Source organism: Schlesneria paludicola DSM 18645 (assembly GCF_000255655.1).
Classification (GTDB): domain Bacteria; phylum Planctomycetota; class Planctomycetia; order Planctomycetales; family Planctomycetaceae; genus Schlesneria; species Schlesneria paludicola.
In genome coordinates this window covers 888,923-1,004,265 of record NZ_JH636435.1, presented here as the reverse complement: position 1 = coordinate 1,004,265, position 115,343 = coordinate 888,923, and the positions used below count along the sequence as shown (strand labels likewise).

Here is a 115,343-nt window from a genome sequence, read left to right as displayed (position 1 = left end):
AATCACGCTGCGTCTCGATCAGTCCAGGCAGAGTACCGAAGTCGCGTGTGGCGTTCGGATCTCCAGGCGACTGCGTTGCCGTTTCGTTGAGATAGGCGATCAGATCGGCCATCGCCTGGTGTGTCATGTCTTTCTCGAGACCTTCCGGCATCAACGACTTGTTGCTGCTGGCCAGTTCCTCGATGTCGCCTCGTAGAATGGTGATCGTCTCGTCCCGCTCCTTCTTCAACGTGATGCTGGTGGCAGTCTGGCTCGCGAGCAGTCCCGTATAGGTACGGCCGTTTTTATCCAGTACGACATACTGCAAATAGTTCGGAAGCACGAACTGGTTCGGATCGAGAATATGCGTCAGAAGAGCTGCGGGTTCGCGGGCTGGTGATGACGCTAGATTCGGGCCGATTGCGTATCCCTTTTCGCCCAGTTGATGGCAGGCTATGCATGTTTTTTCGAAGATGGCCTTGCCATTTCCGGGCTGCCCCGCCAGCGTCAGGGCGGCTTTGTATTCGTCAACCACCGATTGACGAGCCCGCTGTCCTATCGACCCAAATAAGTTTTTCGCAAGCTGTCGGATTGAGGGATTCTTGTGTTTGAGCAGCAATTCGCGACGATTCATTTCGATGTCGGCAACTGATACCTCATCTCGTGACGCCGCTTCAAGCAGCGCAAGCGTTCCGTCTTCTCGGGACAGAAGTGCGCCAAGTGCGATGCGGCGGCACTCTGGAGTGAACGTTCGCCAATAGGCAAGCACGACACCGCCGACGCGGTGATCAGAGTCGTCCGCCAGTGCGCGAATTGCGGCGAGCTGAACGGCTTCCGGTTGTTCGACGGCCAATAGTTCTTCGAACAGCCTGCGATGGGCATCCGACCTAGCGCAACTGAGCAAGTTGATCGCGGACACGCGTCGATCTACGCTCTCTTGTGCATTCGACGCTGTGACTTCGCTCCGCTTCAAGCACAGCTGAAGCAGTGCTGATCCCGCGGATTGGCTGTCACTGGTGGCCAGCGTCCCCCCTGCCCGTTTAATGCCATTTCCCAGTTGCTGCAGGATCTGGTCGCTCGCCGACACGTCGTGCGCGAGAGGTCCGGATGCAATCGCATTGAGTGTCGTTGCGAGTTCGGAAGTTCGGTTACGGACACCCACGACCTGCGCAAGTTGTCCCAGCATCGCGATCGTTGCGGAGTTGCTTTCAAAGGGGGGATTCATCAATTCCATGAACAACTTGTCGGCCGATTGGGCCACCGAACTGAGTACGGCCGTCCTGATCCATTGATCTGCGCCATCGCGACGCGCAATTCGAGACAATGCAGCCACCGCGACCGGTGAATCGGATTCTCCCAAACTAAAGGCGACTTGGAAACGAATTCGCGCAGTGTCGTCATCGGCCAGGGAAGCGACTTTACTGACCAGATCTGGCGCCGATTTGAACTGTGTTTCTGCGAGTCGGACGGCGTTTTCTCGCACACCCGGGTGTGGGTCGAGCAATGCCTTCGCGATGGAGTCCGGGGTCAGCGAGTTCAGCCCTTCGAGAGACCACAACGAGAGTAGACGTGCTTGGGGACGCTCGCTGTTTTGTGCCATCATGGTGAGCGGGCCGACGACCGATCGATCCTGTCGTTCATGCAGAAGCCTGAGCGCCGTTTCTCGCCACCAGACGTGCGGGCTTTCCAGCAATGCCACGAGTTGTTCACTGGTTTCATTGCTGAGCTGCGGCGGGGCGGGAAACGTATAACCAGGTGGAGCGATGCGGTAAATTCGGCCATTGTCTCGACCGCTTTTCAAATCAAGATGTTTGACGACATCAAGAGGAATGTGAATCGATTCGAGCACTTCCCGATTCATGTCGCAGCAGTACAGAGTCCCGTCTGGCGCATTGATCAGATTGACGGGGCGGAACCAGATGTCAGGTGACCGAATGAAGTCTGTCTGCAGGTCGATTCGTTCGGATTTGAACGGGACACCGTCTGGAATCATCCCTCGCCGGTGAATCAGATTGTTTTGCCCGTCGCCAACGAAGGCTTGGCCGTAGAATTCCGGCGGGTATGCGCCACCACGATACACGGTGACTCCTGCTGCTGCATCGATCACATGGTGGCTCGCGCCGGCTGAGTTCGCATTGCGCTTGTTATTGGCAATCCGGCGGCTGGATCGAATCTGTCTCCATCGTTCGATCGGACTGATCCGATAGATGGGCGTTGGGTGGGCGGCGATACTTTGAACGCCGCGAGGCGATGGCAAGTAAGCGTTCCGCGCCAAATAGTGATCGGGCAGAATAATTTGCTGCAGCGGCGATGATTCGCTGCAGACGAATCGATTTCCCCAGTCGTCGAAAGTGTTTCCAAACTGGACAGTGCCTGTGATGGCTTCGAACTGCTCCGTCACGGGATTAAACCGGAAGTCGCGACCTGTAATGGAAATCGGCACGGCATTCGGATCATTCCCAGGTCGAATTAATCCGCCGTTTCCTGCTGTCGCGCCATAGATCCAGTGATCCATTCCCAGCACCAGGTTGTTGACCATGGCCTGTTGATTGCCGGTACCGAAACCCGTGAAGACTTTACGCTGGATGTCGGCGCGAAAATCGCCGTCGGTATCTTTGAAGTACCAGATGTCGGGGCACGCGGCGACGAACACACCGCCGTTCCAGGGTACGACGCCGGCCGCCCAAAGCAGCTTGTCGGCAAAGATATGTGCTTCATCATAAATACCGTCACGATTGGTATCGCGCAACAGCCGGACGCGACCGATCGGTTCGAGTCCCTCGCCGGGCTTATAGGGGTAGTCGCGCATCTCGCAGACATACAGGTTGGCATTCTCGTCAAAAGCGGCGGCAATGGGGCTTGCGACGAGTGGTTCGGCGGCGACGAGTTGCATCTGGAAGCCGGCGATGCCTTCAAAGGATTTGACCGCTTCTGTTGGTGGAGTTGAAGGCACCGGCTTCAAGAACTCACGCAGTTCCTCGTCCGTTGCGTCGGGACGTGAAACGTCTGCCGCGAGTGTCGGCGCATCAGCTTGCTCAAGTTCGGCGGCAAGCTTGCGTGGATCCTGATCGCTGCGCAAGCCATGCTGAACCCGTATTTGAAGCAGCAGATCTCGGGCTCGCTGGAAGTAGTCAAGGACCTTCGACTTCTGTGCGAAGTCGCGAGCACGATGTTTGTCGAGTTGACCATCAATGCGCTGAATCCAAGCATCGAGCGACGCCTGTCGATAAGGTTTCTTTCCCCCCAAGTGAATGTAAACGGGATTCGTGTGCGATTCGGCGTCAGGCTGTCCTCCCGGCGTGGTCGACCAGGAGCGTGCGGCGATCCACGTCGGCTCGTTCAGTGCAAGGGGAACTTGTGCGGTGAACCAGACACCTTGTTGTTGGTCGGCTGGAATCTTGATCGTCTTTGCGACTTCACCATTCGAGATCACGTCGAGCGTCGTCACGGCGGTGACGTCGCAACGGACGCGCACCTGCACCGTGATACGACCATTGGACGTGAGGGTCATCGTCTCGCCCGGCCGTTTGCCATCGACATCCAGTAGCAGCATAGGACCCGTTGTGACGAAGCTCTGGCCGCTGGCCGCGGCCTTTAGCCAGGTTGGAAACTCGAGAGTCGACTTTATTTTCGGCAACGATTTTGAATTGTTTGGAGTCTCGGTCAGCGACGAATCGCTCCAAACATAGGTACGGCAATCTCCTAGAAAACGACATGCCGGATAGTCGCTGGCTCCAACACACGGGAATGCGTAACCCGCGTTAAGCATATGGTACCAGTCGGTGAGGCCGATGCCGCGATAAATCCCAAACTGCAGCAGTTCAACGGCATCAACTGTTCCTAGTGCCGCGTCGGCGTAGATCTCTAACCCATAACCGCCGTGGGCATGAATGGAATATCCCCCCTGAGATCGCGTCTCGCTGCCAACCAATCCATAGATCGGCCACTCATCGGCATTCAGACTCTGCCCTTCCAGGACAAGTCGATCGCGCAGGAACAGGTTGAGATGCCCGTACTGAGCACTGCGATATTCCTGTCCGGACAGGATATGAACGGATCCCCGGGACTTGATGGAGGCAAGACCCAATCCGCGGAACTGCGGGTAGTCCATTTTGTCCATGAAGCCTGAGTAGGGGCCCGCCGGTTCGTTGTATCCCAGTGGGGTTCCGAACGAGATGTCTTCTGCATCCAGCAAGTCGAATGCGGTTTCGTCGTCACGGTCTGATGTTCGCGGCAGATGAAGATGTGGGTCACCACCGAAGTATCCCCAATCTGACATCGGGGTGGCACGAACGAGTTGGATGTCTGTTTCGAGCGACGCCCCGGCGGCAATCAAAGTCTGAATCTGCTGTGGTCGATACTCAAATCCTTTGCAGACGTGAATCTGAACTTCACCCGCCGGAACCGAAAGGCTGATTTCACCGGTGCTGTAGAAGAAATGCCCCAGATAGCGATAGGGAGCTTTCCCGGCTCGATTCCCCTTCGCGTTCTTTTTGGGCCATTCTCCCGTCAATGAGTACAAACTCAGGTGATGTTCTTCGGGTTGGTAAAACTGTCCGTCGGCACCAATGACGTTGATGCGGCAGGGGGTTGGCTTGCCAGTGGCAGCATCGCGAACTGTGATTTTCAGACGACCCGCCGTCGGTCCGTCCGCCGTTCTGGAGTGCCCCGCTTGGGTTGCGCCTGGCGGAATAAAGAAAAAGTCCTCGCCTTCGGCAGCCGGTGCATCGGCCGCGATGCCGCGTACACTCGATCCAAGAACGAAGACGAATACGCCAACGATTGCAAGACGAATTCGCCAATGGGAGATTGAGCGCAACGAGACATACAGATTCATAGGCTGGGCCGTTCCTCTAATTTTGACGGTTTGAAATCGTCAGCGGTGGAACGCATCAGTCTACGCTTCTGCGATGGGCCCAGCAACCGGGGCAATCGCTCATCGCGTGGTTCGATTTCGGTTTTTTGCCTTTCCCTTCGCCTCGTTGGCCTTCTTGGTCATCTGGGTCAGCAGCTTATCAATCTCTCCGGAATCCGGGACGCCGTTGGAGCGGTAACGGATGATCCCTTCGTGATCAATCAGGTAGACCGCAGGGTAGCCACTAATTTGCCATTCGCGCGCAATCGGCCCTTCTTGACCGTCGGCCCAACATTGCCACGTGACTTTCTTGTCGTCGATGATATTTCGCAGGACGCTTTCTTTGTCGCAATTGACGCCGAGCAGAACGCATGGCTGATCACGTGAGCGCTCCACCAGAATTCGCTCTAGCGGATACATTTGCGTGCAGTACGGGCACCAGTTGACGAAGAAATCGAGCATGACCACCTTGCCACGAAAGTCACTCAGTTTGATTTCGTTGCCGTCAATATCTTTGCCGACAATTTCAGGGGCTTCGGTTCCGATGGAGAGATGTTGAAGCTCGAAGAGCATTTTCTGGGCGCTGTCGATCAGCGGCTGGTCTCCGACGAGAACGTCGCTGAATTCGTTGACCACGCGTTCCAGATGTTTGATCGAGTCTTTCCGGGCGACTGCATTTTCACTACTTCCTAAGAGCCGACCTAGCACGAAGCAGGCGATGCCTTGCGCGTCTCGATGGGGGCTCGATTGCAGCAGATCTTTTAAGAAACGTTGGACGCACGGCAGTCTTGATTCACTCAAGATCAGTGCGGCGATTCCAAGTGAGGTCTCATCAATATGATCCCGTACAAGCTGCGTTGTCACCTGTTGAAGTTGCGAGGTGGCCGTTGATTCTGGGTGATATTGGCGCAACAGAGTCACGGCATAAATCAGCGCCTGATAGGCCTCGGTGGACTTCGGCGAGTCGGTCGCGATCTTGACGAGGCGTGGCGCAAATTGCCGCGCGGGGTTCTTCATTGTGGTCAGTTTTTCACGTTCCTCGTTCGTCTTACAAAGCGAAAGCAAGGCATGAAATTCTTCGCGGCTGCGCTGGTATTCGTCGAGGACTGTTTTGACGCCCGGCGCGAGCGTGCCCAAGACTCGTTTGGGATCGTGGCCGGACGATTGTCGATTGACCTCGGCGAGCGGAATCGCTGCTTCAGTGACTTTGACTTTCAAATCACTCAAATGCTGGACAGCCAGGGCAAATCCAAAGTTGACGTCGCGCGTGATCCACGAATTCATTCCGACCACTTTGCCCGAGCGTGACAGCAAGGGACCGCCACTGTTCCCGGAAAAGATTGTCGCGTTGGTCTGGATCCAGATTTGATCGTCGGGAGATTCCATGTGTCGCCGAAGATCAGGCGGCAATTCGCTTGTCTTGTGAATCGCGCTAACGATACCTTCCGTGGCCGTAAATCGCAGTCCGCGCGGATGGCCGACTGCGATGACTGAAGAACCTTGGCGAACGTCTGAGCTGTCGGCGAATTCCAACGGTTCAAGATCCGCGGGCGGTGATTCAAGCTGCACGATCGCGATGTCGCGTTTTTCGTCGTGCGCCCGGTATCCACTGATATTGAATCGCGTCCCATCGCGAAATTCGGCTTCCGCACTTGCTGCCGATTCCATCACGTGAAAATTCGTTGCGATCAGGCCATCTTTGCTGATGACAAATCCACTGCCAAGTCCCGTGTTTTGGCCGTTGGAATCTGTCAATCGGATGAGAACGACGCTTCGACCGATTCGATCAATCACATTCGAAAGATCGATTTCGGCATCTTGGCTTTTACTTTTTTCCGTCGCCGTAATTTCTGGTTTCGCTGCCGCTGGCGCTCCTGGAGTTTGACCTTCATTCGCTGGTGTGGGGGCGGTGGCGGTCGAACTCGCAATGGCGGCTGGTTGGCTCGGTGCTGATTGACTTGTCGTCGTGACGGTCGACGATGTCACAACGGCACTGCCAGTGTTTTGGGTGTTGCTTGTATTTTGAGATGGCACATCTGAAACCGTTGTCAAAGATTTGTTTTCAGACTGCGTGTTCGCAGGGGCGGTGCCGGCGATTTGATCTGGCTTGGTGGGCGCGGGGGGATTGGTCGTTCTCAAACCCAGCCAGACGCCAATGGCAACCACCAGCAACGCACCGACGCCTGCGAGAATGGCGTAGGGCATCTGCGACGACTGCTTGCTGCCCCGCTTGGCAGGTTGTTGTCGGCGTGGCACTGGTCGGCGCTGTGGTGCCGAGGTGCCTTCAAATTCGTCGTCGTCGTCGGATTGGCTCGAGGACGACGCGGAGTTGGGGATCCGAAATTTCGTTTCACACTTTGGACATTGGACCGTTCGCCCGAGAGATTTCTCGGTAACACGAAGGCTCGCGTCGCAATTCTTGCACTGTACACGAATTTGCATCTCATTGCCGATTTGACTGAAGGTGCTAAGGTGGTCAGAACGCCCCCTAAAATCCGTGGTTCGCATCAAATCAAACTAACGGTCTTTCAAAGACGCAATCTGACCCGGTTGTTCTACTGTCCCAATGTCTATGTGAAAGCCAGCTGAGCAGGTCCCAAACGCGACCATGTCAGAATGTCGTAAGTGTGGCAATTCATCGTCAGAATGACAATTGGAATCGAAAGAAAGTTCGTCGATCCGCACGGCACGCAGCACTGACGACTCGGACTGACGTTGACACCGAATTTGGCATTCTGGCGTTCCGGTGAATTGTCGTCATGAATCGGGACATTTTGCGTGTCGCGATTGCGAACTGCTGATCATCCACTGGTGAACAAGTCGTCATCAGTCTTCTGAATAGCTTCCGGCGAAACCGGCCAAAGCTAGAGCCGACAGATAGTCCTCGACGTGATTCACATTCATCAGCGTTTGGAGAGTCGGATCGACTTCACGCAGTTCTTCGGTTGACACTTTCCGCGTTGGGACTTCGTCGAACAAAAGACGTGCTTTCAGGCGACCGGAATTGATCAACCTTTCGATCGCGCTCAATACACGGGGACGATAGACCGCTGCCAGAGGATGGTCGTGCGTGCCATCAGCGGGGACTGCGATATCATACGTATTGAGACACGTGAACATGCGTTCGATGAAGTCTGACTTCAGCAGTGGAGTATCACAACTAGTGGCATAAACGGCATGGACGTCTTGGGGCATTGCGCGTAATCCCGTTGCCAGTCCTTCCAGTGGACCGCGTTTGGGTTGGCTGTCGAAGGCCACTGTCACGTTTGCCGGCAGAACAGGAAGCTGCTGATTAGCCGCGGCCACAACAACGACAAGTCTTGGATTAATCCGCTCGGAGACAAGTCTGACGACCCGCTGAAGCATCAGTTCGGGGCCAAACGGCAATGTGGCTTTGTCTCGTCCCATCCGAGTCGACAGACCCCCACACAGAATGATCGAACCTTGTTGCATGACTGCCGCTGTCGTTTCTTTCGCGAATTGTCAGATCGAGCCCAAACAAGTAGTGTGGCGAAATCGAGTGACTGGATGCAACCGGGGTGTCGCTTCTGAATGCTTGGGACTGCCTGTGCTGTGTTGTCTACGAACACGTTGTTGCTGAAGACGAATTGAACTGGCCGAGACTGGATCTGATGGTGCTGAAACTTTCCTATCATCGCGCGTCGCCTATTCCTCTCGAGATTGAAGGGTTCACCCCAGACTGGGCCCGTGATCGCTCGCTCGCCGAAATTGAAGAGTTTCAGGTGTTTCACGGAAACCAGTCCCGAAGGCTCGGAGAGTTTTTTTCCATTTCTGGTGATGCCAGTGATCAGGAAATAGCGTTTGAAGGCGATCTTTCGGGCGTCCACTACATCGGTGCGCAGATGAAGGCCGGACGGATTCGGGTGCACGGACCGGTTGGCAGGCATACAGGCAGCGAAATGGCCGGCGGCGAGATGATTGTCGACGGTGATGCAGGCTTGTTCCTGGGTGCCGAAATGCATGGCGGGCAAATCCACGTCCGTGGAAATGCAGGCAATCTGGTCGGTGCTCGGTACCGTGGATCTGATCGAGGAATGACAGGCGGGACGATTCTTGTCGATGGTAACGCAGGGAATGAGGTTGGCGTGGCGATGCGCCGCGGGCTCATTGCGATTGGCGGATCGGTCGGTGACGTTGTCGGTTTTAACATGATCGCCGGAACGATTCTGGTGTTTGGAACATGCGGGCGTCGGCCGGGCGCCGGAATGCGTCGCGGTACCATTGGTGTGTTTGGCTTGCCGAAACCCGAATTGCTGCCAAGTTTCCGTTTGGCGTCCCAATTTCAGCCGCAATTCCTGCGTGTGATTTTGAAGTCACTTGCCGCGCGGGGGCTTCGATTTGACGCATCGCTCTTGGAGTCGACCTTCAGCGCGCATCGGGGTGATTTCGTCTCACTGGGGCGCGGTGAAATCCTGTTTCGCCACTCATGTGGAACCTCCGCGACTTGAATTGAACGCGCTTATGTCGTTTCTTGCCGCTTCGGATGGCGGAAATGTTGACTCAATCGACGTACAATTCCAATTCGTCTAACTTGACCCAGCTTTCCTACTCCGCTACTTTCGCCGACATTGAATTTGCTTGATTCGACGGACCTTACGTTCAAATGGACGTGTTGAGTCGTCGGTCGCATAGCAATGGTCTCACGCGTGCTCGTCACACGCGCGGTGACGGGGCTGGGAAGGCGGAGGTCGCCTTTCTAAGGTCTGCGTTGGCAAATGGAATGTGAGGGGGAGTGTCAATGTTGAAGTGGGGTTCAGGATTTGTTTTGGCGAGCGTCATGCTGGTGATGGCCTTCGTGGTCATGACAGGTGAAGCGGAAGCGGGCCGACGACACGGGTCGAGCGGTTCAACGGGTGGAAGCGGCTCGACTGGTGGTGGTGGTTCGTCGGGGGCCGTTCATTCGGGCTCTTCTGGATCACGTGGAGCCTCGTCCGGGTCGCGCGGACGAACCAAGCGTCGCCAGTCAACCGGCTCGCGCGGTTCACACGGAAGCCGCGGTTCAACAGGCGGTCTCGGCGGCTCAAATGGCGGCTCGAGCGGTGGTTCCCGAGGTAGTTGGTAGTCTTCACGCGGGGGGCGAGTGATCGATCACAATTGGTCACGGACGTTCGCTGTTTGATGCTTGAAATACTGATGATGAAGCGTCGGAGCCAATTCGGCGCTTCATCACTTGGTTTTCTGTTGATTTCGTTCATGGCCGACGATCAGTCAAAACACTGTGCTGTCGGCGAACGATTGCCTGCAAGAACGATTCGAGGGAATCACACCCTTTGCCTCTCTCGTTCTATGCTTTTGAATTGATTGGACGAGGCGGAGCATGGCTCCACACGCTGCAGCTTCGGAACGGGATGCCATCCCGGTATCGACCGAAGAAACTCTTTCTGACACTCCGGTCGAATTGGTCGAGCGTGCTCCCGATTCTGAATCGCCGAGTATCCCCTTTCGTCGGGATTTCCTGTTTCTGATCAATGCCTGGCTGGTGTTTCACCTCTTTGCCATCCTCGTGTGTCCGGCATCGGTTGAGCCGTCATCGCCCTTGGCTCGATCCTGTTTTGATTTCGTGGCGCCGTATCTTCACACGATCTATCTTGATCATGGATTTCACTTTTTCGCACCCGATCCCGGTCCCAGTACGCTTGTCACTTACAAGCTGGAATTCGCGGATGGAACGACGAAAACGGGCCGAATTCCCGATCGATCCACATTTCCCCGCCTGCTTTATCACCGATATTTCATGCTGACCGAGTTCCTGGGGAATGGTCCTGAGGAGTCACAGCCGTTTGTCGAGCGGGCACTCGCTCGAAATCTCTGTCGTGACACAGGCGCTTTACGTGTCTCGCTGACGCAGATTGTGCATGAACTTCCGACGCAGGAGCAGGTGCGTATCGGTCGGAATCTGAATGACCCCACGCTCTTTACCGAGACGGCGCTGGGGACCTACACGGCCGAAGAATTGCGACTGCCGTATGTGTACCCCGCGGCCGCAATGTCTGACATTGGCGAGCCCGCGAACGCCGAGATGCCGGACAATTTGCGGGATGATACGAAGGTGACGCCGTGAACGCGTACCACGCGGAACAACCTCCAAGGCGCCCCGTGGCACGTCTTGATCAAGGTGTGCTCGACCTGATTTCCTCTTGGAATCGGTTCTGGTTCACCCCTGCCGATTCGGCACCGCTCGGCGTCATTCGCTGGTTGATTGGTGGGATGGTGATCTATTCCCATCTTGTCTGGGGGTTGGACCTGCCTGCATTCTTGGGGCCTGATGGCTGGAATAGCGTCGAACTCGTGCGCGAAATCCAGGGCGGACAGTGGAATCAGTCATTTTGGTGGTCGGTGCCTGCGGAGTGGATGCAGACGGTTCACTGGGTTTGCATTGGAATTCTTGTTCTGTTCTGGATCGGATGTCTGACGCGAATGACCTCGATTCTGGCATTCATCATTCATGTCTCCTACTGCCAGCGTGCGACCTTGGCCACATTCGGCCTGGACCAGATTTGCGGAATCCTGCTGCTCTATCTCATGCTGGGGCCAGCGGGAGCCGACTATTCCATCGACAGGCTTTGGCGTCGATTTCGAAGCCACAGACGTCGTCGCGGGGCGGCAATGTCTGTGGGCAATCGCCCGCCAAAGACGGCAGCGGCAAATCTGTCGATTCGCTTGATTCAAGTTCATTACTGCATCATCTACTTCTTTGCCGCCACAGGAAAACTGCAGGGAGAAAGCTGGTGGACCGGTGAGGCGCTCTGGAGTGCGCTGGCGAATTACGAGTATCAGTCGGCTGACTTGACCTGGCTGGCGTGGTATCCCGAAGTGCTGCAACTGATGACGCATGTCACAATTCTGTGGGAACTGTCGTTTGCATACCTGATCTGGGTTCCTGCACTGCGTCCGCTGATGCTGGTTGTCGGCGCCTTGATGCATCTGGGAATCGGTGCGTTTTTGGGAATGTGGACCTTCGGTCTGGCGATGATTTTTGGGTACGTCGCATTTCTTGACCCCGAAACAGTGCGCTCCGTCATGGAATCGCCGTTTCGACGTAAAACGCCTCGATCGGTGTGACCAATTCGGCAAAATCTCCTCGAGAGTTGATCCGCTAGACGATTTTCCGCGTAATGTCAGATGGTGCGATTCGAGTCCGATTGCATCACGTCACGACAACCGTTAGCCGACATCATTGCGTGGCGAATTCTTGCAGCAACAAATCAACGCGCCTCTTGATTCAGGTGGCCCAACATGAGTGACAATGAAGAGTGGTACTACGCGGATGGGCAACAGTCGGTTGGGCCGATGTCCCTGTCGGAACTGCGATCGATCCTGCCGAAAGTCGGTGGCAACAACACGCTCGTTTATGGACCGGGGCTCGTGCAATGGACCGAGGCGAAGCATGTTGATGAGATCATGCAGCGCATCGTGCCTCCTCATTCGCCGCCGCGCGTATCCGCCCCACGATCCGCGGATGAAATCGATTACGAAATCTTCGGCGAAGAGATGCAATATGTCGTTGTAGAACTCGACCCGCAGGAGATGGTTATTGCCGAACCCGGGGCCATGATGTTCATGACGGCCGGGATCAAGATGGAGACGCGGTTCGGTGATCCGTCCAAGCCGTCTGAGGGGCTTTGGGGCAAACTCGTCACGGCAGGACGGCGGGCGATCACCGGTGAATCCCTGTTTGTGACGACGTTCACGCAAGCCGGGAATGGCAAGGGGCAAGTCGCATTCGCCTCGCCCTACCCCGGAAAAATTCTCGCCGTGGATCTGGCGCAACTTGGCGGCGAATTGATCTGTCAGAAAGATTCATTCGTGTGTGCCGCGCGCGGTGTTCAATTGGCCGTTGCCTTTCAGAAGAAGATTGGTGTTGGACTGTTCGGCGGCGAAGGCTTCGTCATGCAGCGGCTGTTGGGTGACGGAGTGGTCATGATCCATGCCGGGGGGATGCTGATGCGGCGCACATTGAAAGCGGGCGAAACACTGAGGCTCGACACGGGATGTCTTGTCGCGCTACAGCCTTCCGTGACGTATGACATTCAGTTCGTGGGCGGCTTCAAGAATACGCTCTTCGGTGGCGAAGGATTATTCATGGCAACCGTGACGGGTCCCGGTGAAGTCTGGTTGCAGTCCTTGCCGTTTTCGCGGTTGGCCGGACGTGTTCTTGCAGCCGGCGTCGGCGCGACGCGAAAGGATGAAGGAAGTCTGCTTGGCGGATTCGGCAGTATGGTCATGGGCGGCGGAGAATAGATCGCAGCCCACAAGGGTGGTATTCCCTGAATGGCAACGAGCACCGCCGCGACAACGCGGCGGTGCTCGTTTTGCAATGATCTTGACTTGGTCCGTCGCTCTACACCTGAGACAGTTCCGATGCCGCCGTTGCGGGGGATGAGACTGGCAGGTGTGACGGTGGGACCGCTGCGGCGGCTATCGACGTGGCCGTCGTGGGGCCAGCATACTCGCCATAATACGTGTAGCCGAATTCGTGTCCGCCTTTCAGCGGGACACCATTCACAACCGTTCCGATCATCGGGATCTCTTGGTCCTGCAACAGCTGCCGTACGCGGATCAGCGCCGTACGCGGATTCTTGTTAAGGCGGACGACGAGCAGCACACCGTCCGTATGACGAGCCATAACGCACGGGTCGCTGACGGCCAGCAGTGGTGGCGCATCCAGGAAGACAAAGTCAAATTCACCACGACAATCGTTCAAGACCTCGCCCAGTTCAGCGGACGAGAGGATCTCTGCCGGATTCGATGGGGGTGTTCCTGTGGTCACGACGCTCAATCGTTCGACAACTGTTGGGCGAACAACCTCGTGAAAGCGGGCAGTTCCCTTCAGAACGTCGCTCAATCCTTCTTCCTGCGGAATTCGCAGCATGCGATGAACGGTTGGCCGCCGCAAATCTCCATCGATCAACAGCACCCGTTTGCCCGATTGTGCGAGCGCCACGGCGAGATTACTGGCCAAGGTGGTCTTGCCATCACCCGGTTCTGGGCTGGTGATCATGATAACTTTGGCATTCAAGTTCTCTGTCGTGACCAGGAATGACGCACGAATCGTGCGGTAGGTCTCGGCCTCGACCGAGGAAGGGGCATGCAGGTATCGCAGTGCCGGGTGGGGAACGCCAGATGTTGAACTATAGCGATCGGTCGGGATCGCGAACTCGCAGACACTGCCCAGTACCGGCTGGTGCATGATGTCGCGAACGTCACGAACGGTCTTGATCGTCATATCGCTCAGTTCCCGCAGAACGCAGGTCAAGCCAACAATGAACAGACAGACGGCCGCGCCGGCGACGTAGAACTTCATCATTCGTTTGATGACCAGTGCATGCTTCACGGGCGACAGGCTGGTCATGCGATAGCCGTTGCTGTCCTTTTCGATCGCGACGGACTGTTCGCGTTCCAATTGTTTGGTCCACAGCTCTTGCAGCGATGTGCGTTCGGCATGCAGATCGCGTTCTCGCGATTGATACTCGGCGAACGCACGCTTCTTAATCTGCTCTTGTGAAATGAGCTGATTGAGCTGTTCCTCTTTGATCGTCAACTCGGCGATCTGCTGTTTGACTTCGGCAAGATAAAGCGCAACCAGATCAACTTTCGCTGGTTCTGGAACGTCCTTCATCGTATCCGTGCTGATCCCGTCGGGAAGCTGCACACCCAAATTGCGATAGGTTCGAATAATCGACTTGATGTTTTCTCGAACGGCGACCAGATCCGGCCAATGACGTCCATAGTCTCGAGCGAGCTCTTTCTCTTTCAGGAGCAGCGGAATCAATTGTGATTGGTAGATTCCAATTTCTGTCGATTTTGATTGATTTTGAGCGGCATGGCCGTCTGTCGTATTCAGGAAACGACGGATTTGGTGCTCCAGCGCATCGGGAGATTCGCCTGCGGCGATGGCTCCTTCGACGGCCTTCTTTCGAGACTCGAGGTCGGCAATTTTGATCAGATTCAAGCTGCGTTCGTTGGCTAGTTTTTCAATCACATCCTGTGGAGCGACGTTCGTTTGCATGGAAGTGGCTTGGGATGGTGATCCCAGTGCCGAGCGGAATTCTTCGGGAACGCTTTGAATAAATTGATTGTACTGCTCGTCTTTGAGCCGCAGTCGTTCAACCATCGCCTGGGTCGCGTCGGCGGCCAATTGCTGTACCACTTGCGCTTGTTCGTCGCTACTTTTCTTCAGATAGACGCCGTACGCGGTGATGACGGATTCCAGAACCTTCTTGGCATCGTCTGCTTGCTTGCTCGTATAGCGAATGTCGAACACATTGCTGTGCCCCCGGTCCTGTCCGGCGATGCGTTTGGCTTTCAATCCGTCGAGGACGACTTCGGTGGTGTCAGGTTCGCCGCGGAAGGTTTTCAGTTCTTCGAGGTGCCCCTGACGAACGGCTTCCGATGCGATCAAGGGGCTAAGAATCAGCTTGATGTGCTCGCTGGGCATCGCGCCTCGGTTGAGCATCTTTTCTTCATCTTTAATCGGCGGCGTGTATTTGGGTTGGACCAGGATTTCCGCGACGGCTTCGAATTCGGGGCCCGCCTTCAAATACAAGAGATGCCCGATGAGCAATCCCACCAGCGCGCCAGCGATCAGTCGCCACTTGTAGCGAAAGATCAGCTCCAGATAGTTCAGAGGCAGGCGTTCCGCTTCATCGTTTGGATTTGCGTGAGCGGGAAGCATCCCCGGGTGGAATTCAAGTTCTTTTTTCACCGCTGGTTTCCTGATTCAATACGTTGCGGGCGGTCATTGCTGAACTCTGTACCGCAATCGAATGTCCACGCCTGTCTGACGCTTTTGTCGGTCGCCGTTGATTGCAGATCTGTGTTGATCCGCGAATTACGGCTCGGGTTCTGTTCAAATCGTAGTGGTGACGGCTTGCTTGGAAGCGGGGGCCGATTTCTTCTGGGCCTGATGTTGTTCAACGTACCAGTCGACGGTTTGAGCCAATCCGTCTTCGACCGACACCTGAACTCGATACCCAAGATCGCGTTCCGCTGCCGAGATGTCGGCCCACGAATGTTGGACGTCACCCACGCGGGCCGCTTCGAATCTTGGTGCAAACGTGACGTCAAGGCGTTCGCAGATCAGTCGAAGCAGACGGATCAAGTCCAAGGTTTGCCCACAAGCGGCGTTGTAGACGTGCCCGCTGACGCCTTTGGCGTGTGCCGCGCGCAAATTGGCCTCAACCACGTTTTCGACGAAGGTAAAATCCCGGGATTGGCTGCCGTCGCCGTAGATCGTGGGGCTGTCGCCGTTGAGCAGAGCGGCCACAAATCGAGGGATGACTGCCGAATAGGGGCTGTTTGGGTCTTGGCGGGGGCCAAAGACATTGAAGTATCGTAATCGGACTGTTTCCAGCCCATATGTCGAAGCAAACGCCTCGCAGTAGAGCTCTGCAGCCAGCTTGGCGGCGGCATAGGGGGACAGGACCTGAGGGACCTGCCCTTCATGCTTTGGCATGGTCTTCTGATTGCCATAGGCGCTGCTCGATCCCGCGTAAACGACGCGACGAACCCCGGCGCGACGAGCGGCATCCAGCAGGTTGATTGTCCCAGTGACGCAGGCATGGTGTGTGTCGAGCGGACGTTCGACTGAGCGTGGGACGGATGCAAGCGCCGCTTCGTGAAAAATGATCTCGACGTCTTTCACGGCCTGGGCGACTGCAAATCCATCGCAAAGGTCACCGCAATGAAACTCGACTCGATCGTCCAGATGAGCCAGATTCTGCAGCGATCCGGTCGAAAGGTTGTCCAGAACCCGCACCCGATGCCCGTCTTCGACAAGCCGGGTTGCGATGTGTGAACCAATAAATCCGGCGCCCCCGGTGACTAAATATGTTGTCACGAACGTCCTTCCTCGCAAGCGTTCGACGAACCCTCGGACGGGCAACGTCGGCACGAACATTTTCGGCGCAGATTACAACTCGACGCCTCGTCCTCGTTGAAACCTAGCATCGAAACCTGGTTCACGAGCGCTGCGGTATGGCATCAGCGGCACAACATCATGAAGAAAATTCGCCACAGACCCGATGCAATCGCTAGATATGATACAATCCGCACGCCATTCGGCGATTGGGAATCCGGTTGATTTGACTCGGAATATTCAGGTTCAATCTATGACAATCTGTCGTAGAAGTGAGGGGCTTGATTCCGACGCCAGAGTGTGTGGGCGTTCTCACTGCGTCATTTGTTCATAAGTGATTTGTATGTAATTGTTTGTGGAAATTTTATCAAGGTGGATGCGATCCCGCTTCACGTTCGGTCCCATTGCCAATTCAGGTGGTTCTGCGCAGCTTCTGCGGACAGCTTGTTCAAAATTCCCGTCTGGACGAACCAGTCGCTTTTCTCTGTAATACTCATGTACGCCTGATGGGCGAATGACTCGCCCGTGTTGAATTGCGATGCAGGGATGCCGCTTACGTGAAGACGTGGAGTCGATTGTGTTCGTTTGTTTGGCCGTACCGACGTAAGTTGGTGCTCTCGGTCGCATTCGGCATTTTGTCGGCATCTCTGTGGAGCGTCGAACTGCTGCTGACTTTTCCGATCACGGTGATGGTCGGCGAGCATCATACGCTCGCGAACTACGTGCAGTACGAAGTGACAGAGACTTCGAAAGCGATTGAATCGCGAACTGCAAAACTGGAACAGCTTGAGGCGAAGCTTGACCAGCTTCCTGAATTGGGGCAGCAGGAAGGGGCGCGGAGGCGTAGTGGCGAACGCGTTTCCGTAATCGACGCATTGCGTCAGCAACGAATTGAACTTGATGTCTACACGACGAAATTGTGGATGCTAAGTTGGGTTGAGTCGCGGATTGTCCGAAACCTGCCCTCAGATGAATTTCAACTTTTCGCGACACTCTTTGCGCTGATTCTGCTTGTGACGCTGGTTCGCGGCGGATTCGCTTATCTACAGGACGTGCTGGCGGGCAGTGTGGCCGAGATGGTCGTCATTGATCTGCGGCAGCAATTGTTCCGGACGGCCCTGAAACTCGACCCGCAGACGATTGCAATTGAGGGTTCGTCGGCCTGGCTCACAGATCTGACGTACACGCTGCAGAATTTGGCGAATGGGTTGACGGAGCTTGGCGGTCGCGTTGTGCGGGAACCCCTGAAGGCTGTCTCCTGCCTGGTCGCCCTGTTCTACCTGAACTGGAAGTTGAGTCTGGTCTTTTTTCTCTTCATGCCCGTGCTGGGAGTCTTGTTCCATTGGCTGGGGCAACAACTGAAGCGGGCTGCGAACCGCGTGATCGATAGCATGGGGCGATTGTACAAAGGTCTGGAAGAGACCTTTCACAATGCCAAAGCCGTCATTGTGTTCGATCAGGCCGGGCGTCACCGCCGTCGGTTTCATCGTGAGCACAAGATTTTCTATCAACAAGCAATGCAACTCGTTCGGATCGATGCCCTAAGCGGTCCGATCACCGAGATGTTAGCGATGCTTGCCGCGACGGCAGTGCTTCTGCCCGCCGCGTACCTGGTCTTGCGAGAAACCACGACGATTTGGGGAATCCCGCTGGCGGCGTCGCCGCCAAGGTTGCCTGAACTCGCGTTGTTTTATGCGCTGCTGGCGGGCGTACTTGAGCCACTGCGGAAGTTCTCGAAATTCTACACGGGCATTCGTCATTCGACTGCGATTGCCGAGCGGTTCTTCGCGCGGATGGACACGCCGTCTCTCGTGGCGAATCCGGTTGCGCCGCAGCTTCTGCCTGCCCTGCATCAAAAGATTGAGTTTCGCGACGTTCATTTTCGGTATGCCAGTGCTGCCAACGAGCAGCTTGACCGCGGGCCCGTTTTGAACGGAGTGAACTTGACGATCGATGCCGGTGAAACGATCGTGATCGTTGGCCCGAATGGATCGGGCAAGTCGACGCTGGTCAATCTGATTGCTCGATTCTGCGATCCGAATCAGGGCGACGTCCTGATGGATGGCGTCAATTTGAAGGACGTGCGGTTACGAGACGTTCGCGAACAGATGGCACTGGTCTCGCAAGACACACTACTGTTTGAAGGAACGATCTTCGAGAACATTCGTTATGGGCGACCTGATGCTTCGGACGATGATGTCCAGGAAGCGGCGCGGCGGGCTCATGTGCTCGAATTCGCCGAAACGATGCCGCAGGGGCTGCGGACGCCCGTCGGTGATCAGGGAAAACAGCTTTCCGGTGGGCAGCGGCAGCGAATCGCGTTGGCTCGAGCGATTTTGCGGGATTCGCGCATTCTGATCCTGGACGAGCCAACTTCGGCAATAGATGCGCAAAGCGAGCAGTTGATTTATTCTTCCTTGCGGGGATTTACCCGCGGACGGACCACGATTCTGATCACTCATTGCCTGACGCCAGTTTTAATGGAGTTCCTGTCAAGAATTGTCGTTCTTGATCACGGACGAGTCGTTGCCAGCGGCGAACATCAAGACCTGTTGCAGGCGTGTCCCATCTACCAACGGTTGTGGGCGGCTCAAACTCAACGAGCGGCGGCTTAAACCGTCTCCTGTCGACTTGTACTGATGTTCAAGAAGCAGGGCGGATCGGAAACATCGTGATAGCGAAGTGGGGAACAGTTCGAACGGTTACGGGCGCGATGATTCTAATCATCATGGCGGCCTGGCTCTACGCATCGCGCGATGGCGTACGCGAGATTCGGCACGCAGATCGCATTTCAAATTTTGCCCTGGCTGACGGACGTCCGGGTGCGGACGACTGGCCGTGCTGGCGCGGTCGCGATGGGCGGAACGTTGGACTGGTCCACGACGTGCCCTCACATTGGACTGCGGCGACGCAGGGCGGCTGGCAGATTGACCTTCCTGGTCGCGGTCACTCCACACCGACGGCATGGGGGGATCAGTTGTTTCTGCTAACTGCGGAAGCAGACCGGCAGCGTGTTTCGCTTAGAAGCTATGATCGGAACTCGGGCCGCGAACGTTGGTGGACCGAACTGCACCGCGGTGGCTTGCCGCAAGTGCATGAAAAAAACTCGCACGCCACGGCAACGCCGGCATGTGATGGTCAGTCGGTCTTCGTCGCGACTGTGGGACATGGTCGCCTTTGGGTGACGGCCGTTGATCTGGAAGGTCGACTTGTCTGGCAACGTGAAGCCGGATCGTACTGGACGAAGCTGGGGTATCGTTCGTCGCCGGTCCTGTACAAGTCGCTTGTGATTGTGTCCGCTGACCAGCGCAAGGGAAGTTATCTGACCGCGTTCCACCGGCAGACAGGTGAAATTGTCTGGCGCATCAAGCGGCCTGACGGAGAAAGCTTTGGTACGCCAATCGTCGGTGAAATCGCTGGTCGATCTCAATTGGTTCTGGGCGGCAAGGGGCTGATCATGAGCTATAACCCCGCGACGGGTGAAGAGCTTTGGCGATTTCAATGGGCTGCCGAACGGGTTGCGAATAGCATCGCCTTCAATGATCAGTGTGTGTTCGCCACAAGCCGATTGCCGCTGGGCGAAGTGGTTTGCATCCAGGCGGACGGAACAGGTGACGTCACCAAATCACATTTAACCTGGCGTCAGGTCAAAATCGGTAGCGAGATTCCTTCACCGGTTTGCCATGAAAACCTTCTGTACGTTTTGTCAGACGATGGCCAGTTGACGTGCTTGGATTCGCTTTCGGGAAAAATTGAATGGCGCAAGCGATTACAGGGAAGTTATTCGGCATCGCCGATCGTGGCGGGCCGCCAGTTGATCTGCGGGAATGAAACAGGTTTGAGCTACATCATCCAGACGGGGGTGCAGTTCGATGCAATTTCCGAAAACCGATTGCCGGAAGGGATTATGGCTTCGCCGATTGTTTGCGGACGATCGGTCTATTTGCGGACGACAAGTCAATTGTTCAAATTCGCGGATTCGGCAAACGAGCCGATTGTCGAAAAGCCGGACTCTCGCAAACGTCGCCTCTGAGTCGCGGAAGTTCTCGCTGGTCGCAAGAAACGCGTTCAGACTGTAATCTGCATGATCAGAAAGAACGCGTTTGTTATGTAGCCACAAACGCACTGACCGCTTTCTTCGTGCCTCCGCTTAGAGTCTTAAACGCGATGATTATCGAGGGTCTTGTTACGTCTCTGAATGAACTCAACGAAGTCAATGTTGCACCGATGGGGCCGATCGTTGATGAATCGATGATGTCATTGACGCTTCGCCCCTTTCGGTCATCGACGACGTATCGCAACCTCAAGCAACGGCCTTGTGGCGTCTTTCATGTCGTCGATGACGTTTTGCTGATCGCGCAGGCGGCGCTGGATCGATTGGAGCACGATCCCTCGACGTTCGCCGCCACACGAATCGATGGCCGCGTTCTGTCGGACTGCTGCCGGTGGTACGAATTTGAGATCACCCGAATCGAGGATACCACGGATCGAACATCGCTGACGGCCCAGGTTCTGAACGTGGGCCGTGTTCGAGATGTCTTTGGTTTCAATCGCGCCAAGCACGCTGTGCTTGAAGCCACAATTCTGGCGACGCGACTGCATCTCGTCTCCGAGGCTGAAATTCGCACGCAATTGGCGGCGCTGGCCGTTCCTGTCGAGAAAACGGCAGGGCCGCGCGAGCACGCGGCGTATCAGCTTGTGCGAAACTACGTCGATGAGTGGTACCGCAATCATCCTGCGTCGCCTTGACGGAGGAAGGACAATTGCTGGAATGCAATCGGCGATGGGACTGAGAGCTGGCCGTTCGCCGCGATCAAGTCCAGCGAGGATCTCGGCCCGCAAAAAAACTGAACCGATCAAGATTGTCTGATGGAACGCTGCCGTCCAGTTGCCAATTCTGGTATGGTCAGGTCATCCGTTTCATTTCAATTCATTTGAATCGATCGATTCTTTCGCCACTTCATTTTCTTTTCGCTGACGCACCGTCGCGTCCATTCTCGATGGACGAACCATGAACACTGTCGCCAACTCGAATGTGGAATCAGGGGCCGCATCGCTGATCGAAGCGTTGCTTGACCACACGTCGTCTGTGATCTACGTCAAGGATACGCAGTACAAGTACATGCTCATCAATCGGCAGTTCGAGGCGCTATTTCATATCAGTCGCCAGAAAATCCTGGGGCTGAATGACTTTGAAGTGTTTCCCAAGGAACTGGCCGAGGTTTTCCGGATGAACGATCGTCTCGTGCTGGAATCCGGTGAGTCGCGGCAGTGTGAAGAGGTCACGCTTCAAGATGATGGCTATCATCGCTATTTCTCGTTGAAGTTCCCGTTGCGTGACGATGCAGGAATCATCTACGCGGTTGCCGGGATTTCTTCCGACATCACCGACCGGATTCGCGATCAGCGTGAAATTGCCTCGCTACAGCATCGCCAGCATCTAATTCTGGATACGGTCGAGGATGGGATTTGTGGACTCGATCCGGCAGGAAGGATTCTGTTTCTAAATCCCTCTGCCGAGCGGATGCTTCAATGGACGACATCCGATTTGTATGGACAGTGTCATTCTCGAATCGTCAGCAACCGGATTCAGTTTGATGGCTTAAATCAACAGTCGTCATCTGACGCCGCGAAGGGGATTCCCAGCCGGAAACTGACTCCAGTCCACACCGCGACGTTTCGGCGTCGCGACGGATCAGAAGTTCCCGTCGAATATACGATCGCAGTAACCCGCGACCATGAGGCAATTATCGGAGCGGTAATCACCTTCCGCGATACGACAGATCGCCTGAAGCAGATGGAAATGGATCAAGAGCTGCAAACGGCTCGACGGATTCAGATGTCGCTGAATCCCAGGCAATTGCCGAAAGTTCCTGGTTTCGATTTCGCCGCGCTTTCGATTTCGTGTTCAAGGGCCTGTGGTGACTACTATGATTTCATACCGTGGGGAGATCATCGTTTGGCGATCGCCGTTGGAGATGTCAGTGGGCACGGACTCGGGGCGGCGCTGGAAATGGTTGAAACGCGAGCAATTCTCCGAACCTTGATGCTCAGTGAGACGGATCCCGTCTGCTGTCTGACGAAGTTGAATGAAATCCTGACAGACGATCTGCCGGACGACATGTTTGTCACCCTTTTTCTGGGGGCTTTGAACTTCCACGATCGGTCGTTGAGCTACGCGGCCGCGGGGCACGAAGCGCTGATCGTTGACGCGAATGGCATCGGCTCACGGCTCGAGAGCACTGGCACGGCATTGGGGTGGAACCGCACCGCAAGTTTTTCGAATGCCGGAACACGCCCTTTGGTTGCGGGCGATGTCCTGTTAATTGCGACCGATGGAATCGCTGAATCGATCTCTCCCCGGCGAGAACTCTTTGGCCGCAGTCGGTTGGTCGAGCTAATTCGACAGCATCGGTTGCGATCGTCTGCCGAAATCCTGGATGCCCTGTATGTGGCTGTCGAGTCGTTTCGTGCGCATGTTTCGCAACGAGACGACATCACCGCTGTCGTGATCAAGGTTGAATAATCTCAGGTCATTCCGGCGGCTTGGTACGAAAAAATGTGCGATTCTGATCGCATTCGATGTTGAAAATGCGACGAGTTGGCGTTTCATGACGTTGATCGCCTGCTGGCCCGAACGGCCGCAGGTGCGGACAATTCGACTCGTCGAGACATGTGCCGCTCATCAGGCGAAGGAAAATGGCGGGTGAATACGAATCCACGGCATTCGGAAGTGTTTCGACAGTATCACCAAGGTGATATGCTCGCAGCGGCTCGCACCGCAACTGGCTCACGGCGGCAGGGCTGCACCTGGATGTACTGGCTGGAGAAGTCTGCATGAGTATTAACGCCCTCGTCGATTTGATGAGCAACCTGATCTATCCGATGCAGGGGATCGCCGCCATCTATGGAATGTTTCTGGTGATTCTGATTTATCGTCGGATCGGGCAGAAACAGTTCCGTTCGCAGTCGGCGGCGGACGAGTTCCTGAATCAAATCAGCGAGAAGCTGCAGTCGCGGCAGTTCAACGATGTCGTTGCCCTTTGTGATTCGCCTCCCTACTGGTCGAAGGCGGTTCCGCAACTCATTCTGATTGCGATGGCAAATCGACATTGGCCCATGAACAAGTTGCGACAGTTGCTCAGCGAAACCTTCGAACGCGAAGTGCTGGCCGAGATGGACTATCAGATGTCGTGGGTGAACACCGTGGTCAAGACGGCGCCGATGCTCGGGTTGCAGGGAACGGTGTTGGGGATGATTGCCGCTTTCGGCAAGATCGCGGAAAAGCAAGCTTCGGGTGTGAACCCCTCCTCGCTGGCCAACGACATCAGCTTCGCGTTGATTACCACGGCCGTCGGACTGATGATCGCGATTCCTCTCGTGATGTGCATGGCCTCAATGCAGGTTCGAATCGGACGATTGACCGACAGCGTCCAACACCAGATTGGCCGCTTCCTCGATCAACTTGAACAAGCCGTGGCGAAACGCAAATAAAGCATGCGAAACGGGAGGGATCGTCCCGGATCGCCGCATGGTTCGGTGGGAACTTAAGTCAGTACCAATGGGGCGCTCGCACGAAATTGACGTTCCGGTTAGCGTGAGCGTGAAAGAACAAGCATGGCACGACGGGGGCTCTTTTCCGATGCAGGCAGCTTCGGCGGCGGACGGAAAGTCGCCGACGGCGAAATGGATATCACGCCGATGATCGATGTGACATTCCTGCTGCTGATCTTCTTCATGGTCGCTTCCACAATGCAGGGAACTCCCGACGTTGACGTTCCACCAGCACAGCACAGCATTGGTGTGGATTCGGCCAGCGCGACCGTCGTGACCATTCTGGCTCCCAAAAATTCGGCCGATTCCCCACATATCGTAATGGGCGACGGCGCAGGCGAAGAAGCGGATCTGGCGGACGTCCGTCGTTACGTGGAAGAGAGCGTGCGTGATCGGAAAAACCGCATCGTGCTCAAAGCGGAAGGCGATGTCTCACACGGTCTGGTCGATGAGGTGTCGCAGGCAATCAAATCGGTCGATGGAGCGGAATTGTTCATGGGAGTCGGAGACAAACCAAAAGAATAGATCCACAACGCAAACCGAGCCCGCCACCACCGACGGGCGAGTACGAACGACGACTTCCGCAGACGACGAGAGACTATGCCGATTCGATTTCGATGTCCGTCATGTGAAGCCCTGATGGCGATTTCCCGCCGTGAGGCGGGGCACCTCGTCGAATGTCCCAAGTGCGGCAACGAAATCACCGTCCCCTTTCAGGATTTCCCCACGCCAACCGCCGATCCGCGGCCCAAGGTGGAACCGTCCATCGAAGAAGATGGGGTGGAGCCAAACGCTGAAATCTTCGAAGAGGTCACACAACCGCCCGAGGGGAATGCACAAAATGAGCCCAACGTCCTGACTGGGGGCGAATCCGAAGAAGGCGAAGCGACAGACGAACGGTTCGCGGATGCCGACGAAGCGCCATTTGTACCCGCAGAAATTGGAAACGACGACGATTCGGAAGGACCGCTCACATTCAAACGCAAACCGATGATCGCAGATGATATGGATCTGACGCCGATGGTCGACGTGACCTTTCAGTTGCTGATTTTCTTTATGGTGTCGGCGTCGTTCAGTTTGCAGAAAAGCATCGAGGTTCCCACGCCCGATCCCGATCAAAAAGGAGCGACGCAACAGGTCAAAACACTGGAAGATCTCCAGGGGACTTCGATCCTGGTCAAAATCGATGCCAGCAACGGCATCTGGATCGATGACGAGCCGCTGTCGGATGTCAGCCGACTTGCCGAGACTCTTCGGGATAAAATGCGTCGAGAACAAAAAACGGAGTTGCTCGTCTCGGCCAGTTCTCAATCACTTCATCGCACGGTGATTGCCGTCATTGATGCTGCCAATGAAATTGGAGTGCAGAAAATCCGCATGTCGTCCCAAAAGAAGGCTGATTGAATTGATCATCACTTTGTCCTTCGCCTTGGTGGTCACCACTTTCTGATTTAAAGAACGCAATGGCTCATCTCACGCTTCGACATGCTGACGGAAACACGGAAACTCGAGAATTGTCTCGAACGCAACCGACCAGCATTGGCCGCCAGCAATTCAACGACATTTGCATCCCTGAACGCGAGGTGCTTCCCCTCCATTGCCGTATCGGCTGGAACAAATCGCAATTTGAAGTCACTGCAGCAACTTCAGATGGTGTTGAGGTCAACGGCACGACTGTGGTGCAGGCAGGGCTGCGATCGGGAGACGTCATTCGGATCGGTACCGTCGACCTGCTGTTTGATGCCTCTCCGGCCGATGCTGGACACTCGAAAGACGCCTCGCCACCACGACCGAAGAAGGTCAGCGCGAAGAAGGCGGAGCCTGCTGAACCGAATGTCGATGACATGTCGCTGTTTGATGGGAAGGTCATGACGGAGTCTCAGGCCGTCATGGAAGCCATGTTCAATGACGACGAGGATGAACAAGACGATGTGTTTGCTGGTGATCTGAGCCATGCCTCTTTCGAAAGGAAGAAGTATGGCAAAGTGGAGTCGACGACCGGGGGACGAAGGCCGGTTCGGCCGGGTGAACAGGAAGTCCTCAAATCGCCGCTCGTGCTGGGGCTATCGGGGGGCGCACTGGTCCTGCTGCTTGTGACCGGGATCTTCTGGTTCTTGATCAATCGCGAGCAATCCAATCGGCTATACGACCGCGCCCTGAGCGAAATGAACGGCGGGCAGTATGCGCAGTCGATATCCTCGTTTGAACGTTTTCTCGCACAATATCCGAATCATGGTTTACATCGTCATGCGGTGCGAGGCCTGACCCGGGCCATGATTCAGAAAGACATTTCGGGCGCAGCTCCCGCGTGGAAGCCGGGGCTGGAAAAACTGAATGGGTTGATCAAGGTCCATCGGAACGAGTCCGATTTTTCGGACTTGCATTCGGCGATCTTTCAATATGCCGAACAGATTTCGATGGGGGCGGCAAAATCTGCGGAGACGGCTCGTGATCCCGAGATGCTGGTCGTCTCGAAAGAGGCGCAGAATCTGCTCGAACGCTACGCCGATCCCGCAACGCCTCCAGTGGGGACCGTGGCGCGTATCAACGACCAGCGGCTGAAGGCCGATCGTGCGATCGAAAAGCAGCAAGCGTTCGATCTGGCGATGAAGACCGTCGATGACGCTCTTGCGAAACGCGAACCGATGCGAGCCCTGGCGGAAGCCGATCGACTGGTCAAATTGTTTCCCGAGTTCCTGCAGTCAAAACGCGTCAAAGATACGCAACTAAAGTCATTGGATCTTGAACGGTCCGTCGTCGCGGTCGACGATACAGAACGACGTGCCGAATCGTCTGACGGTCCCGCACCGCCCCACGAGCCGGTTGTTGGACTTTTGCATCTTCGGTCTCGTACCGATGAATCGTCGCAAGGGCGAGTCGTTTTCGCGATCGCGAAGGACTCGTGCTATGCGATTGATACGGTAACGGGCGAACTTGTGTGGCGTCGCGTTGTCGGAATCAATTCCCCCTTCTTTCCGGTTCTGACGTCGGCAGCGCAGTCATCTGTCGTGTTGTTTGATACGCGCACACAGTCGATTCTGGCGTGCGAGTTGGCGACAGGAAATCTGATCTGGCGCCAACCATTGAACTCTCGCGCGATCGGGGCTCCCCTGCAGCACGAAGGACAACTGTACCTGGCTCTCGCGGACCAGTCGCTCGTGCGGATTGACGTCGATACAGGACGATTGTCCGCCACCGTTCACTTTTCGCAGAATCTGGCATCGACCCCTGCACTGTCTCGCGATGGCGAGTTTCTGCTGGTTCCCGGCGAGAAGGCGATGATCTACACGTTGTCGCTGAAATCGACCTCGGCACAACCAACATTATCCGCGATCGCGACGACGTTTACCGATCATGCGGCTGGCTCCATTTCCGCACCGCCGCTCTCGATGGGGCAACTGTTGCTCCTCTGCGAAAATGATCAGGTAGATAGTGCCAGGCTGCGACTTTGGGACGCGGGTAAGCCCGGCCAGTCGCTCGTGGAACTGGCTTCGACCCGTGTCACGGGACAGGTTCGCGATACCCCGGTACTCCGCGGCAATCAATTGGTTGTTCCGTCGTCGGGTGAACAGTTTGCTGCGTTCGCAGTGTCTGACGAAGCGGGGCATGCGGGGATCTCGCCGATTGGGCAGTACCGTGCCGATCAAGCCAACGTTCGTGAACGCATCAATGCGCCACTGTTCGTCGCGTTGGGGGCGGACGGGCAGTTCTGGTCGGCAGGGTCGGCGTTCCGGCATTTTGAAATTGTCAGTGACAGCATCCGAATGGACTCGAACTCAACGGCGCCGGGCATCGCGTCGCAACCGTTGCAGCTTGTCGGCGACAATTTTTTCGTGGGGCGGAAGTCTCGTTATAGTGACGCGGTCACATTCTCGCCCGTCGAACGCGAGAAGCTGGTCAACCCCTGGCGCTGCATCGTTGGTGACGCACCCCTGGAGGTCGGTCCGACTCGCGATGACGGGATCGCCTGGGTTGGAGAGAGCGGAACGGTCTATTCTCTCAGTAAAAACCGCGTCATGAATGGTGGCGTCGATCTGAAGGCAGGCGTTGATCTCGAGCTTCCGGCGAACATCACAAAGCCAATTCGAGCAACGTTACTTGATGATCAACGTCTGGTGCTGGCGGCAGGCGGGGACACAAATCGACTATTCGTTCTGAACAACGCTGGGCAGATTTCAAGCCAGTACCCGCTCAATGACATGCCCGCGACCGATCCCGTCCTGCTCGACGATGGCTTGGTTCTGCCGCTATCTGGGCGATTGGCACTGCTGTCATTGACGTCAGCCAAGAAGAAAGTCCAGGAGTATCACGTTCCCGTTGGCGATGGACAGGACCACAAGTGGGCACATTTGGTTCGTGTCGATGGACGAGAACTGATTGCCTGTGACGCGGTCGGCAGAATCATCCGGATTCAACTGCGTCAGGCAGACGTTCCACATCTGGCAGAAGTCGCCAAGCTGCAATTGGAACATCCGATCGACGTTCGCCCAATCGTTCGTGGTGAGTCACTGTATGTTGCCGACGCCAGCGGTGTCTGCCGACAATTGAATGTGCACTCTTTCGACACCGACGGGCAATCCCGTCTTGAGGCGCCGGTGAAGAACCTTTGGCTTCCCGGCGACAATCTGGTTGTTCACGCTGGCGATGGGCTGCTGCATTGCTTGAGTGAGGGGAAGAACTTACCGGAAAAATGGAATTACAATCTGGGGCCGGAACAACCGACGGGCCCGATTCTACTGCGCGATGACACGCTCTGGGTCGCATGCCGAAGTGGTGTTGTACTTGTCCTCAATTCGCAGACGGGCGAAGAACTTAAGCGGATTGTCCTGCCGCAATCGCTTTCCTTGGGACTGCGACAGGTAAACAACACGCTATTGGCAATCGCATCCGATGCCACCATCTACCGGCTGGAATAAAGTGCATTCCGCCGAGCACTTCTTCTGGAAATCAACTGTTGCGCACAGATGATCTCTTCAGTTCTTGATGCCTCAAGTCAGTGACGGTTCTCAAGGAAGCGACGGCGCGTTCGATCAGCCGACTCGCGCCAGAAAAACGGCCGTTTCAGATCAGACCGACGCGGACTGCTGGGCGGCAGTCGCGGCATCAAGCGACTTATAGGCACCGAAGTCATTGAACCAGAATCGCTTGGCGAATCGATAAACCCAGCTGCGCTCTGGAATCTCTTGCCCAGGGCCGTACTGAGATGGTCGTGAATCCATCTTGGTCAGTTCGGCGAGTGCCGACTTCCGCGCTGTCTGGTCGCCTGCCTCATGGCTGACGACCAATTGCCGTAGCAAGTCCGGGCGTTCAAGCACAATGCAGCCGCGCGTGGCGGATGCTGCAACCTGTCGGAAATCACGTAAGAATTCGGATTTTCCAATCACGTCTTTAATGTGACGTGTGTCGTGAATCGAGTCTTTGGCGAATTGGATAATCGGGCAGGGTTCGATTCCACCCCAGGGGTTGATGTGATGAGTCAGTCCAGATGCCGCGGGACAAAGAGCCTTCCCTTCCCCGTCGTAATAGGCGTCGATAATTCCGATTGGTTTGCGCACACGCATATCGACGACAAATCGGCGAATACGCAGTTGCTGCTCTCGGCTCAGTGAAAGTTCTGGCTGTGGATTCGGGCCCATGGGGCGATAGACATGGAACCAGGAGTACATCACGCCCATTTCGATCAGGCGATCCAGCCATTTTTCGTTGACCAGATCGTCAAGGTTCGTCTGGCAAACGCTGGTACAGACTCCTGTAATCACCTTGTGCTCCAGGCAATTCTTCAGGCCTTCCATCGTTTTCGACAGCACTTCCGGACGACCGCGTCGTTCATCGCTGACAATTTCGGTCCCCTCGACACTGATCAGGGGGGTGACGTTGCCAAGTCGTCGCAGTTCGGCAGCGACTTCAGGCGTAATGAAATGCCCGTTTGTGAAGACTTGGAAATAACAATCGGGATGCGCGGCCAGGATCTCTAGCAAGTGCGGATGCATGAACGGCTCGCCGCCCACGATTCCGAAGAAGTAATTCCCAGCTTCCTTGGCTTCATTCAGCAGCCGATTCATCGCCGGGACATCAATAATCTGTTGTTTGGCCGAGACATCGACCCAGCAGCCCTGACATCGCAAGTTGCAGCTATTGATGACCGAGATGTAGATGAACGGCGGGAAAAACTCGCCCCGTTTCATCCGCCGTTTGAACCGCTGAACGGACATCATTCCCTTGAAACCAAAGTTGTATGCGAGCTTCCACAGCAAACGCTTATCGGTTTCCAGCAGGAGACGACGGGCCATACGCAGATACATGGGGCACTGATCCTGATTAGCAGATTCCAGCGATGCGATGTCGGATTTCGCTGAATGGAATTCTCTTTCCGCTTTGGACAGCGAACACCTCGTTTCAATGCCCAAGGCAGCACAAGGCGAACACGATCTTTCACGGACAACTGATTATACGCTTCCCGCACGACTCATGCGATGGGTTGGCTGGGGCCGGCCAGGTCGAAACATTTGTGCTCCGCCGAATTGGGCCGTTGCGGCATAGGTCGAACAGACCTGTCGGATCGTCTCGTCTGCCAGTTCGCCCAGCAGACCCGGGTCACATGCCACCCGGGCATTCACGACCAGTTCCACGGTTCGGGTCGTGGCGTGAGACGGCAATGACAGTTCCGGCGGCAAATCGCGACTGACCAGATTTGCCACACCGAATGCCGCCGGACTTAAGCCGATCAGTTTCAGATGAGCGACTTCGAGCCCCGCTTCCACCAGCCGTTGCTTCAACACACCAATCAATTCGAGCAGCAGTTTGTCCAAAGGAAATTCCGTCGTTGATGAGATCTGGACATTGCTGTTCAACCAGCCAAGTTCGGCTTCGCCCTCAGCGTAAATGTCGTAGTCAATGTCCAGAATTCGTCGACCGAAATCGCCGACCTGGTCCAGGAACTCAAAATAGGCGTCAAACCCCTGCCCCGTTTTGGCAGAAATCGAGAGGCGCGGCGTATGCGGATACTGCTGATCCAGCAGTGTATGCAGTTCTGCGAGTTCTGCTGCGGATAGTTCATCGACGCGATTGATCAAAATAAGGTCTGCTTCTTCCAACTGCTTCTGTAGAATGTAGGCGGCCTTGGGCGAGAATCCCGTTCCTGGTTCGTTCTTGAGAATCTTTCGTCCCTGGCTCGGTTTCAAAATGACTCCGTAAGGCGCGATTTGAAACCTGGCCTTGTAGAGCTGCTTCAGCGGTTGGATGACCGTCGCGACAAGGTCGGTGCAGCTTCCGACCGGTTCGGCCAATATCACATCGGGCGCCTGCCCTTTTCCGATGGAGTCGATCGTCGAGATCAAATCGTCAAATCGACAGCAAAAACAGGCTCCAGCAACTTCGCCAACTTCAAATCCTTGCGACCGCAATGATTTCGTGTCGACCAGATCCGCAGCCTGATCGTTCGTGACAATGCCGACCGTTAGACCCTGAGACGTATATTGCTTCGCGAGACGCGCGAGCGTGGTTGTTTTGCCGGCACCCAGGAATCCACCGACCATCACAAATCGTATATTCTTCGACATTGGGCATTTCCGATGAAGGAAGTCAATTGACGCTCGCGCGTGAGCCAGAGGATAGTAGACATCGCAATCGATTCTGCAACAAGCATCGCAATGAAATCGGGATGACGATATCGGCATGAACCTGAGTGACTTGCACCGTCCGGCAATCCTTGGCGGCAAGGCCGTTTTTCCGCAGGGGGCGCCCACATGGCCGCGTAGTGATCAGGCTCTTCGTACCGTGTTCGAAGAGCTGTTCATGTCTGGGAATTGGGGCCGATATCACGGGCCGCATGTGCCGGAGCTGGTGCGGCAGTTGGCCGATGATCACGGTGTTGAGCATGTTCTCCTGTGCAGCAGTGGCACCTCGGCGGTCGAATTGGCGTTGCGCGGCGCGGGTGTTGGGCCGGGTGACGAAGTCATCATGGCCGCTTACGACTTTAAAGCGAACTTTCAGAATGTGCTGTGCCTGGGAGCCGTTCCCGTTCTGATCGATCTGCATCCGGTCACCTGGCAGATCGACCCTACGAGAATTGCCGCAGCCGTTTCACCACGTACGCGCGCGATTCTTGTGTCGCACTTGCATGGTGGTGTCGTCGAAATGGCAGAGGTCTGCCGACACGCCGCGGCACAGAGCATCCCAGTCGTCGAGGACGCGTGTCAGAATCCTGGTGCGATTGTCTTTGGCCGCAAGGCGGGAACCTGGGGGGATGTCGGTGTGCACAGTTTTGGGGGAAGTAAGCTGCTGACGGCGGGACGCGGCGGGGCCTTGTTGAGCCGCCGCGCTGACATTGCCGAACGTATTAAACGTTACACGCAGCGAGGGAACGACGCGTACCCACTCTCTGAAATGCAGGCTGCAGTCTTGTTGCCGCAACTGCAGCAACTCGGTCGCCTCAACACGCAGCGACGCATCTTCGTGGCAAAACTGGCCAGTCTGCTGAAGGATGTTCCGGGACTCGAACTCCTACAAGTGCCCGCCGATGCGATCGAGCCAGCGTACTACAAGGTGGGCTTTCGGTATGAGTCCCGTGATTTCCAAGGAATGAATCGAAATCAATTCGCTGCTGCAATGCGTGCGGAAGGAATTGCACTCGATCCAGGATTTCGCGGACTCCACCTCATTCATGCTTCACGACGCTTTCGTCGAGCGGATGAACTAAACGAGGCGACGCGCGCGGATGCAGGAATGCTGACGCTCCATCATCCGGTTCTACTCGCCGAACTTTCGGCCGTAGATTCAATCGTCGCCGCCGTCACCAAAATTCGCCAATTCGCGGGGGAGATTGCAGCGGCAGTTCAGGTTGACAGTCCCCAAGAATCTTGATTGTTGCGCGGGACATCCGTTGCATGAGTCACGCGAGCAACTTCGAGACGATATTTCCGTGGACGTCTGTCAAACGATAGTTGCGTCCCTGAAATTTGTACGTCAGTTGCAGGTGGTCGATTCCCAGAAGATGAAGCAACGTTGCATGCAGATCGTGGACGTGCACCTTATCTTCGGTGATGTAGTAGCCAATTTCGTCCGTTGCCCCAATGGTTTGGCCTGCTTTGATGCCGCCGCCTGCCATCCACATGGTGAACGCTTCGATGTGGTGGTCGCGGCCTCGTAAATCACGGACCTCGCCTTGCGGCGTACGTCCAAATTCACCACCCCAGATGACGATCGTGTCGTCCAGTAGTCCGTGGCGCTTGAGGTCTCGAACGAGTGCGGCCGAACCTTGATCGACTTCGCGACATCGGTCATCGAGCGCCTTGCCGAGTTCCGTGTCGGGGTTGCCGTGATGGTCCCAGTCGGTGTGATAGAGCTGCACAAATCGCACACCCCGCTCGACCAACCGTCGCGCCAGCAGGCAGTTATTCGCGAACGAGTGCTTGCCGGGCTCTGCCCCGTACATGTCGAGGGTTTCTCGCGTCTCGCCGCCCAGGTCCATCAGCTCTGGGGCACTCGACTGCATACGGTACGCCATTTCATAGGCGGCGATGCGAGTCGCAATCTCGGGATCTTGCGTTGTTTCGTGACGCATCTGGTTCAAGTCATTCACCGCGGACACGAAATCGCGTTGACGGTTGGAATCGATGCCCGATGGATTTCCGAGGTTCAGAATTGGCTCTTTGCCTGATCGAAGCGGCACACCCTGGAAACTGGTGGGAAGAAATCCGCTCGACCATAACGGGGCACCGCCGCGTGGTCCGCGTGGTCCTGATTGCAAAACGACGAATCCCGGCAGATTCTTCGATTCGCTTCCGATCCCATACGTGACCCAGGTTCCCATGCTGGGCCGTCCCATGAATTGCGGCGAACCAGTGTTCATGAACAACTTTGCGGGGCCATGGTTGAACACATCCGTGGACATCGAGCGAACCAGACAGATATCGTCGGCGACGGTACCCAGGTGCGGAAGGCATTCACTGATCACCGCACCCGATTCGCCATACTGTCGAAAGCTGCGATTCGTTCCCAGTAGCTTGGCATCAGGTTTGATGAAGGCGAACCGTTTCCCTTTTACGTAGGACTCTGGGATGACCTGGCCACTCAGTTCTTGCAACTTGGGCTTGGGATCAAACAATTCCAACTGACTGGGCCCGCCAGCCATGAATAGAAAGATCACGGCCTTGGCACGTGCGGGGCGGTGCAGACCGCGACTGCCAGGAGTGAATCCCGGCGGCTGCGTTTCGGCGAACGCAGAGCGATCTCCTGCCAGCAAAGATCCCAGAGCCATCCCACCGAGGCCAACCCGGCAATCTTGAAAGAAATGTCGGCGAGTTATCTCACGCGTCGCGAACTGTTCTGGCCAATCATTCATGAATCATGATCCGAGAATGCGATGGGATTTCAGCGGGTGAAGCCAATGTGACCACGCCCCACATGATATTCGCTTTGGCGACCCAAGTACGAGCGAATCCCGAATTATTCCCGGCTCAAATTCATTTCGACCATGTCAGCGGTGGCGCGTCGAGACGTTTCGAGTAGCGGTCGCAAAAATGCATGAACTGGGTATCGGCGGCTTGCTGGGCTTCCATGGTCGCGGCACCGAAACGAATTGCCTTCTGGATTTGATCGTTGGCGCTAAGGCCGGTCGCAGACAGTGTGTTTAAGAGTTGCTTCAGCTGTGGATCGGCGAGAATCTTGGCCTCGAGATTGGCTCTTGGTGCCGTTCCATCCCGCAGTTCTTGATGAGACCAGATCACTTCCCAGGTCTTGTCTGGCATTCGGGCGGCGAATGCCATCTCAACAATGGCCTGTTTCCCGTCGGATTTCACCAGAACCTGGGTGACCCGCAATCCGCGAGCGGATTCCTGATCGGCTTCGCGCCCGGCAGATTTCAGCCAGTTCCTGGTGGTGTTCGGCGACGAATCCGAATTTTGCTCGGACATCAGCTCGTTCAGGAATAATTCGGCTTGCGACTGCATCAGTTTCGAAACGATCAGTGTCGCGTTAATTTCGTTACGTTCCCCGTTGGATCGGATCAGCACGTCGGCCGTCCCCTCGAAGTTGACTGGCTTTGACAACGTGTAATCGAGGATTGCCAATCGAGCCGCCCATTCTCGGTCGTCCTGCTGACGCGGCGGCAGCTTGGCAGTCAGGTCCGGAGCCGGCGCGGTTGGTTCGATATTGCGCTGTTTCAGTTCGCGCTCAAGATCGTGAAAATCTCGCGTTTCGACGTGGGAAAGCATCTCACTCCACGCCCATACCGCCAGGCGTAGCCGATCCGGTGCCGCACGCGTCACCTTCGCGATGGAATGGGGCGATAGTGTGACCCAGACGAATTGCGAGGACGCCACAGATTGAGTGCCCGTCAAGCTTGCTCCGATTCGATCCTCTTCCGACTTCAAGAAAAATTTGAGCCTGGATTCGTTCGGTGCTGTTTCGAGTTCTTGTTTCAACCTTGTTTGCAATTGGTCGGAAACTTGTTTTTGTACAGTGTCTTCGTCGGCGGTGGCCTTCAAATAAATGCTGGGCAACGCCTCTTTCAACCAATCGCGCGCGACCACAACGGTGATGCGCGTGGCGTCAGCGCCGACGATTGCTCCGCGTACTGACTGTCCTGATTTCAGGTTGATCAGATCAACGGCCAGTTGCGAACGAGGCACCACCTTATGTGGTTCTGCTTGTCCCCGAGGTTGAAGAAGCGAGCTGATACTCCACAACAGAATCAGAAATTTCAGAGGTTTCATGGCATCGCCTCGCTGTTCATTTCGAACGATGAATTGAGATCAATCACCGTCCGGCAGGCCTGTTGACGTTTGTGCCGTTCCCGTGGGACGCAAGCCTCGTCCCATCCTCCTGAAACGCATTTTTGCGAGTTCCATCAACAGAGCGTTTCAAGAAACCTTTCGCTGGGAAGAATTGGCCTGCAAATCGCAGTCCGTCGTCGATGTGAGAATCTTTTCACAGAAATTGGCCGTACAGAGGCTTCTGGCATTTTTGCAAGTTCAAGGTCGCTGGCCCCTCCGTCGATTCCGATTGACCGCATCCTTTGCGCACGGCTATTGACGTTACGAACGTTCTTGACGGCCTTGCAATTTCGAGTTGTCAATATTCGTTCAGGAGAGCTGACGAATGACCAGCAAATTCAGGGCGTGAAAACGCGATTCGATTCGTTCGGGAAAAGTCACTGTCTCTCGACTACTGAGGATGTCGCAAAGCCGGTTCCAGTGCTCAAACGTCATCGCCTGTTGCGGCCAGTGTTGTTGCCGCCAGAGCTCGCGGAAGAACTCTCGCACCAGGTGTCTTGGCTGGTCAAACAAAACGGACGTCTCGATCCGGCACGCATCCGCTTGTTGATCAATCAACGCACGTGCGAGCAGGTTGTTCGCGAGTTGCCGAACCATTTGTTCGACGTCTGTGGCCTGTTCCGCAAGGCGACAGATCGCCGCATCGACCTGGGGATTGATTTCGTTCCGCAGCAGTGGCAGCACCACATGTCTGAGTCGATTCCTGGTCATCGTGGTGTCGGTATTTGTCGCGTCGATCCGGAAATCTTGCGTCAGTTGGCTCAGGAACTGTTCGACCTGTTTTCGACGAATATTCAGCATCGGTCGCAGCAAACGCGATCCGGATTCGGACTTTCGTACGGGCGCCATCCCACCAAGTCCCGCGATGCCTGTTCCTCGTAGAATGTGATGCAGGACGGTCTCTGCTTGATCGTCGGCAGTGTGCGCGAGTGCGATCGCACTCGTTTCGCACTTCGCTGCGGTCTCTTCCAAAAATTGGTATCGGACGGTTCGAGCCGTCTCCTCCATCCCTTTCCCGACTGCGTTCCATTCGTCCGGCGCGACCGTTCCGATCTGTGAGGGCAATGCCAGTGCTGCAGCAAGCGCGCGAACCCAGTCTGCATCCGCGTCACTGGCCGCACCGCGCAACCGATGATTCAAATGGGCCACCGTCAATTCGAGCGAAAACTCTGAGGCGATCGTGGCCAGGCCTCGCAGCAAGGCCACGCTGTCTGCACCACCGGAAACCGCGACCAGCACCCGGGACTGTTCGACGCCGCAGCGACGAAGTCCGGCTCGAAGGTGGTCCAGGAACGGATACATGAGATGGCTTTGATAACAAGAGGCGTTACCAAGCGGGAACTTGGTAACGAGGAAATTATTTTCATCCGGTCAATGATTCAGGCGAGTCGAGCGACGTCAGGGGTGGGAAAGAGTGGGGACTGACTCCGGAGGGTGCCTGTCGCCATTGATTTTTCTGCTCGCGTCGCGCGCGGCCTACTTCAGCACGAATCCCAGCGAACTCGAGACCCGTTTATGGCTGAGTTCATCCACGATCGTCAACTTCAACGAGTATGAACCGATCGGCAGGTCTTCGGGGATATGGAATTGATAGTTGTGGAAATAGTCGCGCCGTGGATTGCGGCAGAAGTCCTCCGTGGAGGGGAATCCTTTGGTCCAGACCACCTTTCCGGTCGCGTCGGCGATTTCCATCAGCGATTTCAGCGATGTTCGGTACTCGCCATCGACAGTCGGCGTGCTGGTGAAGTTCTCGATTTCAGTGTAGAGCAGCACTTCATAGCCCGGTGTGAACTCATTCCGCGGGAAGCGATCGTAGTTACCGAAGTACGAGATTTTTCGGCAGAAGGACATGTTCTTGATCGACAGAGGAGCTTCTTCCCGCATCTGACGCAGTGCGGAACTTAGCGGCGTCAGCGTCTGTGCGGCTCGTTCATCAGAGTCGGGGAATTGTTCCGCATCCAAGGAATTCGACAACGCCCAGATCATCTGCTGCCAAAATTCTTGTTGGGCGGTGCTCGCGAGTGGAATGGCGGTCAGTGCATCTTCTTGACGCTCCGCAATCAAGTAGAGTAGTCGAAGATGTGCCTGCTTTCGGACTGCGTCGAAATGAGGCTCACTCGGGCCATCGGCGGGTTGGCGGGCAAGATCCTGTTCCAGGCGGGCGATCAATTGGTCGAGGTCCGCCTGCCAGGACGCCGAGGGGGTTGCGGTTGAACTTGCTGTTGCGGAGGCCTGTTGAAGCCCGCCGCCACGCGATGCTTGCTTAAGGACTTCCACAGGGGCCGGGTATGGCATGCGCGAAAGGCCCGATGGCGATTGTCGATTCTCGGTACCAACTCCAGCCGATTTTCGAGGGGCCCCATCGGTGATCGTCTGAAGATCAACAGTCGTCGGACGTGATTCCGATTTCTTGGCCCGGTCACCTGTCTGATCCCAGGGCGAAATCAGTGGTTTTGATGCGGATTCAGGCGTCCTTCCGTCATCGACATCCAGTCCCTGCAACTGGATCGGATTCGAGTTGTTGTCCTTCAGTTCCACATGCCTGACTTGAGAAACCAAAGCGGTGTCCGAGTCCTCGTCGCTGGCCTCCGCGAAACTGAGCTGGGGCGATGGGATTGTGTCGCGATGCTGGGGGGAATGATCGGATGAGTGCCCCGCCGTAAACGCAGAGACGCCATTTTGTCCTTCAGACTCATCTGATGCCGCTTGGATTCGTCGGGAGGCTGGCTTGTCGGCTTGGCCGCTGGCCGAATCCGCCACAGACGATGACGCACTTCGCGGCTTCTTGAATGTGAGCCTGCGCTCTGATCCCGCATCCACGTTCTCGGACGAAAGTCTCGACTGAAACCCCGATCCTTCCGTACCGCGTGATGAACCACCTGGCAATGCGCACCCTGCGGCCATCATCAGACCGAGTGCTGTCAGCAACGAACCGACAACGGGACGCATACCGGAATCCCAACGAGGAAATAGCCAGATTCTGTCAGGCAATGACAGGCGGGCGAACTGAATGGATGTGAAGATTGGACGAGAGGCCGAGAAACTAGCTGAATCTGCCGAACTCAACAAGATGAATCCAATCGCATTGCAGACTCGATTTTAAATGATCGTCTGAGTGTCAAGAGAGAAGGAATGTCTTTACACTTTCTCCAGTCACTTCGCTCACGGCAGACGCTGGAACAACGGCCAGAGTAGGATACGCATAAAGCGGGCCAAACTGTTCGGAGCGTTGAAAACTGTTTGGAACGTTGAATCGTCGTGACATCCAATGTGCAGGGGTGGTTGTCGTCCTTGATTTCGGCAGTCTGCTCGTGGTGTCAACGGAACTCCATCGAGCGACAGGAGCGAATTTCATGCAGAAAGTTGCGGCAGAATCGGGTTCGCGAAGTCTGTCTCGACGATCTGGGTTGACCATGATCGAACTGCTGGCTGTCGTTGTCATAATGGTCCTGCTGATTTCGATGTTGCTGCCTGCGGTTCAACAGGTGCGGGAGTCGGCGCGGCGAAATCAGTGCAAAAGCAACCTGATGCAAATCGGCGTGGCACTTAACAATTACATGATGACGCATCGCGTTCTGCCATCAGGCTCTGTGAATAATTCGGGGCCGATCAAGTCGGTGGCCGACGGCGGATACCACATGGGGTGGCTGGTTCAGATTCTGCCATTCATGGAACAGCAAAATACATTTCGTCGATTCGACTTTACGAAATCGGTCTACGACAAGGCCAACAGCGATGCGTCTGGACACATGTTTCCCACTTTGATTTGCCCGGCGAATCTCGCGACGCTCGCGGGGTCGTCGTATCGTGGAGTTCATCACGATTTTGAAGCCCCCATCGACATGAATCAAAACGGCGTCTTGTTCTTGAATAGCTCGATCGATGAAGATCAGATTTCCGATGGGTTTTCCCACACGGCCTATGTGATGGAGACGGTCGGGCGCTGGGGTGGGCTGCTCAGTTGGGCCTCGGGAACCCGCGCGTCACTGGGCAACGCTGTCATCCGGAAATTAGAGAATACAGGCGTGGCAGGCGCTGATGAAGCCAATGTTCGGTATGAGCTGCATCCGGGAACCGTTCAAGTAAATGATGTCAGCACTCTCAGGAATGAACTGGCGAATCTTGAGGGGCAGCACGAACTGGTTGGCGGGCCGAGCAGCCAGCATGCGGACGTCTTTAACGTCGTGATGGGGGACGGTGTTGCGCGATCGGTCAGCAAATCGATTGATGCAAAGGTCCTCAGGAACATGGCGCACCGTGCCGATGGTGAATTGCCCAGCGATCGAAACGAATGAGGCCCTACACAGGACGTGCGACGTTCTGAGATTGCCCGCCGGGCTCGGTCCGCGGTCCACTCATGTCCATCGCGCGCGTTCTTGCGCCGCCTCAATGGTTCAGAGCTCTTCAGCGGGTCCGCGATCGGTGTTAATTTTGGCCGATTCGCTTTTAGCGTGCGGCCGGTTGGTTGAGTGTTCGTATTGTGGCGCTGGCCTCTGTTTCTTTCCTGCGGTCGCCCAGGTCGTTTTTTCTTCCGCGCGCGCCTAAGCTTATTTGTGAAGGTTGAACTGACGGCGGCTGGATTCGGAATGAGCTGAAATGCATCTGGCGATCATCACGGCGGGCGGGGCGGGGATGTTCTGCGGGTCGTGTATGCACGACAACACCTGGGCTCGCGCCCTTCATCAGGCCGGAACGGAAGTCTCGCTGATACCTCTTTATACGCCGATCCGCGTTGACGAAGAAAATCAAACGTCGTCGCCTCTTTTTTTTGGTGGCATCAATACTTACCTCAATGATCATGTGCCATTCTGGGGGAGGCTGCCTCGTTTCATGACGCATTGGCTGGATTCGCCTTGGCTGATCCAACTTGCGACGCGAGGAGGAGTAAGTAATGACGCTGCGGAACTGGGCAGCATGACTGCCACCATGCTACTCGGCGAAAGCGGGCCACACCGGCAGGCCGTCGACGAACTGGCGGACTTTGTCGGCCAGCTAAAGCCCGATGTCGTCTGTTTTAGCAATTCGTTGCTTGTCGGATCATTGAGGGCTTTGAGGCAGCGTTACGCGGGAAGGGTCTATTGCGTCTTGCAGGGGGACGATGTGTTTCTCGATGGATTAGTCGAGCCACATCGATCGTTGGTGATGTCGCGCTTAAAGGAGCGGGCGGCGGAATTCGACGGATATATTGTCCATAGTCGATTCTACGCGGATTACATGTCCCAATATCTGGACCTGCCGCGCAATCGATTTATCGAGCTGCCCTTGGCGGTGGATTGTGCGAATCACGATGGACGGCCCAAGAGTCAGCTCGGAAGTCCGCCGACAGTCGGGTACTTTGCTCGAATTTGTCCCGAAAAAGGCTTCGATTTGATCGTCGACAGCGTGCTTCGCCTGAAGAAGAGAATTCCCGATATTCGCTTGCGAACGGGTGGATACCTCGGCAAGCAGAACGAGGCCTACTTCCGCAAGATTTGCCGATTGGCTGAGCCATTAGGCGATGCCTTCGAGTACATCGGAAGCCCCGCGACTCACGCCGAGAAGGTCGCGTTCTATAAATCGCTGGATGTCTTCAGCGTCCCCGCTCGTTTTCAGGAACCCAAAGGCCTCTATGTTCTCGAAGCCTGGGCCAACGGGCTGCCCGTCGTTCTGCCTCGCCACGCGGCACTACCGGAGTTGATTCAGTCAACAGGGGGCGGCCTGCTCGCAGAGCCCGAGGATCCGGATTCCATTGCCGACAGGCTTTGGGACATTCTACAGGACCGTTCATTGCGGACGGATTTGGCGAATCGAGGCTACGAGGGAGTGCGAAGAAATCACGACCTGACGACACTAGCGAGCGCAACCATACGTCATTTGCAGGGATAGGCCGCGATCGGCCGTCGGCTCGAATCACGATCAGAAATGGGCCGAGCCACCGAGTGTGTTGCCTGCGGCGGATTTGGCCGAAGCAGTGTTCCGGTAGACTCACGCAATTCGGAAAAAGCCGAATTCTCGATACAACCCAGATCTTCGGTACAGTTTACCAGGCCACCACGCCGATACTTCCGCTAAGCGCAGATCACTGCGCCTGTTGAGTCATCGTTGAATCAGGAAGCGGAGAACGGGCTTCCCGATTCGGAGACGAAACGGACTTTGTTCCGAGTTCACGGCGTTCAGAGTCAGGGAACGACTGATGCGGACACGGCACTGGTTGGCGGCAATTACGAGTGGATGTCTGGCGTTGGCAACAGCGAATGTTGCTAATGCGCAGCCGCCTGGAATGAAATCCAACGGCAATCCAGACCAAGTGGGCATGGGGATGCTACCGGCACCGTACACGATGCCGTATGGCCCGGTGCAACCACAGGCCTATGGGGCTGTGGGGTATCCACCTGGAGCGAATCAGTGGCCCAACGTGTCGCCCTTTGCAGGGCCACCCGTTGACTCCACTGTTTACGAGAGCGGGTTCTGGTACAACAAAATATTCCAGGGCAACCGTGAGTATTATTTAACGGTCGAGGCCTTGATGGGTAAGCCATCCAAGCCGAAGACGTGGCCGATCGGTGCGACGAATGTCAATCCGTTGTCGGATGAGGCAAAGTATGGAACGAACATCATAACGAGCACGAGTTCGTCGACGACCTCGTCATCGACGACGTCAGGGACAAATTCCAACACGTCGACGATTCCGACTCAGTACAACCAGACGCCGCCAGGGACTGGTCCTGTCCGTTCTGCGGGCTCGACGAGTTCAGGGGGCTCGACTGGCGGTTCCGGCGGAACGGGGAGTGGAACGACGGGTACACCGACGATTTTTCCGTCCTTTGATACGGGGATTTTGTCGGATCCATTCTACACCTCGGGCGTTCGAGGGACGTTCGGGTGGGACAATCCGGATGGTACCGGCTTCGTCATGTCGGCCTTCGCTCAAGGCCAATCGCGGTCCTCGTTTGGGCTGGATGATCCATTACTCAACCTGAACGCCAACGACTACCGCAATTACAACGCACAGTCACACTTGCATGCGTGGTTTGGGCTGCCGCTGGCGGGGGCTGATACTGATGGAACCTCACTCGATGGAAAGCTCAATGACGGTGCTGTCATTGGGTATGACATGGGGGTTCATATCGACTTTGTTTCCAGGCTGGCGGGTGGTAATGCGGACTGGTATTTCAATTCGATCTACGAGCGGGGGCAGATCAAGATCCGTCCGACTGCCGGTGCCAAGTATATTCGGCTTCAAGAAGGTTTCAGCTTCGACGCCTATGACAGTGGTATGGGTTATACCATCAGTTCGGGCGGTGGCTCGGGGTCAAGTACTGGCAGTTCGACCTCATCAGGGGGAACGGGCGGTACCTCGGGGTCAGGGGTCGGGTATCTGACGCCTTCAAGCTTCCAGACGGGATTCGATAGCCCCAATGTCCTCCACTCGCACTTGAATTCGATCACGGTCGGGGATATGGCCGGTCCTGAAATTGGCTTCCGCATCGACATGGGTGGGAAGAAGTTCCAGTTGTGGACGCAGACCAAGGGGGGGGCACTGGCGAACGTCTCGAATCGTCAGGTTAACGGCTATGGGATTGGGAACGCGTTCAACATCATTACCCCCAATACCGTTCCGGTAATGCCGAACGATCCCTCCACAACGTCCTTCGTCAATCGCCAGACGACGACCTCGATGTCGCCAATGTTCGAGCAGCAGATTAACTTCAAGGTGCCGATCTTCAATTTGATTCCTTACCTCAATAAAATGGAACTGTTCGAGCAGGCGACGCTGACAGGTGGTTACACATTCCTGTTCCTCGGTGATGTTTACCGGCCGCAGAATGCGATTATCTGGAATCAGTGGCCTAACACTCCTCAGTTGAATCGCGAGAAATCGAATTACTACAACTCGATGTTTAACATCGGGGTGGAGTGGAAGTACTAAGAGTGTTTGCCTCCGAGGATTGGGCGTCGGCAAGTCGCGACGCCTGGGGACGTGGGCTTGCCGCTTGCGTCAAATCTGAACATGTCGAGGCAATTCGCACGAGATCGAAACGAACAGGGGATGGCGACGAGGCGAAACAGCGCGGATTCTCGAAATTCTTGAATTCACGGTTGACAGTCGAATTCGAGTCGCCATAATCCGCCCATTCATTTTCTGTGTGTCAGTAAACGATGGATCGTCATTCGCCGGAATCATTCAAACCTCGGACACACATGCAGCGCCCTCAGGATCTAATCCAGTCCTGAGGGCCTATTTTTTTACGGTCGAGATTCTTCATTTGCGCGGGCCGTCGCAGAGCACTGTCAGTGTGGCGTGGCTCATTGCTGACGTTCGGTTTGCTCACCATTGGTTTCGCAGGCACGTCGGGTCGCACGGGTTTATCAATCACTTCGTCAGTCGTAAGTTGCGATCATTTGACGCAATTAAACCCTGCCGTTACGATGCGTGCCTTGGGTAACTCCGCAATTTCTGCGGAGTCAGATCGTTGAAACAATCAGGATCAGATTCTGGAACCCGCTCATTTTGCGTGGAGGAGTCGGCAACGTGTCAGAAATTGTGGTGAAAGATTTTCTGGAAGCGGGTATTCATTACGGCCATCGGACGAGCCGTTGGAACCCCAAAATGCGGCCTTACATTTATGGTCGCCGCAATCTCATCCACATCATTGATATTAAGGAAACGATTCGCGGCTTGTTGCGCGCGAAGAAGTACCTGCACAAAGTGGCGTCCCAGGGCAGCTTGGTTCTGTTCTGTGGTACGAAAAAGCAAGCGGCTGAAACGATTCGCGATTGTGCGACGTCGGTCAACATGCCCTTCGTTGATTACCGCTGGTTGGGTGGAATCTTCACCAACTTCCGGACCATGCGAACTCGCATGAAGCGATTGGAAGAGCTCGATCAAATCTTCTCGTCGGGTGACATCAACACCTATTCGAAGAAGATGCAATCCAAGTTGTTGCGAGAGCACCGCAAGATGCTTCGCAATATCAATGGTTTGCGGCTGATGAATCGATTGCCCGAAGCAATCATCGTTGTGGATCCCAAGAAAGAGCACAACGTCGTTCATGAAGCTCATCTGGTCGGAATCAAGGTCATCGCACTGCTCGATACCGATTGCAATCCCGATGACGTCGATCTGCCAATCCCCGGTAACGACGACAGCATTCGTTCGATTCAGTTGGTTCTGAAGCACCTGACCGATGCGATCGCCGAAGGCCGCAATCAGGTTCCGAAGGAAGAAGTCGAGCAACCGCTCGAAGAGCAATACAAGGCTCGTCCGTCGATCCAATCGTAATTTTACGATCGATTTTGCGGGTGACGTGCGTCACGAGAAAACCACCGAGGACTCTGCTTGACGAGTGAAATCACTTGTCGAGCGAGTCCTCCCGGTGTTGTTGGGGAGTCTTACATTCACGCGGTCGGGTGTCGTATTTCTGCTACACTGTTCGCGTGGATGATGCGTTGCCGAGACCGCAGAGTTGCACGACAATTGTTTTGTGGCTGTAAGTTTTGTGGCTGTAGAAGTCTCGTCCCCTCGACATCCGTCCTATGCAGATGACCCGAGCGGTCGTCGTTTCCCAGTGCCATTCAGTGTTCAAATGAGGAGTGATAGTCATGGCCGAGATCACCGCTCAGGCAGTCAAAGAACTGCGTGATCTGACCAATTTGCCGATGATGGAAGTCAAACGGGCGCTCACGGAGGCTCAAGGCGATCCGCAGCGTGCGATTGAGATTCTGAAAGAATCGAACAAGAAGGTGACGCTCAAGCGCGCCGAGAACGCCACGAGCGAAGGCTTGATTCGGGTCGCCGTTGCGGCAGATGGCTCGCACGCGGCAATGATCGAACTGCAATGCGAATCGGCTCCGGTCGCCAAGGCTGACGATTTCCTGTTCCTGGCCGATCAATGTGTGAAGCAGTTGCTCGAAGGGCCAGGCGCCGCCACCCCAGAAGCATTGCTCGCTCAGCCTGCTCCCGATCGGCCTGGTACAACACTCGGCGAATTGCTCGAAGAAGTTGTCGGCAAGATTCGTGAAAAGATGGTACTTGCTCGCGTCTTGCGAGTGGATGGCCCTGCCGGAGCTTATGCGCATCACGACGGCAAGGCCGGCGCTCTGTTCCGTGCCAGCGGCGACAAGAAAACAGCAGGCGTGCTGCGCGATGTTGCAATGCACGTCGTCGCCCTCAAGCCGTTGGTTGCTCTTCACGAAGAGCTTCCCGCTGCGGATGTCGCTGCCGAGCGAACTCGGTTAAGCGCCGAAGCGGCCGCTTCGGGAAAGCCCGCCAACATCGTCGAAAAAATCGTCGATGGCCGGATGAAAACGTATTACGCGGAACAAGGTGTGCTCAACTTCCAATTGTTCGCGAAGGACGATTCGAAGACGGTCAGCCAGGCGTTGGCTGAAGAAGGTTTGAAGGCTGTCGGGTTCACCCGTTGGCTGCTCGGAAACTGATTGAACAAGGATTCACCCCGCGCACGACCGGCTTGCCTTGTCGGTCGTGCGTGAGGGCGGCCTGTTCGATCAATGTTTGTGATTTCGCTGTGGCGAGTCGTTTGCCGTGGCTGAGTCGTTCTTGGACTCGACTGCTCGCGCGACCGAGGGGCGATTTGTGTTGTTTGCCTCTTGCAATATGATCAGAGATTGATTTCGGAGAGTTGTTGATGCCTTCCGGTCCGCAGCCCAAATACAAGCGCGTGTTGCTGAAGCTAAGTGGCGAGAGCTTTGCGCGCCCAGGTGAATCCGGTATCAGCCTTTCTGAAGTCCAGGTGATTTGCGAGCAGATCAAGCGCGTCGTCGAAAGCGGCGTGCAACTGGCAATCGTGTGTGGCGGAGGGAACATCCTTCGTGGGAAAACATTCTCGTCCACCAATTCGATCATCGTACCGTCGACGGCCCATTACATGGGGATGCTGGGGACGGCCATCAATGCCCTGGCGTTGCAGGACGTTCTGGAGCATTTCGGGGTCCCGACGCGCGTGCAAAGCGCGATCCCGATTCCGCCTGTTGCCGAGCCTTTTATTCGGCGACGCTGTATCCGCCACTTGGAAAAAGGGCGAGTTGTGATTCTTGCTGCGGGCACTGGCAGCCCGTTCGTGACGACAGATACCGCGGCCGCTTTGCGGGCTCGCGAAATTGACGCCGATCTGGTGGTGAAGGCCACGCGCGTCGACGGGGTTTATTCGGATGACCCTCTGAAGAATCCACACGCGGTTCGATACTCGGAAATCACCTTCCAAGACGTTCTGCGACAGAACCTCCAGGTCATGGACGCCCAGGCAATTCATCATTGCATGGAGCATAATATTCCGATTGTGGTGCTCAATTACCAAAAGCCGGGTAACATCGAACGCGTCATTGCTGGCGAACGGTTGGGAACCCGCGTGAGCGCACCAGCCTCGTAACAGAGCGAGGGTAAGGGGCATCTTGAATTGCCCGCGACTGGTCCGTAGCGGTGGAAAACAGCAACCGTCTCGTTCGCGCGTGACGAGGTTCAATTCATGCTGCGACTGTTACTAATCATCGTGCTTGGGCTCGCTGCGACTCCGGCCGCCTGGGCGGCGGCGGATCCGTCTCCGGAATCTCCCCGGCTTGAGGCTCTTGAAGAGCAGGCTTTCAAGCATGCGGCCGCGTTTGCAGGGCCCTCTGTCGTTCGGATCGAAACGGTCGGCGGCTTGGAGCAGGTCGATGATGTTCTGCTGGGAAATGGCCCGACATCCGGAGTCGTTGTCTCGGCGGACGGATACATCGTGACCAGCAGTTTCAATTTTATTTCGAAGCCCGCTTCGATCATGGTGACGCTTCCGGATGGGCGACGCTTCGCTGCCCGGCAGGTCGCGAATGATCGTCTGCGACAATTGACGCTGCTGAAGGTCGATGCCGAGGATCTGGTTCCCGCGATCCCCGTTCCGAGAACCGAGATCAAGGTCGGTCAATGGGCATTGGCGCTCGGAAGAACGCTCGACAACGCGACGCCAAGTATTTCGGTGGGAATCGTCAGCGCCATCAATCGCGTTTGGGGGAAAGCGATTCAGACGGATGCAAAAACGTCCCCCGTGAACTACGGAGGGGCGTTGGTCGATGTCGAAGGCCGAGTTCTCGGTGTCATTGCCCCCCTTTCGCCGACAGGTTCGGGAGAAATGGCGGGCGTTGAGTGGTACGACGGCGGAATCGGTTTTGCCATTCCCATGGAAGAGACTTTTGCGTCGCTCGAACAACTGAAACAAGGGACCGACCTCCTGCCCGGCTTAATGGGAATTACATTCGCCGGAGGTCAGGCGCTCAACGTTCCTTGTATTGTCGACCGCGTACGATACAACTCGCCTGCACAGCAGGCAGGCCTCAAGACGAACGATCGGATCATTGAAGCCGACGGCGAGCGAATCGTCCGTGTCGCCCAGCTCAAGCACGTCGTTGGCCGCAAATATGCCGGTGAAACGCTCAAGCTCGTCCTCCAGCGGGGCGACCAGACGATTCCGACGGAGCTGTCATTGGTCGGGCGGCTCATTCCCTATGAACTTCCGTATCTCGGCATTTTGCCGGAACGCCATCAGGTCGAAGGGCCTGTCGTCGTTCGGTATGTGTTCAAGGACAGTCCGGCCGCGAAATCCGGGATCGAAAGGGGTGATCACCTTCGCGCGTACGAAGGGGCGGATCTCGCGGATGTTCAAGCATTGCGTGAACGCATCGGTCGCAGCCGCCCGGGAGACGTCGTCACAATTCGCTATGCCCGAGATGGTCGCGAGAACGACGTTCAAGTGACGCTGGGGACGGTGCCCGAGGCCGTTGTTGATGATTTGCCTACGGAGACGGCGGCAATACGGTCTGCACCCGGGCAAGACGTCAATGTCCCTGCTGAGCCGGCGAAAGAAAGACTTGCGGAAAAGCCGAAAGGCCAACTCCCGACAGGGCGTTTTACAGAAACACTTGCAGGGTACGATCACGACTACTGGGCGTATGTCCCAGAGACCTACGATCCTTCGAACGCGATGGGGCTCGTGGTGTGGGTCCACCCGAAGGGCGACACGATGGAAGCTCAGATCGTCAAACAATGGAAAAGTGTTTGCGATCGCCGTGGTCTGATTCTCGTCGCTCCTTTGGCCGAGAAGGTGGCGGCCTGGCAACCGGGCGAAGCGGGATTTATCAAAGGGCTGATCGGTCACATGCGTGAGCGATATACGATCGACAGTTCGAGAATTGTGGTCCACGCCCATAGCACCGGGGCGCTCATGGGGTGGTTACTTGCGACGCGATCGCGCGACGTCGTGCGTGGCGTGGTTGTCACCGCGGCACCCTTTGTTGGGCAACCGCCCGAAAGTGAGCCGGACCTTCGGCAGCAGTATTTCTTCCTGTGCGGCGACGAGGACAAATTGCTGCCTCGCGTTCAGCTTTCGGTCGCAGAGCTACGAAAGCTTCGACTGCCCGTGAGCTTCACATTGATCAAGGGCCTTGGACCAAAATATCCCGTGGATGATGCGATTGACGAAATCGGTCGTTGGGTCGACTCATTGGATCGGATATAATATTTGTTCGGGGTCAGGGACCTTCTCGAAGCGAAACACGATGAATACCGACGAGTTTAAATTGCGCGAAGTCAGCCGCCGCCAATTCCTGGGACGAAGTGCCCAGCAAATGGTCGGTGTCGGCGTCGTCGGACTCACGGCTTCGACTGCGACGGCCAAGTCTGGCTCCTGGGCCAGCGACCGTGTTCGCGTGGGTGTCATTGGAATCCGCAATCAGGGCAAGATTCTCGCCGGCGAACTGGCGAAACAAAGCGATGTCGAGATTCGGTCGCTGTGCGACATCGACGATTCTCAATTTGCACCAGCCGTGCACGCCGTTGTCGAGGCGGGGCGGCCTGCACCGGCGATCGAACGGGATTTCCGTCGATTGCTCGACGATCCCGCCATTGACGCAGTCGTTGTCGCGACACCGGACCATTGGCATGCGGCGATGACAATCCTTGCCTGCCAGGCAGGAAAGGATGTCTATCTCGAAAGTCCCTCGACGCACTTCGTCGCAGAAGGGCCGTTGATGATACACGCCGCATCCCAGGCGGGCCGTGTTGTGCAGGTTGGACTGCAACAGCGAAGCGGCAGTCATTTTCGGTCGGCCGTCGACTTTCTGCGTAGCGGTCGATTGGGATCGGTCAGGCTGGCCAAGGCCTGGATTGTGCATCGACGTCGCACGATTGGAAGAAAATCGGAATGCGAAACGCCGTTGCAAGTTGATTATTCCCAGTGGCTCGGCTCAGCACCGGCCCGGGATTTCAATCCAAACCGCTTTCACTTCAATTGGCGCTGGTTCTGGGATTACGGCGGAGGCGAACTCGCACATTGGGGCGTCCACATGTTGGATGTCGCCCGCTGGGGGCTGGGCGTAGAATCACCGACACGGATTTCCGCAGTCGGCGGTCAGTATGCGTTCGATGATGACCAAGAGACTCCCGATACGCTATCGGTCCAATATGCCTTCGAGAAAAAGACAATTCTTTGGGAGCACCGGCTGTGGTCGTCCCATGGGATCGAAGGGCGAAGTTCCGGCGTTTCATTTCACGGTGAACTGGGAACGCTGGTTGTCGATCGAGGTGGTTGGAAAGTCTATGACCACAGTGAAAATATCACTGCGGATGCGTCCGACTTGCTGACCACGCATTTGCGGCAGTTCATTGATTGCATCAAGAGCCGACAGACTCCTGCGGCCAGTTTGCAAGTGGGTCAACTGGCAAGCACTATGTGCCATCTGGGGAATATTTCTTATCGAGTCGGCCGAGAAATCACGTTCGACTCCGCCCGGCAAGATTGCGGCAGCGATCAAGCTGCCAATCAACTGCTCCGCGGAACGCTTCAGGCGGGCGTCGTCTAGGCAATGCACACCCGGGATGCTCCCCTGCTCCCCTGCTCTCGTCCGGCGCCGGCTGGTCCCGTAATCCCTGGGAAGATTCGTTGCAAATCGACCAATGGACGTTACCATGTGCGATCGACACGGGTGTCCGTAGACGAGTGTTCTACGGAAGAATAGGGAAGACGGTGTGAATCCGTCGCGGTCCCGCCGCTGTATCCGGGGACAAACGCCGCATAGGCCACTGAGCAGCAATGCTTGGGAAGGCGCGGTTAGTAGTGTGATCCGGGAGCCAGAAGACCTGCCCAGTTGTCAGATTCGTGTATCAACGACTTCGCGCTGAACGAACCGTTGTCTCTTGCTCTGCCTGGGCAGGCATTGACGTACCCTGAGTTTTCACTGCACGGAATGCGTGTGATGAAGACATCATTGGGTATGTCGGACGACCGTTTGTTCGTTGTCGAATCGTGATACCGTTCGATGCCACAACGGAGAATTGTCATGCCAGCTCTTTTGCGTCCTCAGGTCCGACCACGCCGACAGGGATTTACCCTGATTGAACTTCTGGTCGTGATTGCCATTATCGCGGTTCTCATTGCGCTACTGCTGCCCGCTGTCCAACAGGCGCGCGAGGCGGCGCGCCGAACCCAGTGCAAAAATAACCTGAAGCAACTGGCTCTGGCACTGCACAACTACGCCGAAACCTACGCGGGAAGCCTGCCCTGCTATCGGATTGATGATGGCAAATTCATTGCCAATGCCTCTGCATACCCATCGGTTGGACAGGTTCGCTTCTGGTTCGGAAATGTGAACTATGATGAACCGGTCACGGCCAAACAACTTGATTTCAGCAAGGGGCAATTGGCTCCGTATATGGAAACGAACTACTCCGCCTATCAGTGTCCCAATTTTGGCCCCCCCCAGGTTGATCTCGTCCGGTTTGGCCAGATGGCCTGCGGATACGGCTTCAACGGGCGGTACTTGGGTTATGGAATCAAGTACGACTTCTCGAACTATCCCGCGTTCAGCGTGAAGGCCGATTTCAAGCAACTGCGCGACGTGATGCAAATGACTCAGACGGTTGTGTTTGGTGATTCGGCCCAAGTGGATTTCTCGCTGACATTTCAAGAAAACTGGCTTCTCGAACCGCCAAGTCAAAACTTTGCCACGACTCATTTTCGTCACACCGACACGGCCAATGTTGCTTTCATGGACGGCCATGTGGAATCACGCAGCCGACACTTTGGGATTCAGGTGCCCGGATCGAATTACATGGCGCAGCCGCAAGCCACCAAGATGGATGCCAAACGACTGGGGTTTGTGAGTGACGGGAACTTGAATGATCCGCTGAAACAGGACGAACTGTACGATCTTCAGTAGTGCATCGTGGTTTCATGTCAATCCAATCGCCTTTGCGATCAACCGTCGATGGAACAGTTAACATGGTTTATGTCCGCTCCATTCTGGTGCTGGCCATTCTCATTGCCGTCATGCGAATTGCCACTCCGTTGCTCTTCAGTGGGGCGCAACCGGTTCGCGAAGACCAGCTTCAAGAAATTGTGTACGTTGATACGAAATCGGGTGAATCCTTTTTGCTTCGGGCCCGAAACTCGCCCGAAGCGCACCCAGGTACCGGCGAACCAACCCTTGTTCCCGGGATGTATTGCGAGAAGTGTCAAGCGTGGAAACCTGTTGGTTCGATGGAACAACTGCAGACGGGCAATGGGACGCGAAACTGCCCGGTGCATAAAACGCCGCTCGTTCGCGAAGGGCCACTGCCCGAGCGGTTTTAGGTACGGATTTCGCTTGCGAAGCGAACGCGAATTCGCCTAAAGTCCTGGCTTCATTTGTCAAACGAAGAAAACATTGAAAAAACTCGTGAACATGGTCGGTGCTACCATCGATTCAAAGGGAACTGAAATGCCATCGAAAGTGAAATTTGTGATTGGCATGTTGGCCTTCACAGTCGTCTTACGTCTGTTGCCGTACTTTCTGACCACATACAACGTGACGCTTAACCCCACGGTGATCTACTATCCTTGGCACTTCATGCCCATGATGGCGATCTGTCTGTATTCGGGGGCATACCTGGCAGACCGTCGCTGGGCCGTTGGCCTGCCGCTGATCGGATTGTTCGTCAGCGACCTGAGTATCTGGGCGATGACAGGGAATTTCTCCTGGGCGTTCCAAGGCGATCGCTGGTCCGCCTATGTCTGTTACTTGCTGGCAGCCATGATGGGAGCCGGCCTCAATCGCCGCAGTTGGCCCGCACGCGGTGTCGACGCATTCACACGTGGTGTTCTGGCCGAGGTCCTGTTTTTCGTCGTGACCAACTTCGTTTACTTCTGCATTCAATCCGACCTTCCACACTCGCTGGCTGGACTTTACACCTGCTACCTGAATGCGATCCCGTTTGCTGGGCAGGCATTCTTGAGCACCGCGTTTTACAGCGTCTTGGTGTTCAGTCCACTCGTCGTGCGCACGAAAGAGATGGCTCTGGCTGGCAAGCCCGAATTGCAATCGTCGATGGCACGCTAAAGCGTGATTCTCAGGCGAGAACCGAGATGATGTCATGATGAGGCTGTTCGCGAGAACAGCCTCATGCTTTTGATTCACACACCGAATGCGATTCGGCTTTCTCGGAATGGAAATTGACTGCGGGCGAACTGCGGGACACGCAGGTCAGCCGTCCGCTCCGTCGCCCCCCCTTGTACGCATCGCACAAGCGGCGTCGTCATCCCGTTCTGGCGAGAAGACGAGCATCGTCCACAGGCTCATTGGCCTACTTGCCGCGAGTTCACCACCACGTCATTCAGGTTTGAAGTTCGGAGAGGACTATCCGCCCACCTTCTTGCGAGCCATTTCCAATCGCATCTTGACGTCGTCCATTTGAGGGAAGTTTGGGAACTCCTGCATCAACCGTTCGTACGTCTCAATCGCCTGCTTCCATTCGCCCTGGTTTTCATCACAGCGGCCTGACATTAATAGTCCGAACGCTTGCCAATCCGGAAACTTATACAGGCTATAGACCTTGTAATACGCAACGAACGCGGAGCTCCATTTCTCTTGCAGGAAGTACGTTTCGCCAATCATGAACTGGGCTTTGGCCGCAGTTTCTGTTCGGTTTGCCGCAGGATTCGCCAGCACCCGCTCAAATGCCGCGCGGGCGTCCTCAAATTTCGCCTGCTGTTTGTAGCTTCGCCCCAGGACCTCTTCGGCCTGATAGAGGAATGGTGACTTCGGTGCTCGCAACTTCAGTTCTTCAACTACGGTGCGGACTTCATCTTCGTGTTGTTCGCGGAAATGAATCTCGGCGAGCAAGACCCACACGCGATCAAACCATTCGGTCTGGGCGACCTCGGTATTTCCTGCTTCTTTTCGCAGGCTATTCAGAATCTCTCTTGCGGCAGTCAGTTCATCGGGCGTGGGCTTGGCCGCCGTCAAGTACGACTCGGCCTGACCGTATGCGACGTAGTAACGATGAATGCTGTTGGGGAATTGCTCCTGCAACTGCTGACCGATCGCTTTGACATCGGCCCAGCGCTGCTGGAATACGGCCAGTACCACAAGCTGGTACAACGACCATTCTTTGACTTCGTCGGTGCTCTGCGGGCTCGTCGCGAGCTCTTTGAACGCTTTCTCGGCCTCTTCAAATCGATTCGCATCGAAGTCGCTCTCGGCCAGATGCAGTTTTGCATTGTTCGCAAACACGCTTTCGGGGGCGTCTTTGATCAGGCGGCGCCAGATCACTTCGGACCGCTCAAACCGTTGATTCTCGTGGTTCAAGATCGCCCACTCGTAGAGACGCTTGTCGAGCTCTTTCGCTTCAGGAAAACGCGTCAGTAACGCTTCGTACGCAGCGTCCGCCTCGTCGATTTTATTCTCTTTCGTTAGAATTCGGGCGACCCACCAACCCGCCTTGTAGGCGTACTCCAGTGGCGGCTCAAGCTCTGCTCCGCGAGCAGCTGGTTGAGCTTCTGGAAGTGATTGAAAGATCTGTTGGAAGTAGCCCATCGCCTTTTCGGGCTGCTTGGCTTTCAGCCAGGACTCTGCACGATAGTACGCGCACTCGGCAATCAAACTGAGATTCGGGAATTCGTCGACGATCTTTCCGAAAGACGTGGCGGCGTCTTCAAATTGCTGCTGCGAATACTGAGCGAGTGCCACGCCGCGTAGTGCGTAGGCTTTCTTTTCTGGCTCGGCGACAAGGTCGGCAAGCGTTGCATAGTATCTGGCTGCTGCAGACCATTCCTGCCGTGCTTCCGCCGCTTCGGCGAGTTCTTGAAGCGTGAGGCTTGTCAGTGCATGTTTCGGGTGCTCTTTGGTCAATCGTTCGAGTGCCGCGACAGCAATTGTCGTGTTGTTCAGGCCATCAGCGGCCAGGGCTTGCAGTGAAAGGGCTCGTGCCCGTTGTCGCCCACTGGGGACAAGGTCAAGGTACGACTGAGTCGAGACCACCGCCGGTTCATAGTCTTTCAATTGATACTGACAATCGGCTTGCAGCACGATGGCGTCGACGAAGTCGCTTTTGGCTCCGTCTGCCACCACTTGCTGAACCAGCGGCGCAATCAGCTCAATGGCCTGAGCTGGCTTTTCCTGCAGTTGACGAGTCAACGCGAGATAGTACCGCGCCTGTCGTTGCGTTCGTGGAATCGTGCTTTCATTCAAGACATGGTCGAAGTGCTGTGCCGCGGATTCATAGAATGCGACGACATCACCATTCGGCTTCTTGTCCCGCTTCGCCGCCCCCGCCCGTACCAGATCGAGTCGACCGCTCAACATTTCGACTTGCAGGCGAAGGCCGCTCTGGGGGAATTCCTGTCCAAAACGAGCTAGCAGTTTTTCGGCCTCGGGCAGATCGCCGGCGTCGATCGATAGCTCGATCAGTGCGTGCAGGCTGTCATCGGCTAAGTCTCCGGTGGGGAACTTGGCCAGAACTTGCTCAAAGTACTGACGCGCTTCGACAGGATGCTGCTGATAGCGTTCACAGAGCGCCTGCTCAAACGTGATCGCTTCGAAGAGGGGCAGGTCTTTCGCACCCGCAGCCGCCGTTTGGAGGACTTCGGATGCCTTCGAGTAGTCTCCAAGTGACTTCAGGCTGCGGCCCAACCAGTAACTCGCCGTGGTCACTTGTGACTTCTCTTTGGAAACTCGCTCGAACTGGCGGGCAGCCTCGGCAAATTTGCCTGACTGATAGTAGGCATATCCCAGATTAAGCTGGGCCTGTGGAAGTTGTGGGCTTTGAGGGAAGTCGTTTGCAAACTCCGAATACGAAGCAATTGCCTCGGGGTATTGTTTTCTCTCAAAGTAGATCGCCCCCAAATGCAACTGCGCATCGGCAGCGCGTGCGCCATCCTTCTTTTTCGCAAGATCCAGATACTGCCCGATGGCATCGTCGAATCGTTTCAACAGCTCGAGAGATCGGGCGCGGCCAAACTTGGCGTCGTCAATCAGTCGTCCCCGAGGGAACTTCTCAATCGAGCGATCAAAGACCGGTAACGCGGCAGCGGGATCCTTCTGTCTCAGGATCGTGTCACCCAAATACGGTAAGGCATACTCACACATCGCGTCGCCCGGGAAGGTCTCGACAAACTCCTCAAGTTCCACCCGGGCGTTGGTCCAGTCATCCATCAGATAGCTACATTCGCCGATGCGATACCGCGCCTGACCCAGATTGGGGTTCTGCCGATTTTCGTCCGCGAAACGTCGAAGTTCATCGCGAGCCGCCTTGTAGTCCTCGAGCTTGCCGAGTGTCAGTCCAAGATACAGGCGAGCCAGGGGTGCCTTTTCGTGCTTGGCGTGATTGACCAGGAATTGTCGGAACTGTTCGGTAGCCGGTTTCCACCGGCTCTGATTGAACAGGCTGACCGCGACGTTGTAGTCGTCCAGGCCCTCATCCGCGCGGGCGATACACGAGAGCGACATCCAGCTCATGGCGACGAGCAAGATGAGTGTTCGCACTGTGACACTTCGCCCGATCAAAACACCCGCAGCTCGTGATTGGTCAAGGTCGATTGTGACGCGATTGCGTGTGGTCGCAATCGAACCGTTTTTCGCGAGACTTGCCAGGCTTTCGGCACACGAAACGTCGCTCATTATTTCAGACCTCTCACGTCGCCTGCACTCGAACAGAAGGACTTCTTCACGCGTTCGAGGCCACTCCAAACACGCTCGAAGCGATAATACCTCTGGTGTCTCACAGCGGCAAATCGATTGGGCCTTTAAGATGCCAATCGGAACAGGTTCGCCGCTTGCGACCCGTCGACCCGCCGCCCCGAAACCCCTCCACGTCGGGCGAATGATGTAACCCAAACGATCGTAGCAAATTTCGAGTGTGGCAGCGGATAAATGACCGCCATCATGCTCGCATCTGATCGAATCAGAGATTACCATTCTGAGTTCGTGCGGAATTCCCGCGTTAATTCACATCGTCTTGGTTGGTTGAAAGCGCCCATGCAAGCACCCTCTGACGACATTCGCATCGCCACGGACGTCTTTCCGCCTCACCCCGGTTCCAAAGAAATGCCACGCTGGGACGGCGGCGAGCTTCCCGAAGCACCGGCGTTTTCATGGTGGAATCTGACCGCCATGCTTGGACCGGGGCTGGTCATGGCGTCTGCCGCAATCGGCGGCGGCGAGTGGTTAACAGGGCCTGTCGTCACATCACGCTATGGCGGCGGACTACTTTGGCTCGCTGCAATCAGTATCTTTGTTCAGGTGATCTATAACGTCGAGATCAGCCGGTATACGCTGTACACGGGCGAACCCATTTTCACCGGAAAGTTTCGCACCCTGCCCGGTCCCAAATTCTGGCTGTTCATCTATCTGGTCCTCGACTGCGGTTCATTCCTACCCTATCTCGCTTCCAGTACTGCTGTGCCCCTCTCGGCGATCTGGCTTGGCGAACTTCCCAACGACCTAAATCCCTCCCACGTCCAACTGAAGCAGTTCCTGGGATGTGCCACCTTTTTGATCGTCATGCTGCCGTTGATGTTTGGCGGCAAAGTCTACGATTCGATCAAGCGGATCATGACGTTCAAGCTGTTCTTCGTTGGTGGCTTTCTGGTCTTTCTGGCCCTGTTCTATTCACGGTCGGACACCTGGACGGAGATCTTCAGCGGCTTTTTCAAAGTGGGGAACGTTCCCGTGGTCGCTTTGAAAGATCTCAACGGCGACGGAGTCCTCGATCAGGCAGATTCGATTCGCGACAACAATATCGACAATATTTTTGTCAGTATGGCTCAGGGCCGCGGATGGCCGAAAATCGATCTGACCTGGATCAGTTTCCTGACTGCCATGATCGCCATCTCGGGGAACGGAGGCCTGACGAATACCCCCATTAGCACCTACACGCGTGAGCAGGGGTGGGGGATGGGGAAACATGTCGGCGGCATTCCGAGTTTTGTCGGTGGTCAAGCCATTGAACTGTCGCACGTCGGAATGGTCTTTCCCATCAGTGCCGAGTCCTTGAAGCGGTGGAAGGGATGGGTCAAGCATGTCTCGCGCGAGCAGTTCTGGATCTGGATGCCTGCCTGTTTCATTGGCTTGGCGCTGCCCAGCATGTTGTCGGTTCAGTTTCTCCCCAAAGACAAACCGCTGAAAGAAAGCGAAAAATATCTGGCGGCAGCGATGACGGCGAACGGTGTCGCAGAAACCGTCACGGGAAAAGTCGAAACGGGACTGCCAGAAACCGCGGATGAAAAAGATGTCATGCTGGGCGTGAAAGCGTCACAACGTCCCTGGCCGAACTACATCTTCTGGTTCACCACGCTGTTTTGCGGGGTTCTGGTCTTGGGCACAAGCATGGCTTCGACCGCGGATGGCGTGCTCAGGCGTTGGATCGATGTCTTCTGGACGGGGTTACCGAGCCTTCGGAATTTGGAAACCAAACATATCAGCAAAGTCTATTTCTCGGTCTTGCTCGTCTATGCCACGGTCGGGTTGATGATGCTGATCTTCGTCGACTCGACGCAACTGCTGGTTTGGTCCACAATCATTTACAACTATGCCCTCGGCTTCAGTTGTGTCCATGTGATCTTCATCAATCAACTCTTGCTGCCGCGTGAACTGCATCCCCCGAAATCGCGAATCGCCGTACTTGCATTCGGAGGTGTGTTCTTCACATTCATGGCCGTGATCTCGATGTTGGCCACGTTTCAGTCAAAGGGCTACATCGACTGGTTCCGGACTTGAAATGGATCACACGGGGATCCGCCCCGACCGCAGAACGGTGCTCGTTCTTTTGCAACTCGACGCTTCGCTACGACTCAACGATTTGAAATGGTTTTCATGAACGAGCTGATGGATTCATTGAATTCGATTTTTGTGTTCGCAGATCTCGCCGCCGAACCCGAAGGCATCAAATGGTGGATCGACTTTATCCTTCATCTTGACGACAAGCTGAAGGAATTGGTCAAAGACTACGGCGTCTGGACCCACTGGATTCTGTTCGCCGTCATCTTTTGTGAAACAGGATTGGTGGTGACACCGTTCCTTCCCGGCGATTCGTTGCTCTTCGCTGCCGGTGCGTTCGCAGCGGACCGTTCGTTGCATATGGAATGGCTGATCCCCATGCTGATCGTCGCGGCGATTCTAGGAGACACCATCAACTACGCATTGGGGTATTGGATTGGTGCCCGGGCCCTGAATGGCAAAATTCCGTTCGTCAATAAGGCCAGCATTGATAAGACCCACTCGTTCTTTGAAAAGTACGGCGTCAAAACAATTGTGATCGCCCGGTTCGTTCCGATCGTCAGAACACTTGCGCCATTCGTCGCCGGTGTCGGTGCGATGAACTATCGGCAATTCATCGTTTACAACATCGCGGGCGGCGTCTTGTGGGTCGTCTCTTTGCTTTTCGCGGGCTACTGGTTCGGTGGCTTTGAAATCGTCCAGAAGAACTTTGAACTGGTCGTGCTGGGCATCATTGGTCTGTCGATACTTCCCATGGTCTGGGAATGGTGGGCACATCGATCGCATCATGCGAAGAAGTCGACTCCTTCCGATGGCCCTTCGAATGCCTGATGGACCTCGGCAGGCACGCCGCTTGCTGAAGGCTGACTGATGCTCCTGTTTCCAACTGTCAATTCATGTCATTACTCTTGAACCCATGAGGTGCCAATGACCGGTGATCCGAAACGCGAACAGTGGGCGTCACGCATCGGTCTCGTTCTGGCGATGGCAGGCAACGCAGTTGGGCTTGGAAACTTCCTACGGTTTCCCGCACAGGCCGTGAAGAACGGTGGCGGTGCATTCCTGATTCCGTATATGGTGGTCTTCCTGCTACTGGGCCTGCCTCTGATGTGGATCGAATGGACGATGGGCCGCTATGGCGGACAATTCGGACACCATTCGACTCCCGGAATCTTCGATTCGATGGGGCGTCGCCGGTTCTGGAAATACTTTGGCGTGTTTGGCCTCTGGTCGAACTTGATCATTGCTTCGTACTATCTCTACATCGAATCGTGGTGCATGGCCTACGCCGGTTTCTCGCTGATGAATGGCTTCAAGAAAACGCCACCTGCGGAATTCTTTGCAAGCCTGACAGGAGAGGCCAACGACTCGGTTTTTGCAATCAGCGGCTTTGGAATGATTGTCTTTTTTGCCTGTATTGCCCTCAATATAGGCATCCTTTCTCGAGGCCTTTCGAAAGGAATCGAGATTGTTTCCAAAATTGGAATGCCCCTGCTCATCCTGTTCGCCGCCATCCTGGCGGTACGCGGTTTGATGATTTCGCCTTCAACAGATCCAAGTGCGGTCGCCAGTCCCTTTGAAGGACTCAACTTTGTCTGGGAACCCAAGTTCACACTCGAGAACGCTCAGGGGGAAAAGACTTTCGCACTTCTGAATCCCTCCGTGTGGCTGGCTGCCGCGGGGCAGATCTTCTTCACGCTTTCCATCGGTATGGGGTCGATGCATTGTTACGCGTCTTATCTGCGCAAAGACGATGACGTGACTCTGAATGGGGCCTCCGGCGCTTGGACAAACGAGCTTTGCGAAGTCGTGCTAGGGGGATCGATTCTCATCCCGATCGCAGTCGCCTATCTGGGGCTGGCCGCTGTCCAGCAAACGGTCTCGGGCGGATCGGGATTTGGTCTTGGTTTTATGGTGTTCCCGACGCTGTTCAATCATTGGGGCAGTCTGGCACCGGCCGCAGGGTTCCTGTGGTTTGGATTGCTGTTCTTTGCCGCGATTACCAGTTCACTGGCGATGGGCCAGCCAGTCATGGCCTTCTTGCAGTCCGAATTTCAATTCACGCGTGAAAAAAGTGCCCTCGCTCTCGCGGCGATGCTGCTGCCTCTGGCGCTGCCTGTGGCCCTATTCAGCCAGAAGAGTTTTTTCGATGAGTTTGACTACTGGGGTGGAACGTTCTGTCTAGTCGTCATGGCAGTCGGTGAGGCGGTGCTCTTTGCTTGGATCTTTGGAGTCGACAAGGGCTGGACCGAGATGATGCGTGGCGCCGACTTGAAGGTGCCGCGCTTTTTCTTTTGGGTCATGAAATTTGTCACTCCGACGCTTCTGATCGTCATTTTGCTCGCGTCGATTTTCGAACCGAAGATCGGCTGGGATGGCTACGTCTCGGCCGTCACGTCGGGAAAAACGGTTCCCGCCTGGGATTGGTCCAGTGGCAGCATGATTGGCAAACTCTTGCACTACGACCTGCCGTTAAAGGCCGATGCAACGTCGGCCGAGATCCAGTTCAATCACAGCTTAAGAGTTCTCAGAACGATCGACCGCGCCGTCTTGGTGGCCTCGTTTGTTGGTTTCTGCTGGTTGGTCTCGATCGCGTGGAAACGTCGCAAAGCAGAAGGGAGATTGATGAACCCATGACACCCATGGCATGGATTTTCATGTTAAGCGCCTGGTCGATCATTATCGGCTGCACTGTGTATTGCTTCTGGAAGTTGATGTCTTCCAAACACCTGTCCTCTGAAGAATAAGCCCACCTGCCTTTTCACGAGTTTCGACAACGTCTCGACAGTCCGACACTCGCACAATCTTGTGCTTGATCGTCAGCCGAAACTCACACTGACTTGGAGTCTGATCATGTCCGAAGTCAAAGAACATCCCCTGCTCAAATCCACACGACGCGAAGCCATCGCCGCCTTTGCGATTTGGTTCAGCGCGATGACCTACACTGTCGGCTACTGCAGTCTTTACGGGTATCACCGCGACCCGAACTCACTGACGTATGTCCTGGGGTTCCCCGACTGGGTGTTCTGGGGACTGGTCGTGCCCTGGGGAACGTGTACGGTGGTTGCAACGTTGTTCGCTTTTTGCTTCATGAAAGATGAAGACCTGGGGGACAGTGGTGATTCCACGATGGCTCCAGATGGCACCCCACAGTCGTAATGGCTTTGTCGCAATCATGCGCTCTGCGAATTAGCCGATCTCGTCTGTCCGCAACGTCTCACCTAATTCGGCTGGCCTCTCGCAGAGTGAGAGCGCTACTTTGGTCCCGCCACTGCTTTTTTGAGTGAAATACTGAATCCATGCTTGCTGCGACAGACCTGAACAATCCCGGATACAGCGTACTTCTCGCGCTTCTGCTATTCATCGCCGCATCGGTCTGGCTGGGGACGGTCGCTCAAAAGGCGATGGAGAAGAAAGACTTCTTGAAAGGCTTTTTTCTCGGAAATCGCGGGTTGGGAGCCTGGGCGCTGGCCCTCACGGCAACGGTCCAAAGCGGCGGAACCTTCATGGGGTTTCCGGCCCTCGTCTACAGTCATGGCTGGATCGTGTTGCTGTGGATTGGAAGCTACATGGTCGTACCGCTCATGGGATTTGCCGTTGTAGGAAAACGCCTGGCGCACCTCAGCCGTCTGACCGATTCGTTTACCGTGCCTGATCTGTTGCGTGAGCGATTTGCTGATCCGCGCATCGGACTTGTCTCGTCAATCATGATCATTACGTTCATGTCGTTCACCATGTTCGCGCAATTCAAAGCGGGTGCGACGATTATGAAACATGCTTGGCCTGGGTCTGGCGTATTGTCACTGTCCGAAGACTATGAAGTTCCGTCGGTCGAAAAGTCGGCCGATGGTAAAGCCGCAGCGCCAGCCAAGCGTTCCATCGATAAGAAATACTATGTCGGCCTGGTGGTCTTCACGTTGACGGTTGTCGGGTACACGTTGATCGGTGGATTCCTGGCATCCGTTTGGACCGACTTGTTCCAGAGCATCATGATGGTCATCGGCGTGATGATTCTGTTGTTCCTGGCACTACCGATGGCGGGTGGGCTCGAGCAAGCATCCCGGACCGCGATCGAAGTGACCTCACCGGAAATTGCGATGGGACCCGGCTTCAGCAAGAACGGTCGCGAATTTTTGACGCCGGGTCTGGCGATTTCGATGTTCGTGATCTGGGTGTTCGGTGGCTTCGTGTCACCCGCGAGCATGGTGCGCGTGATGGCGGCCTCGAATACCGAAGTGATGCGAAAATCGATCTGCCTGCTGAGCTGTTACAACTGCCTGATCTACATTCCGCTGGTCATGATCTGCATTGCCGCCCATACGATTCTTCCCGGCTTGAGTTCACCTGATGAGGTGATTCCTCGATTGGCAATGACGGTCACTGAAAAGCTGCCATTCGGTTCGTTCATCAGTGGCTTGATACTTGCCGCTCCGTTCGGTGCGATCATGGCCTCTGTCAGCTGCTTCATTTTGGTGATTTCGTCAGGTCTGGTTCAGGATATTTATGTCCGTTTTCTTCACCCGACCGCCACGGAAGCGCAAGTTCGGCGTGCCACGAATGTGTCGATGATCGGGGTCGGGTTGATCGCGATTCTTGCCAATTTGAATCCTCCGACATACCTTCAGGCCTTGGTCGTGATCAGTGGTTCGGGTGGTGGTGCCGCGTTTACCGTTCCCGTCTTGATGGCTTGCTACTGGCGTCGAACGACGGCGGCAGGAATGCTGGCGGGAATGCTGGTCGGCTTCTTCTGTTACTTCGGTCTGTCGGCCACGGGCTGGATCCAGAACTGGGCCATGGCATCGATGGAAACGAACGAACTGGCCCGGTCGATCATCAGCTTTCTGGGTGCTGATCCCATGATCGGAATTCAAGGCATCTTTCGTCCGTATTATGTGTTCGGACTTGATCCAGTAGTGTGGGCCATTTTGGCGTCCGCAATTGCCGGGATCGGAACCACACTGATCACGACTCCGCCGCCTGAAGAACATGTGTCTCGCTTCTTCGATATCCGCACGGCATGATGTGAATTCAATTGCCGCATCGTGGAAGACGTGTCATCGCAGTGCCGCCCGGGATTGAAAGGCATCAGTAGTCCGAGCTGGCAGTGGTCTGCTAAACTGAGGAACGAAATCACAGTCCGCACACCACGCCAGCAGCTCGATCATGGATCTGAACGTCGACGAACCCATTGCCGCACTGGCCTCACCGCCGGGTGGCTCGTCACGCGGAATTATTCGCATTTCCGGTCACAACGTTCGTTCGATCCTCAGCGAATGGTTTGAACCGGATGATGTTCACGCCTGGAATGGGGCCAAGTCGGCGCAGTCGCACACCGGTCGTTTGGTGCTGAATGGACTGGAAGAACCACTGCGCTGCCCTGTGCATGCGTTGTACTGGCCGACGCGGCGCAGCTACACCGGACAGCCGCTGATCGAGCTTCACTTACCGGGTTCACCCTCGCTTCTTGAAGAAACGCTGCAAACCGCTTTTCGACATGGATCAAGGCCCGCGCGGCCGGGCGAATTCACTCTGCGGGCGTTTCTCGCGGGAAAGCTCGACTTGCTGCAAGCGGAAGCCGTTCTTGGCGTGATTGATGCCCGCAATCAAGTCGAACTGCAGACGGCTTTGGGGCAACTGGCCGGTGGAATTTCGGGACGCCTTGCAACGCTCCGCCGTGACTTGCTTGAACTCCTCGCAGACCTGGAAGCGGGACTCGACTTCATCGAAGAAGATATTGAGTTCGTCAGCCGTGCCGAGGTTGTTGCTCGATTGAGCGATGCACGCGGGTTCGTGGAAAGTCTCGTGGCCCAAACTCGCGATCGGATGGTGTCACGCGTTCGGCCACGCGTCGTGCTGGCGGGCCTGCCCAATGCCGGAAAAAGCACGTTGTTCAATCGCCTGATCGGGCGCAATCTCGCGATCGTTTCGCCGGAACAAGGAACGACACGAGACTTTCTCGTTCGCGCGGTCGAATGGAATGATTTGTCATTCGATCTGGTCGATACGGCTGGTTGGGAAGAATCCGCTGATGGCATTGGCGCCGCCGCGCAGACGCACCGCGCCACCCAACTGAAGCAGTCTGATCTCTTGATCTGGTGCACCGCTGCCACATTGTCGGACGACGAACGCCAGCAGGATGATGCGCTGTTTGAGGCGTCACGCGATCAAGCACGAGTCACTTTGCGACTGATGACAAAAATCGATCTGGCGCCGGCGAAGGCGATCCTTCTCAAAGAGAAAAATGGCGTCAGCGCCGTTTCAGACCTGGGCCTGATCCCACTGAAAGCGGATATCCAACGACATTTGAGCTCAGACCATGCGGGGCGCAGTGAATGGCTGGGAGTGACCGCGGCCCGATGTCGCGAAACACTCGACGCGATCACCGTGGCGCTCGGTCGAGCTCAGTCTGTGGCGCAGGTCAAAGCGTCAGGCGACGAATTGATTGCGGTCGATCTTCGAGACGCTCTGGAGCATTTGGGTGTCATCCTCGGGACCATCTATACCGACGATATCCTGGACCGGATCTTCAGCAAATTCTGCATCGGGAAGTGAGTGTACCTGCTTCGGGAATTGATTGGTTGGGTTCCAGCCGTTTCATCGTCTTCAAAAATCGCGATCCACGTTGAGTCGCACCGGATACCCATATCACACGAAATCGCGGCCTCGCATTGCTGTCACGCGTGGCAGGCCGCTATTTTGAAGCCGCGTTGAACACGCGAGGTCCATCTCTAATCCTCTCTCCATGTTTCACAAGGCCCACGGAAAACAGGAAATGCGTATTCGTCTGATCGCCGGGGCGATGGCGTTGGTTTGTCTCGCCGCGACGTTCAAGATCGTGTCGTTGGGGTCACATCTTCGTCTGACGGCGACCATTCCTGCCCTGCTCGGCCTGGCGTTCTTGGCATTCGCCATCGGGCCAAGCGCATGGACGAAGAGAATCACTGCGGTGATGCAAACACTACACCGCGCCATCGCTCGGGCTGATTGGGAACCGCCTCGAATGCTGGTGGTGGCTCTCGCCGTCTGCGGGATAGCCCTGGGACTGTGGGGCCTGCAATTCGCTTGGCAGGTCCCCACGAACCCGGATGAAACGGATCAAGGGGCCTACCTCGCAACCGCAAGTCAGATCCAAGCCGACGGAGGTCTTTTTGCACTCATGCGACGCCTCTATTCAGGTGAGTTTCACGAGGCGAATCGCCACCCCTTCTATCTGGGACTATTGAGCCTCTCGCCGACGCAAACGTGGGGAAAAATCTTATCAACGATCGCTGTCATCATCGCCATCGCGGGCACCGCAGCCATTCTTTCTTGTCGCAGTAGCCTGCTCGCGAGTGTTCTGTTCCTCATTTGGTGCAGTGTCAATCCCGCGCTGCTCAAGTCCGCGACGATGATCGGCTGCGAGGCATGGCTGATGGTCTGGATCGCGATCTCCTGGTGGATTCTCGATATACGTCCCCCAGCGGACGGTGCCGCCAATGGCGATCATCGACGAACTCTCGGTCGAACTCTCGGTGCGGGACTCAGCCTGGGACTCGGTTGGCTTACAAAAGGAACCGCCCTACCCTTACTGCCGCTGACCGCGTGCTGGCTCGGTTTTCGTGAATTCAACACAACTCGACGAGCGCTGTTCGGCCTGATTGCGACGCTCGTGTTCGGATGCGGCTGGTTGGCGAGTGCCCATCCCTTGCTGATCCGAAATGTGCGAGCCTTCCACAGCCCGTTTCACAATGTGAATTCATGGCTTTTGTTCGTCGACGCCTTCGAGGACCCTGTTGAGCTCTCGCAGAATCGACGACTCGGAGATCTCGCGCAGGACTACGTTCGCTCGCATACGATTGGCGAATTGGTCGGACGCGAAGCGAACGGGCTGGTCTGGGAGTCGTTCATCTTGCTGCGGCTGCTGGGGGCAGGACCGTCAAATTTAAGTCGCGCCATTTCGGGAACGCTCGTGCTGCTGTTGGCCCTGCTCGGAGCCAGCCTCTCTGGGCGTTGCGCGACGCAATTGGTTCTGATTTGGACCATCATGCTGGTTCCACTCTTCGCATGGTACATTCCGATTGCCGCCGACGATCGCTTCCTCGTCCCCTTCGCGCCGATCTGGATTGCCTATGCGGCCGAAGGAGCGGCCCGACTTCTCTCGGCTTGGTTCATGTCGCGTGCCGTTCATGCTTCGCCGAAAAAAGTTGGGCAAGATTGACGGCTTGACGCTGGTTTTTCCGGGGCCTGTCGAGATATCTTCTTTGGGTGTGTCTGACATTCGGTCTTAGGCTGCGAAGGAGAGTTCTGATGCATCGACGGAGTATTGCACTGCTGGCGTTTGGGTTGGGAATGCTCTCGGCACCGGTCATCGCGATTGTGATGAGTCACACGACAGGGACGGCTATCGCGCAGGACGAAGAATTGGCTCGCGTCCGACCGAAGAGCGACGATCTCGATCCAAAGGAAGTGTATCTCGAATTGATCAAATCGAAGCTGTCACTCATGACACCCGAAGAACTGCAACATGAGACGGACGCGCTGCGTGGCGAGTTGTTCGAACTGCAAGCGACCGAAAAATTGCGCGAAGCAGAAAGAAAACTCGAAGAAGTGATCGAGCAACATCCTCAAACCATGGCGGCCCAACGTGCCAGAAACATGCTGAAGAATTCTGAGCGTGCTGGTGCAAATCCGCAGCGAGACGAATTGTTCGGACCGCCTGAGCCGTTTGCCGCTCCCGCGCGACGCGGGGCACCGGCGAGCACCGAAACGGTTCGTCCACGTCGACGCACGTATGAACGCGACACAACGCCTGCACGCACAGAATCACCGTTGGAGGGCGTTCCACTTCCCGACGATGAATCGAGATAAGTGCTCCAGTTCAGTACGACCAAGATCCCAAGATCCGATACAGAAACTCCGTCGTCTCAGTTGAGACGACGGAGTTTCGTGACACGATGCTTGCGATCCGATCTGGTGTCATTGCATCCGTACTCACGCAATCGGCAGCTCGTCAATCTTTGCCGCGAGAATGAAGTCATTCTCCGATAGTCCCCCGATCGCATGGGTCCAGATTTCGATCGCGACGTTGCGGTATCCGACTAGGTGCAGGTCGGGGTGATGGCCTTCCGCTTCAGCGATCTCGGCGACCTTGTTAAAGAACCGCATTCCGGTCATGAAATTCTTGACCGCCCATTCCTTCCGAATTCGCTGTCCTTCGTGGGCCAGCTTCCAGTTGGAAAGCTTGGCGAGCTGTGCGGTGGCTTCGGCGTCGGTCAACTTGGGCACGCCTCCTTCACAAGGCACACACTTTTTTGCCCGCAATTGTTCAAAGGATTGAGCTGACATACTGATGCTCCTTTATGTTGCATAAATTCGAAATCGCAAATCCATCAGAAACGCTTGTCCGAATCGTAACGGTTCACAGGTTGGGGGCAGGCTTATTTTCCCGCAGTAAAGGGAAGGATTCCCCGAGTCGATCCACTGTGGATTCCAATTGAACCGGGAAAATGTGCCTGCCCCCCGCTTTTCGGGATATGAACGGTTGCGTCTGCATCTTCTGCGATTGGAACGAATTGTACACCGATCGGCCGCCGACCGATCTTGACCTTCGTCTCTGATTTCTTGTTTTTTCTTGCGCTCAGATCCTTTCCGTGCCCTCCGCGACGCAGTGGTGGATGTCTGTCTCGCAGAACGGTGATGTCTCACCACGAAGTTTGGGAGAGGAACTAGCGAATGAAATTGTTTTGGGCCGTAATGTGTCCAGCCGGTGATTCGTATCATCTCCTGAGAATCGATGGGACTCGTTCATCAGCAACTGTTTTGCGCGATCTGTATCGAATCGCGTGATTCCCGCTTCGTGTCCGTCGGCGAGTTCGGATAAACTTTTGAGGCGAGCTCGGAGCGATGAAAGAGTACCTGTTGTCCGATGAAGACGAGCGAAGACGATGTCACTACGTTTCCTGGCAGGTGAACATGAACGTCACGGCGGCATCAATCGCCGTGAGTGGTTGCGTATCGGCGGTTTGGCCGGAATGGGACTGTCGAGTTCGCTGCAATCGGCCGTCGCGACAGCGGATGTGACAGCATCGCCAGTCAGGCGTGCCCCTGGTTTCGGTTGTGCGAAGTCGGTCATTGTATTGTTTGCCAGTGGCGGACAAAGTCAGCTCGATACGTGGGACCCGAAGCCAGATGCTCCTGATACCATCCGGGGAGAATTTGACTCAATCGCCACCTCAACGTCCGGTCTTCGGATTTGTGAACACCTTCCCAAACTCGCTCGTCTGGCGGATCGCTATACGGTCATCCGTAACATGTCACATGACGATCTCGATCATGGATCGGCGACCTATCTATCCCTGACCGGTCAATTTCATGCACGGCGGTCGTCAAATCCACCGCCTCGACCTGACGATGCGCCGGCTTTGGGGGCCGTTCTGCAGCGGGTGCACCCTACAAGTCGGTTTCCGCATACCGCCGTCAATGTGAATGGTCCATTACTGGTTCCAGAGTTACCTTCACCCGGGCAATATGGCGGTTTCCTTGGGAGACGCTATGAGCCACTGATGATTGGTGATGTGTTCCACTCGATGGCGGGAATCGAGGGACTGCAGCCGCAGCCCGAACTTCCGCTCATTCGACAATCGGCACGCGTTTCCCTATTGGAAACGATGGATCAGGCGAAGCGGCAGTTCGAATCCAATCGACATCTGTCGGAAATGAGCGAACTGTATCGTCAAGCGCGTACGTTGCTGGAATCGCCTCAATGCCGCCACGCCTTTGATCTCACGCGCGAATCCGAGCAAATTCGCGAGCGATACGGAAGCTGGCGTTCGGGGCAGGCCTGTTTGCTGGCCCGACGGTTGGTCGAAGCCGGCGTGCCGTTGATCACGGTGTTTCTCAGCCACAGTGCACGCGGCCAGGATAAGGCTCCGGCGAGTACCGACGAGTATGGCTGGGATACCCACAACGACATCTTCTATGCGATGAAAGAGCATCTACTGCCGCGATTCGATATCAGCTTCTCCGCCTTGCTTGAGGATCTGGAAGAACGAGGCCTGCTCGATTCGACGCTGGTCGTTTGTATGGGCGAGTTTGGTCGGGCGCCGCGTATCGCTCGGGAAGCCAGTTTTGCGGGCACGTCACCGGGGCGAAAACATTGGGCGTCGGTTTATTCGATTGTGATGGCGGGGGCCGGTGTGCGGCGTGGACATGTTGTCGGTGCGTCAGATCGCATCGCCGCCTATCCGGAATCAACGCCCCTCACTCCGGGCGACGTCGCGGCCACGATGTTCTCTTCGTTGGGCGTTGATCCCACCGGACACTATCTGGATGCCACCGGGCGTCCCTGGCCATTGGCAACCGGACAACCGATCGCCGAACTCTACAGTTGAGATTGGCCGGTGGCACTCAAAAGCCAAACAAGAAGTCCCTGACAGCATTGCCGCAAGGCGACGAAAACGTTCGTTGCAGATGGCTGCCGATGACGCGGGATTCAATCGCCACCCGACTTGCCGCGTTGCAACATGGCAAAAAGACGTTCCGCATATTATCGTCCGTCACAATGGATTCACGACCAATCTTCTTCCTTGGATGACACGGATGCCCACGGCCTCGGAATTCCCGGTTGACTGGTGTCGCGCGCAGTTTCCCGCGTTGAAACGCCAGGTTGCGAATCAACCTGTTGCGTTCTTTGACGGGCCTGGAGGAAGCCAGGTTCCGCAGCGAGTCATCGATGCGATTGGCTTCTATCTGTCGAACACGAACGCCAATCGCGGAGGCCTCTACGCAACGGCTCACGAGAGTGACGCCCTGTTGGAGGCCGCCCACGCGATGGTCGCCGAGTTCGTGGGTAGCGATTGCCCCGAATCCATTGTGTTCGGCGCGAACATGACAACACTGACGTTCGCACTCAGTCGTGCCATCAGCCGCACATGGCGTGAAGGCGACGAGATCATCGTCACGCGGCTCGACCATGATGGCAACGTCACTCCATGGGTGCTGGCCGCGCGCGATGCAGGTGTCACTGTCCACTACGTCGACTTTGATCGGTCCAATTGCACGCTTGATCTGCGTGACCTTTCTTCAAAGCTTTCGCCGCGAACCCGCCTGGTCGCGGTGGGCTGTGCGTCAAATCTCGTTGGGACAATCAATCCGGTGCGAGAGATCTGCCAGGCGGCCCACGCGGTTGGGGCTCTGGTCTTTCTCGATGCGGTGCACTATGCGCCGCACGCCTTACCGCAGGTGTCTGAATGGGGCTGCGATTTTCTCGCGTGCTCGGCTTATAAGTTTTTTGGACCTCACGTCGGTGTGCTTTGGGGGCGCTCTGAGTTATTGACTTCGATGACACCCTACAAACTTCGACCTGTGACCGAGTCGCTGCCTGGCCGCTGGATGACGGGCACTCAGAATTTTGAAGGAATTGCCGGAACCGCAGCCGCGCTGGAATATCTCGCCGATCTTGGTCGGCACGTCGTTCCGACGTCGCCCAACCGGAAGCGGGCCTGGTGCGCGGCGTATGAAGCGATCGCTCAATACGAACAAACGCTTTCTGCCGCACTGATTGCGGGTCTTCTCACGATTCCGGAGATCAAGATCCTTGGGTTGACCGACATGGCCCGTTTGAACGAACGGACGCCGACCGTCAGCTTCGTTCACAAACGATTGTCGCCAGCCGAGATCGCGGGGGGGCTGGGGAAACTCGGCTTGTTCGTTGGAAATGGCAACTTCTATGCGTTGCAGATTTCCGAGACGTTCGGGTTTGAACCTGACGGCGTCGTACGCGTCGGTCTGATGCATTACAACACTGTCGGGGAAGTTGAACGTCTGTTGACGGCGCTTCGGCAGTTGTCGACGGTGTGACGAGCGACGTTGATGCGATCAGGATTGTTTCGTGTGTGGCAGTCTGCCTCTGTCACGTTCCGCAGAACTTCGAACACTCATTTCGATGAGGTACTTTCAATGAACGTTCGCATGCTATTGGTTCTATCAGTTGCCTGGGCTTCCACGGCGAGCGCCGACGACTGGCCGCAATGGATGGGACCCCATCGGGACAATGTCTGGCGCGAAACCGGGTTGCTCGAAACGCTACCGGCGTCCCCGAAATACTTGTGGCGAATTCCCGTTGCAGGGGGCTACTCGGGGCCCGCCGTCGCGAATGGAAAAGTCTATGTCACAGACTTTATGACGAACGAGAACGTGAAGACGGATAACTTCGATCGCAAGCAGGCGACAGGAACCGAGCGTATTCTGTGTCTCGACGAAACGACCGGCAAAGAACTGTGGTCGCAGAAGTGGCCGGAAACTTATGGAATTTCCTATCCCGCCGGGCCTCGCTCGACGCCGCTGGTGCATGGCGATCAAGTCTACGTGCAGGGGGCGGAAGGATTCCTGGCTTGTTTGAAAACGCAATCCGGCGATTATGTTTGGAAGAAGAACCTGAAAGACGTCTACAAGACGAAGTCGGCTCTGTGGGGATACGCCAGTCAGCCGCTGATCGATGGGAAAAAGCTGATCGTGATTGCAGGCGGCGAGGGATCGCACTGTGTCGCGCTGAACAAAGACACCGGCGAGGAAATCTGGCGGACCGGAACCGCGACTGAACAGGGTTATTCGCCGCCGCTGCTGATTGAACAGGCCGCTGTGCGACAGTTGATTCTTTGTAGCCCTGATGCCATTTACTCGGTCGATCCGGAAACGGGAAAGCCCCTTTGGTCGCAGGCGTATCAAGCGGACAATGGCTCCATCATCATGACGCCCATTCGCTCGAAGAATTATTTGTTCGCCGGTGGCTTTAACAATCGCAACATTCTGATTGAAATGGCGACTGATAAGCCGGAAGCCAAGACACTGTGGCGCGATCAGGCCAAACGCGGTCTTTCGTCCATCAATGTTCAGCCGTTCCTGATGGATGGGCTGATTTATGGATTCGATCAGGCCGGTGATTTGCGCTGTTTCGAATTACCCAGCGGACAGGCCCTGTGGTCAACACCGAAGCCGCTGGGTGATCGAAAGGTCGGAAGTGGAACCGTCTTTCTGGTGCGTGCGGGCGAGACCGATCGCTTTTGGATGTTCGCCGAAACGGGCGATCTGATTCTCGGACAACTGTCGCCCAAGGCGTTCACCGAATTGTCACGGATGCATGTCCTCGAACCGACAAACACGGCATTTGGCCGCGACGTCGTCTGGTGTGCACCGGCATTCGCGAATCGAAAAATGTTCGTCCGCAATGATCGTGAAATCGTGTGTGTTGATCTGGCAAAGTGAACTGGCTTCGGGCCGACAATCGCCGGTGTGCAGTGTGACGCATTTCCCTCTCCGCAAAGGTCGGTTGTATGAGAGCACGAACGACGAGTGCCGCATGGATCACATTCGTCACGATGACGTTCGTGTCTCTCGATTCCTCGGGTGGGATGGCTCAAGATGCCAGTCCCTCGCCTGGGCTTTTCGAAAACAGTTTCGATACCAGTAGCCCAGCCGTGGCGCCGCCCTGGTCCATGCGGCCCTGGATGTGGGAAGACGACGTCAACAACGCGGAGGCGGTTTGGGATTTGGTGGACGGTTGCCGCGATCATGATCTGCCCTTGGGCGCCATTCTGATCGATAGCCCCTGGTCAACTCGCTACAACAACTTTCGTTTTGACGAACAGCGGTATCCCAACCCGAAACAGATGATTGACACCCTGCATCAGCGCAATGTGCGGCTCGTGCTTTGGATGACAAATTTTATCAACACGCGTGAAAGTCTGGCCGATGCCCCCGGAGACGACGAAGATCTTTATGCGCTTGGAAAGTCGAAAGGTTATTTCGTCAATGATGGTGTGCCGACGAAATGGTGGAAGGGCAGCGGCTCACTCATCGACTATACAAATCCAGACGCGGTCGAATGGTGGCATCGGATCATGGATCGCACGCTATCGCTGGGTGTTGACGGCTGGAAAATGGACGGGTCGGCCGAAACATTCGTGCTTTCAAAACGCCAGACGCTGCGTGGGACATTGACGCTGCGAGACTACCTGGATCTTTACTATCGTGACACACTGCACTACAGCCGCGCCTGCCGAAGTGACTTTGTCACCATGGTTCGGTCGGTCGACATTGCGAACACGCGAAATGACCAAGCACACGCGCCGTTTGATGCGGCGCCTTTGACATGGGTTGGTGATCAGCGACATTCCTGGAGTGACAAAGGGTTGGATGAAGCGGTCCGCAGCGCGTTCCGCGCACTAACCTTGAATTATCCATCTGTCAGTTCGGACACGGGTGGCTACCAAGGCGACCCAAAGAATCCGGGAACAATGCCGCGGCTGTTGTATTTGAGATGGGCGCAGTGGAATGCGTTGACTCCGTTCTTCCTGATTGGCGGCCACAATGAACATCGGCCCTGGAAATTCGATCCCGAATTCTTCGAAATCTTTCGGCGATACATGTGGCTGCATCAAGAGCTTGTCCCCTTCTTCTACTCGCAACAACTGCAGGCCAGTTTCCGCGAGGGAAAACTGATGCATGCCGGGCCAGGCAAACATCAGTACCTGCTTGGCGACGCATTGCTGGCAGCCGTGATGACGGGGCCAGAATCGCGACGCGAGATCGTTTTTCCGAAAGGGGAATGGCTCGACTATTGGAACAATCGTGCACAATTTGAGGGTGGCCAGATGACCACGATTGACGTTCCCGAAGACCGCAGTCCGTTGTTCGTCAAAGTGGGGTCGATCATTCCGCTCGATGTCGTGAATGATGCGGTCAAGCATGGCAGTCGCTCGTCGCGTGGGTGGCGAACGTTGGACATCTATCCCGGTTCGGAAGCGTCAAGGGCCATCGTTTGGGATACGGCGCAGTTCCCGCCCAGCGCCTTTCGAGATCGAAGTATTGTTCAGGTCAGTCGCGCGGACCAGGCCACTGTCGTTCGACTCGAGGCGGGACCCGCACGAGACACGATCCTCAGAATCTGGCAACTTGAAGAACCTGGGGATGTGACGGCCGATCAGGAACGCTTGAAGCACTGCGATAACGGGGCTGAGTGGGAATCCGAAGAAAACGCCTGGTGGTACGATTCCGCAGATCAGCGACTGTGGATCAGGTTACGCGCAGCGCGCGATGTCCGTGTGAACATTGGCCACAATTAGGTGAGCTTCTCGGGCTGGAATTTGAATTGACGACCCTGATGACATCCCTGTCATGATTGATGTGTGTCGAGGGTGGGTGGTTGTCTGTCCAGTTCTGTTTGCTGAACTTCATCTCATTGAACATTGAGCGAACACGCGTCAGCGGATACGCTTATCGATGCTGCTTGTGAGAGACTTCTCTTCCCGCCGCCGAAAGTCCTGCCTCAATGCCTGACGTTGAATCATCCGTGGAACTCGATGTTCTGCCGACCTTCGATTTTGACCCGCGAACGCGCGTGGTTTTCGGATCGGGAACAATCGCGAGACTGGGCCAGATCGCCAGAGAGCTGGGCGGAAGTCGTGTGCTGTTCGTCACCGATCGGGGGATTGAACAAGCAGGTCACGCCGCCAAGGGGATCGACGCGTTGACGTCTGCGGGGATCGCGGTCAGCGTCTTTCACGACGTTCAACCGAATCCAACAACTGACGATGTTGACCAGGGGCTGGCGATTGCCAAATCCCAGAATGTCGACCTGATTGTCGCTGTGGGTGGCGGCAGTACCATGGACTGCGCGAAGGGGATCAATTTTCTGCTGACCAATGGTGGGCAAATGCGCGACTATTGGGGTGTCGGCAAAGCGACCAAACCGATGCTGCCTCTGATTGCGATTCCCACCACGGCCGGTACGGGAAGCGACGCTCAATCGTTTGCCTTGATTGCCGATGCCAAGACGCACATGAAAATGGCTTGCGGTGATAAAAAGGCCGCGTGCAAAGTTGCGATTCTCGATCCTGAATTAACGTTGAGCATGCCGGCTGGTGTCACGGCTGCGACGGGGATTGATGCTCTCAGTCATGCACTCGAAAGTTTTGTCACGACGAAACGAAACGCGATTTCTCAACTGTTTGCCCGCCGCGCATGGCGGCTGCTGGCCCAGTCCTTTCCCGTTGTCGTCTCGGTCGCTGCTTCGAATGGAGCTTCGCCACCTGTCAACTCGGCGGCCACGATTCTGGCGGCACGGGGGAACATGTTGCTGGGTTCGCATCTGGCCGGGGCTGCCATCGAAAACTCCATGTTGGGTGCGACACACGCGTTGGCCAATCCACTGACCGCTCATTTTGAGGTGACGCACGGTTTGGCCATCGGCGTCATGTTGCCACACGTCATCCGATACAATTCGCAGGTGGTTGGTCCACTATATGGCCGACTTGCTGCTGACTTGGGGCTTTGTGACGTCGATGATCCTCAGGCAGGTGATCGAATTGCAGGTCTCGTGCGAGAGTTAACGCGGATGGCGCGCCTGCCGACGAATTTGACGGCGTGTGGGGTGGATCGTAGTCTGTTACCACGGATGGCCGAAGAAGCGGCTCAGCAGTGGACGGGGACATTCAATCCGCGGCCGGTTGATGCAGCAAGCTTGCTTCAACTTTACGAGGCAGGATTCGAGGCCGAGTAGTAGCCTGTTGAAGTAAGGGGGACAGGCACCTTGGCGTTGACGATGTCAGGGCGTTTTCTTAGCTGGCCGGAGCCAATCCCCGTTACTCCAACAGACTGCTAGGCCACAGGATGAATCATCGCGGCGGCCAATTCGTTAAGGGAAGAAAATGCGATTGCGCGGTCTGTCTCGATGCTCATCGTCGTTGAAGTTGTTGGCTGCAATTGTCTGTGCGACGACTGCGATGTCGGGCTCTGCTGCAGAACTGTCAGCGCCTGGTAAAACCAGTTGGGCATCGTTTCGCCACGATCTGGCGCAAACGGGAGTGGCTTCCAGCACACTTCCCGACAAGCTCGAAAAACTGTGGGAAGTGTCGATCGGCGATCAGATCGTGGCAACCTGTGCGATCGTCGGCGACTTCGTCTATGTCCCCTGCCTTTCAGGGGAGCTTGTCTGTCTGAAGCGAGCGACCGGGGAAAAGGTCTGGGGCTATAAGACGGTCGACAAGGTCGATCCCAATTCATTCGCACCGGGATTCAAGTCATCTCCAACGGTGACGGCGAATGCGGTTTATCTTGGCGACGAAGATGGCGTATTTCATGCCATCGATCGGGCGACGGGAATGGGTTTGTGGAAATTCACGACGGGTGGAGAAATCTTCAGTTCTGCTGCCGTCACAGAGGGACGCATCATTTTTGGATCGTACGACAACAACCTTTACTGCTTAAACATGGACGGAAAGCTGAATTGGAAGTTTGCCACGCAAGGATACGTCCACTGTGCTCCGGCCATTATTGATGGCGTGACGTTCGTTGCGGGCTGCGATGAGCATCTGCGGACGATTGAAGTGAATTCCGGTGACCAGCGCGCGGAACTGAAGTTGGAAACCTACCTGATTGCATCACCTGCGATCGTCGGTGATTTCTTGTACGTCGGAACATATGCCAGCGAAGTCGTTGCTGTGAATTGGAAAACGCAAAAGGTCGCCTGGCGGTATCGATCGGGTAACGCCGATTTCCCATTTCATTCGTCAGCCGCCGTGACCGAGAAGTTGGTCGTCGTGGGTGGACGCGACAAATTGATCCATGCGATCGACCGAGAAACCGGCAAGGGCGTCTGGACGTTCGCGACGCAGGCCAAAGTGGACAGCTCGCCCGTCATCGTGGGGGATCGCGTCTTCGTCGGCTCAAACGATAAGACTCTCTACGAGCTCAATCTTGCGGATGGCCAGGAGCGGTGGAGGTTCAGTGCCGGAAAGCCAATCTCCGGGGCGCCTGCAGTGGGAGAAGGCGTGCTTGTGTTTGGTACGGAAAGCACTGAGGGCAAGGTGTACTGCTTCGGAAAGAAATGAGTCGCCGTGCCACTAGTCGCTGTCGACCTCGGTGATTTCGCTGACGACGCTGGCATTCGCGAACAGCGTTGAAATCTTGTCGCCGACTTTCAGCTGGCTTGCGTCGCGGATCAGACTGCCATCGTCCAGGCGTTTCGTGAGCGAGTATCCTCGATCCAAAACGGCGAGAGGACTTAGTGCATTCAACGTGGCTGCAACCGCGCCGAGTTGGTGTCGCGCGGATTCAAATCGCCGCTGGAGCAATTCTTTCATCCGCTCGTCCAGTTCATCGATTTGTGTCTCCAGTTCGCGGATGCGATCGAGCGGCCGCGCGAGGCATGGTCGTTGCGCGATGCGTTCGACCTGAAATTTCGCGTGCTGGGTACGGTATTGCAATGTGGACGTTAACCGATGGCGGAATTGTTCGAGTAGCTTGCGGACTTCCGCTTCAAGCGGAACGACCAGTTCAGCTGCTTCGCTCGGGGTCAGGGCACGCTTGTCCGCGACAAGGTCTGCAATGGTCAGATCAATTTCGTGTCCGACGGCGCTGATGACAGGAATTTGGCACTCGAAAATCGCGCGGGCGACGACTTCTTCGTTGAACGCCCACAAATCTTCCAGGCTGCCACCACCTCGCCCACAAATGACGACATCGACCTCGGGAATCAGGTGCACGCGACGCAATGCGTCGGCAATCTGTGGTGCCGCCTCGGCTCCCTGCACTGGGACTGGCACGATCACGACATTCGCACGCGGCCAGCGACGCGTAATCACTTGCAGCATGTCACGAACGGCAGCACTCGATGGGCTTGTAATCAGCGCGATCCGACGTGGGAACACAGGCCACGGTCGCTTGCGTGCCGGGTCGAACAGCCCCTCGGCATCCAGTTTTTGCTGGAGTTGCCGGAATGCGAGTTCGAGTGCTCCAACCCCTTGCGGTTCGAGCTGTTCGGCGATCAACTGATATTGGCCGCGTGTCTCGTAAAGTTGAATCGGCCCCGCCGCGAGCACCTTCAAGCCGTCTTTGAGTTTAAACTTCAATCGCTGAGCGGCGCTCCGCCACATAATGGCCGAAAGTTGAGCGCCTTCATCCTTCAGCGTGAAGTAGATGTGTCCCGAACTCGCCTGTTTGCAGTTGGAAATTTCTCCACTCACCCAGACGAACGGAAAGGCACTTTCCATGACCTCCTTTAGCAGGAAGGTGACCTGACTGACGGACAGGGCTGTGGCGTGTGGTTCGGCGTCGGTGGCCAACGGAAACTCCGGTATCGAATTCGGCAAGGATCAGGATCGGTTTGTGTGTCGTCGGGATCGTCGGTCAAATGCCACGACAATCTGGCGTCCAGTAGCCCGTTTCAGGGGCACCTCATACCGAATTGCCTCGTCCACGACGCGTCTCAGGTCAAAGATTTCGCTGGTTTTCTCGACGACCGCCACAGATTGACTGGTACGACGCGGGACTTCAACGCTCGCCGCGACAATTTGATCTCATCCTCATCTTCTCGCGATTGGCATTCGCAGATAGATTTCGCATGCCGATTTCAATCTGTCTGGTCGAAAGGTCGGTCAGGTATAGAAGTTCTGACGACAGGTTGCTCGTGGTACAGCCACTCTGATCTGACAAGTTCGCGGACACCGCGCGCAGGCTCGTTGGCCCATGCGCGCAACGAGTTCATTGACGTCTCAATTCAGGTTGGAAAACTCCACGATTCCGCAGTTCCGCCGAAGCTGATGAAGGATCGCAGCGATGCGTATTGCACTATTCGAAGATCGAATTGCCTCGGAGAACTTCGCCCCAATTGCTTTGTTGCGCCCTGCATTTGAACTGTTGTGCGGACAGTTCAGTGCCCGGGAACGCTGCATGCGGTTTCTGCCAGTCACCGATTGGGGGGCATTTCTGCGGAGTGAACTGGTTGACGTTTACCAGGAAGAGAATCCCGATTCCCACGTGAATGATCTGGATTGGCTTCGACTTGCTCCGACGTTGTTCATCAATGGTCGGTGGCTGGCCGATCCGGCGGCTCTGGGGGAATGCGATCCTGATACGGCGGGGATTATTGACGGACATGTGGCGTACTTGACGTTGGAACCGTCCGATGTTTCCCGGCTGACAGGTGATTCGGTCGACGTCGTCTTGATGGAGATCGCGCGCGAGCGTCGCCGTGTGAAGGCCCCTGGATTTCTGGCCCAGTATCCGTGGGATCTGGTTCATCATAACTCGGTCCAGTTGAAGGCAGACTTTGCCTTGCGTCGATTCGGCACGTCGAAGGTTGGGCAGCTAGGCCCACAGGTTGCGATTGTCGGAGATCCAAATCAGATCTACATCGCCCCATCGTCGAGCATCGACCCGTTTGTCGTCATCGATTCCCGTAAAGGGCCCGTCACGATCGAAGACGATTGCCTGATTCAGGCGTTTACGCGACTTGAGGGGCCCTGCCACGTTGGTCGCGGCTCGCAATTGTTTCGCGCCAACGTCCGCGAGGGAACCAGCATTGGTCCGATTTGCCGAGTCGGTGGCGAAATCGAGGGCTCAATCCTGCATGGCTACGTCAACAAGTATCACGATGGATTTCTGGGGCACAGCTATATCTGTCCCTGGGTGAATCTGGGTGCCATGACAACCAACAGTGATCTGAAGAATGACTATTCTCCTGTGAAGATTCCCCTGCGAGGCGAATCGATCAATTCGGGTGAGTTGAAAGTCGGGTGCTTCATTGGAGATCACACCAAAACGGCGATTGGAAGCCTGTTCAACACAGGATCTTCGATCGGAGTGATGTGCCTGGTACTGCCGGATGGAGAGTTATTGCCAAAGCATATTCCCTCGTTCTCACGAATCTGGCATGGTGACCTGATCGACGGACTTGCCCTGGATGCCGGTTTGTCGACCGCCCGTTATGCGATGGAACGTCGGAATATCGAATTGACCGACGCCCAGGAGCAACTTCTGCGAACGATTCATGCCGATTCTCAGCTCGAGCGAGAACGGGCGATCGAACGTTTCTTTGCGCGATCAAACTTCGCGAACGGCTAATTGCAGTTGAGCGGATTCGCAACCGTCCGCAGGCCGGGGACTGGCTCATTTTCCCGCGACAATGGGCCGGACTACCCATGTCGATGCGCTGTGGATTCCAATTTGACCGGGAAAATGTGCCTGTCCGCCTCCCTTCGGGCTGTGAGCCGTTACGGCCGATTCTAGCGAATTTTCCAATTGTCTTGTCTCATTTTTAGGAAAATCGCGGAGTGCCGAAGCGTCCTGCCTGAGTTGTCTAAGCGTCCGGACGCCGGTCAATTACTTCTGCCGATCGAACTCTAGTTCTGTCAGAAAAAGTGTCCTGTGTGGGGAATCAGGCTGATTTCTGGGACCTTCGGGACAGACGAGTCGCGTTCCCGGCCGCTTGCGTTCATAATATGGAAGGTATCATCGTTCCACCGGGGTTGCCGGAGCCTTCAAAAGGACCGGCAGCGAGCTTGCCGGTTGCTGTTTTCCCTGACATCGGCTCCCTTTTCAAATTTCAGGGTGTACGCAATAGTTGTCGTTTTCGAGTCTCGTTGCACATCGGCCTATCGCGTTCGAGGTCGTGCACGGTGACTGTGGTTTGTAACAGGTTGGATTTTGGATGACGTTTTCCGCAGATCTGCCCGGGGCGCATTCCCATGCGAAAGAGGCCTCGGCAGCCGAAATCAATCTCGAGAATTCGACGGGGGCGGCCGTTCATCTGGACAACCGCGATTTGCCGCATGCCCCGCTTTGGTCGAATAGTTTTCTAAGCCTGCTGATCGTGCAGTTTCTGACGGTCCTGAACGATCACACGTTTCGCTGGCTGGTCGTTCCGATTGCCAAGCCGCATCTGGGCCCCTCTGGTGCGCTCGCACTCGGTCTCGCGGCGTTCACCCTGCCCTTTATCATCCTGGCGACTCCGGCGGGATTTCTCGCTGACCGATTCTCGAAGGCGAACGTGATTCGCGCTTGCAAGACGGCGGAAGTCATCATTATGGGGCTGGGGTTCGTGGCCCTCATTACGGGCAATATGTCGTTCCTGATTTTTATTGTGTTTCTAACAGGTGCACTGGCGGCCTTGTTCTCACCGGCGAAGTCCGGCTGTGTACCCGAACTTGTGGACGAGCCGCTTCTTTCCAAGGCAAACGGTTGGATGGGGCTGGTGACAGTCGCCCCTGCGGCCTTGGGTTTCTTGCTCGGAAATCTACTCGCAAACTCGGCCAAGCCGACGAATGAATCTGTCATCACGGTTGCGTCTTTGATTCCCTCTATTGTCGTGGTGATGGGAATCGCGATCGTCGGCTGGGTTTTGAGCTTTTATCTAAAATTGGTCGAGGCGGCTGACCCGACTCGGAAGTACCCCTGGAACCCCTTTGTCGAAACGGTGGAATCGCTCCGGCGACTCAAGGCCGACACGCCATTGTTCCGTACGGCGCTCGGCATTGCCTTCTTCTGGATACTGGCGTCCCTTGCGCAGTTGAACGTCGACACTCTCGGTGCCGAAGACTTGCAGCTTTCCCGCGTCAAAATCGGGATCATGGGAATGATGCTGGTCTTGGGTGTGGGCGGCGGCAGTGTACTCGCCGGGATGTGGTCGGGGGGGCATGTCGAACTGGGCATCGTTCCGCTCGGTGCAATCGGCATGGCGTTCTGGTCAGTGATGCTTTGTCTCGCGGGCTGGTACGGTCACGTTTCCCCTGAGAATGCCCTGATCGGAATCTGTGGGTCGCTGTTTTTCCTCGGAATCAGTGCGGGACTATTCGATGTGCCGCTCGAATCGTATCTTCAGCATCAGAGCGAGCCGCAACATTTGGGGCAGGTTGTTGCGGCGACGAACTTTTTGGCATTCTCGGGCATTCTGATCATGTCCGGACTGTATTGGTTGATGATCGACGTTTGGAATATCTCACCCAGCGTCGTTTTTCTGATCGCCGGGATCGGTACGGTTCCAGTGGCGGTCTACATTGTCTTGCTGCTTCCGAGTGCGACCGTCCGATTCGTTTTCTGGCTTGCCGTCAAAGTGTCCTACCGGGTTCGGACGCTGGGAATTGAAAATATTCCCCGAACAGGTGGAGCCCTGCTGACGCCCAATCACATCAGCTTTGTCGACGGCATCCTGCTGATGATCACGATTCCCCGGCCCGTGCGATTCATTATCTATGCAGACTTCGTCTATAACCCCAAGCTTCACTGGCTCGCCAAGATTTTCGACGTGATCCCGATCAAGGCCGACGGTGGTCCGAAGACGCTGATCCAATCATTGCGCACTGCGACCGACGCTCTGAAAAATGGAGAGCTCGTTTGTATTTTCCCAGAGGGCGCATTGACGCGAACTGGTCACACGCATCCATTTCAGGCGGGTATGCTCAGAATTCTCAAGGGGACTGATGCCCCGATTATTCCGATCTTCTTACACGGCCTATGGGGTAGTATCTTCAGCTATCGCGGAGGAAAATTCTTCTGGAAGTGGCCACGAAAACGCCGACATCCCGTTTCGATTGTGTTTGGAAAACCGCTTCGAAACCCGCAGACAGCCAGTGAAGTCTTTCATCAGGTTCAGCAGTTGGGAGTGGACGCCGTGCACGATGCCAAATCCGAGATTCTGACCCCAGCACGAAAATTCATTCGTTCGTGCAAAAGTACGCTCCGCGTGACCCGGCTCGCAGATTCGAGCGGCGTTGAACTGACGGGCGGCAAACTGCTCGCGGCTTCGCTGGCGATGCGACGGGTTCTTCTACGAGAAGTTCTTGGCAGTGATGAGCCGCGGATCGGGATTCTATTGCCGGCCACCGCCGCATGTGCCATCGCGAATCTTGCGGTGACACTGACCGGGCGAACTGCGGTGAATCTGAATTTCACAACGACGGAAGCCGACATGCGGCACTGCGTCAAAGATGCGGGCGTCCGTCACGTTTTGACCAGTCGGAAATTCCTTGAGAAGCGCCCCGTTGACCTGGGGACCGAGTTCGTGTTTCTGGAAGATCTCAAAGAAAAGATCACAAACTTCGATAAGCTGGCCGCGGCCGTTTCGGCGTACCTTGTTCCTGCGGGAATCCTTGAACGCTCGTTGGGGCTCTTAAAGGTTCGGCCCGACGACATCATCACCATCATCTTCACATCCGGTTCCACCGGCGAACCCAAGGGGGTGATGCTGTCGAACTACAATGTGTCATCCACGGTCGACGCGGCTGATCAAATCTTCAATATTCAAAGCACCGATTGCATTCTGGGTGTACTGCCCATTTTTCATTCGTTCGGCTACGTCGCGTCGTTTTGGCTGCCACTGTGCGTCAAAGCGAAAGTGGCATTTCATTTCAATCCGCTCGACGCACGCGTTGTGGGCGAGATGGCGCAGAAGTATGGCGCAACGATCTTGTTCGGCACGCCGACATTCCTGCGTGGCTATCTCAAACGCTGCGAGAAGGAACAATTCAAAACACTCGATCTGGTTGTTGTGGGGGCCGAAAAGATGCCTCTCGACCTGGCCGAGCAGTTCCGCGAAAAATTTGGAATTCAGCCGTCTGAAGGATATGGGACGACCGAAACTTCGGGACCTGCCTGCGTGAACGTCGCCGACCATCGCTGCGCCATGGTTGATCAGAAGGCAACGAAGCTTGGAACCGTCGGACGACCGATGCCAGGTGTTACGGTTCGCGCGATTGATGTCGACAGCAGACAACCGCTTGCGATCGGTACCGAGGGGATGATTTGCGTCAAAGGCTCGAACATCATGTCGGGCTATTTGAATCAACCGGAAAAGACGGCCTCGCTGATTCGCGACGGCTGGTACGAAACCGGCGATATGGGACTGGTTGACGCGGACGGGTTTGTCCACATCACCGGGCGGCTGAGCCGCTTTTCGAAAATCGGTGGTGAGATGGTGCCGCATCTTCGAATTGAAGAGTACTTGCTGACCATTGTTGAGGATCATTCACGAACCGATGCGGGAATTCCGCTGGCGGTCACGTCGGTGCCTGATCCCAAGAAAGGCGAGCGGCTGATCGTTCTTCATTTGCCGATGTCCAAGTCGATTAAGCAGGTCATCGACGAGTTGGCCGCAACCGGTTTGCCAACACTCTGGATTCCGTCGCATGATGGATTTGTCGAAGTCACCGAGATTCCGATCCTGGGAACAGGCAAATTGGATTTGAAGGGGCTCAAGCAAATGGCACTGAACGCGGCTGACAAGCCCAGCCGTGCAAATGTCTAATTTATTCCAACTGAATCCCTCGAAGTGGCACCGTCAAAGCTGGCGGAGTTCGCGTGCGGTCGGTGTTCCGTTTGGAGAACGAACTGCCGATGTGGAACTGGTTGAAACACGCATTCGCCGTTGAATCGGACGCTGTCGCGGTTCCCACTGCCGAGCAATCGTCGTCGATCGATCTCATCTGTCATGAAATCGTTCGGCGAGGAATGACGCTGCCGGCGCAGATGTTCATCGAATCCTCGGCGCCACTTCACTATCTCGGCGGACAGACCCTGCGCGTGTTTGAGCCGTTTTTGGGGGTGCTCGTTGATCCGTCGGCGGTTCGCAACTTTGCCGCGTTTCTGGAACGTCGCGGTGCGGTCGAGTACATTTGCCGACGATTGGATGAGATTCAGCGGCGAGGCGGCGATCTCGCCACTGCGCCACGACCGAACCAATCAAGGTCGACGTCAGAGGATGTTCCGTCGTAGGGACACGAGGCTTTCCATTTCTCATAATCGATCTCGCATGACATCCAGCCGCCAAGATCACCATTCTCACGCGAAGCCTGTGATCGATCCTGATTCGCTTCAGGTGATTCTGGCAACGGATTGCGGCAGTACGACGACCAAGGCGATTCTCATCGAGAAAATCGATGGCGTTTATCGTCAGACGTTTCGGGGTGAAGCCCCCACGACGGTGGAAGAGCCAACGGCCGATGTCACGATGGGTGTCGTCAATGCCGCCACGGAAGTGGGCGAGCTTGCCGGTCGTCGCTTGATCGATGATCAGGGACAGATCATTCGCCCCGCGAGGGGCAACGAGGGGTGTGACCTTTATATCTCGACGTCCAGTGCAGGTGGTGGTCTGCAAATGCTGGTGGCGGGGGTCGTGCGCGAGATGACGGCCGCCAGCGCGGAACGGGCCGCATTGGGGGCCGGTGCCATCGTGATGGAGACGCTGGCATCGAACGACAAACGAAAACCCTACGAGCAGATTCAGCGAATCCGCGAACTGCGTCCAGACATGATCTTGCTGGCCGGGGGAACGGACGGCGGAACCAAATCGCATGTGGTCCAGCTTGCGGAACTGATCGCACCCGCCAAGCCACAGCCGCGCTTCGGCGGTCAGTACAAGATGCCAGTGATCTATGCGGGAAATCAGCAGGCCGCCGCGCTCGTGGAAGATGTGCTCGGCGATGCGGTTGAGCTGTCGGTTGTGCCGAACCTTCGTCCGATTCTGGAACGCGAGAACCTCGGCCCCGCGCGGGATCGGGTGCACGATCTGTTTCTTGAGCACGTGATGGCGCATGCGCCGGGTTACGACAAATTGATTGCGTGGGCCGACGCCCCGATCATGCCGACTCCCGGTGCCGTCGGCGACATCTTGAAAACGATTGCGGACAGGCATGGAATCAACGCGGTCGGTGTCGATATTGGTGGGGCAACGACTGACGTTTTTTCGGTGTTCGGTGGAACTTTCAACCGGACGGTCAGCGCGAATCTGGGAATGAGTTATTCGATTTCGAATGTCCTGGCCGAGGCGACGCTGCCGAAAATTCTGCGCTGGATTCCCTATGACTGCGACGAGCGAGCGCTGCGAAATCGAGTGAAGAATAAAATGATCCGCCCCACGACGATCCCTCAAACGCTCGACGCGTTGATGTTCGAGCAGGCGGTTGCAAGGGAAGCTCTTCGGCTCTCATACCTTCAGCACAAAGAGTTTGCGACGACATTGGTCGGGGTGCAGCGCCAACGATCCATCGGCGACGCCTTCGGGCAGCAATCGGGGCCCCGTTCGATCGTCGATAACATGGCGCTCGATCTGCTGGTTGCATCGGGTGGTGTGTTGTCGCATGCACCTCGGATGGAGCAGACCGTCATGATGCTGATTGATTCGTTCGAACCCGAAGGGATCACACGGCTCGCAAAAGACAGCATCTTTATGATGCCGCATCTTGGGGTGCTCGCCTCGGTTCATCCGCGCGCTGCGATGGAAGTCTTTGAACGAGACTGCCTGGTCTATCTTGGGACCTGCATTGCCCCCGCTGGGAAGGCTAAGGTTGGCGAGTCAATTTGCCGGTATCGGTTTACAGATTCCCGATACGAGTCTGGTGACCTGATTTGCGGTGACGTGAATCGAATTCCGTTAGGTGTCGGGGAATCGGCCGAGATTCATCTGGAGCCGGCTCGAGGATTTGACGTCGGCTCAGGGCTCGGCAAGCCGCGGACCGCGACGGTGCATGGTGGAGTTGTCGGACTTGTCATGGATGGACGAGGCCGTCCGCTCGAACTGCCCGCAGATCGTGATGCCTGCCGACAGGCGGTGACCAAATGGAACCGCGCCATGAATATGTATCCGGAATAATGCTCTCGGATAACTCTTTTCTCGTTTGTTGCAGTTCGTCAGGTCATGCTTCGACGACAAGATCTAATCCGTCGGTGGCGATTCGAGAATTGTCTCCATGAACCACGGATGCGAGCATTCCGAACGTGGCGTAATTTCGGGAACGCACGCTTTTGCGTTTTGAGTGTCGAGAAAATCGTTCGATGAGTCATCCAGCATCGAGTTCTTTTCGTTACTCAGGCTGAAGTGCTGTACATCGTGCACAGTCGGCTTGCCCAATCATCGTTCAGGCTGTAGTCTGCGACGCACCCTTCGCGAATACGGTCTGGAAGAGAGCCTGTATCGAACGATCACACTCACATGTCAATGCCTACCAATACCCCCCAAGTTCCCGCCTCGCAACAAATGGCGATCGACGTTGCACGGGGGCTGCGTGAACAGCAAGTCGGGGTGTTCTTTGTGATGCCGCGCGTTGTCCGACGCGTGCTGCAAAACGAACTGGATATCACGAGCCCCTGGCAGCCGCCACCGCACCGCAAGTGCTGTGTCATTGCCCGCGACCGCCTCCTCTGGGTCGTCGCTCTGGACGAACTTGGGGTTGATACGAATACCAGGCTTCCAGATCAACTCATCCTGGTCGCACAGCCGGAAGACGATGAACTGGCGACAATGACTCGTCAGGAACTTCAGCGGTACTACTGGCAATTGATGTTTCACGCGCGTATCGATTTTTCGATGGGCGAGCGGACTCGTCCTGACCAGATGTCGTCTGCCGAGTTGCGATATCGAATTGATCAACTGGGGCAGATCACCTTCGACGAGATTCGTGGAGTGTTGCGGGCCGAGCAAATGCTGTTGCGCCCGGATGATGACCGAAATGTTTACGCCGAGTTCGTAGCCGTCTATCACGAATTTCAAGCATTTTCGCCACAGTTGCTGCCCATTTATTTTCCTTCACTGGCGTCATCGGACAATGTACTCGAGGTCATTGGACCCGATTGTGACGCCATCACGTTATTAGAAGCAACGCGTCCCAGCGACTTGCAGGCGGATGACGTTTCCGGTCCTGGCGCTTCGAATCCCTCGCTGGACCTGAGCAAGCTGGCGGCGGCGCCTGTCATCGCGCCGCGTCGCCGCTCTGCCCGGCAATACGGTAGCCTGGTGCGACGAGCCGACCGGCTAAGTGCGAAAGGGAATAACGCACGGGCGGCGATTGCACTTCAGACCGCGTGTGAGGTCGCGCCCGAGGCACTGATCTCAGTTGCCAGGGAGCGTTTGGAAGGTGAAATTCAGCGGATTGTCGGCCGACTGCAAGCGGCATTGGAGATGAGCGACGATGCCGCGCGTCCCTGGCTCACGATGTTCGAGAAATTACTGCCGGGAGCTCGACGTGGATTCTGGAATGCCAATGCGCGTCTGCTTTATGACCTGCAGAACGTCTGTTTCGACCACGAGCATGAAATCTACAAGGTTGATCTGCTGCGATGGTGTCTGAGCCTGGGTAAGACGCCGCTCAAACGTCCGCTTTCGAATCAACGTGTCGTGCTGATGTCAAAACATCTGCGCGCGGCCTCGTTGCGAGTGCCCAATGTCGACATTGATCCGGCGGGCCGTCAGGAACTGAACGGGCTGCTGCACGCCGCCGCCGATGCGGCCGAACATATTCTTCGAGTGCGCCTCGAGCCTTTGATCGAACGAGCGTTGCATGCGGCTGGGTTCGCTCCATCGAGCGTTGTGGAACGCGTTTCATTAAAGAAAATGGTCCATGAACTGGCGGATGGGGTCGTCCATCGGGGGTTCATCACTCTGGGAAGTCTGCGCGACACGGTTTCGCGAAACCAGTTGAAGATGGCCGATCTGAATGGTTTCGACGAACTTCTTTCGGGAGATCCGCTGTTGAGGGCCGACCGTCTGATGGCGGCGAAGCTCGACGGCGTCTATCCGCGCGGCCCCTTTTATTTGCGGTGGCTCCAGAAAGCGACATCGCTGGCATTCGGGCTTCCCTGGGGCCGGTTTCTGGTGCGATACATTGCACTGCCCTTCGGGCTGTCGTTTCTGCTGCTCAAAACGATTGAAGTGGCTGCTGAGCATTTGCCTTTCCTTCATCCCGCCAAGCCGCACGCTGCCGACGTCAACCCGTCACCAGAAGCGGTACTCGCAGAGCAGGCCTTTTCCCATCACGATCCGGTTGTCGATCCTGTGGCCGTCGATGAAATGGTTCCTGACGTCCCGGTCGTGCAAGAGCCGGTCATACATGACCTGCATGCCGTGACGCATGCCCACAAGCATGTTGACATCATCTACAGTCATCAGGCGATGTTCCTGCTGGGGCTGGTGATCTTCTCGTTATTGCATTTTCCGGGATTTCGGCGTCGCGTGATCGGCCTGCTCAAGACGGGTTGGACTGTGCTGCGGGTGGCGGTCGTTGATATTCCCCGCGCCATTTTCCGCTTGTGGTGGGTGGACCGCATCTTAAAAAGCTTTCCGATGATGCTGATGCGTCGGTTTGTGCTCGCACCACTCGTCGCCACGTTCGTGTTCTGGTGGGCGCTACCCTGGTTTGGCCTCTATGACAATCTGAACCGCTGGTGGGGTTTGGCGATCTTCCTCTTCTCGTTTCTGGTGCTCAACTCGCGGGTTGGCCGCGACACCGAAGAGCTGGCACGCGAGTTTTTCGCGCGAACGTGGTATCGCATTCGAGTTCATCTGCTGATGGGGTTATTCACCCTGATTATCGATATCTTCCACGCCCTGATGGATGGGCTGGAGCGCGTGTTGTACGCGGTCGATGAATGGCTTCGATTTCGCAGCGGTGAATCCAATCTGACATTGGGGGTGAAAGCGGTCATCGGACTTGTCTGGTCGTTCATCCATGGTGTCGTCCGGTTCTGCGTGACACTGTTGATTGAGCCGCAGGTCAATCCGATCAAGCATTTCCCCGTCGTGACCGTGTCGCACAAATTGGTTCTGACGACATTGACGTATCCGATTTTCACGGTACTTGAAAAATTCTTCGACAAGCCGACCGCCTCGACAATCACCCTGCTAATCCTGACCAGCGTTCCCGGCGTCTTCGGATTCCTGGCCTGGGAATTGAAAGAGAATTGGAAGCTCTACAAGGCCAATCGCTCACCGAAGCTGAAACCGGTTTTGATTGGCGAGCACGGCGAGACGCTCTTGCGATTGCTGCGCCCTGGATTTCATTCGGGGACGATTCCGCGTCTGTTTGCCAAACAACGCCGCGCATCGCGACGCGACGCGCGGGCGTCCGCAGAGAATAACGTCTCCAAATTTGTGTCTCGATTGCAGCACGAGTCTGCCGCGGTGCGGCACTTCTTTGAGCGAGAGTTGATTGCGCTGCTGAGCGAAAGTCGAACGTTCCGCGATTTCTGCTTCACCATCACCCAGGTTGAGTTGACGACCAATCGCGTTCTGATCGAAATCAAGGAAACGACACGATTCTCGCAGGCGGCGCAGCTGGAGTTTTCGGAGCAAGCCGGATGGTTGATCGGAGTCGTTCGTCAGGCGGGATGGCTGGATCAGATCGAGCCGGACGAAGCCGATGTCTTCAAGGTGGCGGTGACCGGCCTATACAAGTTGGCAGCCGTTGACCTGGTGCGGGAGCAAATCGAAGGTGAACTCTCGAAAATGGCGCCTCCGAAGTCGGACAAGTCGAATCGTCCAAATGGATTTCATCATCCGTATGACATCGCACCGTCTGGGCTTGTGATCTGGCCCAATGGATCGTATGAATCCGAAATCCATTATCCGCTCGACGAAGTCCCCGTGACGCATCCACGTCCCCGCTTTTTGGCGCGCGCCTGCGGACTCAATCCACTGCCGATTACGGCGTTGGTGTTCCGACTACATGATGTGTCGTGGGAGGATTGGAGGCGATTTTGGGATCACGAACAAAATATTCCCGCTCATTCGACGTCGCGATTCCCCTTCCATTGGTGATACCGTTGGAAATGGTCGTGCCGATGGCTACTTTACAATAATGTCAGCTGCGGAATTGAAATCATTTACCCGTGAAGGGTTACGCAATGAAACTCGGAATAGACGCGCATTGAGGGATCGATTACGTTTTCAGGTGAAGCAGGTTTAGCGAGCGCCGGCTCGATAATGACTTCCAGACGGGCGAGGAGCGCACCGATATGAGTTTGGCAGGACGCCAGAAAATCGTAATTCCCAATGTTCGATCGATCGACGTCGATGTCGCCGACCATGATCTGACGCTCGTGATACCAGCCTATAACGAAGAGTCACGTCTGCCCAAGACGCTTGCTGACACCAAAGAGCAACTAGATTCTTGGGGGATTAACTACCGAGTCCTTGTCGTCGATGATGGCAGCCGTGATGCCACCGCGACATTAGCGGACGCCTATGGGCGACGGTTCTCGACCATTCGAAAGGTCAATGGCGGAAAGGGATCTGCCGTCCGTACCGGGATGCTGGCCGCTCGCGGGCGCGTCGTGGCGTTTACAGACGCGGATCTTCCATATGATTTGGCGGCGCTGAAGTCTGCCTTTGCGGTCATTGACGCGGGTCGCCGAGACTGTGTTTTTGGCAGCCGCACGGTTGAGGGAGCGGAATCACACGTGGAACGCCGGTGGATGCGAACGGTCGCTTCGTCCGTGTTTCGTACCCTGATGCGAGTGCTTGTTTCGCGAAAAGTCGCCGATACGCAGTGCGGACTGAAGGTCTTCAGTCTTGGTGCCGCGCAACAAATCTTTTCACGAATGACGATTGACGGCTTCGCCTTTGATGCAGAGGTCGTTTACCTCACGCACTTGTTGGACCTGTCTTTTGAGACGGTCCCTGTGACGCTGGTGAATGACTATTCGACCACGATTTCGCTCAGCCGGAATGCCATCCCAATGTTGCTCGACGTAATTGGTGTTCGTTTGCGATCGATGCGTGGCGGATATCAAATCCGTGAAGGGACCGTGATTCCTCGCGACGTTCCACAGTCGGACAGGATCGCGGCGTGATGTCTGCGTCAGCTGGACCGATCTGTCGAGTCGTCTTTCACGCCGACGATTTTGGAATGAACGCGGCCGTCAATGCAGGGATTCTCAAGTCGTTTCGTCACGGCGTTCTGACAAGCACGTCGCTCTTGTCGAATGCCCCGGCGGCAACCGAAGCCTGTCACGAGTGGCCAGGTTTGCTGCAGGATCTCGCCGTCCGTCGTCTTGAGTCACTTTCGGTTCGACAAGAACTGGGCGACCCTGACGTGCCGTTTGACCTGGGAGTTCATTTGAATCTGACCCAGGGGCGGCCGCTGACGGGTGATCGGTATCCTGCAGAGCTCTTGAATGAACGCGGCGAATTCCCGGGAATTGGCGCGGTCTTCACGCGATTCCGCCGCACAACGCCAACTCAAGTCGCAAAAGTTGCCGACGAGTTGAACGCTCAGATTGAGTGGATGTGTGACCATCATTTGCGACCGTCGCACCTCAATGGACACCAGTACGTTGAATTGCTTCCCCCGATCGCCGCAATGATTCCTGAGATGATGGAGCGGTATCAGATTCCGGTTTGTCGCGTCGCCCGTGAATCTGCTCTGGTTCGAACCGTCCTCACGCAGGGGCGGTTATTCGAATGGGGCATCGGCTTGGTGAAGCGATACTTTGCGAGCCGTTTCTTGCGGCGGATGCGACGATCGCGGGTTCGATTTCCCGATCAATTCTTCGGGACGGCGCACGCGGGAAGAATCGATCGAGCGACCATGACCGCGTTCTTGAGGCGGGCTCGTGGTGTCGAAACGACGGAGGTTGGAATCCATCCAGGCGACCCGCCCGATGCGGCCGCGCGTGGGCCGAGCGATCCGTGGTTTGATCCACTTCAAGAGTTGCGGGCTTTTGAGCGTGATCTACTCTGCAGCCCGGCGATCCGCGACGTCATGGCCCAACAAGGCATGAAGCTGGGGCGTCTGCAGTTGCTGACGCCCACTTCGTTGTCGTAGCACATTGTTCCTCGAATCATCGGAACGACGCCTTTTCCGTGTCGCACGTGACATCACATGGGCAGTTCAGGCAGGTCCGCCAGCCACTGATTCCGGATTGGCACCAGATGTTGAAGGACCTCCATCAGAACTTCGGGCGGAGACTGCATGGCATCCACGCATTTGATGATTTCTGGTGAATAGCAATTGATGACCGGTTCTGACTCCTGACGGTAGACGTTGAACCGGGTGCGAATGATGTCTTCATTCGCGTCGTCGGCGCGGTTCTCTCGAATCGCGCGACGCTTAATCCGATCGATCATCTGCGATTCGTCGCTGCAGATGAGATGGATGATGGCCAGGACATTGATCGTATTCTTCAACATCTCGACCTGATTCGGATTTCTCGGAATTCCATCGAGAACGAGCATTTCGTCCGGCGGCTTGTAGCGCGACGCGGCGATATGTCCATGTAGGGCTTTCGTCCAGATTCTGACCGTCAGCTCATCGGGCACAAGCTGCCCTCGCGAACTGAACTGGTAGATTTCTCGACCTTCCTCGGAATTGATATTCAACGAGCGAAACACGTCGCCGCATGACAGATGATAAAAGCCGGGAATTTGGCCGAGAATCATTCCCTGCGTTCCCTTACCGACGCCGGGAGCTCCAAAGAGCAGAATCGTCGGCACGCGTCCGTCGAACATGTCAAATCCTTCGCCCTGATGTTGAACTGAGTTGCCGAATGGAGTGACTCAATTGCTATTTTAATTCGCGTTTCGCTACGACCAGTCAATTTTCACGTCGAGACTGTGACGCTCGCCATCGAAGTTGTCCAGTTGGCAGCCAAACTGACCGCATGTGACGTCGTTTGTCGGTCGGTCATCCCCTCTGTATTCTGTCACGATCTTAATCTGACGTCTGCTTGTGACTCAACGCAGTTCCGAGGGGGCGACGCCCGGTTTGAAGCGATTTCTCGTTTCCGGAATTTTTTCGTCCCTTGACCGCTCGCATCGGCCAGGTGGCAAAATCACCCATGGCAGGATGGATTGAGTGTTCTCGATGACGGACATTGGGTAAACTGACACTTGGGTGCCGCTTCAATTTGGAATTGACTTGTCGATGAACGCACTGCAAGCAGGCCAAAAAGCCGCGAGCGAAGCGCACGATCCTGTCAGTGCAGTTTGGCGATGCCACTTGGAATGGATTCGGCGGCTTGGCCGTGCCTTGATGATGATTTCGTATCGATGTGCTTCGTCGCAGGACGCGGATGGGATTCGAAGTATGCGAACACTTGGCGTCGGTTGTGTCATAATTCTGCTGTTAGTTTGTTCCTCAGCACCCGTCGGGGCGCAGTATTACTCGTCTCATGTCCAGCGGTCAGACGGAAGTCCGTCGCGCGGACATTCGCATCCGTCGACCGTTTCACGCTCGCATTCGCATCCACATTCGTATGGACCACCGTTTTCATACGGACATTCGCACGACATTCAATTGACGGCGTATCCGTACCATTCTGGCGGCCGCTATTCTGGCGTTTCCTTTGGCCGCACAATCGGCTTCTCGATTGGGCCGCGGTACGGATACCTGCCTTATATTCCCCAGCCAACTCAACTCGTACCCAATGCACCACCCGTCACCGCGCCGCCGATCATCGTTCCGTTGGCGTTCGGGGATACGGAACCCAAACCGAAAAGCTCGTCTCCCGCTGCAAGGATGAAAAGTCTTGAATACCAGGTGCGGGGTGATCAGCGGATGCGCGATCAAAAGTGGGCGGAAGCGCGTGCCGCCTATGCCAGTGCCGTTTCGGCGGCACCCGATCGGGCCGAAGCGCATTTGCGACTTGGCTTGTGCTTTGTGGTCGTCAAGCGATTCGATTCCTCCATTCGCGAGCTGAAACGCGCCGTGACGCTGGATCACGCGATCGCTCGAACTGGCAAGCGGATGGACGAACTGTTGGGAATCGGCAACCTGGCCGTACGAAACTCGGTGCTCAGTCAACTAAGCGAATGGGTGAAAGACGATCTCCAGAGTGCAGATCGTCTCTTTCTGTTGGGAGCCGTACTGCACCTGATGAATGATGGACGATCACGCGATTATCTTGAGGCTGCGTTACAGATGAACAGTCAGGGCGATACGAGTCATATCACGTACTTCCTGAATCCACCCGCGAGTCCGGCCAATGAACCTGTGGCTGCGGTGCCGACGAGCCTGCCAAAGCTGAATGATCAACCCGCGCCATTGAGCGCTGGACCCACGTCGAATGCGGGCGTTCCGCTACATGATCTGCCCGTGCCATTGTCCGACACCCCGGTTCCGATGCCAGTTGGTCTGTCGGGAACACCCTGAGTGTTTCAATCGACGTCCGAAATGCCGCACCAGTCCTTTTGTAAGAATTCGATGAAACGACGGGTGAAACTGGCTTTCCATTTCTGATTCGATTACCGTAGCAGCCGTTCATTTGGAAGAGTGGAACAGAACCTTGTCATGAGTCATCTCGGGCGTTCGGCCCCGTATTAGTGATTGAGTGTGATTTGGTTTCATTTCTGCGCATTGCAATTCGGCCATGCGCGAGTCATTCGATGAGTTAGGGTTCGTTACGATGAATGGTGAAGTGATGACGCCGCAGGACGGCCAAGTGGAATCGGTCCAAACATTGAGCCCCACCCAAACATTGAGCCCCACGGTCGCACCGTCAGAGTCTGTGACAGAGACTCCGGTTGCTACCGAGACTCCGGCCATCGCTGCAAGCGAACCCGAACCATCGAATGCCGCTGAAACGGCAAGCGACGAGACGCGGAAGCGACCACAGCTCAATCCAACCGTGAATGACAGTCAGTCACGGGCCGTGGGAAGCATCGGTGCCGAAGTCGAATCCGAAGAGGCCGCATTGGCCGCTGCGGAAGGCGCTGTCGCAGCGAACCCCAACGTGCCGCTCGGCCAGATCGAACTTCCGCCCAAGCAGTTGTCGCTTGACGATGGGCTCGAGAAAGAAATCGAAGCCGCGATGTCGGGCCAGATGATTGCTCCGACCGAAGCGCCTCCTGGGGCGTTGAATCCTTCGTCATCGACGTCGGATTTGCCAGCGAGCGAAGATCAACTGGAATCGGGTGCGAAGCTCAAGGCAAAAGTCCAAAGCGTGACAGCCGACGATGTCTTCTGCGAAGTCGGCTACCGTTCGCCAGGCGTTCTGCCCGTGCGTCAGTTTCCACAAGGAAAGCAACCACGAGTTGGTGAAGAGTTCTTGGTCATCGTCGAAAAATACGATCCCGAGAACAGCGTCATCATGGTCAATCTTCCCAAGGCGACCCGCAAGGCACGCGGGAACTGGGACGAACTGAACGTTGGTCAGATCACCGAGTGTATCGTCAACAAGACAAACAAGGGTGGTCTGGAAGTGACCGTCGGCGGGATGCGGGCATTCCTTCCCGCCAGTCAGGTCGATCTCGGGTTTGTATCGTCGATGGAAAGCCTGGTCGGCCAGAAGTTGACGGTGCAGATCACCGAATTGAACCCCGCCAAGCGAAATCTGGTCGTCAGCCGCCGTGCGGTCATGATCGCCGAACGCAAAGAGCTGGCCGGGGCCTTCTGGGAAAAGGTGGAAGTCGGTCAGCAGTACTCGGGAACCGTTAAAACGATCAAGGACTATGGCGCATTCATCGATTTGGGCGGAGCGGATGGCTTCCTCCACATTGGTGAAATGAGCTGGACGCGGGTGAAGCATCCGTCAGAAGTCCTGCAGGAAGGTCAGCAGTGCGACGTCGTCGTGCTGTCGCTCGATCGTGAAAAACAAAAAATCGGTCTCGGGATGCGACAACTGGCGCACAACCCCTGGGGCAGCGTCAACGAAACGTATGCCGTTGGTAAAGAAGTGTCCGGTAAGGTCACTCGTACGACCGATTTCGGTGCGTTCGTGGAACTCGAACCAGGCGTCGAAGGCCTGATTCATATCAGCGAAATCGACCATCAGCGAATTCGCAAAGTGACGGATGTCGTCAATGTCGGACAAGAGATCCAGGCTCAGGTTTTGGAAGTTGCTCCCGATCGTCAGCGAATCAGTCTTTCGATGAAGGCGTTGAAGCAGAAGCCAGAGAAGCCGAAAGACGAAGATCTGGCACCTGGCAAGGGTGAAGCCTACGAGCGCAAACGCAAAGAGCCGCTCCGTGGTGGAAAAGCGACAGGCGCCGGTGGTGGCTTGTTCGGTAACCCAGGTGACTTCAAGTGATCAACGTTCGCGGTCGAAGGCGGAACTGAGTTTCCGTGTTTCTGCCGTCTGACTGTTTGATGACGTCGAAATGAATTATTTTTAGAAGCTCGGTAGTTACTGCTGCCGGGCTTCTTTTCTTTTGTTGTGAGCGTCCAAAGTGAAAAGTCTCATTCAGCGAGTGTGCGTGGCAACGATCGCGAGGTGTGTTTCATGCGGTATCACGCTGCTGCTGCTGCCAACCGCAGCCGTTCATGCTGACTCTCCCAAAGCGCCCACGGGGAAGCAGGCCAAGACGGTTGTACCCGCAGGTGATCGTCCGGGGCACGACTGGTCGAGTTTTCTTGGTCCACATGGGACCGGGGTTTCGGACGAAACGGGCTTGCTTGACGAATGGCCCGACGATGGGCCACCGGTGCTGTGGCAGAAGCGGATTGGTAAGGGGTATAGCTCGCCATCGGTGCTGGGAAACCGGCTGGTGATTCACCATCGGCAACGTGACCGAGATTTGATCGAATGCGTTCAGGCGGACGATGGAACGCCGCTGTGGAGCTATGACTACGACACCGATTTTTCAGATCCCTATGGCTACAACAACGGGCCACGCTGTTCGCCCGTCCTGACCAGGACCCGTTGTTATACGTTCGGTGCCCAGGGACGTTTGGTCTGTCTCGATCTCGAAACGGGCAAGCTGGTGTGGGAACACGATACGGCCAAGGAGTGGGACGTACCGGGGCACTTCTTTGGAGCGGGATGTACGCCGATTCTGGAAGGAAACTTGTTGATCGTATTGGTCGGCGGCCAGCCTGATTCGGGCGTCGTCGCATTCGATGCAGAGACTGGAAAGACAGTTTGGGAAAGTGTCGGTCAAAAGACCTGGGACAATGTCGAGACGGATCAGGGAGGCAAGCCCTACCGCTGGACTGGCAAGGAAATGATCGTCAGCTATTCCTCGCCCATCGTTGCGACCATTCATGGTCAAAAGCACTTGTTGTGTCTGATGCGGCAGGGGCTGGTTTCGCTGAACCCTCAAGACGGATCACTGCGTTTCAAGTACTGGTTCCGCGCCCGCGTCCACGAATCGGTGAACGCGGCCAGGCCCGTCGTTGTCGACGACAATATCTTCTTGTCAGCCGCATACGAAACCGGGGCTGCGTTGCTCAAGGTTCAGCCAGCGGGGACTGATTATGAAGTTGTCTGGCGCAATAAACGCGGGATGTCGACGCACTGGTCGACACCGATTTATCGTGATGGCTGCATCTATGGTTTTAGTGGCCGTCATGAAGAGGAAGGAATGCTGCAGTGCCTCGATTTCAAAACGGGCGAGTTGCAGTGGGAAACGAACGGTTACGATGGTCCGCTCAATCAACTGCGGATCAACGGTCAAGGCGAGATCGTCGACGTGAACGGCAAGCCTGCCACGATCTTTGGCCGTGGTTCCAAAATTGCCGTTGACGGAAAATACATCATCCTTGGTGAGCGTGGTGTTCTAGCTTTGGCTCGCCTGAATCGGGAAAAGTTCGAGCAGATCAGCCGAGCATCATTCAAGCAGGTTCGATACCCTGCCTGGGCGGCTCCCGTTCTTTCCCGTGGACGGCTTTACCTGCGAAGTGAAGACAATTTGCTCTGCCTGGATGTCGCCAAGTCGAAACCGTGAATGGTTGCGCCGTAACGGGTGGGGCTGATTCCCTCAGGCGTCGGTGCGTCGTTTCACGAGCCGACCGTGAATGACGAGTGCGATCATCAACACCACACCCAGCAAGAACGGGCGTAGCAGGTCGAACTGTGTGACCCAACTCGCTTTGAGCCACGTTTCTTTCAATGCCGGCGAAATCGGCAGCTGTTTGACCAGCCGCTCGACGTTGGTCAGATTGAGTCCCACCTTCAGTACGGTGAAGCTGAGGACTCCTATCAGCGTCCGGCCGATGCTGCCTTCACCGCCGAAGAGACTGGTGCCACCCAGTACGACGCAAGCAACTGCGTCGAGAAGCAGGTCGACGTTCTGGTCGAGGGTGACTCCGTTCATGCGTCCCGCGGTGACCAGGCCTCCACATGCGGCGGTTCCGGCACAGATCGCGAGGCAAGCAATCACGATTCGTTCCGTGCGAACCCCGGCAAGCCGGGCGGCCTGGCGATTGCCGCCTGTCATATAGACGTACCGGCCGAACCGGGTGTGCTGCAATACAATATGTGCCACAATCATCACCACCGCGGCGACGACCGCACTTTGCGGAATACTGAGCGTGCCCAATCGCTGGCCGTTTATTTCCAGAACTTGGGCATTTCCAAGCCGCACGAGGACCGGCGGCACGGCAAATTTCTGACTTCGCGTCAGGAAGCGGGCCAGCCCCAAGGCGATGTTCATCATCGCCAGAGTGATGATAAAACTTGGCAGGCCCGATGAGATTGTCAGATATCCCGAAACCAGTCCCAGCAGAATCGCGGTGATGAGCGGGACGAAGATCACAATGGCCATGGTCAGCAGCGAGACGTTCGCCGTTCCATTGATTTCTTTGGGCCCCGCTGCAAAAGAGGATTCCCAAAGAACACCGCAAAAACAGGATGCCAACAAGGCAATCATGCCGACAGACAAATCGATTTCCGCGCAGAGCAGGACAAAGGTCAGGCCCGTTGCAACAATGGCCAACACGGCCCCTTGCTTCATGATCAACGAGAACGTACTGAGGCTGACGAAATCGCTGGCAACGAGAGAAAACACCAGGATCAATGTGCCGAGACTAATCAGCGGGGCCAGATCGGCCAGTTGCACGCGGGGCGTCAATGCCACGTCTTGAGGTTTCAACATGCGGAATCTCTTTTCCGGTCTGCATCGGGCCGAGGAGTAGCAACCTATTGAAATAGGGGAATGGGCCGCAATGTCGGCACGAGATCATGGCGTTTGTGAGTCAGGCCAAAGCCCATTCCCGTCTGTTTCAACAGGCGGTTTGCCATCACTTTTTTGATTTCTTGAGCGTGGTCAGATATTCGACAATGTCTGCCAATTCCTCTTGGGACAGGATCTTCGGCAGGTCGGCCGGCATCAGCGAGATCTTTTGTTTTACACGCTCTTCGATTTCATCGCGCGGGATTCTTCGCACGATCGCATCAATTCCCTTGATGCTGATGCTGTCAGGATCTTCGCTCGTGATGATGCCGGTCTGAGTTGTGCCATCTTTGAGGGCGAGGATCGAGGATTCATAGTTATGGCTGATCCCCGCACTCGGAAACACGATCGATTCAAACATCGCCTGACGACTCAGTTTCGCACCGATCTCTGAAAGATTCGGTCCGACTTCCTTTCCGGCGTCGTTCACGATGTGGCAGGTATTGCACTTCCCGATCGAAGCGAACAACTTCTGGCCGTTGTTGAGATTGCCTTTCATCTGGGCCAATTCCGTCAACGGCGGCAATGGCTTCGAATCCTTTCCGGGTGGCAAAGGGAACAGCTTTGCAGCCGCCAGCCGAGCGTCTTCGACGGATGATCCATAAAACGCCGCCGAGAGTGCTGGGGCCAGCGATTCATCGGTTTTCTGTGATTCTGCCAGTTTCACAAGTTCCAGCACGCCCGCTTTCGAGCGGGCCGCACCTTTGATGGCTTCGCGTCGTAGGTCCAGTGGAAGGCTCTCACTCAAGGCGATCGGCAACAACAGCTCTGCGGCACGCGCATCGCCCGAGTTACTTAAGGCCGTCGCCGTCGCCAGAGCGGATGTGCCCTTCGTCGTGGCGAGAGCCGCATTCAAAAGCGCAGTCTGTTTCTTTCCAAGGAGGACGCGGATTGCGTCAATGCTCAGTTGCTCGTCCGGCTTCACCTGGGCGAGTGTGAGCAGGTCGGGAAATCGATTGACGACATTGAACTTGTCAATCAGCGTCACGAATTGAGGTTGTCCCTGAAGGCCATTCAGAATTCGGTCCATTGCCACCTGATGGACAGGATTCTTCGTGATGTCGAATCCGTCCAATCGGCTGATCGCTTCCGAGTTGATGAGCATCGTCTTGGCATCGCTGCCAAACTTTCCGAATGCCAGTTCGACCAGCGCTGCTTCTTTCGTAGGGCTTGTGACGAAGTCAAAGGACCTCAGGTAACGGGGGGCGTCGATCGCCGCAACCTGATCAGACGCGAGAATCGTCGCCAGCTTTTGGGGTGTCGTCGATGCACGCGATCGCCAGAAGATGTCTCGCGCGATCGCGTTGTCTGCCAGATCGTGATCTGAAGGGTGACCCGCCAACTCAAGGGCAGCGGCTAGGCAGGCGTCCCAATCGTGGTCTGCACCGATTCCCAAGGCTTCAAGATACCACCGATCCGACCCTTCGTGCTGAACGGCCAGTTTCGCCCACAGGGCCTGCTTGCGTGGATGCTTCAACAAGCGGAGCGCCAATGCGCATTCTCGTCGAACCTCGATCGCCGCGTCATCAATTAGGGTTTCGAGCCGTTTGACCAAGTCGCTCGTGTGAACGGCTTGTGACTCATCAGGCAGCTTTTGGCGTGCCAATCGAAGTCCTGCGATGCGAACATCCGAGTTCTTGTCCCGCATTGCCGCGTCCAACGCGTTGTTACGAGTCGCTGGAGATTTGGCGAGCACCCCCAGGGCGCGGGCGCGAACTTGTGGACTCGAATCCGCTTCGAGAACCTTCTGCAAGGAGGTCGTGACCTGTGGGCCCTTCATCGTATGCAACGCCGTCCAACCGATGTATCGCGTCGCCAGGTTGGGGCTTTTCAACGCGGCGATGGCGCCTTCGATTGTCGAGACATCGACGCGTGGTGTCTTGTAAGCAGTCTTTGGTGGTGCGATCCGGAATAGGCGTCCTTTGTCGACATCGCCCATGCGGTGGCCACCGACGCCGGGATCGTACCAGTCGGCGACGATCAACGATCCATCGGGGGCGACGCAGACGTCCGACGGGCGGAACCAGTTGTCTCTTGTACCGGCCAGCAGATCCACAATCTCCGCTTTGTATCCGGCACCCGATTTCGTCGCCGGATACGAGCGGACGACGTTCGGACCTGCGTCACAGTGGATGATCTGATTGCGGAACAGTTCGGGAAGCAGCATTCCTTCATAGAAGCAGATCCCCGTGGGTGAACCTGCGCCGGTTTGAACGAGATTCGGGACGACGCCGGGGTCGTTCAGATGCCAATGCCTGAGCGGGATTTCGGCTTCCAGATTGGTACGCGGTGTCTGCCAGCCAGCACCGGTCATTTCGTCCGTATAACCAAAGTTCCCGCCTTCCATCACGTAGTTGATGCGAACACCTTTGTTCCCATCATCATCGTTGTCTGATTGCCAGACGGTGCCAAAACTGTCGACGGAAAGTTCATAGTTGTTACGGAAGTTGTGTCCAAGGACTTCAAACTCCTTTCCATCCAGGTTGCACCGAAAGGCCATCCCTTGGCGGTACGGTTTGCCGTTGGCGATGACGTCATGCCCTGCAACGTCAATGATCGGTTTGCCGACTTTGTCGCAAACCTTTTCGCCCGTGTTGCCGAAGTTCCAGTAGAGTTTTCCGTCAGGGCCAAAGACCGCGGCATGAGTCGAGTGATCATGCTGAGGCCGACCGGCGTTGGTGAAGAGCAACTCTTTCTTGTCAGCCTTCAAGTCGCCGTCTTCATCCGTGAATATCCAAACGTTTGGGGCACAGGAAATGATCGCTTTAGTGCCGCGGCCGGAAAGCGTTGGCAAGACACAGATTCCAAGAGCCGAATCAACTTCAGGCCCTTGATAGAACGTTGATTGGCGATCCGAGATGCCATCGCCATCCGTATCTTCGATGATCAGAATGCGGTCGCCCTCTTTTCGTTCGCCACTGCGATGACGATAGTTGACGACTTCACAAACCCAGACCCGGCCCAAGTGATCGATATCAATGTCGGCCGGGCTGAGCATGCCCGAGGCTTCCGATGCGAAGAGGGTGACTTCTAGGCCGTCGGCCACGTCCAAGCCCGCAACGGCGTTCTTGGCTTCATGGACATCGGCACGCTGGGCGATACCCCGTTGCGTGTACTTCTCGGAGGGGGGCTCGGTGAAAACCAGAAATTGAATGGAACTGGCACTGCCCTGCTCCGAACCACCATTGTCGATTCCAGCACGGGTTTTGAACCGCGTGAATCCCGCTGGCAGGTCGTAAGCGATCGCGGAATTGGCGTGAGTCCCGATTCCATAGGGAACGGACACGCCATCGATCCTGAGTGGATCACCGTTGGCGTTCCGGTTAACGCTCACTTGTCCAAATTCGGTGTTTGCTGACTTCCAGGTCAGTTCGGTCAGCTTCTTTTCGCCATTGGGCCCGATCAAACGCGGCTCCGCCCAGTCCGCCCAGTCGGCCGTGATCTCACCGTCGCCATCGAGAGCGATCAGGTAAAGTTCCTTCGCGCCGGTGATATCGATGTCGATGTCGACCGCGTGTCCCTTGGTCGATGTGCGAAGCACCTTCGATTGAAACTTGGGCTCGTGCGCAAGAGCCGCCGTCGTCATCGTCGCGATCGCAATCAGGCTGATCAGTGGTCGAAAGGGCATTCGGGCTGGCTCCATTCACAATTCAAGCGCGGATCGTCATGGAAATACCGTCGGCACTCATTCAGGATTTGTTCCACTGATTGAGCATCGCTTGAATCGTGGCCTTGTTGAAGTCGGCCGGAATCGGTTCGTCGTGGTTTTGCAACAGGTCTTCGACGGTCACGTGACCGGCAGGAACACCGTCTGCAGGAACGTCCGCGCCTGCGGTCCAGGCGATCGCATTCAGAATGAGCTTGCGAAACTGGTCATTGCCCCAGTTCCAGTGAACGTGTCCGCCACTGGTTCCGAAGCCCCGTCCACCGTCAGCTCGCACGCGTGCCCAGGCGGTGTGTTGTGGCTCCTTGCGTTCCAGCACCGCTTTACGTACTTCGGCGTTGCCGCTATGAGGTCCATCGGCTCGGCTAAGCGATTCCTTGGGCGGCAAGTCGGTGAGGATCGGCGTGACGCCATCCATTTTTTCGCGAAATCGCATGTGGTAGTACCACTCATCGTCCGTCGAGAACGGCTTCACGCCGCGCGTTGTGGGATGCTCGGGAAGCTTTTTGTAGTCTGCGATCCAGTGTGGGTTCACCGACCAATGAGGCTCAAAGAATCCGCCGATCCAATTGAGAAACGCATCGCCATTGCGACCGGCCGTCGTTTCGACACCGTAGTGGATGCAGACGATTCCCTTCCCCTGAAGTGTCAAACTGTTCAGTTGATCCAGGTGCGAATTGAAGGGGTGTCCTTCACCACCGTCCGAGTAGATGACAATGGTGTCCGCAGCCGCCAACTTTTCATCTGATGGCCAGCCGTGTTGTTCCAGAGAATGGACTTCCGCTTCGATTGGTTGACCACTGGCGTTGATCAATTTGGCCAGTAGCGAGCAACCGGCCAGATGGTCATGAGCACCGAAGCCATGGCTATGACGCCCAGCCAACAGCAGTGCCTTCTTTTTGGTGACGCCACTCGTGCCTTCTGGTTTGAGAGTCTTCAGCTTGATATTGCGGAACTGCACCTTCATCGGAGGTCCGACATGGATCTGCAGAGCCAAAATCCCTTTGGCACGTCGTTCAGCCTTGTCTTCGTCCGTGACAACCGAGGTCAAAACGCCGTTGATGCGGTGTTCGAAGGTGAAGCCCTTGGCCGAGACGTGATAGGTGTTCCAGTCTTCTTTCTTGATCTTGGCCTGAATGTCCTTGCTTTCAGCAAATTTCTCGACTTCTTTGGGTTTGTGGTCGTCGCCAATGACGGTCTTTTGACCACGCAATGCCAGGATTCCACGGAACCGCTCGCCGTAATTGATTCCGGAATAGTTGTCGCCGGCTTCCATATCTGCCTGATAGCCGCCGACCGCCCACTTCTCGTTCGGGACTTCAAAGCTGCGGTACTGAATACCCGAATTTCCGGCGATCAGCTTGTATTCAAGCGTCAATTCGAAGTCGGCGGTTTCACCACCGCGCCAAATCAGAAACGTGTTCGACTTCAACTGTTTCGCTTCGGTCGTTTGACCGGTAATACAACCGTCTTCCACGCGCCAAAACTCGGGATTACCGTCCCAGTTGTTCAGCGTCTTTCCATCGAAAATCGTCGTCCAGCCGTCTTGTGCGATCGTCTGCTGTGAACCGATCAGGCTCACCATCGCGATTGCGAGAAACGACGAAATCCAACCCATCCTGAACCGCATAGTGAACTCCTGCTGAAGCCTCAAGTCGCTGATTTCCATTGAAGCGTGAAGAGGCGTCTCGACGACGCATTCACGTCGCGGCATTTGAACATATTTACGAGGCGATTCGCAACTTGCTCGCAGCAAGCGACATTGAGTCTTGTCGGTGTGAACGTCTGCGAGCGTGCGGCATCACGACGCAGGGCGTTTCGTTTCAGGCTTTGCCGTCGCGGTTTTGGCTCCGCTGCGTGCCTGTTCGGCCAAACCCTCGGCGGAAATGTAGTCAACCAGCTCTTGGGCCATCCCATCCATCTCGATGACGAGCGAATCGACGCGGCCGGTAAAGTACATGTACATGATCAATGACGGGATCGCGATCGCCAATCCCGCCGCGGTGGTCAACAGCGACAGACCAATCCCACCGGCGAGAGCCTCGGATTTGCCCATGGCCGAGCTTTGCGAGATTTGATTGAACGATTGGATCATCCCCGCCACCGTTCCGAGCAAACCCAGCAAGGGCGCGACCGTGGCCGCACCGTTCAGAATGCGGATGTGTTTTCGGAGCTGGCTGACCTGTCGTTCGCCGCCGTCGATGATCGCTTGTTCGACTTCGACGCTGCTCTTGCCCCACTTCTTGACGCCATTTGCCAATACGAGTGCGATGGGGCTTCCGTTATCTTCGCAGAGTTTCATCGCGACCTTCGGATCGAGATTTCCCTCTTTCAGATGTTCAAAGAAACGTTTGACGAAATGCCGGGGGATAACGCGTCCGTAGCGAAGAACGACCATTCGTTCGACGGTAAACCAGACAACGACGACCGACGTGAGTGCCAAGGGGTAGCCGAATAGGCCCAGCGCCACGAACACTTCGTAGGGATCGCTGGGGATTTTTCCCACTTTCAGCGGCGCAACGGGGGTGGGATCCATCTGGCCCGGTGGGGACGGATTGTTCGAATCCTGGGCGTTCACGTGCGACCAGATCGCGGTCAGGGCCAGGGCCAGCACCAAACAGAGCTTTCCCAGCGGATATCCCTTCGACCAGCGTCCCTGGCAGATTCGATGTTTCTCGATCCTGCGATTCATCGTTCCATCTCTCTTCGTTTTGGTGGTGTCCTACCAACTGGTCCGGATGACCGGAGGATTGTCCGCTAACAACCTGTTGAACGAACGGGGACTGGTTCCGCTCGGGCTCGAATATGCCAGCACATCATGAAACGCCACAGTATGAAACGTCACAGTGCCCGTACCCGTTGTTTCAATCAGGCTGCTAAGCCTGCATTCTAATGGATTGGCGCAAAAACCAAATGCCGAACTTCACAGATGCGTTGGGTGAGTGCTTCAATTTGCGGCGTGATCTGTTCAGGTCATCCATTTCTTTGTGAAACCTCGCTGATTGAGCAGGATTTACCGACCTGCGTTTACTCGCGATGCTTGATGGCCTCTGGTAGAGTGACATCAAAAAACAGGACATGATTCATAGTTCCAGTTCACAACTTGAGCGACATCAGGGGAAGGCGTAAGGCATGGCGAAGCGGAAAGTCGGAGTGTGGCTGATCGGGGCCTGGGGCGGTGTCGCGACAACAGTCGTGGTTGGCCTTGCTGCACTGCGGAAGGGGCTCTCGGATACCACGGGGTTGGTGACTGCGCTGCCTTCGTTTGCCAAACTGGACCTGATTGGCTGGGACGAACTGGTGGTCGGCGGCCATGAGATTCGTGAGACGTCATACGCGGCCGAGGCACAGGTCCTGGTCGATAAGTCCCACGTCTTCAACGAAAAGACGCTGGCAGGGATTTCCTCGCAGCTGGCCAAGTTTGATCGGAACATCAAGCCGGGCACGCTGGTGAATGTCGGGGCCAAGATCGAATCTCTGGCCGGACCAGAGTGTCTGAAGCTGAAGAAAGAGACCGCCGCCCAAGCCGTGAGCCGATTGACCAAAGACATCGAGAAATTCAAAACCGCCGAAAAACTGGACCGCGTGATCGTGGTCAACGTTTCTTCGACCGAACCGCCACCGCCGGACGAAGTGCGTGAATGGAAATGGGCCGAAGTCCAAAAATCACTGGCCAGTAAATCGTGCCCGTTGCCTGCAAGCACCCTGTACGCCATCGCCGCCATGCAAAGCGGCAGCCATTTTGTGAATTTCACTCCGTCGGTTGGTTCAGATCTGCCGGGACTTGATGAACTCGCGCTGAAGCAGAATGTGCTGCATGTCGGACGTGACGGAAAGACGGGCGAAACGCTGATGAAAGCGGTTCTGGCCCCGATGTTCGCGGCGCGAAACCTGAAGGTGATGAGTTGGGTGGGCCACAACATTTTTGGCAACCTGGACGGCAAAGTCTTGGATGATCCCGTCAACAAAGCGAATAAGGTCAAATCAAAAGACCATCTGCTGACCGAAATCCTGGGGTACAAGCCGCAGACGCTGGTTTCGATCGAGTACATCGAATCGATGGGCGATTGGAAGACGGCGTGGGATCACATTCATTTCCAGGGCTTTCTTGGAACACCGATGGTCCTTCAGTTTACGTGGCAGGGGTGCGATTCATTGCTGGCCGCTCCGCTGGTCATCGACCTGATTCGGCTGACCGAACGCGAAGCGCGTCGTGGGACCAGCGGGATCATGTCGCATCTGGCTTCGTTCTTTAAGAGCCCCATGGGAACAGATGAGCCGGCCTTTGCGTATCAGTTCCAGCAGTTGACTCAGTGGGTGGATCGCGTCTCTGGTGAAAGTGACGAGTGACGCGAGATGCCGTTGAAGGCTCCTGCTTGCGGGTTTCCCGAAATTAGTCCCTCGTCCCCTCGTTACCAAGCCGTCCCGCTTGTTAACGCCATTTGTGAAGATGCTGTCGGTCGCGGCGAGAGTTCTCCTGCGCTTGTCCTGCTGCGTCGGAGGCGTTACCAAGTGGGAGCTTAGTAACGAGGAATTGCAGACTCCCGCGTGGAAACGAATCAAGAGTGTGGCTTAACGCCGCTTGCTTCGTGGCTTCTTTGGCGTTTGCGACGGTGGACTGACGACGGTCATGGCGGGAATCGCCTGCGGCGGTGCTATTGCCGCGGGGGATGCACCATTCGTGCTGACCGTCACTGCGGATTGCGGATCGTCGGGCGGTTCGATGCGCCGTTCTTTGGCCAGTTCCTTCAGTTCGAGATTGAAAATCTGAACGAGTGCGAACAAGCACGATGCGACGATCGGCCCGATGAAAATGCCCCACAGTCCCAGGACCTGCAGGGCTCCGACGACGCTCATGAACGCGAGCAGCGGATGCAGGTCGGCGTCACTCTGCAGGACGTACATTTTGACACCGTTGTCGAGCATGCTGACCACGGCAATTCCCCAGACCGCCAACAGAATGGCGGCCGTCCAATGTCCTTGAAGGGCAAGCCACGCGACGCAGGGGGCCCAGACGATCCACGCCCCTACCAATGGAATCAACGAGGCCAGCGATGCGATGGCCAGGAAAATCCAGAAGTAGCCGATGCCGCAGAATTGAATGGCAACGGCTGTGGCGAAACCCTGAATAAACGCGGCGAGGAATGTCGCAGAGACGACTGCTCGCACCACGGTCGCGAAACGTTCACACAGACGGCGCTGATGGTCCACGGGCAATGGGATTAATTCTTCCGCAGCGGAAATCAAGGCTGGGCCATCGGCTAGAAAATAATAGAGTGCGGTGATGAACATTCCCGCGGCGACCGTCAAAGACACAAACATCCCGACGGTGGATGATGCGATCTGAAAGGTTCGTGCCGCGACAAGTCCCGCCAGCGACTGCAAGTTCTGCGCGAACTGATTCTTGATATTGTCGAGCTGCTCTTCGGACAGGCCGCCGGGATAGTAAGGCTTGACTCGTTCAATTCCCGGCAGGATGCCGCGATTCCAGATCAGGTCCAACCCACGATGCCAGTCGCCGTCCAGGTGCTGATTTGCGAGCGAGTACAACTGCATGGCACAGATGAAGGTGACGATGACCAGTGGAAGGACCAGCATGGCCACCAGGGTCGAGGTGGAGAGAATTGCGGCAATGGTCCGCCGGTGTCCCACCTTCTGTAGAATGAATTGATGGAGTGGCTGGCAGATGACGGCCAGAACCGCGGCCAGGAACAAGGGCAGTATGAACGGCGCGATCACCTGAAACAACATGCCGCCCAGCACGACAATCAGGGCGAGCAGCACCGAGAGTGAGATGATCCGATTCATGGCGTCCATTCATCCTGTGCGAGATGTGGCTGGTGACGACGTCCTTGAAACCGTGCGTGTATCGCGTCGTCTACTTCGAGACCGTCGAGGGCACCCAGAAGACGGCGGTGTCTGAGATGTGGGCTTCAGTCAGGGCGTCTTTCAGCTGCTCCTCCGCCGAGACACGTGCATTCATGCTTTGATAGATCCGTACACGAAAGCCATCGTCATCACCGGGGGCCTGTTTGATCAATGAGATCAGTTTGGGAAGTGTGATGGGAGTGTCCTGATTTCCCTCGCGAAGCAGGTACTGTCGATCGTCGATCATCACACGAACCGCTTTGGGGGCCGTGGCTTCGAGTACGGGAACGGCCGGTGCGTTCTCGGTCGTCGCGTCGTCCTGTGTTTTTCCCGGCTTCGAGTCTGCTGGGGCGCTGTCACCGGACTTGCCAAGTCCAAAGATACCGGCGCCACCGGTTCCGAATCCCAATTTGTCACCCAAATACGCTCCCAAAAAGATGCCTGCAATGAGTGCGCCTGCCAGGATATTGCGGGTGCGGAAGAGTCCGCTGGGACGATACGCCATGATGGGACTTTCTAGTGAAGCTTCAAACTCGTGGAACTTCGCACCCGAATGGACACCTCAATGAACTCACGATGAGCGGGCCAACCTGTTGGATGGCGATGCTCGCGAACCTCTCAGGACAAAGTGGCGGCGCCACAAGTTGTCATTCGTTCCACGAAGCGGATGTTTATTGTTTGTCGAGTTCCGGTTGCGGACGATAACCAAACACAGCGTACTCGAAATGGACAGTTCCCTGCCCGTCGGATCTCATTCGGGACGCCATGGCGGGAAGACCGCGCGTCATCGCCAGCTTGTTGACTAATCTGCAATCGCCATACCGGCAGAGCAGCAGCACGGCATTCTTGGTGGGGGGGAATTTCTTGCGCACTTGTAACGCGGCATCGACGAATTCTTCGGGCGTTTCGATGACCTTTGACTTCACGACCTGACGATCCTGCCCGATGGTGACCATCAGTTCTCCGTCCTCGTTCAAGTAGAATTCCCAGATGTCGAACTGCTTGCGCATTTCATTGAACGTCAGCAGGTGGTCAACGACTTGATCGCCGCGTGAATTGGCCAGTTGCTGAAAACGTGCTTTCAGGTCCGCGACTTCACTGGGCGACAATCCGCTATCGCTCTTACTGCGAGGCTGAATGACTTTGTTGATGGCGGCTTCTGGGATGTGGAACAGTTCGCGAATCAATTGCCCCAGCAGCACCCGTTCTGCCTGTTGCTGCTGATTGAACTGGCGTTGTTGCGTCTCCCAGCGATCGACCTGTTCACGCAACTCTTCGGATTCGTTCTCGGCGAGGATGCGTTCCTTCGTAATCCGATCGGTATCTTGTTTGGCCGTGATCTGCATTTGCATGTACTGCGCGAACATGACGATCAGCAGCAGGTCAAGCAGCGGCGTCAATTGCAGCGTCAATCGCCGGACGTGAATCATCCGTTGCCTCCCGCGGCGATCGATAACTCACGCTTGGCGCGTGCCACGGTTTCGCGAACATGGAGACGGTTTTCGGTCAGACGCCGGAACTTTGTTTCGACGATACTGTTCACAAACATCAGGATCATGGCTGAGAACAACCCCGCGAACGTCGACCAGATCGATTCGCCGAAATTGCGGACAATGTCCGACAATGTCTGTTGAGCGTTTCCTTGACCCGACTGAAGGGCCGCACCGATGGCGAGGACCGTTCCAAGGACTCCGGCCAGGGGATACGCCTCGATCATCGTCCGGCAGATTGTGTACCAGGTTTCGAACGCATGTGACTGCAGATAGCGACGTTCCTCGTCCAGGATGCGCATGCGAAGCCAGAGATTGTGACGTTCAGCAGATTTGGCGGGGTCGTCCAGAACATCTTTGATGTCGGCCAGGAACGCGTCGATCTGATCTGAAAGATTGGAACCGCGATCCAGGATGCTGCGGTATTTCAGTTCCCGTGTGAACTGATCGAAGTCGAGCGCCATGCGGCGCAGATCGCGGCGTGCCCAGGCCATCAGCCAGAAGAACACCAGCAGGTGGAATACTGCAGTGCCGACGATGACGGGTGTCGAGAGACTCGACAAGCGGTTCAGCAAAGCCGTCGACATTTCGGGCGTTAATTGCAGCATCAAAGATTTCCGACAATTGAAGCAGGCGAAGGATGTGGACGCCGTGATTCTATTGCGATTCGCACAACATTAAAGCGACTGCGGTCTCGAACGGCCGAACTAAGCTTTCACATTGGACCAAAGTTCTCGTAGAAACGTCTGGAATGCAGTTGATTTGACCTGACTGACGTTCGTAAATCGGATTCGGACGGCATCCAGGCCGACTTTGTGGGAACTGATTCCAGGGTCGGTCCCAAAACTGGCAATCTGGCCGAGTTGGACCGCGCCGGCCGGCACAAACAGGGTCAGGTCTAGTGCGGCTGGTCTTTTCGTCACCAAATTCAAAACCGGCTTTTTGTCGATCACAAAGTTGACGATGACTTTTTGTGTCCAATCGATGACTGCATTCGGCAGGATCTCTTCCAGACGCGTGACGAGTTCTTCCAGCACGGCGGGTTCCCATTCGATCGAGCCTTGCAAGAACCCTTTTCGCATCATGTGCCATTTGCGTCCGAGCTTTTTCCAGGGGGTTAAGTCCTCAAGGTTGAGTGCTTCCGAGGATGCGCGTTCGACGAATGCCTTTTGAGCGGTTTGGAAGAATCGTTCGAAAGAGGGCGTTTCGATCTCCGCCGGTTCCACGATCGAAATCGTCACGTCTTCAAAGGGGCCATTCGTCGACGGTCGAATTCGGACCCGTGGCTGACGGTTGTAGACCGGCAGATGGTCCAGATCATTGACATCCTTGAGGTTCAGGTCCGCAGACAGTTCCGCTTCTTCAAACGATTTCTTGGGCACTCGAAACTTGAATGTGACCAGCCATTCATCGCCGGAATAGGCATGCAGGAACCAGCCGATGCTCTTCTTTTTCGCCGCGATCTCAACCGTACTGCGCTCGTTCCAGTTTGTCGCACTGAATTGCTCGGATTCTTCCAAGGCGTCGACGATCCGAGACAGGATCGCGCCATTCCATCGGCGGGGGCGGCCATTGTTTGCCAGTCCGTCGACCGTATGCCATTTCCGACCGTCAACTTCCCATGGCATCTTGGCATCCGCGCCGATCTTGGACGGATCGAGATCGCCGGCCTTTTTCTTTCGGGCGGCTTCTGCATCAAACGTTTCGCGTTCGCCGACAGCGCCGGCGGCGAGAACGCCCGCGAGGATTTCGCCGGTCAGGCTACGGTGCTGATCCGTATCGGAAAGTGTGATTGACGATGTGGCGCGAGTCTTTTGCTGCGCGTGATGCTCTTTCGTCGAAGGCGAACCGTTCGAACGCGTCGCAGCCTGATGCTGAACCGCCTGCTGGACGACGTCTTCAGGAGTTCCCTCCGCAACAATCCATCCGCCTTCCGAACCGGCATGTGGACCCAGGTCGATGATCCAGTCGGCGGTCTTGATCACGTCGAGGTTGTGTTCGATCACCACGACGGTGTTTCCGGCATCGACCAGACTGTTCAGAATTTTCAGCAGTTTGCGAATATCGTCGAAATGCAGTCCAGTGGTCGGTTCGTCCAGCAGGTAGAGTGTCTTCCCGGTTTGCGGACGCGACAGTTCTGCGGCCAGTTTGACGCGTTGGGCCTCGCCGCCCGAGAGGGTCGGTGCCGGTTGTCCCAATGTCAGATAGTCGAGCCCAATCGCGGCGAGGACCGAGAGCGGTCCGCGAATCTTGGGAATGTTGTCGAACAGTTCGAGTGCCTGACCGATCGACATCGAAAGCACGTCGGCAATCGTCTTGCCTCGATAATGGACCGACAGAGTTTCCGCGTTGTATCGCTGCCCGCGACAGGTGTCGCATTCGACCCAGACATCGGGAAGGAAGTGCATCTCGATCAGTTTTTGCCCATTCCCTTCGCACGCTTCGCAGCGCCCCCCTGCTCGATTGAAGCTAAATCGAGTGGCGCTGTAGCCGCGCACTTTGGCTTCGGGCATTCGTGCATACAGGTCGCGAATATGTTCAAACACGCCGGTATAGGTGGCGGGGTTTGAGGCCGGAGTCGTGCCCAGGGGCTGCTGGTCGACGACGATCAGTTTGCTGAGATAATTCAAGCCGATCAGTTCGTCGAAGGGGCCGGGTTGTGTCGAAGCGCGATGGAGTTTGCGGGCGATCACACGGGCCAACGTGTCTTCAATCAGTGAACTCTTTCCACTGCCACTGACACCGGTCACGGCGGTCAATGTGCCGAGAGGAATTCGCAGATCGACGTTTCGCAGATTGTGCTGGCGGGCCCCTAGCAGTTCGAGCCATCCTCCGCCGGGAGGTGGCCCGTATTCCAACAGGATCGAATCGGAGGGCACAGACAGTTGAGGCGCCGAAGGTGGTGCAATCGCAATCGCCACCGTTGGAGCGGTTTCTGACTTTGACGCTTTCGATTTGCGTGTGCTCTTCGTTGTTTCCAACGGTGCCGGCTCAGTACCTTTTCGCAGCATCCGCCGCTGGGACGGAATCACAATTTCTTCGCGGGCCGAGAGGAACTTGCCCGTGAGCGAATCCTCGCTCTTTTTGATTTCACGTGGCGAGCCCTGGGCGGTGATCATTCCGCCAAACCGTCCCGCACCCGGGCCGAAGTCGTACAAGCGGTCGGCCGCTTCGAGAACCTCGCGATCATGTTCGACCATGACGACAGTATTACCGAGGTCACGAAGCTTAATCAGTGCCGCCAGCAGTCGGCTGTTGTCGCTGGGGTGCAGTCCAATCGTGGGCTCATCTAACACATAGAGGACGCCGGTAAGAGCGCGACCGATTTGCCCGGCGAGCCGAATGCGTTGAGTCTCGCCGCCCGACAATGTCGGCAAGGTACGCCCAAGCGTCAAATAGTGCAGGCCGACTTCGACGAGGAACCGCAGTCGTGATGTGGCTTCGACGAGCAAGTCGCCCGCGATCTTCTTTTGCGACGCCGTCATCTTGAGTGCGTTCAGAAACTCGAGCGCCTCACGAAGTGGCAAGTCACAAAGTTGTTTGAGCGTTTTTCCGGTCAGTTTCACGGCGCTGGCGTCTTCTCGCAGACGACTGCCGTTGCACGATGAACAAGGCACGTCACCAACCAGGCCATAGAGCTTGGCGCGGAAGTCGTACGACAGGCTGGCCGCTTGTTCGATGGCGGGGTAGAGCCCCTTGTATTGGAACCGGACAGTGGCCGCCGATTTGGATGCGGACTTTGACTTGGATTTCGTCGTTGTCTCGGAGGAATCGAGTGACAACGAGATCCAGGTCTCACCCGTGCCGTACAGCACCGCGCGTTGGTGTAGCGGATCGAGTTGCGAGAACGGGACGTCCAGCGGGATGTCGCAT

75 protein-coding genes, 1 pseudogene and 1 riboswitch (2 of these 77 running past the window's edge) are annotated in these 115,343 nt (G+C 56.0%); of the genes and pseudogenes, 51 read left to right on the top strand and 25 right to left on the bottom strand.

Going from position 1 to position 115,343, the window contains the following annotated elements:
• The 4 genes and pseudogenes from OSO_RS44530 to OSO_RS44515 all read right to left on the bottom strand — a co-directional run.
• Positions 1–4,816, bottom strand: the 5' portion of a protein-coding gene (locus OSO_RS44530; RefSeq protein ID WP_010585216.1) for a PVC-type heme-binding CxxCH protein. 2 nt of this gene lie to the left of the window's left edge; only the first 4,816 of its 4,818 coding nucleotides appear in the window; its start codon is at positions 4,814–4,816; only part of the stop codon is in view: it crosses the left edge, with 1 base visible at position 1.
• A gap of 99 nt (positions 4,817–4,915) precedes the next feature.
• Positions 4,916–7,090, bottom strand: coding sequence for a trypsin-like peptidase domain-containing protein (locus OSO_RS48370; RefSeq protein ID WP_237729322.1), 2,175 nt, complete (start codon positions 7,088–7,090; stop codon positions 4,916–4,918).
• Between the two features lie 96 nt (positions 7,091–7,186).
• Positions 7,187–7,276, bottom strand: a pseudogene (locus OSO_RS52665) (MJ0042-type zinc finger domain-containing protein); the annotation flags it as partial.
• Positions 7,277–7,660: 384 nt separating this feature from the next.
• On the bottom strand, positions 7,661–8,287 hold the full coding sequence (locus OSO_RS44515; protein ID WP_010585213.1) for a molybdenum cofactor guanylyltransferase: 627 nt from the start codon (positions 8,285–8,287) through the stop codon (positions 7,661–7,663).
• Positions 8,288–8,373: 86 nt separating this feature from the next.
• Between OSO_RS44515 and OSO_RS44510 the strand changes: the two genes are divergently transcribed.
• From OSO_RS44510 to OSO_RS0121590, 5 genes are all read left to right on the top strand, one after another.
• Entirely contained in the window at positions 8,374–9,303 is a 930-nt protein-coding gene (locus OSO_RS44510) for a formylmethanofuran dehydrogenase subunit C (RefSeq protein WP_010585212.1), read from the top strand.
• 360 nt (positions 9,304–9,663) lie between these two features.
• Positions 9,664–9,939: a hypothetical protein gene (locus tag OSO_RS0121610; RefSeq protein ID WP_029247303.1), complete on the top strand. Its 276-nt coding sequence runs from the start codon at positions 9,664–9,666 to the stop codon at positions 9,937–9,939.
• 233 nt (positions 9,940–10,172) lie between these two features.
• The gene (locus OSO_RS0121600; RefSeq protein WP_010585209.1) at positions 10,173–10,916 is read left to right on the top strand and encodes a hypothetical protein; all 744 of its coding nucleotides are present in this window, start codon (positions 10,173–10,175) and stop codon (positions 10,914–10,916) included.
• A gap of 35 nt (positions 10,917–10,951) precedes the next feature.
• On the top strand, positions 10,952–11,917 hold the full coding sequence (locus OSO_RS44505) for an HTTM domain-containing protein (RefSeq protein WP_040592999.1): 966 nt from the start codon (positions 10,952–10,954) through the stop codon (positions 11,915–11,917).
• A 174-nt stretch (positions 11,918–12,091) separates the two neighbouring features.
• Positions 12,092–13,096, top strand: a complete 1,005-nt coding sequence (locus OSO_RS0121590; RefSeq protein ID WP_010585207.1) for a TIGR00266 family protein — start codon at positions 12,092–12,094, stop codon at positions 13,094–13,096.
• Between the two features lie 100 nt (positions 13,097–13,196).
• Here the strand turns inward: OSO_RS0121590 and OSO_RS0121585 are convergent, their stop codons facing one another.
• Entirely contained in the window at positions 13,197–15,560 is a 2,364-nt protein-coding gene (locus OSO_RS0121585; RefSeq protein ID WP_010585206.1) for a polysaccharide biosynthesis tyrosine autokinase, read from the bottom strand.
• Between the two features lie 144 nt (positions 15,561–15,704).
• On the bottom strand, positions 15,705–16,694 hold the full coding sequence (locus OSO_RS0121580) for an SDR family oxidoreductase (RefSeq protein ID WP_050986243.1): 990 nt from the start codon (positions 16,692–16,694) through the stop codon (positions 15,705–15,707).
• A 575-nt stretch (positions 16,695–17,269) separates the two neighbouring features.
• Between OSO_RS0121580 and OSO_RS0121570 the strand changes: the two genes are divergently transcribed.
• The 9 genes from OSO_RS0121570 to OSO_RS0121525 all read left to right on the top strand — a co-directional run bounded on the left by OSO_RS0121570 (position 17,270) and on the right by OSO_RS0121525 (position 29,182).
• Positions 17,270–19,327, top strand: a complete 2,058-nt coding sequence (locus tag OSO_RS0121570; protein ID WP_010585204.1) for an ABC transporter ATP-binding protein — start codon at positions 17,270–17,272, stop codon at positions 19,325–19,327.
• A 98-nt stretch (positions 19,328–19,425) separates the two neighbouring features.
• Positions 19,426–20,745 (top strand): BamB-related PQQ repeat family beta-propellar protein, encoded by a 1,320-nt coding sequence (locus tag OSO_RS0121565; protein WP_010585203.1) that lies wholly within the window; start codon positions 19,426–19,428, stop codon positions 20,743–20,745.
• Positions 20,746–20,879: 134 nt separating this feature from the next.
• Positions 20,880–21,461 carry a DUF447 domain-containing protein gene (locus OSO_RS0121560; protein ID WP_010585202.1) on the top strand — a complete coding sequence of 194 codons (582 nt, stop codon included), beginning with the start codon at positions 20,880–20,882 and terminating at the stop codon, positions 21,459–21,461.
• 262 nt (positions 21,462–21,723) lie between these two features.
• A complete protein-coding gene (locus OSO_RS0121550; protein ID WP_010585201.1) occupies positions 21,724–23,238 on the top strand; it encodes a PP2C family protein-serine/threonine phosphatase in 1,515 nt (504 codons plus the stop codon).
• Between the two features lie 180 nt (positions 23,239–23,418).
• Positions 23,419–23,553 carry a hypothetical protein gene (locus OSO_RS52285; RefSeq protein ID WP_261340388.1) on the top strand — a complete coding sequence of 45 codons (135 nt, stop codon included), beginning with the start codon at positions 23,419–23,421 and terminating at the stop codon, positions 23,551–23,553.
• A complete protein-coding gene (locus OSO_RS0121540) occupies positions 23,550–24,206 on the top strand; it encodes a MotA/TolQ/ExbB proton channel family protein (protein WP_010585199.1) in 657 nt (218 codons plus the stop codon). The genes OSO_RS52285 and OSO_RS0121540 overlap by 4 nt, the downstream gene beginning before the upstream one ends.
• A gap of 123 nt (positions 24,207–24,329) precedes the next feature.
• Complete coding sequence (locus tag OSO_RS0121535; protein ID WP_010585198.1) at positions 24,330–24,791, top strand: ExbD/TolR family protein; 462 nt, start codon at positions 24,330–24,332, stop codon at positions 24,789–24,791.
• 114 nt (positions 24,792–24,905) lie between these two features.
• Positions 24,906–25,670 carry an ExbD/TolR family protein gene (locus OSO_RS50875; protein ID WP_029247299.1) on the top strand — a complete coding sequence of 255 codons (765 nt, stop codon included), beginning with the start codon at positions 24,906–24,908 and terminating at the stop codon, positions 25,668–25,670.
• Positions 25,671–25,780: 110 nt separating this feature from the next.
• Positions 25,781–29,182 (top strand): BamB-related PQQ repeat family beta-propellar protein, encoded by a 3,402-nt coding sequence (locus OSO_RS0121525; RefSeq protein ID WP_193378347.1) that lies wholly within the window; start codon positions 25,781–25,783, stop codon positions 29,180–29,182.
• A 150-nt stretch (positions 29,183–29,332) separates the two neighbouring features.
• Here the strand turns inward: OSO_RS0121525 and OSO_RS0121520 are convergent, their stop codons facing one another.
• Both OSO_RS0121520 and OSO_RS0121515 read right to left on the bottom strand, forming a co-directional pair.
• Positions 29,333–30,568, bottom strand: a complete 1,236-nt coding sequence (locus OSO_RS0121520) for a radical SAM/SPASM domain-containing protein (RefSeq protein ID WP_010585195.1) — start codon at positions 30,566–30,568, stop codon at positions 29,333–29,335.
• 144 nt (positions 30,569–30,712) lie between these two features.
• Positions 30,713–31,825, bottom strand: coding sequence for a GTP-binding protein (locus OSO_RS0121515; RefSeq protein ID WP_010585194.1), 1,113 nt, complete (start codon positions 31,823–31,825; stop codon positions 30,713–30,715).
• A gap of 115 nt (positions 31,826–31,940) precedes the next feature.
• Between OSO_RS0121515 and OSO_RS44495 the strand changes: the two genes are divergently transcribed.
• A complete protein-coding gene (locus OSO_RS44495; protein WP_010585193.1) occupies positions 31,941–33,128 on the top strand; it encodes a DegT/DnrJ/EryC1/StrS family aminotransferase in 1,188 nt (395 codons plus the stop codon).
• A 28-nt stretch (positions 33,129–33,156) separates the two neighbouring features.
• Here OSO_RS44495 and OSO_RS0121505 read toward each other — a convergent pair whose 3' ends face one another.
• From OSO_RS0121505 to OSO_RS0121485, 4 genes are all read right to left on the bottom strand, one after another.
• Positions 33,157–34,608: a DUF1501 domain-containing protein gene (locus OSO_RS0121505; protein WP_010585192.1), complete on the bottom strand. Its 1,452-nt coding sequence runs from the start codon at positions 34,606–34,608 to the stop codon at positions 33,157–33,159.
• Between the two features lie 121 nt (positions 34,609–34,729).
• The gene (locus tag OSO_RS0121500; RefSeq protein WP_010585191.1) at positions 34,730–35,980 is read right to left on the bottom strand and encodes a hypothetical protein; all 1,251 of its coding nucleotides are present in this window, start codon (positions 35,978–35,980) and stop codon (positions 34,730–34,732) included.
• 369 nt (positions 35,981–36,349) lie between these two features.
• The gene (gene tilS, locus OSO_RS48360; RefSeq protein WP_010585189.1) at positions 36,350–37,342 is read right to left on the bottom strand and encodes a tRNA lysidine(34) synthetase TilS; all 993 of its coding nucleotides are present in this window, start codon (positions 37,340–37,342) and stop codon (positions 36,350–36,352) included.
• A gap of 174 nt (positions 37,343–37,516) precedes the next feature.
• On the bottom strand, positions 37,517–38,989 hold the full coding sequence (locus OSO_RS0121485) for a hypothetical protein (RefSeq protein ID WP_010585188.1): 1,473 nt from the start codon (positions 38,987–38,989) through the stop codon (positions 37,517–37,519).
• A gap of 404 nt (positions 38,990–39,393) precedes the next feature.
• Here OSO_RS0121485 and OSO_RS48355 point away from each other — a divergent pair, with 404 nt between their 5' ends.
• The 11 genes from OSO_RS48355 (at position 39,394) to OSO_RS0121410 (ending at position 53,383) form a co-directional block, all read left to right on the top strand.
• Positions 39,394–40,335 carry a DUF1559 domain-containing protein gene (locus OSO_RS48355; RefSeq protein WP_157605377.1) on the top strand — a complete coding sequence of 314 codons (942 nt, stop codon included), beginning with the start codon at positions 39,394–39,396 and terminating at the stop codon, positions 40,333–40,335.
• A gap of 301 nt (positions 40,336–40,636) precedes the next feature.
• Entirely contained in the window at positions 40,637–41,905 is a 1,269-nt protein-coding gene (locus tag OSO_RS0121470) for a glycosyltransferase family 4 protein (RefSeq protein ID WP_010585186.1), read from the top strand.
• A 307-nt stretch (positions 41,906–42,212) separates the two neighbouring features.
• A complete protein-coding gene (locus tag OSO_RS0121460; protein ID WP_010585185.1) occupies positions 42,213–43,949 on the top strand; it encodes a hypothetical protein in 1,737 nt (578 codons plus the stop codon).
• A gap of 603 nt (positions 43,950–44,552) precedes the next feature.
• Positions 44,553–45,302 (top strand): 30S ribosomal protein S2, encoded by a 750-nt coding sequence (gene rpsB, locus OSO_RS0121450; protein ID WP_010585183.1) that lies wholly within the window; start codon positions 44,553–44,555, stop codon positions 45,300–45,302.
• Positions 45,303–45,622: 320 nt separating this feature from the next.
• A complete protein-coding gene (gene tsf / locus OSO_RS0121445) occupies positions 45,623–46,459 on the top strand; it encodes a translation elongation factor Ts (RefSeq protein ID WP_010585182.1) in 837 nt (278 codons plus the stop codon).
• 209 nt (positions 46,460–46,668) lie between these two features.
• Complete coding sequence (pyrH, locus tag OSO_RS0121440; protein WP_010585181.1) at positions 46,669–47,409, top strand: UMP kinase; 741 nt, start codon at positions 46,669–46,671, stop codon at positions 47,407–47,409.
• A 96-nt stretch (positions 47,410–47,505) separates the two neighbouring features.
• Entirely contained in the window at positions 47,506–49,527 is a 2,022-nt protein-coding gene (locus OSO_RS0121435; protein ID WP_010585180.1) for a PDZ domain-containing protein, read from the top strand.
• 40 nt (positions 49,528–49,567) lie between these two features.
• Entirely contained in the window at positions 49,568–50,869 is a 1,302-nt protein-coding gene (locus tag OSO_RS0121430) for a Gfo/Idh/MocA family protein (protein WP_040592989.1), read from the top strand.
• Positions 50,870–50,972: 103 nt separating this feature from the next.
• Positions 50,973–51,168, top strand: a riboswitch (cobalamin riboswitch).
• 178 nt (positions 51,169–51,346) lie between these two features.
• Positions 51,347–52,225: a DUF1559 family PulG-like putative transporter gene (locus OSO_RS0121420; RefSeq protein ID WP_010585178.1), complete on the top strand. Its 879-nt coding sequence runs from the start codon at positions 51,347–51,349 to the stop codon at positions 52,223–52,225.
• Between the two features lie 62 nt (positions 52,226–52,287).
• Complete coding sequence (locus OSO_RS0121415) at positions 52,288–52,638, top strand: hypothetical protein (RefSeq protein ID WP_010585177.1); 351 nt, start codon at positions 52,288–52,290, stop codon at positions 52,636–52,638.
• Positions 52,639–52,765: 127 nt separating this feature from the next.
• Complete coding sequence (locus OSO_RS0121410; RefSeq protein WP_157605376.1) at positions 52,766–53,383, top strand: DUF6580 family putative transport protein; 618 nt, start codon at positions 52,766–52,768, stop codon at positions 53,381–53,383.
• Positions 53,384–53,680: 297 nt separating this feature from the next.
• Here the strand turns inward: OSO_RS0121410 and OSO_RS0121405 are convergent, their stop codons facing one another.
• The gene (locus tag OSO_RS0121405; RefSeq protein WP_010585175.1) at positions 53,681–56,941 is read right to left on the bottom strand and encodes a tetratricopeptide repeat protein; all 3,261 of its coding nucleotides are present in this window, start codon (positions 56,939–56,941) and stop codon (positions 53,681–53,683) included.
• Between the two features lie 357 nt (positions 56,942–57,298).
• On the opposite strand from OSO_RS0121405, the gene OSO_RS0121395 reads away from it, so the two are divergent.
• The 8 genes from OSO_RS0121395 to OSO_RS0121355 all read left to right on the top strand — a co-directional run bounded on the left by OSO_RS0121395 (position 57,299) and on the right by OSO_RS0121355 (position 67,885).
• Positions 57,299–59,038: an Nramp family divalent metal transporter gene (locus OSO_RS0121395; protein WP_157605375.1), complete on the top strand. Its 1,740-nt coding sequence runs from the start codon at positions 57,299–57,301 to the stop codon at positions 59,036–59,038.
• A 108-nt stretch (positions 59,039–59,146) separates the two neighbouring features.
• Positions 59,147–59,869, top strand: coding sequence for a DedA family protein (locus tag OSO_RS0121390; RefSeq protein WP_050986242.1), 723 nt, complete (start codon positions 59,147–59,149; stop codon positions 59,867–59,869).
• A gap of 96 nt (positions 59,870–59,965) precedes the next feature.
• Complete coding sequence (locus tag OSO_RS0121385; protein WP_010585172.1) at positions 59,966–61,675, top strand: sodium-dependent transporter; 1,710 nt, start codon at positions 59,966–59,968, stop codon at positions 61,673–61,675.
• A 216-nt stretch (positions 61,676–61,891) separates the two neighbouring features.
• Positions 61,892–62,197, top strand: a complete 306-nt coding sequence (locus OSO_RS0121375) for a DUF997 family protein (protein WP_010585171.1) — start codon at positions 61,892–61,894, stop codon at positions 62,195–62,197.
• Positions 62,198–62,337: 140 nt separating this feature from the next.
• Positions 62,338–64,059, top strand: coding sequence for a sodium:solute symporter family transporter (locus OSO_RS0121370; protein WP_010585170.1), 1,722 nt, complete (start codon positions 62,338–62,340; stop codon positions 64,057–64,059).
• 142 nt (positions 64,060–64,201) lie between these two features.
• Entirely contained in the window at positions 64,202–65,590 is a 1,389-nt protein-coding gene (locus OSO_RS0121365) for a tRNA modification GTPase (protein ID WP_010585169.1), read from the top strand.
• A 220-nt stretch (positions 65,591–65,810) separates the two neighbouring features.
• Entirely contained in the window at positions 65,811–67,235 is a 1,425-nt protein-coding gene (locus tag OSO_RS0121360) for a hypothetical protein (protein ID WP_010585168.1), read from the top strand.
• A gap of 89 nt (positions 67,236–67,324) precedes the next feature.
• Positions 67,325–67,885 carry a hypothetical protein gene (locus tag OSO_RS0121355; RefSeq protein ID WP_010585167.1) on the top strand — a complete coding sequence of 187 codons (561 nt, stop codon included), beginning with the start codon at positions 67,325–67,327 and terminating at the stop codon, positions 67,883–67,885.
• Between the two features lie 123 nt (positions 67,886–68,008).
• On the opposite strand, the gene OSO_RS0121345 is transcribed toward OSO_RS0121355, so the two are convergent.
• Positions 68,009–68,362 (bottom strand): 4a-hydroxytetrahydrobiopterin dehydratase, encoded by a 354-nt coding sequence (locus tag OSO_RS0121345; RefSeq protein ID WP_010585166.1) that lies wholly within the window; start codon positions 68,360–68,362, stop codon positions 68,009–68,011.
• 599 nt (positions 68,363–68,961) lie between these two features.
• Between OSO_RS0121345 and OSO_RS0121330 the strand changes: the two genes are divergently transcribed.
• The 6 genes from OSO_RS0121330 to OSO_RS0121300 all read left to right on the top strand — a co-directional run bounded on the left by OSO_RS0121330 (position 68,962) and on the right by OSO_RS0121300 (position 77,904).
• Positions 68,962–70,407: a DUF1501 domain-containing protein gene (locus OSO_RS0121330; protein WP_010585165.1), complete on the top strand. Its 1,446-nt coding sequence runs from the start codon at positions 68,962–68,964 to the stop codon at positions 70,405–70,407.
• A gap of 79 nt (positions 70,408–70,486) precedes the next feature.
• Positions 70,487–71,875, top strand: a complete 1,389-nt coding sequence (locus OSO_RS0121325; protein WP_010585164.1) for a cysteine desulfurase-like protein — start codon at positions 70,487–70,489, stop codon at positions 71,873–71,875.
• 111 nt (positions 71,876–71,986) lie between these two features.
• Positions 71,987–73,279 (top strand): PQQ-binding-like beta-propeller repeat protein, encoded by a 1,293-nt coding sequence (locus tag OSO_RS0121320; protein WP_237729321.1) that lies wholly within the window; start codon positions 71,987–71,989, stop codon positions 73,277–73,279.
• A 68-nt stretch (positions 73,280–73,347) separates the two neighbouring features.
• Complete coding sequence (locus tag OSO_RS0121315) at positions 73,348–75,138, top strand: TIM-barrel domain-containing protein (RefSeq protein WP_029247290.1); 1,791 nt, start codon at positions 73,348–73,350, stop codon at positions 75,136–75,138.
• A gap of 206 nt (positions 75,139–75,344) precedes the next feature.
• The gene (locus OSO_RS0121305; protein ID WP_010585161.1) at positions 75,345–76,574 is read left to right on the top strand and encodes an iron-containing alcohol dehydrogenase; all 1,230 of its coding nucleotides are present in this window, start codon (positions 75,345–75,347) and stop codon (positions 76,572–76,574) included.
• Positions 76,575–76,722: 148 nt separating this feature from the next.
• Positions 76,723–77,904, top strand: coding sequence for a beta-alanine-activating enzyme beta-propeller domain-containing protein (locus OSO_RS0121300; RefSeq protein ID WP_010585160.1), 1,182 nt, complete (start codon positions 76,723–76,725; stop codon positions 77,902–77,904).
• 12 nt (positions 77,905–77,916) lie between these two features.
• Here the strand turns inward: OSO_RS0121300 and xseA are convergent, their stop codons facing one another.
• On the bottom strand, positions 77,917–79,164 hold the full coding sequence (xseA, locus tag OSO_RS0121295; RefSeq protein ID WP_237729320.1) for an exodeoxyribonuclease VII large subunit: 1,248 nt from the start codon (positions 79,162–79,164) through the stop codon (positions 77,917–77,919).
• Positions 79,165–79,630: 466 nt separating this feature from the next.
• On the opposite strand from xseA, the gene OSO_RS0121290 reads away from it, so the two are divergent.
• The 7 genes from OSO_RS0121290 (at position 79,631) to OSO_RS0121255 (ending at position 93,384) form a co-directional block, all read left to right on the top strand.
• Entirely contained in the window at positions 79,631–80,917 is a 1,287-nt protein-coding gene (locus tag OSO_RS0121290; protein ID WP_010585158.1) for a putative sugar nucleotidyl transferase, read from the top strand.
• A 586-nt stretch (positions 80,918–81,503) separates the two neighbouring features.
• Positions 81,504–85,094, top strand: a complete 3,591-nt coding sequence (locus OSO_RS0121285) for an acyl-[ACP]--phospholipid O-acyltransferase (RefSeq protein WP_010585157.1) — start codon at positions 81,504–81,506, stop codon at positions 85,092–85,094.
• Positions 85,095–85,183: 89 nt separating this feature from the next.
• Positions 85,184–85,561, top strand: a complete 378-nt coding sequence (locus OSO_RS0121280) for a hypothetical protein (protein ID WP_010585156.1) — start codon at positions 85,184–85,186, stop codon at positions 85,559–85,561.
• Positions 85,562–85,598: 37 nt separating this feature from the next.
• Complete coding sequence (locus tag OSO_RS0121275) at positions 85,599–87,437, top strand: glutamate mutase L (RefSeq protein WP_010585155.1); 1,839 nt, start codon at positions 85,599–85,601, stop codon at positions 87,435–87,437.
• 339 nt (positions 87,438–87,776) lie between these two features.
• Positions 87,777–91,376 (top strand): hypothetical protein, encoded by a 3,600-nt coding sequence (locus OSO_RS0121265; protein WP_010585154.1) that lies wholly within the window; start codon positions 87,777–87,779, stop codon positions 91,374–91,376.
• Between the two features lie 197 nt (positions 91,377–91,573).
• Positions 91,574–92,410 (top strand): glycosyltransferase, encoded by an 837-nt coding sequence (locus OSO_RS44475; RefSeq protein ID WP_010585153.1) that lies wholly within the window; start codon positions 91,574–91,576, stop codon positions 92,408–92,410.
• A complete protein-coding gene (locus OSO_RS0121255) occupies positions 92,410–93,384 on the top strand; it encodes a carbohydrate deacetylase (RefSeq protein WP_010585152.1) in 975 nt (324 codons plus the stop codon). Before OSO_RS44475 ends, OSO_RS0121255 begins: the two co-directional genes overlap by 1 nt.
• A 53-nt stretch (positions 93,385–93,437) precedes the next feature.
• Here the strand turns inward: OSO_RS0121255 and OSO_RS0121250 are convergent, their stop codons facing one another.
• The gene (locus OSO_RS0121250) at positions 93,438–94,067 is read right to left on the bottom strand and encodes an adenylate kinase family protein (RefSeq protein WP_010585151.1); all 630 of its coding nucleotides are present in this window, start codon (positions 94,065–94,067) and stop codon (positions 93,438–93,440) included.
• Between the two features lie 577 nt (positions 94,068–94,644).
• Between OSO_RS0121250 and OSO_RS0121240 the strand changes: the two genes are divergently transcribed.
• The 3 genes from OSO_RS0121240 (at position 94,645) to OSO_RS0121230 (ending at position 99,221) form a co-directional block, all read left to right on the top strand.
• Positions 94,645–95,709, top strand: coding sequence for a tetratricopeptide repeat protein (locus OSO_RS0121240; protein WP_157605374.1), 1,065 nt, complete (start codon positions 94,645–94,647; stop codon positions 95,707–95,709).
• Between the two features lie 253 nt (positions 95,710–95,962).
• Complete coding sequence (locus OSO_RS0121235; RefSeq protein WP_010585149.1) at positions 95,963–97,585, top strand: 30S ribosomal protein S1; 1,623 nt, start codon at positions 95,963–95,965, stop codon at positions 97,583–97,585.
• A 166-nt stretch (positions 97,586–97,751) separates the two neighbouring features.
• Positions 97,752–99,221, top strand: coding sequence for a BamB-related PQQ repeat family beta-propellar protein (locus OSO_RS0121230; protein ID WP_010585148.1), 1,470 nt, complete (start codon positions 97,752–97,754; stop codon positions 99,219–99,221).
• 33 nt (positions 99,222–99,254) lie between these two features.
• On the opposite strand, the gene OSO_RS0121225 is transcribed toward OSO_RS0121230, so the two are convergent.
• The 4 genes from OSO_RS0121225 to OSO_RS44470 all read right to left on the bottom strand — a co-directional run bounded on the left by OSO_RS0121225 (position 99,255) and on the right by OSO_RS44470 (position 106,804).
• Positions 99,255–100,370, bottom strand: coding sequence for an ABC transporter permease (locus tag OSO_RS0121225; protein ID WP_010585147.1), 1,116 nt, complete (start codon positions 100,368–100,370; stop codon positions 99,255–99,257).
• Between the two features lie 145 nt (positions 100,371–100,515).
• A complete protein-coding gene (locus OSO_RS0121215; protein WP_010585146.1) occupies positions 100,516–104,076 on the bottom strand; it encodes a PVC-type heme-binding CxxCH protein in 3,561 nt (1,186 codons plus the stop codon).
• 61 nt (positions 104,077–104,137) lie between these two features.
• Positions 104,138–105,742: a DUF1080 domain-containing protein gene (locus tag OSO_RS0121210; RefSeq protein WP_029247284.1), complete on the bottom strand. Its 1,605-nt coding sequence runs from the start codon at positions 105,740–105,742 to the stop codon at positions 104,138–104,140.
• A 171-nt stretch (positions 105,743–105,913) separates the two neighbouring features.
• On the bottom strand, positions 105,914–106,804 hold the full coding sequence (locus OSO_RS44470; protein WP_010585144.1) for a MotA/TolQ/ExbB proton channel family protein: 891 nt from the start codon (positions 106,802–106,804) through the stop codon (positions 105,914–105,916).
• Positions 106,805–107,244: 440 nt separating this feature from the next.
• Here OSO_RS44470 and OSO_RS0121200 point away from each other — a divergent pair, with 440 nt between their 5' ends.
• The gene (locus OSO_RS0121200) at positions 107,245–108,462 is read left to right on the top strand and encodes an inositol-3-phosphate synthase (RefSeq protein WP_010585143.1); all 1,218 of its coding nucleotides are present in this window, start codon (positions 107,245–107,247) and stop codon (positions 108,460–108,462) included.
• A gap of 222 nt (positions 108,463–108,684) precedes the next feature.
• On the opposite strand, the gene OSO_RS0121195 is transcribed toward OSO_RS0121200, so the two are convergent.
• From OSO_RS0121195 to uvrA, 5 genes are all read right to left on the bottom strand, one after another.
• Positions 108,685–109,920 carry an AI-2E family transporter gene (locus OSO_RS0121195; protein WP_157605371.1) on the bottom strand — a complete coding sequence of 412 codons (1,236 nt, stop codon included), beginning with the start codon at positions 109,918–109,920 and terminating at the stop codon, positions 108,685–108,687.
• 70 nt (positions 109,921–109,990) lie between these two features.
• Entirely contained in the window at positions 109,991–110,485 is a 495-nt protein-coding gene (locus tag OSO_RS0121190) for a hypothetical protein (protein WP_010585141.1), read from the bottom strand.
• 166 nt (positions 110,486–110,651) lie between these two features.
• A complete protein-coding gene (locus OSO_RS0121185) occupies positions 110,652–111,410 on the bottom strand; it encodes a hypothetical protein (RefSeq protein ID WP_010585140.1) in 759 nt (252 codons plus the stop codon).
• The gene (locus OSO_RS0121180) at positions 111,407–112,078 is read right to left on the bottom strand and encodes a MotA/TolQ/ExbB proton channel family protein (protein ID WP_010585139.1); all 672 of its coding nucleotides are present in this window, start codon (positions 112,076–112,078) and stop codon (positions 111,407–111,409) included. The genes OSO_RS0121185 and OSO_RS0121180 overlap by 4 nt, the downstream gene beginning before the upstream one ends.
• Before the next feature lie 99 nt (positions 112,079–112,177).
• Positions 112,178–115,343, bottom strand: partial view of an excinuclease ABC subunit UvrA gene (gene uvrA / locus OSO_RS0121175; protein ID WP_010585138.1) — the end only. Its footprint extends 4,340 nt past the window's final position; 3,166 of the gene's 7,506 nt are visible here — the last part of the coding sequence; the start codon falls outside the window, past its right edge; its stop codon occupies positions 112,178–112,180.

Coding starts and splice junctions, on each gene's coding strand:
- OSO_RS0121240 (WP_157605374.1), top strand. CDS start 94,645: ATGCGAACACTTGGCGTCGGTTGTGTCATAATTCTGCTGTTAGTTTGT.
- OSO_RS44515 (WP_010585213.1), bottom strand. CDS start 8,287: ATGCAACAAGGTTCGATCATTCTGTGTGGGGGTCTGTCGACTCGGATG.
- OSO_RS0121255 (WP_010585152.1), top strand. CDS start 92,410: ATGTCTGCGTCAGCTGGACCGATCTGTCGAGTCGTCTTTCACGCCGAC.
- OSO_RS0121485 (WP_010585188.1), bottom strand. CDS start 38,989: ATGCGTCCCGTTGTCGGTTCGTTGCTGACAGCACTCGGTCTGATGATG.
- OSO_RS0121280 (WP_010585156.1), top strand. CDS start 85,184: ATGTGGAACTGGTTGAAACACGCATTCGCCGTTGAATCGGACGCTGTC.
- OSO_RS0121435 (WP_010585180.1), top strand. CDS start 47,506: ATGCTGCGACTGTTACTAATCATCGTGCTTGGGCTCGCTGCGACTCCG.
- OSO_RS0121235 (WP_010585149.1), top strand. CDS start 95,963: ATGAATGGTGAAGTGATGACGCCGCAGGACGGCCAAGTGGAATCGGTC.
- OSO_RS0121210 (WP_029247284.1), bottom strand. CDS start 105,742: ATGCGGTTCAGGATGGGTTGGATTTCGTCGTTTCTCGCAATCGCGATG.
- OSO_RS0121535 (WP_010585198.1), top strand. CDS start 24,330: ATGGCACGACGGGGGCTCTTTTCCGATGCAGGCAGCTTCGGCGGCGGA.
- OSO_RS0121600 (WP_010585209.1), top strand. CDS start 10,173: ATGGCTCCACACGCTGCAGCTTCGGAACGGGATGCCATCCCGGTATCG.
- OSO_RS0121540 (WP_010585199.1), top strand. CDS start 23,550: ATGAGTATTAACGCCCTCGTCGATTTGATGAGCAACCTGATCTATCCG.
- OSO_RS0121460 (WP_010585185.1), top strand. CDS start 42,213: ATGCGGACACGGCACTGGTTGGCGGCAATTACGAGTGGATGTCTGGCG.
- OSO_RS44475 (WP_010585153.1), top strand. CDS start 91,574: ATGAGTTTGGCAGGACGCCAGAAAATCGTAATTCCCAATGTTCGATCG.
- OSO_RS0121225 (WP_010585147.1), bottom strand. CDS start 100,370: ATGTTGAAACCTCAAGACGTGGCATTGACGCCCCGCGTGCAACTGGCC.
- OSO_RS0121405 (WP_010585175.1), bottom strand. CDS start 56,941: ATGAGCGACGTTTCGTGTGCCGAAAGCCTGGCAAGTCTCGCGAAAAAC.
- OSO_RS0121370 (WP_010585170.1), top strand. CDS start 62,338: ATGCTTGCTGCGACAGACCTGAACAATCCCGGATACAGCGTACTTCTC.
- OSO_RS0121290 (WP_010585158.1), top strand. CDS start 79,631: ATGCGTATTGCACTATTCGAAGATCGAATTGCCTCGGAGAACTTCGCC.
- OSO_RS0121515 (WP_010585194.1), bottom strand. CDS start 31,825: ATGTCGAAGAATATACGATTTGTGATGGTCGGTGGATTCCTGGGTGCC.
- OSO_RS0121385 (WP_010585172.1), top strand. CDS start 59,966: ATGACCGGTGATCCGAAACGCGAACAGTGGGCGTCACGCATCGGTCTC.
- OSO_RS0121355 (WP_010585167.1), top strand. CDS start 67,325: ATGCATCGACGGAGTATTGCACTGCTGGCGTTTGGGTTGGGAATGCTC.
- OSO_RS0121415 (WP_010585177.1), top strand. CDS start 52,288: ATGGTTTATGTCCGCTCCATTCTGGTGCTGGCCATTCTCATTGCCGTC.
- OSO_RS0121560 (WP_010585202.1), top strand. CDS start 20,880: ATGATTATCGAGGGTCTTGTTACGTCTCTGAATGAACTCAACGAAGTC.
- OSO_RS0121200 (WP_010585143.1), top strand. CDS start 107,245: ATGGCGAAGCGGAAAGTCGGAGTGTGGCTGATCGGGGCCTGGGGCGGT.
- OSO_RS0121215 (WP_010585146.1), bottom strand. CDS start 104,076: ATGCCCTTTCGACCACTGATCAGCCTGATTGCGATCGCGACGATGACG.
- OSO_RS0121420 (WP_010585178.1), top strand. CDS start 51,347: ATGCCAGCTCTTTTGCGTCCTCAGGTCCGACCACGCCGACAGGGATTT.
- OSO_RS0121330 (WP_010585165.1), top strand. CDS start 68,962: ATGTCACTACGTTTCCTGGCAGGTGAACATGAACGTCACGGCGGCATC.
- OSO_RS0121470 (WP_010585186.1), top strand. CDS start 40,637: ATGCATCTGGCGATCATCACGGCGGGCGGGGCGGGGATGTTCTGCGGG.
- OSO_RS0121300 (WP_010585160.1), top strand. CDS start 76,723: ATGCGATTGCGCGGTCTGTCTCGATGCTCATCGTCGTTGAAGTTGTTG.
- OSO_RS0121520 (WP_010585195.1), bottom strand. CDS start 30,568: ATGTATCTGCGTATGGCCCGTCGTCTCCTGCTGGAAACCGATAAGCGT.
- OSO_RS0121375 (WP_010585171.1), top strand. CDS start 61,892: ATGTCCGAAGTCAAAGAACATCCCCTGCTCAAATCCACACGACGCGAA.
- OSO_RS44495 (WP_010585193.1), top strand. CDS start 31,941: ATGAACCTGAGTGACTTGCACCGTCCGGCAATCCTTGGCGGCAAGGCC.
- OSO_RS0121590 (WP_010585207.1), top strand. CDS start 12,092: ATGAGTGACAATGAAGAGTGGTACTACGCGGATGGGCAACAGTCGGTT.
- OSO_RS0121250 (WP_010585151.1), bottom strand. CDS start 94,067: ATGTTCGACGGACGCGTGCCGACGATTCTGCTCTTTGGAGCTCCCGGC.
- OSO_RS44470 (WP_010585144.1), bottom strand. CDS start 106,804: ATGAATCGCAGGATCGAGAAACATCGAATCTGCCAGGGACGCTGGTCG.
- OSO_RS48355 (WP_157605377.1), top strand. CDS start 39,394: ATGCAGAAAGTTGCGGCAGAATCGGGTTCGCGAAGTCTGTCTCGACGA.
- OSO_RS0121390 (WP_050986242.1), top strand. CDS start 59,147: ATGGATTCATTGAATTCGATTTTTGTGTTCGCAGATCTCGCCGCCGAA.
- tsf (WP_010585182.1), top strand. CDS start 45,623: ATGGCCGAGATCACCGCTCAGGCAGTCAAAGAACTGCGTGATCTGACC.
- OSO_RS0121305 (WP_010585161.1), top strand. CDS start 75,345: ATGCCTGACGTTGAATCATCCGTGGAACTCGATGTTCTGCCGACCTTC.
- OSO_RS0121180 (WP_010585139.1), bottom strand. CDS start 112,078: ATGCTGCAATTAACGCCCGAAATGTCGACGGCTTTGCTGAACCGCTTG.
- OSO_RS0121285 (WP_010585157.1), top strand. CDS start 81,504: ATGACGTTTTCCGCAGATCTGCCCGGGGCGCATTCCCATGCGAAAGAG.
- OSO_RS0121325 (WP_010585164.1), top strand. CDS start 70,487: ATGGCTGCCGATGACGCGGGATTCAATCGCCACCCGACTTGCCGCGTT.
- OSO_RS0121410 (WP_157605376.1), top strand. CDS start 52,766: ATGCCATCGAAAGTGAAATTTGTGATTGGCATGTTGGCCTTCACAGTC.
- OSO_RS0121185 (WP_010585140.1), bottom strand. CDS start 111,410: ATGATTCACGTCCGGCGATTGACGCTGCAATTGACGCCGCTGCTTGAC.
- tilS (WP_010585189.1), bottom strand. CDS start 37,342: ATGTATCCGTTCCTGGACCACCTTCGAGCCGGACTTCGTCGCTGCGGC.
- OSO_RS0121365 (WP_010585169.1), top strand. CDS start 64,202: ATGGATCTGAACGTCGACGAACCCATTGCCGCACTGGCCTCACCGCCG.
- pyrH (WP_010585181.1), top strand. CDS start 46,669: ATGCCTTCCGGTCCGCAGCCCAAATACAAGCGCGTGTTGCTGAAGCTA.
- OSO_RS0121275 (WP_010585155.1), top strand. CDS start 85,599: ATGACATCCAGCCGCCAAGATCACCATTCTCACGCGAAGCCTGTGATC.
- OSO_RS0121190 (WP_010585141.1), bottom strand. CDS start 110,485: ATGGCGTATCGTCCCAGCGGACTCTTCCGCACCCGCAATATCCTGGCA.
- OSO_RS50875 (WP_029247299.1), top strand. CDS start 24,906: ATGGCGATTTCCCGCCGTGAGGCGGGGCACCTCGTCGAATGTCCCAAG.
- OSO_RS0121430 (WP_040592989.1), top strand. CDS start 49,568: ATGAATACCGACGAGTTTAAATTGCGCGAAGTCAGCCGCCGCCAATTC.
- OSO_RS0121195 (WP_157605371.1), bottom strand. CDS start 109,920: ATGAATCGGATCATCTCACTCTCGGTGCTGCTCGCCCTGATTGTCGTG.
- OSO_RS0121315 (WP_029247290.1), top strand. CDS start 73,348: ATGAGAGCACGAACGACGAGTGCCGCATGGATCACATTCGTCACGATG.
- OSO_RS0121320 (WP_237729321.1), top strand. CDS start 71,987: ATGCTATTGGTTCTATCAGTTGCCTGGGCTTCCACGGCGAGCGCCGAC.
- OSO_RS0121265 (WP_010585154.1), top strand. CDS start 87,777: ATGTCAATGCCTACCAATACCCCCCAAGTTCCCGCCTCGCAACAAATG.
- OSO_RS0121500 (WP_010585191.1), bottom strand. CDS start 35,980: ATGAAACCTCTGAAATTTCTGATTCTGTTGTGGAGTATCAGCTCGCTT.
- OSO_RS0121550 (WP_010585201.1), top strand. CDS start 21,724: ATGAACACTGTCGCCAACTCGAATGTGGAATCAGGGGCCGCATCGCTG.
- OSO_RS0121505 (WP_010585192.1), bottom strand. CDS start 34,608: ATGAATGATTGGCCAGAACAGTTCGCGACGCGTGAGATAACTCGCCGA.
- OSO_RS0121345 (WP_010585166.1), bottom strand. CDS start 68,362: ATGTCAGCTCAATCCTTTGAACAATTGCGGGCAAAAAAGTGTGTGCCT.
- OSO_RS0121565 (WP_010585203.1), top strand. CDS start 19,426: ATGATTCTAATCATCATGGCGGCCTGGCTCTACGCATCGCGCGATGGC.
- OSO_RS0121395 (WP_157605375.1), top strand. CDS start 57,299: ATGCAAGCACCCTCTGACGACATTCGCATCGCCACGGACGTCTTTCCG.
- OSO_RS0121360 (WP_010585168.1), top strand. CDS start 65,811: ATGCGTATTCGTCTGATCGCCGGGGCGATGGCGTTGGTTTGTCTCGCC.